Origin of the sequence: Streptomyces sp. WAC04114 (assembly GCF_019733245.1) — a bacterium.
Taxonomy (GTDB): Bacteria; Actinomycetota; Actinomycetes; order Streptomycetales; family Streptomycetaceae; genus Streptomyces; species Streptomyces massasporeus_A.
Genome location: NZ_JAIGQA010000009.1, coordinates 1 through 95,734, shown reverse-complemented (window position 1 = coordinate 95,734; position 95,734 = coordinate 1). Strand labels below are relative to the sequence as shown.

The 95,734-nt window shown below is 71.6% G+C and carries 86 protein-coding genes and 6 pseudogenes; 45 read left to right on the top strand and 47 right to left on the bottom strand.

What is annotated here, in order from left to right:
- The 3 genes and pseudogenes from K4G64_RS05185 to K4G64_RS39865 form a co-directional block, all read right to left on the bottom strand.
- On the bottom strand, positions 1-1,514 hold a 1,514-nt coding region (locus tag K4G64_RS05185; protein WP_221754819.1), incomplete at its 3' end, for an NAD(P)/FAD-dependent oxidoreductase.
- A 62-nt stretch (positions 1,515-1,576) separates the two neighbouring features.
- On the bottom strand, positions 1,577-3,808 hold the full coding sequence (locus K4G64_RS05180; RefSeq protein WP_221754818.1) for a serine/threonine-protein kinase: 2,232 nt from the start codon (positions 3,806-3,808) through the stop codon (positions 1,577-1,579).
- 64 nt (positions 3,809-3,872) lie between these two features.
- Positions 3,873-4,163: pseudogene (locus tag K4G64_RS39865) on the bottom strand (DUF2236 domain-containing protein); the annotation flags it as partial.
- A gap of 97 nt (positions 4,164-4,260) precedes the next feature.
- On the opposite strand from K4G64_RS39865, the gene K4G64_RS05175 reads away from it, so the two are divergent.
- Positions 4,261-4,863: a 3'-5' exonuclease gene (locus K4G64_RS05175; RefSeq protein WP_221754817.1), complete on the top strand. Its 603-nt coding sequence runs from the start codon at positions 4,261-4,263 to the stop codon at positions 4,861-4,863.
- 13 nt (positions 4,864-4,876) lie between these two features.
- Here the strand turns inward: K4G64_RS05175 and K4G64_RS05170 are convergent, their stop codons facing one another.
- Both K4G64_RS05170 and K4G64_RS05165 read right to left on the bottom strand, forming a co-directional pair.
- A complete protein-coding gene (locus K4G64_RS05170; protein WP_221754816.1) occupies positions 4,877-7,258 on the bottom strand; it encodes a glycoside hydrolase family 65 protein in 2,382 nt (793 codons plus the stop codon).
- Positions 7,255-8,130 (bottom strand): universal stress protein, encoded by an 876-nt coding sequence (locus K4G64_RS05165; protein WP_221754825.1) that lies wholly within the window; start codon positions 8,128-8,130, stop codon positions 7,255-7,257. The genes K4G64_RS05170 and K4G64_RS05165 overlap by 4 nt, the downstream gene beginning before the upstream one ends.
- A 251-nt stretch (positions 8,131-8,381) precedes the next feature.
- Here K4G64_RS05165 and K4G64_RS05160 point away from each other — a divergent pair, with 251 nt between their 5' ends.
- Positions 8,382-8,840 carry a cyclic nucleotide-binding domain-containing protein gene (locus K4G64_RS05160; RefSeq protein ID WP_221754815.1) on the top strand — a complete coding sequence of 153 codons (459 nt, stop codon included), beginning with the start codon at positions 8,382-8,384 and terminating at the stop codon, positions 8,838-8,840.
- 90 nt (positions 8,841-8,930) lie between these two features.
- Here the strand turns inward: K4G64_RS05160 and K4G64_RS05155 are convergent, their stop codons facing one another.
- Together K4G64_RS05155 and K4G64_RS05150 are read right to left on the bottom strand one after the other, a co-directional pair.
- The gene (locus tag K4G64_RS05155; RefSeq protein WP_221754814.1) at positions 8,931-9,608 is read right to left on the bottom strand and encodes a pyridoxamine 5'-phosphate oxidase family protein; all 678 of its coding nucleotides are present in this window, start codon (positions 9,606-9,608) and stop codon (positions 8,931-8,933) included.
- Between the two features lie 22 nt (positions 9,609-9,630).
- Positions 9,631-10,704 carry a zinc-dependent alcohol dehydrogenase family protein gene (locus K4G64_RS05150; RefSeq protein ID WP_221754813.1) on the bottom strand — a complete coding sequence of 358 codons (1,074 nt, stop codon included), beginning with the start codon at positions 10,702-10,704 and terminating at the stop codon, positions 9,631-9,633.
- Positions 10,705-10,914: 210 nt separating this feature from the next.
- Between K4G64_RS05150 and K4G64_RS05145 the strand changes: the two genes are divergently transcribed.
- Positions 10,915-11,298: an STAS domain-containing protein gene (locus tag K4G64_RS05145; RefSeq protein ID WP_221754812.1), complete on the top strand. Its 384-nt coding sequence runs from the start codon at positions 10,915-10,917 to the stop codon at positions 11,296-11,298.
- 33 nt (positions 11,299-11,331) lie between these two features.
- Here K4G64_RS05145 and K4G64_RS05140 read toward each other — a convergent pair.
- From K4G64_RS05140 to K4G64_RS05125, 4 genes and pseudogenes are all read right to left on the bottom strand, one after another.
- Positions 11,332-11,827 (bottom strand): annotated as a pseudogene (locus K4G64_RS05140) (flavodoxin domain-containing protein).
- A 16-nt stretch (positions 11,828-11,843) separates the two neighbouring features.
- Complete coding sequence (locus K4G64_RS05135) at positions 11,844-12,575, bottom strand: CBS domain-containing protein (RefSeq protein ID WP_221754811.1); 732 nt, start codon at positions 12,573-12,575, stop codon at positions 11,844-11,846.
- Entirely contained in the window at positions 12,572-13,462 is an 891-nt protein-coding gene (locus K4G64_RS05130) for a universal stress protein (protein WP_221754810.1), read from the bottom strand. The genes K4G64_RS05135 and K4G64_RS05130 overlap by 4 nt, the downstream gene beginning before the upstream one ends.
- An 18-nt stretch (positions 13,463-13,480) precedes the next feature.
- Positions 13,481-14,386: a universal stress protein gene (locus K4G64_RS05125; protein WP_221754809.1), complete on the bottom strand. Its 906-nt coding sequence runs from the start codon at positions 14,384-14,386 to the stop codon at positions 13,481-13,483.
- Between the two features lie 284 nt (positions 14,387-14,670).
- Between K4G64_RS05125 and K4G64_RS05120 the strand changes: the two genes are divergently transcribed.
- Positions 14,671-15,372 (top strand): response regulator transcription factor, encoded by a 702-nt coding sequence (locus tag K4G64_RS05120; protein ID WP_221754808.1) that lies wholly within the window; start codon positions 14,671-14,673, stop codon positions 15,370-15,372.
- Between the two features lie 21 nt (positions 15,373-15,393).
- Here the strand turns inward: K4G64_RS05120 and K4G64_RS05115 are convergent, their stop codons facing one another.
- A complete protein-coding gene (locus K4G64_RS05115) occupies positions 15,394-17,124 on the bottom strand; it encodes a GAF domain-containing protein (RefSeq protein WP_221754807.1) in 1,731 nt (576 codons plus the stop codon).
- Positions 17,125-17,251: 127 nt separating this feature from the next.
- Positions 17,252-19,936 (bottom strand): pyruvate, phosphate dikinase, encoded by a 2,685-nt coding sequence (gene ppdK / locus K4G64_RS05110; protein WP_221754806.1) that lies wholly within the window; start codon positions 19,934-19,936, stop codon positions 17,252-17,254.
- Positions 19,937-20,166: 230 nt separating this feature from the next.
- Here ppdK and K4G64_RS05105 point away from each other — a divergent pair, with 230 nt between their 5' ends.
- From K4G64_RS05105 to K4G64_RS05080, 6 genes are all read left to right on the top strand, one after another.
- Positions 20,167-20,673: a hydrogenase maturation protease gene (locus tag K4G64_RS05105; RefSeq protein ID WP_221754805.1), complete on the top strand. Its 507-nt coding sequence runs from the start codon at positions 20,167-20,169 to the stop codon at positions 20,671-20,673.
- Positions 20,670-22,943: a carbamoyltransferase HypF gene (gene hypF / locus K4G64_RS05100; RefSeq protein WP_221754804.1), complete on the top strand. Its 2,274-nt coding sequence runs from the start codon at positions 20,670-20,672 to the stop codon at positions 22,941-22,943. Before K4G64_RS05105 ends, hypF begins: the two co-directional genes overlap by 4 nt.
- Before the next feature lie 6 nt (positions 22,944-22,949).
- Positions 22,950-23,207 (top strand): HypC/HybG/HupF family hydrogenase formation chaperone, encoded by a 258-nt coding sequence (locus tag K4G64_RS05095; protein WP_221754803.1) that lies wholly within the window; start codon positions 22,950-22,952, stop codon positions 23,205-23,207.
- Positions 23,208-23,315: 108 nt separating this feature from the next.
- Positions 23,316-26,012 carry a bifunctional GNAT family N-acetyltransferase/acetate--CoA ligase family protein gene (locus K4G64_RS05090; protein WP_221754802.1) on the top strand — a complete coding sequence of 899 codons (2,697 nt, stop codon included), beginning with the start codon at positions 23,316-23,318 and terminating at the stop codon, positions 26,010-26,012.
- Between the two features lie 32 nt (positions 26,013-26,044).
- Entirely contained in the window at positions 26,045-26,776 is a 732-nt protein-coding gene (locus K4G64_RS05085; RefSeq protein WP_221754801.1) for a CBS domain-containing protein, read from the top strand.
- Positions 26,777-26,791: 15 nt separating this feature from the next.
- Complete coding sequence (locus K4G64_RS05080) at positions 26,792-27,295, top strand: flavodoxin domain-containing protein (protein WP_221754824.1); 504 nt, start codon at positions 26,792-26,794, stop codon at positions 27,293-27,295.
- On the opposite strand, the gene K4G64_RS05075 is transcribed toward K4G64_RS05080, so the two are convergent.
- The 3 genes and pseudogenes from K4G64_RS05075 to K4G64_RS05065 all read right to left on the bottom strand — a co-directional run bounded on the left by K4G64_RS05075 (position 27,243) and on the right by K4G64_RS05065 (position 30,090).
- On the bottom strand, positions 27,243-28,784 hold the full coding sequence (locus K4G64_RS05075) for a DNA repair ATPase (protein ID WP_374206362.1): 1,542 nt from the start codon (positions 28,782-28,784) through the stop codon (positions 27,243-27,245). The two genes, K4G64_RS05080 and K4G64_RS05075, sit on opposite strands and share 53 nt — an antisense overlap.
- A gap of 34 nt (positions 28,785-28,818) precedes the next feature.
- Positions 28,819-29,622 (bottom strand): annotated as a pseudogene (locus K4G64_RS05070) (flotillin family protein); the annotation flags it as partial.
- A gap of 60 nt (positions 29,623-29,682) precedes the next feature.
- Positions 29,683-30,090 (bottom strand): hypothetical protein, encoded by a 408-nt coding sequence (locus K4G64_RS05065; protein ID WP_221754800.1) that lies wholly within the window; start codon positions 30,088-30,090, stop codon positions 29,683-29,685.
- 233 nt (positions 30,091-30,323) lie between these two features.
- Between K4G64_RS05065 and K4G64_RS05060 the strand changes: the two genes are divergently transcribed.
- Complete coding sequence (locus K4G64_RS05060; protein ID WP_221754799.1) at positions 30,324-31,382, top strand: CdaR family transcriptional regulator; 1,059 nt, start codon at positions 30,324-30,326, stop codon at positions 31,380-31,382.
- Positions 31,383-31,789: 407 nt separating this feature from the next.
- Positions 31,790-33,328 (top strand): sodium:alanine symporter family protein, encoded by a 1,539-nt coding sequence (locus K4G64_RS05055; RefSeq protein ID WP_221754798.1) that lies wholly within the window; start codon positions 31,790-31,792, stop codon positions 33,326-33,328.
- An 80-nt stretch (positions 33,329-33,408) separates the two neighbouring features.
- On the opposite strand, the gene K4G64_RS05050 is transcribed toward K4G64_RS05055, so the two are convergent.
- Complete coding sequence (locus K4G64_RS05050; RefSeq protein ID WP_221754797.1) at positions 33,409-34,677, bottom strand: sodium:proton antiporter; 1,269 nt, start codon at positions 34,675-34,677, stop codon at positions 33,409-33,411.
- A 250-nt stretch (positions 34,678-34,927) separates the two neighbouring features.
- On the opposite strand from K4G64_RS05050, the gene nhaA reads away from it, so the two are divergent.
- Positions 34,928-36,223 carry a Na+/H+ antiporter NhaA gene (gene nhaA / locus K4G64_RS05045; protein WP_221754796.1) on the top strand — a complete coding sequence of 432 codons (1,296 nt, stop codon included), beginning with the start codon at positions 34,928-34,930 and terminating at the stop codon, positions 36,221-36,223.
- A 244-nt stretch (positions 36,224-36,467) separates the two neighbouring features.
- Here nhaA and K4G64_RS05040 read toward each other — a convergent pair.
- The 4 genes and pseudogenes from K4G64_RS05040 to K4G64_RS05025 all read right to left on the bottom strand — a co-directional run.
- Positions 36,468-36,713, bottom strand: a pseudogene (locus K4G64_RS05040) (potassium-transporting ATPase subunit KdpA); the annotation flags it as partial.
- Between the two features lie 48 nt (positions 36,714-36,761).
- Positions 36,762-36,851 (bottom strand): K(+)-transporting ATPase subunit F, encoded by a 90-nt coding sequence (kdpF, locus tag K4G64_RS05035; RefSeq protein WP_009326374.1) that lies wholly within the window; start codon positions 36,849-36,851, stop codon positions 36,762-36,764.
- Between the two features lie 225 nt (positions 36,852-37,076).
- Entirely contained in the window at positions 37,077-37,799 is a 723-nt protein-coding gene (locus K4G64_RS05030; RefSeq protein ID WP_221754795.1) for a TrkA family potassium uptake protein, read from the bottom strand.
- On the bottom strand, positions 37,792-39,165 hold the full coding sequence (locus tag K4G64_RS05025; protein ID WP_221754794.1) for a TrkH family potassium uptake protein: 1,374 nt from the start codon (positions 39,163-39,165) through the stop codon (positions 37,792-37,794). The genes K4G64_RS05030 and K4G64_RS05025 overlap by 8 nt, the downstream gene beginning before the upstream one ends.
- A 328-nt stretch (positions 39,166-39,493) precedes the next feature.
- Between K4G64_RS05025 and K4G64_RS05020 the strand changes: the two genes are divergently transcribed.
- Entirely contained in the window at positions 39,494-41,815 is a 2,322-nt protein-coding gene (locus K4G64_RS05020; protein ID WP_221754793.1) for a heavy metal translocating P-type ATPase, read from the top strand.
- Between the two features lie 91 nt (positions 41,816-41,906).
- Positions 41,907-42,164: a DUF1876 domain-containing protein gene (locus tag K4G64_RS05015; protein WP_221754823.1), complete on the top strand. Its 258-nt coding sequence runs from the start codon at positions 41,907-41,909 to the stop codon at positions 42,162-42,164.
- Between the two features lie 60 nt (positions 42,165-42,224).
- Here the strand turns inward: K4G64_RS05015 and K4G64_RS05010 are convergent, their stop codons facing one another.
- Positions 42,225-43,100, bottom strand: coding sequence for a universal stress protein (locus K4G64_RS05010; protein ID WP_221754792.1), 876 nt, complete (start codon positions 43,098-43,100; stop codon positions 42,225-42,227).
- Between the two features lie 270 nt (positions 43,101-43,370).
- Here K4G64_RS05010 and K4G64_RS05005 point away from each other — a divergent pair, with 270 nt between their 5' ends.
- The 8 genes from K4G64_RS05005 to hypE are packed head-to-tail and all read left to right on the top strand — an operon-like array spanning position 43,371 to position 50,704.
- A complete protein-coding gene (locus K4G64_RS05005; RefSeq protein ID WP_221754791.1) occupies positions 43,371-44,534 on the top strand; it encodes a 4Fe-4S dicluster domain-containing protein in 1,164 nt (387 codons plus the stop codon).
- Positions 44,531-44,989: a Crp/Fnr family transcriptional regulator gene (locus K4G64_RS05000; protein WP_221754790.1), complete on the top strand. Its 459-nt coding sequence runs from the start codon at positions 44,531-44,533 to the stop codon at positions 44,987-44,989. Before K4G64_RS05005 ends, K4G64_RS05000 begins: the two co-directional genes overlap by 4 nt.
- Complete coding sequence (locus K4G64_RS04995) at positions 44,986-45,804, top strand: FAD/NAD(P)-binding protein (protein ID WP_221754789.1); 819 nt, start codon at positions 44,986-44,988, stop codon at positions 45,802-45,804. Before K4G64_RS05000 ends, K4G64_RS04995 begins: the two co-directional genes overlap by 4 nt.
- A 1-nt stretch (position 45,805) precedes the next feature.
- Complete coding sequence (locus K4G64_RS04990) at positions 45,806-46,561, top strand: oxidoreductase (RefSeq protein WP_221754788.1); 756 nt, start codon at positions 45,806-45,808, stop codon at positions 46,559-46,561.
- Positions 46,558-47,889, top strand: a complete 1,332-nt coding sequence (locus K4G64_RS04985) for a Ni/Fe hydrogenase subunit alpha (protein ID WP_221754787.1) — start codon at positions 46,558-46,560, stop codon at positions 47,887-47,889. The genes K4G64_RS04990 and K4G64_RS04985 overlap by 4 nt, the downstream gene beginning before the upstream one ends.
- An 18-nt stretch (positions 47,890-47,907) precedes the next feature.
- Positions 47,908-48,573 (top strand): CBS domain-containing protein, encoded by a 666-nt coding sequence (locus tag K4G64_RS04980; RefSeq protein WP_221754786.1) that lies wholly within the window; start codon positions 47,908-47,910, stop codon positions 48,571-48,573.
- A complete protein-coding gene (gene hypD / locus K4G64_RS04975; protein WP_221754785.1) occupies positions 48,570-49,673 on the top strand; it encodes a hydrogenase formation protein HypD in 1,104 nt (367 codons plus the stop codon). The genes K4G64_RS04980 and hypD overlap by 4 nt, the downstream gene beginning before the upstream one ends.
- Positions 49,670-50,704 carry a hydrogenase expression/formation protein HypE gene (gene hypE / locus K4G64_RS04970; RefSeq protein ID WP_221754784.1) on the top strand — a complete coding sequence of 345 codons (1,035 nt, stop codon included), beginning with the start codon at positions 49,670-49,672 and terminating at the stop codon, positions 50,702-50,704. Before hypD ends, hypE begins: the two co-directional genes overlap by 4 nt.
- A gap of 162 nt (positions 50,705-50,866) precedes the next feature.
- Here hypE and K4G64_RS04965 read toward each other — a convergent pair whose 3' ends face one another.
- On the bottom strand, positions 50,867-51,583 hold the full coding sequence (locus K4G64_RS04965; protein ID WP_221754783.1) for a CBS domain-containing protein: 717 nt from the start codon (positions 51,581-51,583) through the stop codon (positions 50,867-50,869).
- A 191-nt stretch (positions 51,584-51,774) separates the two neighbouring features.
- Here K4G64_RS04965 and K4G64_RS04960 point away from each other — a divergent pair, with 191 nt between their 5' ends.
- From K4G64_RS04960 to K4G64_RS04945, 4 genes are all read left to right on the top strand, one after another.
- Positions 51,775-52,227, top strand: a complete 453-nt coding sequence (locus tag K4G64_RS04960; protein WP_221754782.1) for a universal stress protein — start codon at positions 51,775-51,777, stop codon at positions 52,225-52,227.
- 215 nt (positions 52,228-52,442) lie between these two features.
- Positions 52,443-53,102 (top strand): CBS domain-containing protein, encoded by a 660-nt coding sequence (locus K4G64_RS04955; protein ID WP_221754781.1) that lies wholly within the window; start codon positions 52,443-52,445, stop codon positions 53,100-53,102.
- A gap of 81 nt (positions 53,103-53,183) precedes the next feature.
- Positions 53,184-53,822 carry a hypothetical protein gene (locus tag K4G64_RS04950; RefSeq protein ID WP_260460035.1) on the top strand — a complete coding sequence of 213 codons (639 nt, stop codon included), beginning with the start codon at positions 53,184-53,186 and terminating at the stop codon, positions 53,820-53,822.
- A gap of 21 nt (positions 53,823-53,843) precedes the next feature.
- Entirely contained in the window at positions 53,844-54,725 is an 882-nt protein-coding gene (locus K4G64_RS04945; RefSeq protein WP_221754780.1) for a universal stress protein, read from the top strand.
- Between the two features lie 84 nt (positions 54,726-54,809).
- Here the strand turns inward: K4G64_RS04945 and K4G64_RS04940 are convergent, their stop codons facing one another.
- From K4G64_RS04940 to K4G64_RS04925, 4 genes are all read right to left on the bottom strand, one after another.
- Positions 54,810-55,892 carry an acetate/propionate family kinase gene (locus K4G64_RS04940; protein ID WP_260460034.1) on the bottom strand — a complete coding sequence of 361 codons (1,083 nt, stop codon included), beginning with the start codon at positions 55,890-55,892 and terminating at the stop codon, positions 54,810-54,812.
- Between the two features lie 74 nt (positions 55,893-55,966).
- Entirely contained in the window at positions 55,967-58,126 is a 2,160-nt protein-coding gene (locus K4G64_RS04935) for an FUSC family protein (protein ID WP_221754778.1), read from the bottom strand.
- Between the two features lie 330 nt (positions 58,127-58,456).
- The gene (locus K4G64_RS04930; RefSeq protein WP_221754777.1) at positions 58,457-59,632 is read right to left on the bottom strand and encodes a glutathione-independent formaldehyde dehydrogenase; all 1,176 of its coding nucleotides are present in this window, start codon (positions 59,630-59,632) and stop codon (positions 58,457-58,459) included.
- A 321-nt stretch (positions 59,633-59,953) separates the two neighbouring features.
- Positions 59,954-61,075 carry a hypothetical protein gene (locus K4G64_RS04925; protein WP_221754776.1) on the bottom strand — a complete coding sequence of 374 codons (1,122 nt, stop codon included), beginning with the start codon at positions 61,073-61,075 and terminating at the stop codon, positions 59,954-59,956.
- Positions 61,076-61,351: 276 nt separating this feature from the next.
- Here K4G64_RS04925 and K4G64_RS04920 point away from each other — a divergent pair, with 276 nt between their 5' ends.
- Positions 61,352-61,801, top strand: coding sequence for a DUF1931 family protein (locus K4G64_RS04920; RefSeq protein WP_221754775.1), 450 nt, complete (start codon positions 61,352-61,354; stop codon positions 61,799-61,801).
- A 63-nt stretch (positions 61,802-61,864) separates the two neighbouring features.
- Here the strand turns inward: K4G64_RS04920 and K4G64_RS04915 are convergent, their stop codons facing one another.
- The 11 genes from K4G64_RS04915 to K4G64_RS04865 all read right to left on the bottom strand — a co-directional run bounded on the left by K4G64_RS04915 (position 61,865) and on the right by K4G64_RS04865 (position 72,525).
- Complete coding sequence (locus K4G64_RS04915) at positions 61,865-62,257, bottom strand: DUF2267 domain-containing protein (protein ID WP_221754774.1); 393 nt, start codon at positions 62,255-62,257, stop codon at positions 61,865-61,867.
- 143 nt (positions 62,258-62,400) lie between these two features.
- Positions 62,401-62,898, bottom strand: a complete 498-nt coding sequence (locus K4G64_RS04910) for an Hsp20/alpha crystallin family protein (protein ID WP_260460033.1) — start codon at positions 62,896-62,898, stop codon at positions 62,401-62,403.
- Between the two features lie 46 nt (positions 62,899-62,944).
- Positions 62,945-64,726: an FAD-dependent oxidoreductase gene (locus K4G64_RS04905; RefSeq protein ID WP_221754772.1), complete on the bottom strand. Its 1,782-nt coding sequence runs from the start codon at positions 64,724-64,726 to the stop codon at positions 62,945-62,947.
- Positions 64,726-64,989 carry a UBP-type zinc finger domain-containing protein gene (locus tag K4G64_RS04900; protein WP_221754771.1) on the bottom strand — a complete coding sequence of 88 codons (264 nt, stop codon included), beginning with the start codon at positions 64,987-64,989 and terminating at the stop codon, positions 64,726-64,728. The genes K4G64_RS04905 and K4G64_RS04900 overlap by 1 nt, the downstream gene beginning before the upstream one ends.
- Before the next feature lie 6 nt (positions 64,990-64,995).
- The gene (trxA, locus tag K4G64_RS04895; RefSeq protein ID WP_221754770.1) at positions 64,996-65,454 is read right to left on the bottom strand and encodes a thioredoxin; all 459 of its coding nucleotides are present in this window, start codon (positions 65,452-65,454) and stop codon (positions 64,996-64,998) included.
- On the bottom strand, positions 65,451-68,090 hold the full coding sequence (gene clpB / locus K4G64_RS04890) for an ATP-dependent chaperone ClpB (protein ID WP_221754769.1): 2,640 nt from the start codon (positions 68,088-68,090) through the stop codon (positions 65,451-65,453). Before clpB ends, trxA begins: the two co-directional genes overlap by 4 nt.
- Positions 68,081-68,488 carry a chaperone modulator CbpM gene (locus tag K4G64_RS04885; protein ID WP_221754768.1) on the bottom strand — a complete coding sequence of 136 codons (408 nt, stop codon included), beginning with the start codon at positions 68,486-68,488 and terminating at the stop codon, positions 68,081-68,083. The genes clpB and K4G64_RS04885 overlap by 10 nt, the downstream gene beginning before the upstream one ends.
- A complete protein-coding gene (locus tag K4G64_RS04880; RefSeq protein WP_210979892.1) occupies positions 68,488-69,441 on the bottom strand; it encodes a DnaJ C-terminal domain-containing protein in 954 nt (317 codons plus the stop codon). The genes K4G64_RS04885 and K4G64_RS04880 overlap by 1 nt, the downstream gene beginning before the upstream one ends.
- A gap of 6 nt (positions 69,442-69,447) precedes the next feature.
- Complete coding sequence (locus K4G64_RS04875; protein WP_221754767.1) at positions 69,448-70,065, bottom strand: nucleotide exchange factor GrpE; 618 nt, start codon at positions 70,063-70,065, stop codon at positions 69,448-69,450.
- 9 nt (positions 70,066-70,074) lie between these two features.
- Positions 70,075-71,985, bottom strand: coding sequence for a molecular chaperone DnaK (gene dnaK, locus K4G64_RS04870; protein ID WP_221754766.1), 1,911 nt, complete (start codon positions 71,983-71,985; stop codon positions 70,075-70,077).
- 51 nt (positions 71,986-72,036) lie between these two features.
- Complete coding sequence (locus K4G64_RS04865; RefSeq protein WP_221754765.1) at positions 72,037-72,525, bottom strand: general stress protein; 489 nt, start codon at positions 72,523-72,525, stop codon at positions 72,037-72,039.
- 218 nt (positions 72,526-72,743) lie between these two features.
- Here K4G64_RS04865 and K4G64_RS04860 point away from each other — a divergent pair, with 218 nt between their 5' ends.
- Positions 72,744-74,522 (top strand): CdaR family transcriptional regulator, encoded by a 1,779-nt coding sequence (locus K4G64_RS04860; RefSeq protein ID WP_221754764.1) that lies wholly within the window; start codon positions 72,744-72,746, stop codon positions 74,520-74,522.
- 148 nt (positions 74,523-74,670) lie between these two features.
- On the opposite strand, the gene K4G64_RS04855 is transcribed toward K4G64_RS04860, so the two are convergent.
- The 5 genes from K4G64_RS04855 to K4G64_RS41295 form a co-directional block, all read right to left on the bottom strand.
- Positions 74,671-75,594: a nitroreductase family protein gene (locus tag K4G64_RS04855; RefSeq protein WP_221754822.1), complete on the bottom strand. Its 924-nt coding sequence runs from the start codon at positions 75,592-75,594 to the stop codon at positions 74,671-74,673.
- 333 nt (positions 75,595-75,927) lie between these two features.
- The gene (locus K4G64_RS04850; RefSeq protein ID WP_221754763.1) at positions 75,928-76,215 is read right to left on the bottom strand and encodes a DUF1876 domain-containing protein; all 288 of its coding nucleotides are present in this window, start codon (positions 76,213-76,215) and stop codon (positions 75,928-75,930) included.
- A gap of 34 nt (positions 76,216-76,249) precedes the next feature.
- A complete protein-coding gene (locus K4G64_RS04845; protein WP_221754762.1) occupies positions 76,250-77,602 on the bottom strand; it encodes a nicotinate phosphoribosyltransferase in 1,353 nt (450 codons plus the stop codon).
- Between the two features lie 37 nt (positions 77,603-77,639).
- Positions 77,640-78,245 carry a hypothetical protein gene (locus tag K4G64_RS04840; RefSeq protein ID WP_221754761.1) on the bottom strand — a complete coding sequence of 202 codons (606 nt, stop codon included), beginning with the start codon at positions 78,243-78,245 and terminating at the stop codon, positions 77,640-77,642.
- Positions 78,246-78,685: 440 nt separating this feature from the next.
- Entirely contained in the window at positions 78,686-78,832 is a 147-nt protein-coding gene (locus K4G64_RS41295) for a hypothetical protein (RefSeq protein WP_374206361.1), read from the bottom strand.
- 50 nt (positions 78,833-78,882) lie between these two features.
- Between K4G64_RS41295 and K4G64_RS41290 the strand changes: the two are divergent.
- From K4G64_RS41290 to K4G64_RS04810, 8 genes and pseudogenes are all read left to right on the top strand, one after another.
- Positions 78,883-79,047, top strand: a pseudogene (locus K4G64_RS41290) (alcohol dehydrogenase); the annotation flags it as partial.
- 20 nt (positions 79,048-79,067) lie between these two features.
- The gene (locus K4G64_RS39840) at positions 79,068-79,202 is read left to right on the top strand and encodes a hypothetical protein (RefSeq protein ID WP_260460032.1); all 135 of its coding nucleotides are present in this window, start codon (positions 79,068-79,070) and stop codon (positions 79,200-79,202) included.
- Between the two features lie 298 nt (positions 79,203-79,500).
- Positions 79,501-81,291 (top strand): acetate--CoA ligase, encoded by a 1,791-nt coding sequence (acsA, locus tag K4G64_RS04830; RefSeq protein ID WP_221754759.1) that lies wholly within the window; start codon positions 79,501-79,503, stop codon positions 81,289-81,291.
- A complete protein-coding gene (pdhA, locus tag K4G64_RS04825) occupies positions 81,288-82,382 on the top strand; it encodes a pyruvate dehydrogenase (acetyl-transferring) E1 component subunit alpha (protein ID WP_221754758.1) in 1,095 nt (364 codons plus the stop codon). Before acsA ends, pdhA begins: the two co-directional genes overlap by 4 nt.
- Before the next feature lie 14 nt (positions 82,383-82,396).
- Entirely contained in the window at positions 82,397-83,380 is a 984-nt protein-coding gene (locus K4G64_RS04820) for an alpha-ketoacid dehydrogenase subunit beta (RefSeq protein WP_260460031.1), read from the top strand.
- A gap of 2 nt (positions 83,381-83,382) precedes the next feature.
- Positions 83,383-84,069 (top strand): annotated as a pseudogene (locus K4G64_RS39835) (E3 binding domain-containing protein); the annotation flags it as partial.
- A 132-nt stretch (positions 84,070-84,201) separates the two neighbouring features.
- Positions 84,202-84,855, top strand: a complete 654-nt coding sequence (locus K4G64_RS39830; RefSeq protein ID WP_260460039.1) for a 2-oxo acid dehydrogenase subunit E2 — start codon at positions 84,202-84,204, stop codon at positions 84,853-84,855.
- A gap of 2 nt (positions 84,856-84,857) precedes the next feature.
- Entirely contained in the window at positions 84,858-85,103 is a 246-nt protein-coding gene (locus K4G64_RS04810; protein WP_260460030.1) for an acyl carrier protein, read from the top strand.
- 566 nt (positions 85,104-85,669) lie between these two features.
- Here K4G64_RS04810 and K4G64_RS04805 read toward each other — a convergent pair.
- Positions 85,670-86,848 carry an acyl-CoA dehydrogenase family protein gene (locus K4G64_RS04805; RefSeq protein ID WP_221754754.1) on the bottom strand — a complete coding sequence of 393 codons (1,179 nt, stop codon included), beginning with the start codon at positions 86,846-86,848 and terminating at the stop codon, positions 85,670-85,672.
- A 77-nt stretch (positions 86,849-86,925) separates the two neighbouring features.
- Positions 86,926-87,300 carry a ferredoxin gene (locus K4G64_RS04800; protein WP_221754753.1) on the bottom strand — a complete coding sequence of 125 codons (375 nt, stop codon included), beginning with the start codon at positions 87,298-87,300 and terminating at the stop codon, positions 86,926-86,928.
- A gap of 143 nt (positions 87,301-87,443) precedes the next feature.
- On the opposite strand from K4G64_RS04800, the gene K4G64_RS04795 reads away from it, so the two are divergent.
- The 8 genes from K4G64_RS04795 (at position 87,444) to K4G64_RS04760 (ending at position 94,667) form a co-directional block, all read left to right on the top strand.
- Positions 87,444-87,809 (top strand): DUF6479 family protein, encoded by a 366-nt coding sequence (locus K4G64_RS04795; RefSeq protein ID WP_221754752.1) that lies wholly within the window; start codon positions 87,444-87,446, stop codon positions 87,807-87,809.
- Positions 87,810-87,876: 67 nt separating this feature from the next.
- Positions 87,877-88,230, top strand: coding sequence for a hypothetical protein (locus K4G64_RS04790; protein ID WP_221754751.1), 354 nt, complete (start codon positions 87,877-87,879; stop codon positions 88,228-88,230).
- Positions 88,231-88,401: 171 nt separating this feature from the next.
- On the top strand, positions 88,402-88,908 hold the full coding sequence (locus K4G64_RS04785; protein WP_030844356.1) for a SigE family RNA polymerase sigma factor: 507 nt from the start codon (positions 88,402-88,404) through the stop codon (positions 88,906-88,908).
- Between the two features lie 11 nt (positions 88,909-88,919).
- Positions 88,920-89,441: a cellulase gene (locus K4G64_RS04780; protein ID WP_221754750.1), complete on the top strand. Its 522-nt coding sequence runs from the start codon at positions 88,920-88,922 to the stop codon at positions 89,439-89,441.
- Between the two features lie 133 nt (positions 89,442-89,574).
- The gene (locus K4G64_RS04775; protein WP_221754749.1) at positions 89,575-90,849 is read left to right on the top strand and encodes a bifunctional glycosyltransferase family 2/GtrA family protein; all 1,275 of its coding nucleotides are present in this window, start codon (positions 89,575-89,577) and stop codon (positions 90,847-90,849) included.
- A complete protein-coding gene (locus tag K4G64_RS04770; RefSeq protein WP_374206360.1) occupies positions 90,846-92,120 on the top strand; it encodes a hypothetical protein in 1,275 nt (424 codons plus the stop codon). The genes K4G64_RS04775 and K4G64_RS04770 overlap by 4 nt, the downstream gene beginning before the upstream one ends.
- Before the next feature lie 126 nt (positions 92,121-92,246).
- On the top strand, positions 92,247-93,911 hold the full coding sequence (locus K4G64_RS04765) for a cytosine permease (protein WP_221754748.1): 1,665 nt from the start codon (positions 92,247-92,249) through the stop codon (positions 93,909-93,911).
- Positions 93,912-94,082: 171 nt separating this feature from the next.
- On the top strand, positions 94,083-94,667 hold the full coding sequence (locus K4G64_RS04760) for a hypothetical protein (protein ID WP_260460028.1): 585 nt from the start codon (positions 94,083-94,085) through the stop codon (positions 94,665-94,667).
- A gap of 58 nt (positions 94,668-94,725) precedes the next feature.
- On the opposite strand, the gene K4G64_RS04755 is transcribed toward K4G64_RS04760, so the two are convergent.
- Positions 94,726-95,307 (bottom strand): DUF3592 domain-containing protein, encoded by a 582-nt coding sequence (locus K4G64_RS04755; protein ID WP_260460027.1) that lies wholly within the window; start codon positions 95,305-95,307, stop codon positions 94,726-94,728.
- A 114-nt stretch (positions 95,308-95,421) separates the two neighbouring features.
- A partial coding sequence (locus K4G64_RS04750) for a DNA glycosylase AlkZ-like family protein (RefSeq protein WP_221754747.1) occupies positions 95,422-95,734 on the bottom strand: 313 nt, incomplete at its 5' end.

Sequence of the window (95,734 nt, the reverse complement as noted above, 5' to 3'; positions counted from 1 at the left end):
CCCCCTCGCACCGCGCCCGCCCCGCACAGCAGCACGTTGGCGTGCCCGGTCTCCACGCCCCAGCGTCCGGTGCCCTCCTGCGCGTAGGGCCAGCTCAGCTCGCGGTGGAAGATGTTGCCGCCGGGCAGGCCGAGGTCCCGCTCCAGGTCGAGCGGCGTCCGGGCCTCGATGCAGGGGCGTCCGTCGGCGTCGGTGGCCAGGCAGTCGGCGAGGGGCTCGGCCAGGTGGGCGTCGAGCTGGGCGAGGGTCGCCTTCAGCAGGTCCTCGCGCACGGCGTCGTTGTCCCGCTCGAACAGGCGGGCCGGGGTGTGCAGGCCGAAGAGGGTGAGCGTCTGGTAGCCCTTCCCGGCCAGGTCGGGTCCGAGGATGGTCGGGTCGGTGAGCGAGTGGCAGTAGATCTCGGAGGGCGGCGCGGCGGGCAGCTGACCGGCGGCGGCCTGGGCGTGGGCGGTGGCCAGTTGCTCGTAGCCCTCGGCGATGTGGAAGGTTCCGGCGAAGGCCTCGCGCGGGTCGACGGAGTTGTCGCGCAGTCTCGGCAGCCGCTCCAGCAGCATGTTGACCTTGAGCTGGGCGCCCTCGGCGGGCGGCGGGGCCGGGTCGCCGGTCAGCTCCGCCAGGGCCTGTGGGGAGGCGTTCACCAGGACGTGCCGGGCGGCGACGGTGCCTTCGCCGTCGGCCGTGGAAAAGGTGACCTCGGCGGTTCGGCCGTCCGTTTCGATGCGCAGCGCCTCGTGGCCGGTGGCGAGGACGGCGCCCGCCGCGCGGGCGGTGTCGGCGAGGGCGTCGGTGAGGGCTCCCATGCCGCCGACGGGCACGTCCCAGTCGCCGGTGCCGCCCCCGATCACGTGGTAGAGGAAGCAGCGGTTCTGCTTCAGGGAGGGGTCGTGCGCGTCGGCGAAGGTGCCGATGAGCGCGTCGGTGAGGACGACGCCGCGCACCAGGTCGTCCGCGAAGCGCTCCTCGACGGCGACGCCGATCGGTTCCTCGAACAGCACCCGCCAGGCTTCATCGTCGTCGAGGCGGCGGCGCAGCCCGTCGCGGGTGGGCAGCGGTTCGGTGAGGGTCGGGAAGATCCGCTCGGCGGCGCGGCCGGTCATGCCGTAGAGCTCCTGCCAGGCCCGGAACTCACGGTCGGAGCCGGTGAGCCGGGCGAACGCCTCCCGGGTGCGCCGTTCGCCGCCGCCGACGAGGAGCCCGGTGGGCCGGCCGTCGCGCTCGGCGGGTGTGTAGGAGGAGACGGTGCGGGTGCGCACCCGGAAGTCCAGGTCGAGGTCCCGGACGATCTTCTTGGGCAGCAGGCTGACCAGGTACGAGTAGCGGGACAGCCGGGCGTCGACTCCGGCGAAGGGCCGGGTGGACACGGCCGCGCCGCCCGTGTGGTCCAGCCGCTCCAGGACGAGCACGGAGCGCCCGGCCCGGGCCAGATAGGCGGCGGCCACCAGGCCGTTGTGGCCGCCGCCCACGATGACGGCGTCGTACGTCCGGTGTGCGCGGGGTCCCTCGGGTGCGGTCATGGTTCTTGGTAACACGGGGTGATCCGGGTCGGCCAGACGGCGGCCGCCTGCTCCGTCGGAGGTCAGTGCCCCGCCGCGGCCCGCTGCTCCCGCAGGGCCGCGACTCTTCGGTACAGGGCCACGGCCTCGGCGCCGCGGCCGAGCTGTTCGAGGCAGTGGGCCTCGTCGTTGCGGCTGGCGAGGGTGTCGGGGTGGTCGGCGCCGAGGACGCGTTCGCGGGCGGCGGCCACGCGCCGGTACTCGGTGAGCGCGTCGGCCCAGCGGCCCAGCCAGCCGAGACCGACGGCGACCTCGCGGCGGCTGACGAGGGTGTCCGGGTGCTCGGGGCCGAGGACTCGTTCGCGCAGGGCTGCCACGTCACGGGATTCCGCGAGGGCCTCCTCCCAGCGGCCGAGCCGCCCGAGGTTGACGCAGCGGCCGTGGCGGGCGCGCAGGGTCTCGGGGTGGGTGGGGCCCTGGCTGCGGCTGCGGTCCGCGGCCAGGACGCGGTAGAGGTCCAGAGCCTCCGCGCTGCGGCCGAGGCGGCCCAGGCTGATGCCGATCTCGTGCCGGGCGGCGAGGGTGTCGGGGTGGTCCGGGCCGAGGGCGCGGCCGCGGGCCTCGGCGACCTCCTGGTAGGTCTCCAGGGCTTCGGCCCACCGGCCCAACTGACCCAGGGCGTAGGCGACTTCGTAGCGGGTGACGAGGGTGTCGGGGTGGTCCGCGCCGAGCACGCGGGCACGGGCTCGGGCCACCTCGCGGGCCATGCGGTAGGAGTCCTCCAGGCGGCCGAGGCGGCTGAGGTTGAAGGCGAGGTTGTGGCGGCAGCGCAGGGTGTCCGGGTGGTCGGGGCCCATGAGCTGCTCGCGGGCGGTGAGCACCGACGTGTAGACGCGGTGGGCGTCGAAGGCGCGGCCCAGCTGGCCGAGCACATAGGCCATCTCCTGGCGGGCGGCCAGGGTGTCGGGGTGATCGGCGCCGAGGGTGCGGATCCTGGCCTCGGTGACGTGCTTGTACTCGCGCAGGGCGTCCGCGGCGCGGCCGGTGCGGCTGAGGGTGAAGGCGACCTCGTAGCGGCTGGAGAGGGTGTCGGGGTGGTCGGGGCCGAGGAGGTGCTCGCGTTCGGCGGCGACCCCCCGGTGCACCTCGCCCGCCTCCGTCCAGCGGCCGAGCCGTCCGAGGCTCAGGCCCGCGTTGTGCCGGCCGGCCAGGGCGGTCAGGACCTCCGTGGGCGGGGCGGGCCGCTCCGCGGGGACGGGTTCGGCGACGACCGGACCGGTGGCGGGGCGGGCGATCCATTCGCCGGACAGCCCGGCCGCCGGGTCCGGGGGTGTGGTGCGCAGTGCGGTGCCGGTCGCCTTGCGGCCGGTGGTCATGCCACGGGTCCAGGACGGCAGCCGGGCCGCGCCGGCCGGCCCGCCGGGAGCCGGGCGGGCCGCCGCCACAGCGGTCACGTACACCGGCGCGCCCCGGTGGGCGCTGATCCGGCGGGCCAGCTCGCGGGCGTCGTCGGGACGTTGACCGGGTTCCTTGGCGAGCAGGTCGAGGACGACGCGCTCCAGGTACTCGGGAAGTTCGGCGCGGTGCTCGCGCGGCGGCCGGGGCGGGGTGTCGCGGTGGCCGACGAGGATCGCCCAGGCGTCGTCGAGGTCGAACGGCGGTACGCCGGTGGCGATCTCGTAGAGCACGCACCCGAACGAGTAGAGGTCGCTGCGCTGGTCGACCTCGGTGCCGCTGATCTGCTCCGGGGACATGTAGTGCGGGGTGCCCATGGCGATGCCGGTGCCGGTCAGCCGGGAGGTGAAGCCGATGTCGTGCCCGAGACGGGCTATGCCGAAGTCGCAGATCTTCACCGTGCCGTCGCCGAGCCGCACGATGTTCGCGGGCTTGAGGTCCCGGTGCACGATGCCCTGTTCATGGCAGTAGGCGAGGGCGGCGGCGACCTGTTCGGCGATCTCCACGACGTCCGCGACCGGCAGCGGGTGCTGCTTGTTGTCCTCCAGGAGCTGGCTGAGGTTGCGGCCGTCCAGCAGCTCCATGACGAGGTAGAGCACGCCGTCGGACTCGCCGAAGTCGTGCACCACGGTGATGCCCCGGTGCTGCAGCGCGGCGGCCACCCGGGCCTCGCGGCGGAACCGCTCCCGCAGCACTCTCGTGAAGGCGTGGTCGTGGTTCGGGCCCAGCGGTTTGAGGCACTTGACGGCGACGTGCCGGCCCAGGGACTCGTCCCGGGCCCGCCACACCTCGCCCATGCCGCCGCGCCCGATCAGATCGAGCAGCCGGTACCGGCCGTGGATGAGCCTGCTGTCCCCCATGTCGCGCGACGCTCCCCCCGGTAGCTGTCCGCCCGCCCCCTGGCCCACCCAGTATGGCGGCCGGTCGTCCGAGTTTGTACGGTGCCGGGCGCGCGTCGGGGCCGCGCCTCGCCATGGCCCGCAGAATGTGTTTGGACGGGAGTTGCCGGCGCACACGTGCGGGGATGTGGCGCAGCAGGAGGCACGCGAGGCGCGGTTGGCGGGTGACGGTGGCGGGAGCGGGGGCCGGTCTGCCGTACAACTCGTGGGCGTACGGCGGCAGGAAGGCGTACGCCAGATGCGCCACGCGCCGCCACAGCACCTCGCGCGCCGGTACGAGAAGGGGGTGCGTCGGCGGGCGGAGCAGGAAGTCCTCCGACGAAGCTCGCCAGGACGCCATCACACATGCCGGACAACCGGTCGATACCGCACGCGGTAGTAGCCTGGCGGCCACCGCGCCCCAGGGAGACCTCTTGCGTACGTTCGTCGTGTTCGATCTCGAGTTCACGTCCTGGCAGGGAGCGCTGGAGCAGGACTGGGGGGCTCCGGGGCAGCTGCGCGAGATCGTGCAGATCGGGGCGCTGCGGCTGCGCGAGGACTTCTCCGTCGCGGAGGAGTTCGAGGTACTGGTGCGGCCCGTGGTCAATCCGCGGCTGTCCGACTACTTCACCGGTCTCACCGGCATCGAGCAGGAACGGGTGGACCGGGAAGGAGTCCCCCCGGCCGAGGCGCTGGGCGACTTCCTGGAGTTCTGCCGGGGGCAGTCCGTCCTGTCCTACGGCAACGACATGGTGGTTCTCGGGGAGAACCTGGGCTGGGCGCGCGCCCGCGGCGAAGAGGTCAAGAACGGTTTCCTCCCCGCCCACTTCCTGACCATCCGCCCGTGGCTGAACGCCCTGGCACCGGCGACGGCGGCGTCCAGCAGCGGGCGCCTCTGGCAGGTGCTCGGCCTCCCCCGGCCCGCGGGCGGGCAGGAGCACTCGGCGCTCTTCGACTGCCGTTCCCTGGCCGCGGCCATCGCGCATCTCTGCCACGGGGGAGCCGCGCTGCCCGAGGGATGTCTGCCGCGCCCGTGAGGGCATCCACTCGTCACGGGCGGCGATCCTCCGTGAGGAGCAGCCGGCACGTCTCCCCCGGCCGGATGCCGATCGTGCGGTCGGGCAGTGCGATCTCGATCGGCGGGAGGCCGGACGGTGGCACGGTGACTTCCACCTGCCCCCTCGTCAGCCGCAGCCGGATGCCCCAGTGGCCCCGGTAGCGGAGGGAGAAGCCGTACGAGGACAGCTCCGGCAGCGGCACGGGGTCCAGCCACAGCGCTCCGCCGCGTGTCTCCAGCCCGGGCAGGCCGCGCTGGACCAGGTCGAGCGTGCCCGCCATGGCGCCGAGGTGGATGCCCTCGCCGGTGGTGCCGCCCTGGAGGTCGGCGACGTCGCCACGCAGGGCCTCCTGGCAGTACCGCCAGGCCTCGGCGCGTCGGCACCGGGCCAGGACCCAGCCGTGGACCAGTCCGCTGAGGGTGGAGCCGTGGCTGGTGCGGGCCAGGTAGTGGTCGACGGTGCGCTGCCAGGTCTCCTCCTCCAGCCGGTGGCCCAACCGGTGGAAGAGGCGCTGGAGTTCGGACGGCGAGAAGAGGTAGCCGAGCATCAGCACGTCGGCCTGCTTGGACGCCTTGTAGCGGTTGACGCTGTCGCCCTCGGCATCCAGGATCCGGTCCAGGCGCCGGATGTCGTCGTAGCGCTCGCGGTAACCGTCCCAGTCGAGCTCGGCGAGGTCGCCGTAGCCCGCGAACTGGCTGATGATCCCGTCGTGGAAGGGGACGTGCAGCGTGCGGGAGACCTCCTCCCAGCGGTCCGGTTCACCGTCGTCCAGGGCGATGCGCTCGACGAGTTCGCGGCAACGGGGCTCGGGCAGGATGCGCAGCAGTTCCAGTGCGCGGGTGAGGACCCAGGCGGCCGTGACGTTGGTGTACGCGTTGTCGTCCAGCCCCGGCCGCTCGGCTCCCGGGTAGGCGACGTGGTACTCGTCGGGTCCGACGACACCCCGGATGCGGTGCCGCCCCAGGTTCTCGTCCCAGGTGGCCGAGTCGGCCCAGAAGCGCGCGATCTGCAGCACCATCTCGGCACCCTTGGTGTGCAGGAACTCCGCGTCGCCGCTCGCCTCGCAGTACTGCCACACGTTGTACGCGATCGCCGAACCGACGTGGTGCTGGAGATGGGTGTGGTCCGGCAGCCAGCGGCCCGAGCGGGGATTGAGGTGCAGGCGCTGGGTCTCCTCACGGCCGTCGCTGCCGCTCTGCCACGGGTACTGCGCGCCGCGGCGGCCCATGTCCCGGGCCGCTGCGCGGGCTCGGTCCAGGCGCCGGTGGCGGTAGTGGAGCAGGCCGCGGGAGACCTCGGGGAAGTGCAGGTTGAGGTAGGGCAGGACGAACAGTTCGTCCCAGAAGACGTGCCCGCGGTAGGCCTCGCCGTGGAGCCCGCGGGCCGGTACGCCCACGTCCAGGTCTGCGGTGTGCGGGGACAGGGTCTGGAGCACGTGGAAGAGGTGCAGGCGCAGGATGGCCCCGGCTTCTCCCGGGACGTCGAGTTCGGCCCGGCGCCACAGCAGGTTCCACGCGGTGCGGTGCGATGCCAGCAGGCCGTCGAAGTCCGGTGCCGCGCGCACCCGGTCCACGGCCGCCTGCAGCGGATCGCTGATCGCCGGGTCGTGTGAGGTGTGCAGCGCGACGGTCTTGTCGACGATGGCGGTAGCGCCGGGGGCGAGGGACAGGGTGGCGCGCTGGACGGCGCGTGAGGGTTCCTGCGCGTCCGTGACCGGTTCCCGGGCCGTCAGCCGGGCGGCCATGCCGATGCGGATGTCCGAGGTGCGGGTGCGGCAGCGCAGCCAGACCGTGCCGGGCAGGGCGGTGCCGGTGTGCACATGGGTCAGGTGGCGGCCGTCCAGGTCGCGGTAGCGCGGCACCCCGGCGTTGCCGACCGCCCCGTCGAGTGCGGCCTCCACCTCCAGCTCGCCGGTGAGGTTCTCGGTGGTGAACTCCGTGCGCAGCGCCGCGAGGTGCGGATCGCGCATGTGCACCAGCCGCTGCTGCCGCACGGACAGCGCCCGCCCCTCGCCGAGGGCGTACCGGGTGCGGCGCTCCAGCAGGCCCGAGTCCAGGTGGAGGGTCTGGCGGTGGTCGAGGACGGTCGCCGCGTCGGGGGTGAGCCAGGGCCCGCCCGGGAGGCGGAAGCGCAGCGGGAGCCAGTTGGGGAGGTTGACCAGGTCCTCGTTCTCGACGCTGCGTCCCGCGACCTCGGAGGTGAGCCGGTTGTAGCAGCCCGCCGCGTAGCTGCCCGGGTAGTGCACGTCGTCCGCCCCGCACTCGGGCAGGGCCCCGCGGGTGGCGAAGTAGCCGTTGCCCAGCGTGCACAGCGACTCCCGCAGCCGTTCCTCCGCGGGTCGGTATCCCTCGTACGCCCAGGTCCGGCCCGTCACGGGAGCGGCTCCGCCGGGACGCCCTGCGGCACGACGGCCACGGGGCACTCGGCGTGGTGCAGCAGGGTGTGGGCCACCGTGCCGAGCTGGAGCCCGAAGTGGCCCTGCCGGCGCCGGGCGCCGACGACGACCAGGTCGGCCGCGGCCGAGCGGTGCACCAGTACCTTGCGGGCCGGGCCCTCGACCGCGGTGCGGTTCACCCGGACGCCGGGGTGGGCGGCCGAGGCGTCGCGGAGCAGTTCGTCGAGCTCGGCGCGGGCCCGCTCCTCGTGGCCCCGGCCGGGCGCTTCGGCGGATGCGTGCCCGGGGCGGCGCCAGGCCCGGACCGCGTCCAGGGCGCACCCGCGGACCTCGGCCTCCTGGAACGCGAAGCGCGCCGCTTCCCTGCCGGTGTCCGGGCTGCCGGCGCCGAGCAGGATCCGCTGGTGGGTACCGGCCAGGCCGGCCTTGTCGCCGCGTACCACGATGACCGGGCAGTGGGCCCGCGCGGCGACGGCCAAGCCGACGGAGCCGAGGAGCAGTCCCCTGAGCTCGCCGTGGCCCCGGGAGCCGGTGATCAGGGCGGTGGCGTCGTCGCCCGCCCGCAGGAGGGCGTCCGTCGCGTCGGCGGGGACGACGTCGGTGGTCACCTTCACGCCGGGATTGCGCCGTCCGGCCCGCTCCGCCGCGGAAGCGACGACGTGGTCGGCCCGCACCTGCCCGGCGGGGCGGTCGGGACCGATCGACGGGGTGTGGCCCTCGTACCGCTCCCAGAGGGAGCCGTGGACCAGCCGCAGGGGGAGGCCGTGCCGGGCCGCCTCGTCCACTGCCCAGTCGACCGCGGGCAGGCTGCCGTCCGATCCGTCGACCCCCACGACCAGGGGACGTTCCATCGTCATCGTTCCCACCGCCTCGTACACAACATGGTGCGGGCAGAATGCGGGCCCACTCTCACCGTCGCACCCGCGGCAGCCGCCCGCGAGGGGCGATCGGTCCCTCGCGGGGGCCGTTCGGCCCGTGGTGCGCCGAACGGCCCGGGCGCAGGCTGAAGCCGGCGGCCCGGGGCGCCTCGGCACAGCGGGGAGCACGGCGCCGCGCGACGGACTCGCCGTCCGAGCGGGCGGGAGCTGAAGGGAGCCGGGCGATGACCTCCACCACCAACCTGTCCACGGGTCTCACAGCCGGGCATCGCGAGCGGCTGATGCGCGTGGCCCGCGAGGTGTCCTTCGACACGGGCACCCGCATCTTCGAGGAAGGGCGGCGCGCCGACCGGTTCTGGATCGTGCGGACCGGGACGGTCTCGCTCGACCTGAGTGTCCCCGGCCGGCGGGCGGCTGTCGTCGAGTCCCTGGGGCACGGGGAGCTGATCGGCTGGTCGTGGCACTTCCCGCCGCACGTGTGGCATCTGGGCGCGGAGGCGATGAGCCCGGTGCGGGCCTGGGAGTTCGACGCGGAGGCGGTACGGGCGATGTGCGCGCGGGACCCCGAGTTCGGCCGTGCGATCGCGGACTGGGTCGGCCGGGTGGTCGCCCACCGGCTGCACGCGTCGCGCGTCCGGCTGCTCGACCTGTACGCCCCCTACGGCAGCGGAAGCCGCATGTGAGGGACGGGACGCCGGCCCGGCCCGGATCCGTCCGCCCCTCGGCCGGGTGCCGGCCCGGGCGGGCGGCCTGTTGCCGCGCGGCACCCGCGCTCAGGCCACCGTGATCCGGCGCCCGGTGACGGCGACGGGCTCGATACGCAGCCACAGTTCACGCCGGCCTCCCGCCCACGGTGTGCTGAAGGCCTGCTCTTCGAGACGGGCGGTCTCGTCCGGATCCGTCACCGCCGTCGCGGGGCCCCGCACCAGCACGCTCCAGCCCTCGCTGAACGCCTCGTCGATGCGGTCGGCCTCGAAGGCGACCTGGTGGCCGTCCGCCCGTGCCGGGGTCGTGCCGGGTTCGGTGCGGAAGACGATCCCGCCGTCGACGACGCTGTAGTTGACCGGCACGACGAGCGGTCCGGAATCCGCGGGCACGGCGAGGCGCCCCACCCCGTGGGTCGACAGCAGGGAACGGCACTCGGCCTCGGTGAGCTCCGTGAAGCGGGGTGTGCGGGCGGCCCGGCCGAGGCCGGGCGGCAGCTCGGTGTCGCCACCGGTCAGGTGCCACACCGTGGTCTTCAGCGCTCCCGCCAGCCGCAGGAGGGTGCCCGCGCCCGGGTCGGCGGTCGGCCTCTCCTCCAGGTACTGGAGGTAGGCGGGCGCCATGCCCGCCCGGGTCGCCGCCTCCTGCCGGCTCAGGCCGAGTTCCGTGCGCCGCTGGGTGATCCGCCGCCCGAGGTCACCCATCGGGCGTCCTTCGACGGCATGCGACGAGGCCCCTTCGGTCATGACCCGTCACCTCTCTCCTTCGTCAGGCCGCCCGGTAGGGGACGACTTCCTCGTGCGGCTCCTCGCCCAAGACGACCTTGAGCGCCCCGGTGTCGGCGGCCCGGGCGAAGACGTCGTACGCCTCCTCCATGTGGGCCAACGGGAAGGTGTGCGTGACCAGTTGCCCGGTGGGCAGGCGGCCGGCGGCGGCCATCCGGAGCAGGGTGGGGGTCGAGTAGGTGTCCACCAGTCCTGTGGTGATGGTGACGTTCTTGATCCACAGGTCTTCCAGATGGAGGGTCACGGGCTTGCCGTGCACGCCGACGTTGGCGACGTGGCCGCCGGGGCGCACCATGCGCGTGCACAGTTCGAACGTCTCCGGCAGGCCGACGGCTTCGACGACCACGTCCGCGCCCAGTCCGTCGGTGAGGTCCTCGACCAGCTGCTCGGGCGCCTCCCGGGCGTCCGCCACGGCGTCCGCGCCGAGGTTCCTGGCCGCTTCCAGCCGCGCGGGGGCGAGGTCGACCGCAACGATGCGTTCCGGTGCGAACAGCCGGGCGGTCGCGACCGCGGCGAGCCCGACGGGGCCGGCGCCCACGACGGCGACGGTGTCTCCCGGCCGTACGTGCCCGTTGAGCACGCCGACCTCGTAGGAGGTCGGGAAGATGTCGGCCAGCAGCACGGCGTCCTTGCTGTCCAGGGCGCTGGGCAGCGGGTGCGCCGAGAGATCCGCGAAGGGCACGCGGACGTACTCGGCCTGGGTGCCGTCGACCAGGTGGCCCAGGATCCAGCCTCCGCCGCCCCGGCACTGGCCGTACATTCCCTCCCGGCAGGGGTGGCAGCGGCCGCACGCGGTGATGCAGGAGACCAGCACCCGGTCGCCCGGCCGGACCGTGCGTACGTCACCGCCGACGTCGACGACCTCGCCGACCGCCTCGTGCCCCAGCACCGTGCCGGGGCGGACCTCGGGGACGTCGCCCTTGAGGATGTGCAGGTCCGTTCCGCAGATGGTGACGGCGTCGACACGGACGATGGCGTCGGTCGGCTCCTTGACCCCGGGGTCCGGGACGCCCTCCCAGGCGGACTGTCCCGGGCCGTGGAACACGTAGGCCTTCATGGCGTCCCCGCCTTCCTGGCACGGCTGGTGGTGTGACCGGTGTGCACCTCAGTTCCAGCTTGGCGCGGATCGGTGCGACGCGCTTGGGCCGGCCGGCCCCGTCCACCGGCCGACCGGGGCCCGCACGACCCCGTCCGCCCCGCAGGACCCCGGCCGGCAAGGGCCGATCGGCCCTACCCGCGAGCCGCGCCGACACGCTTTGCTCGGACCATGTCCGAGATCCCCGGCGAGTCCGCTCAGCCGTTCCAGGAACGGACGGCACACGTCGTGACCCTGCGCGGCGAGCTCGACCTGCTCACGGCACCGGCCCTCCGGGCCCGCCTCGACGTGCTGACCGCCGGTCCCCGCCCCGATCTGGTGCTGGACCTGCGCCCGGTGTCGTTCATCGACTGTTCGGGGCTGGGGGTCCTGTGCCGGGCACGCAACCGCGTCAGCGCGCGGCAGGGACGGCTGCGTCTGGTGACGGACGGCACCTCTCTGCGGCGCGTTCTGCGGCACACCGGCATGGCGGGGGTCTTCGAGCTGCTCCCGGGGATGCCGGTGGGGGTTGCGGACCCGCCCGCCGTGGACACCCTCGACGGCGCGATGCTCTGATCGCGCCACGGTGAGTCGGCTCGTGGGATCACCTCACACGACAGTCAGCTCCCGGCCGATCTTCGCCGCCCACGCCTCGATCCGCTCGAAGTCACGGAAGTCCCCGCCCTTGCCGTTGCGGAGGATCATCCGGGCGACCCAGCTTCGCACCTTCCCGGAGGCAGCCGCCGAAGGTGACGTGCTCCCTGGCGTCGAGCCGGTACATGGCCTTCTTCACTCCGGGCACAGGCGGGATGTCCCGCTCCGACGCCGAGGGGTCCAGCGGACCGCTGCTGAACAACCACAGCGGGCGCTCCCCCAGGGCCTTGCCGTGGCGCCGGACGAAGCGCCGGGCGTCCTTGTGCCAGTGGCCGGCGTACAGGCCGCCCCCGACCACGACGGCGTCGTACGCCGCCACGTCCGGCACGGCGCCGGCCGGGAGCGCCTCGGCCGTCAGCCCCTCCTTGCGCAGGACCTCGGCGATGGTCTCGGCGATCTCCGCGGTCGATCCGTTCGTCGTTCCGTAGGCGACGAGCACGTTCGTCGGCATGTCGGTCCGCCTCCTCTCACAGTTTGCGCAGCCGGTCGTCGGCCACGCCGTGCAGCACCTGCTCGTCCGATCGCTCACGCGTGTCGTCCAGGCGCCAGGTGAGCTCGCCGACGACTGCGACCACGCCGTCGATCTGCCGGGTCATGGCGACGGCGATCTCCGCTTCGCTGCGGCGTTCCAGCCGTCCGGCGAGCGTGACCACTCCCTCCGCGGAGACGACGTCGATGCTGCGGGGTGTCTGCCACAGCGCACGCACCAGCACCTCCTCGATCACCTCTTCCCGGATCTCCGCGTCGGGCCGCAGGAAGACCCGGAGCAGGTCCCGCCGGGTGACGATGCCGACCAGCCGGTCCTCCTCGTCGAGTACGGGCAGCCTCTTCACACCCCGCCGGGCCATGGTCCGTGCGGCCACGACGATGGTGTCCTCGGCGTGCGCGGTGACCGGCGGCGCGCTCATCAGCTCACCGGCCGGGCGGACCGACGCCTGCGCGGTGCGCCTGCGGTTGGCGGGCGACAGCTCGGGGAACGCGAAACGGTTCCGCGAGCGGTGCGGGTCCGGCGTCGCGGGCTCGTGGGCCGTGAGGTCGCTCGCGGAGACGACGCCGATGACCTGGTCGTCCTGGTCCACCAGGGGCAGTCCACCGATCCGGTGGTCGGCCAGCAGCCGGGCGACCTCCTCGGCCGGAGTGCCGTACTCGGCTCGTACCACGTCCATGGTCATCAGGGAGCCGACCTTGTCGTGTTTCATGGCGCCTCCTCCTCGGGAACGACCGCGACGGGGCACGGTGCGTGGTGCAGGACGGCGTGCGTGACCCGGCCGATGTGGAGGCCGAAACGTCCGTGGGGGTGCCTGGCTCCGACCACGAGCAGGGCGGCACCGGCCGAGGTGTCGGGCAGTACCGTCCGGGCCCGCCCTTCGACGATCCGCCGGCGCACCTCGACGTCCGGGTGCTGCTCGGCCGGGGCGCCCAGCCCGGTCTCCAGGGCCTCGACGGCCCGCTTCCGGTGCACCGGCGAGGATGCGCCGGTGACCCCGGGGTGGTCGGTGGTCTCGTGCGCGGGGCGGTGCCAGGCCCGTACGGCCTCGACCGGTACGCCGCGCCGGGCCGCCTCGCGGAACGCGAAGCGCACCGCCTGCGAGTCCGCCGGTCCGGCGGGGACCCCGACGACGACGGGGCCGCCCCCCATGCGGGACCCGGACGGGTCGTCGTGGTCCCCGCGCACCACGATCACCGGACCGTCCGCCCGTCCGGCGACCGCGAGGCTGACCGAACCGAGCAGCAGCTCGGCGGTACTCCCCCGGCCGCGCGAGCCCAGGACGAGCGCCGCGGCCTTGCGTGCCGCACGACGGAGTACGGAGACCGGCCCCTCGGGGACGACCTCGGTGGTGACCTCCAGGCCGGGGATCCGGGCCCGGGCCCGCTTGGCCGCCGCCACCGCGAGGACGTCGGTGAGCAGCTTCTCCGACGGTGGCTCCCGGCCGGTGGGGAAGACGGCGTGTTCGTAGCGCTCCCACAGCGACGCGTGCACCACGTGCAGCGGCACCCCGCGCAGCGCGGCCTCGTCGGCCGCCCAGTCCACGGCCCGCAGACTCGCCTCGGAGCCGTCGACCCCGACGGCCATCGGCCGGCGCATCGCCCTCATCCCTCCGCGTCAGTCGTGCGCGACGACGGCGACCGGGGCGGTGGCGTGGTGCAGTACGGCGTGCGTCACCGAGCCGATGTGCACCCCGAACGGCTTGCGGCGGATCCGCCGCCCGACCACGACCAGGGATGCCTCGCGCGAGGCGTTGATCAGCTGTTCCGCCGGGCTGCCCAGACGGGACACCTCGGCCACGTCGACGGCCGGGTACTTCTCCCGCCACGGCCGCAGCGCTTCGGCGAGACCGATCGCCTCGCCCCGTGCGAGATCCTCGTACCGCCACAGTTCGGCGGCACCGCCGTACGAGTAGTACGAGGGCCGATTCCACCCGTGTACGGCCCTCAGGACCGTCCCGCGCCGGGCGGCCGCGTCGAAGGCGAACTCGATCATGGACGGGTCGGGATGGCCGGTGTCGAGGCCGAGCACCACGGGCCGGTACGCGGTGGCGGCCGACGGAATGCCGACCGGGTCCCTCTCGTGCTCGTCCGCGGCCTGCTCACCGGCGCGGACCAGGACCACCGGACACTCCGCGCGCGCCACCACGGCTTGACCGACCGAACCCACCAGGAATCCGCCGATCCCGCTCATCCCCCTCGACCCCAGGACCAGGAGCTCGGCGGTACTGGCCGCCTCCCCCAGGACCTCGCTCGGCCGGCCGGCCAGATGCTCGGCCCTCACCTCGACCCCGGGGTGCCGCAGCCGCAGACCTCCGGCGGCCTCGCGGGGGATCTTCTCGCTCCAGTCCTGGCTGGTCTCGGCACCGAGGAGCGCAGCCTGCGCCATGGGTTCCGGCACCGGCTCGTAGACGTGGAGCAGCCTCAGAGCGAGACCGCGCAGTTTCGCCTCACGCGCCGCCCACTCCGCGGCGGCCCGGCTCTCGGGTGAACCATCGAGACCCACGGTGATCGTGCGGGACATTTTCTCCACCTCCGGAGCAGCTCTGATGGTTCCAGCGTCGCTTCGACCGGTCCGGCGGTGGAGATGCCACAGGTCCCGTACCGGGGCCGACCGGCCCTACCGCGGGGCTTCGGAGCGGTGCGGCCGCGGGGGCCGCCGGTTCGGGCGGAGGCGCGGGAGGGGTGCGCCATCGGTAGGACGGGGGCCGGTCGGCCCTGGTGCATCCGGTCCCCGCCCGTGATGATCGGGAGCACGGGCGGTTCCGCAGTCCGTGCTTTTGGCGCTCCCGGGAACGAGGGGTCCTGATGACCGAGTCGCGCAGCTTCACCGAGGAGCACCCGATCCGGGTCTTCCTCCTCGACGACCACGAGGTCGTGCGCCGGGGTCTGGCCGATCTGCTGGACTCCGAACCCGACATCGCGGTGGTCGGTGACGCCGAGAACGTCGAGCACGCGCTGGCCCGGGGCCCGGCGCTGCGCCCCGATGTGGCGGTGCTCGACGTGCGCCTGCCCGACGGCGACGGCATCACCGTCTGCCGCGAACTGCGCAACCGCATGCCCGGGCTGGCCTGCCTGATGCTGACCTCGTTCGACGACGAGGAGGCCCTCCTCGACGCGATCATGGCCGGGGCCTCCGGCTATGTCCTCAAGCAGATCAAGGGCTCCGACCTGATCTCGGCGGTGCGCACGGTCGCCTCCGGCAAGTCCATGCTCGACCCGGAGACCACCGCCCGGCTGATGCACTCGCTGCGCGCCGTCCCGTCCGAGAAAACCGCTGTCGCACCCGAGCTGGCGAGTCTTTCGCCGCGCGAGCGGGAGATCCTCGTTCTGATCGGGGACGGTCTGACCAACCGCGAGATCGGCAAGAAGCTGTACCTGTCCGAGAAGACCGTCAAGAACCACATCTCCCGGCTGCTTGCCAAGCTGGGCGTCCAGCGCCGTGTCCAGGCCGCGGTCCTGGCGTCCCAGGTCGAGCAGCCCGAGCAGGGCGAGCGTCCGGGGCGTTGAGCCGGGCTCCGGGAGCGGTTTTCAGTCCTTCGCGGGCCGCACCGGTACCCGCCACTCGACCCGGGTGCCGCCGCCCTGCGGACCCTCACCGAGCAGGAGATCGCCGCCGAGCGCGGCGGCCCGCTCCGCCATGTTCGTGAGCCCGCTGCGCACGGCGTCCTGGGGGATCCCGCGTCCGTCGTCGGTCACCGTGAGGGTCAACTCGTCCTGGGCGTACCGCAGGTGCACGTCCACGGAGTGCGCTCCGGCGTGCCGGGCCGCGTTGCTCAGGGCCTCGCCCAGCACCGCGACGGCGTGATCGGCGACATCGCCCGGCACGTCCGTGTCGACCAGTCCTTCGATCCGTACGGCGGGGGCGAAGCCGAGGGACGACGTCGCCGCCGTGACCACGTCCGACACCCGGGCCCGCAGCCCGCTGCCCTCCCGGGTGCCGCTCTGCGCCCGCAGTCCGAAGATCGTGGAGCGGATGATCTTGATGGTCTCGTCCAGGTCGTCGACGGTCCGCGACAGCCTCTCCTCGGCCTCCGGGTGGTCGATGAAGCGCTGGGCGCTCTGCAAGGTCATCCCGGCCGCGAACAGCCGCTGGATGGCCAGGTCGTGCAGGTCCCGGGCGATCCGGTCACGGTCCCTCAGCAGTGCGATCTGCTCGGCGTCCCGCCGCCGCTCGGCCAGTTCCAGGGCCAGCGCCGCCTGCCCGGCGAACCCCAGCAAGGGACGCGTGTCGACGTCCGTGAACGGCGTACGGCCCGCCGCACGCCCCAGCAGCAGTACCCCTCCTGCCTTGCCGCCCGCCTCCAGCGGCACCCCGACCACGGGCCCGACCCCGGCCCACTGCGCGGCGTCCCGGCTGGTCCGCGGGTCCTCCTGGATGTCCGTGCTCACGACGGGTTCGGCGGTGGTCAGGACGGCGGCCACGAATCCGTCCTGACCCGACATCACCAGACCGCTGCGCCGGTCCGCGTCGAACCCCACGGCGAGCAGGGGCCGCAGCGCGTTCTCCTCCGGCACCCGCTCGGCGATCATCCCGACATCGGCGTCGGTGATCTGCCGGGCCCGCTCCACGATCAGTTCCAGCACGTCCGTGCTCGGCGCACCCGACAGCAGCACCCGCGTGACCTCGGAGCTCGCCCCCAGCCACCGCTCGCGCAGCCGTGTCTCCTCGTACAGCCGGGCGTTCTCGACGGCCACGCCCGCCGCCACCGCGAGCGTGGAGAGCACCGACTCGTCCTCGGCGTCGAACTCCGCCGCGCCGCGCTTCTGGGTGAGGTAGAGGTTGCCGAACACCTGGTCGCGCACCCGGATGGGCACCCCCAGGAACGAGTGCATCGGCGGGTGGTGGGGCGGGAAGCCGTACGACGACGAGTGCTCGGAGATCTCCGCCAGCCGCAGCGGCTCCGGGTGCCGGATGAGCTCGCCCAGGATGCCGTGCCCGCTGGGCAGGTCGCCGATCCGGGCCCGTTGCTCGTCGCTGATGCCGACGGTGTGGAACTCGGAGAGCATGCGGTCGTCGCCGATGACGCCCAGGGCCCCGTACTCGGCGTCCACCAGCACCACCGCCGCTTCGACGATGCGCCGCAACACCTGCGGCAGATCCAGCTCACGGCCGACCGACAGCACCGCTTCGAGCAGGCTGTGCACCCGGTCCTGGGTGCCCCGCGCCGCGTCGATCCGCGCCTGGAGTTCGTCCAGCAGCTCGTCCAGCCGCAGCTTGGGCAGCCGCTGCTCGGAACGCTCAGGCCGTTCCCCGCTCATCGTCTCCTCCGACCGGTCCCCGCGGACGCACCCGGAAGGGCGCCTTCTTCGCCTCACCATAGTGGGGTGACGCCCTCGGCGCCGAGGTGGCGCTGATGCCGACCAGGAAGCCCTCCCCCCCAACCGGTCACCTGCTGTCGGTGCCTGCGACGCTCCTGAGCGCCGCCCGCCCCGCCTCCAGCCTCGCCGTCGGGATCCGGAACGGTGAGCAGGAGACGTAGTCCAGCCCGGCCCGGTGGAAGAAGTGGATGGACTCCGGGTCGCCGCCGTGCTCGCCGCAGACGCCCGTCTCCAGGTGGGGGTTGACCGCGCGTCCGGCCTCGACGGCCAGTTCCACCAGGCGGCCCACGCCCTCCTGGTCGAGGGTCTCGAAGGGGGACGTGGTGAACACACCCTTCTCCAGGTAGAGGGGGAAGAAGGAGGCTTCGGCGTCGTCGCGGGACAGGCCCCAGGTGGTCTGGGTGAGGTCGTTGGTGCCGAAGGAGAAGAAGTCGGCTGTCTGGGCGATCCGGCCTGCGGTGAGCGCGGCCCGGGGTAGTTCGATCATGGTGCCGATCGGACAGTCCAGATTCGCCCCTGTCTCGGCCACGACCTCGGTGAGGACCCTCCGCGCCTCCGCCCGCGCCAGTCGCAGCTCCTCGACCGTCCCGACGAGCGGGATCATGATCTCGGCGCGGGGCCGCCCACCGTCACGCAACCGCTGGACGACGGCCTCGGCGATCGCCCGGACCTGCATCGCCACCAGACCGGGCACGGCCAGACCGAGGCGTACGCCGCGCAGCCCGAGCATCGGGTTCTGTTCGTGCATCCGCTCGACGGCGGTGAGGAGTTCGCGGTCGTACGGATCGGGACGGGAGGCGGTGGCCAGGCGAAGGGCCAGTTCCGTGCGGTCGGGCAGGAACTCGTGCAGCGGTGGGTCGAGCAGCCGGATCGTCACGGGCAGGGCGTCCATCGCCGTCAGGATGCCGGTGAAGTCCTCGCGCTGGAGCGGCAGGAGCGCGGCCAGGGCCTTCTCGCGTGCGGTGTCGTCGCGGGCCAGGATCATCGCCTCGACCAGGGCCCTGCGTTCGCCCAGGAACATGTGCTCGGTGCGGACCAGTCCGATGCCCTGGGCGCCGAGTCTGCGGGCGTGTGCGGCGTCCTCGGGTGTGTCGGCGTTGGCGCGGACCTCCAGGCGGCGGACGGAGTCGGCGTGAGCCAGAGTGCTCAGCACCGCGCGCGTCAGCGGTCCGGAGCCTTTTCCCGTCTCCAGGCATCCACTGACCTCCGAGGCGGTCAGGGGCACGCTGCCCAGGTAGACCGTTCCGGCGGTGCCGTCCACGGAGACGGTGTCGCCCTCGTGGACCTCGACGCCCGCCGGCGTGGTGAACTGCCGGGCGGCGGAGTCGATGGCCAGCGTGTCGGCGCCGCAGACGCAGACCTTGCCCATGCCGCGTGCGACGACGGCGGCGTGGCTGGTCTTGCCGCCGCGGCTCGTCAGAACCGCTTGCGCAGCGATCATTCCCGGCAGGTCGTTCGGGGTGGTCTCCCGGCGGACCAGCACGGTGTGCTGTCCGTCGGCCGCGCGGCGCCCTGCCGCGTCCGAGTCGAACACGACGACACCGACCGCCGCGCCCGGCGAGGCGGGCACGCCGCGGGCGAGGGGCACGTCGGTCGTACGGGTGGCGAAGCGGGGGAACATCAAGCGGGTCAGTTCCGTGCCGTCCACGCGGGCGAGGGCCTCGTCCGGGGTGATGGTGCCCGCCTCGCTCAGGTCGTGCGCGATCCGGAAGGCGGCTTCGGCGGTGCGTTTGCCGACACGGGTCTGCAGGATCCACAGGCGTCCGCGTTCGACGGTGAACTCGACGTCGCACAGGTCGCGGTAGTGGTCCTCCAGCGTGCGCAGGTGATCGCCGAGTTCCGCGTATGCCCGCGGGTCGAGGTGGTGCAGTTCGGCCAGTGGTACGGCGTTGCGTATGCCGGCGACGACGTCCTCGCCCTGGGCGTCGGGCAGGTAGTCGCCGTACATGCCGGTTTCGCCGGTGGCGGGGTCGCGGGTGAAGGCGACGCCGGTTCCGGAATCGGGGCCGAGGTTGCCGAAGACCATCACCTGGATGTTCACCGCGGTGCCGAGGACGTCGGGGATGTGCTCACGGCGCCGGTACACGCGGGCGCGTTCGCTGTTCCAGGAGGTGAAGACCGCGCGGATGGCGCGGAAGAGCTGTTCGAAGGGATCCTGAGGGAAGTCCTCGCCCGTCTCGCGGCGGATGAGCTTCTTGAACTCCTCGACGAGAGTGGCCAGTTCTCCCGCGTCCAGGGCGTGGTCGTCGGTCGCTGCCGGCGCGGTCCCGTGCGCGGCGATGACTTCCTCGAACAGGCCGCCGTCCACGCCCATCACGGTGTGGCCGAACATCTGCAGCAGTCTGCGGTAGGAGTCCCAGGCGAACCGCTCCCGCCCCGAGGCCTTGGCGAGGCCGGCCACGGAGTCGTCGTTGAGTCCGATGTCGAGAATGGTCTCCATCATCCCGGGCATCGAGAACCGGGCGCCCGAACGGACCGACACCAACAGCGGATCATCGGCCCTGCCCAGTTCGCGTCCCATGGCCCGTTCCAGGTTCGCCAGCGCGCGGGCCACCTCGACGCCCAGCTCCGGTGGCTCCTGCCCGGTCTCCAGATACGTCCGGCACGCGTCGGTCGTGACCGTGAAGCCGGGAGGCACGGGAAGGCCGATCCGTGTCATCTCGGCCAGGCCGGCGCCCTTGCCGCCGAGCAGGGCGGCCATGTCCCGGTTGCCTTCGGCGAATGCGTACACGTACTGAGTCGGAGTGCTCATCGCGGATCGGTCTCTCGCTCGGACGGCACGACGGTGTCGGTGCTCCTCACTGTCAGCGTCGGGGACGGTGCCTGCGCCGCGCACGGGCCGTCAGGGCCTCGCCCCGGGGCCGACCGGCCCACAGGCCCGGTCCCGACCGGCCCGCCGGGCCGTGCCCGCGGGCGATCCGGACCGGCGATGAGGGCCGTTCGGCCCTGGGCACGGAACCCGGACGGACGCAGCGTGGACTCATGGGGAGGCATCCACGCATCACTGTGATCGGCGTCGGAAACGAGTTCCGGCGGGACGACGGCGTGGGCTGGGCCGTCGCCGCCCGGCTGCTCGAGCGGGCCGGGAGCCGCGCGCTCCCGGCCGGCACCGTGGTCGCGACCTGCGACGGTGATCCTGCCCGCCTGATCGGGCTGTGGGAAGGCGCCGATCTGGCCGTGGTCGTGGACGCGGCGCACGCGGAGCCCGCACATCCCGGCCTGGTCCACCGGATCGAGCTCGACGCCGAGCGTCTCGCCCAGTCGCCGGCCACCAGCTCGCACGGGCTCGGACTCGGTGAGGCCGTCGAGCTCGCCAGAGTGCTGGGCCGGTTGCCCGGGCACCTCGTCGTGTACGCGGTGGAGGGAGCCGACACCAGCGCGGGCGCTGGTCTGACGCCTGCCGTCGAGGGCGTCGTGCAGCCACTCCTCGCCTCCATCCAGGACGAGATCGCCCGCCACCGCGTCGCCAGAGCGAGGGGCCCGTCATGAGCGTCCGGCGCTTCCGGGTTCTCGGGACGGTGCAGGGTGTCGGCTTCCGGCCCTTCGTGTACCGCACGGCCGTCAGCCTGGGGCTCGACGGCTGGGTGGCGAACGTGGACGGTCACGTCGAGGGCGAGGTCGCGGGTGACCTCCGGGCCATCGACGAGTTCGCGGCCCGGATCCGCACCGGGGCGCCGCCCCTGGCGCACGTACGGCTGGTCGGCCTGTCCACCGCGCACGCCGTCCCCCGCCGGGGCTTCCACGTGCGGCGCAGCGCCCCGGGACAGGCGCGGGCAGCGGCCCGCGACGTTCCGCCCGACGCGGCCGTCTGCGATGCCTGCCTGCGCGAGCTGTACGACCCCGCCGACCGGCGGCACCGCTATCCGTTCATCAACTGCACCGACTGCGGACCGCGGGCCACGATCATCGAGGGCCTCCCCTACGACCGAGTGCGCACCACCATGCGTCGCTTCCCGCTCTGCCCGGCATGCGCGTGCGAGTACGTCGACCCCGGAAACCGGCGCTTCCACGCCGAGCCCGTCGCCTGTCCTGTCTGCGGCCCCCGGCTGGCCTGGGCCGACCAGCGGGGCGAGGACGCGCTGCGGGAGGCGGCGAAGATGATCGCCGACGGCGGCATCGTCGCTGTGAAGGGACTCGGCGGCTACCAGCTGGTGTGCGACGCGGCCGGCGAGGACGCCGTGTCCGAGCTGCGGCTGCGCAAGCGCCGTCCCGCCAAACCGTTCGCGGTCATGGTCAGGGACATCGAAACGGCGGCGCACCTGGCGCGGGTCGGCGGCACGGAACGTGCGGTGCTCACCTCACCGGCGCGTCCCGTGACGCTGCTGGCAGGGCGTGGACGGCACTCCCTCGCCCCGCAGGTCGCTCCCGGAGTCCCGCGGATCGGCCTCTTCCTGCCCACGACCGGCCTGCACCATCTCCTGCTGGACGAAGTGGCCCGGCCCTTGGTCGTCACCAGCGGCAACCTCGGCGACGAACCGATCGCCATCGCGGACGACAGGGCACATCGCGATCTCGCTCGCGTCGCGGACGGATTCCTCACCCATGACCGGCCGATCCGGGCCCGCTACGACGACTCGGTGGTCCGGATCGCGGACCGGACCCGGATCACCGTCCGCCGGGCACGCGGCCTGGCACCCGCGCCTTTGCCGCTCGCGGTCACGGTGCCGCTGGCCGGAGTCGGCGCCCAGCTCAAGCACTCCTTCACTCTCGCCGGGGACGGCCGGGCATATCTGGGTCCGCACACCGGCGATCTGTCCGACGTGGCGACGTACGACGCCTTCCGCCGGTCCTACGACGACCTGAAACGGCTCACCGGCATCGAACCGGAGATTCTCGCGCACGATCTCCACCCCGGCTACCTGTCCACACAATGGGCGCTGGACCAGCACCTGCGCCGGATCGCCGTCCAGCACCACCACGCGCACGTGGCCGCCGTCGCCGCGGAGCACGGGGTGCGGGGTCCCTTCCTCGGCATCGCCTACGACGGCCTGGGACTCGGGGACGACGGCACCCTGTGGGGCGGGGAGATCCTCGTCGCCGATCTGAGCGGCTACCGCCGCGTGGGCAGGTTCGCGACCGCGCCCCTGCCCGGCGGCGACGCGGCGGTACGCCATCCTTCCCGTACGGCCCTCGGCCATCTGCTGGACGCCGAAGCCCTGGGCACACCCCGCCCCTCCCCCGGGCTCGTACGGCGCTTCACCGATCTCCTCGCCCCGGCGGAGGTCTCGGCCGTGCACGCGATGGTCACGCGCGGCGTCAACTGTCCCCGTGCCTCGAGTGCGGGACGTCTGTTCGACACGGCCGCCGCCCTGCTCGGGCTCGCGGACGCCGTCAGCTATGAGGGTGAGGCGGCCGTGCGCCTGGAGGCCGCGGCCGGGACGGCGCACGCCGTGCCGCTCGCCCACAGGCTCGTCCGCGCGGGCGGTGTGTGGGTGTACGACTCGACGCCCACGGTGGCCGACTTGCTGGAGCGGCGGGCGAGCGGGGAGCCGGTGCCGGACCTTGCGGCCGCGTTCCACCTGACCCTCGCGCACGCCACCTCCGACCTCGTCGCACGAGCCGTCGAGGAGGGCGCTCCCCACACCGTCTGCCTGGGCGGGGGCTGCTTCGTCAACGGGCGGCTGCTGGTCGAGGTGCGTCGACGGCTGCGCGCTCAGGGGTTGCGGGTCCTCGTGGGGGGCGAGGTCCCGGTCGGTGACGGCGGTATCAGTTACGGCCAGGCCGCGGTGGCCGCCGCCCGGGTCGTGAAGGAGAGGTGAGCGGTCATGTGTCTGGGCATTCCGGGACAGGTCCTGGAGATCCGTGACGACGCCGGGCTGCGCATGGCCACCGTCGACTTCGGAGGTGTGCGGCGCGAGGTCTGCCTCGACTACACCCCCGGGGCAGGGGTCGGAGCGTACGTCATCGTGCACGTCGGTTTCGCGATCACCGAGGTCGACGAAGCCGAGGCGCGGCGCACGCTCGACGTCCTGCGGGCGATGGCGGACGCCGTGGAAACGGAACTGGGCGAGCCACTGCCGTGAGGGCCGGCCCGGGACCGTCGGGCCCACCGCCGTGCCCGATCGGCCCATCGGCCCACCGCTTCGCGAGGACGAGGCTGAAAGTGCAGACCTGCCGACGAAAGGCACACCATGACCGCCGTCCCGGCATCCGACGAACGAGTGCACGCCCTGCTCACCGACGGCACGACGGTATGCGTACGGCCCGCAGGACCGGATGACCAAGAGGCCGTTCTGCGGTTCTACACGGAGATGTCGGACGCGAATCTGCGGCTGCGCTTCTTCTCGGTGAGCCGGCGCTCCGCCGAGCAGGCGGCCGCCCGGGTAGCCCGGCCGGCCGGCTCCGGCTACCGGGCGCTCGTCGCCGAGCACGGCGGCCGGATCATCGGAATCGCCGAGTACGAGACCGGCGACGCGAAGACGGCCCGCAGCGCCGAGATCTCGCTCGCCGTCAGCGACGGCCGCCACCACCGTGGAGTGGGCACCCTGCTGCTGGAGCACCTGATCTCCGCGGCCCGCGCGCATGGCATCACGACGTTCACCGCGGACGCGCTCGCCGAGAACCACAAGGTGCTCAAGGTCTTCGCCGACCTGGGGCTGCGCGCCGAACGGCATGTCGAGGGGCCGGAGGTGCGCTGCGTGATCCCGCTGGACGACACGGAGGACTACCGCACGAGCGTCGAGTACCGCGGGCAGGCCGCCGATGTGGCCAGTCTGACGCCGCTGCTGCGGCCCCGGTGCGTCGCCGTCGTCGGCGCCGGCCGCAGGCCCGGCTCGGTGGGCCGGGCCCTGCTGCACAACGTGGCCTCGGGCCGGTTCACAGGCCACCTGTACGCGGTCAACCCGGCAGCGCAGGCGATTCTCGGCATTCGCGCCTACCCGTCCATGAAGGACCTGCCACGGATCCCCGACGTGGCCGTGATCGCCGTACCGGCTGAGGGTGTCGCGCACGTCGCGGAGGAATGCGGGCAGTTCGGTGTCCGTGCCCTGCTGGTCGTCTCCGCCGGGCTCGACGCCGAGCAGTCCAAGGCTCTGCTGGCAGCCTGCCGTGATCACGACATGCGCCTCGTCGGCCCCAACTGCCTGGGCCTGGCCAACACCGAGGACCGGGTCCGCCTCGACGCCACCTTCGCCGCCGCCCACCCCGCGCCGGGCAGCGCCGGGGTCGCCGTGCAGTCCGGCGGGGTCGGCATCGCGCTGCTCGGCGGTCTGGAGCGGCTCGGTATCGGCGTGTCCAGTTTCGTCTCGCTCGGCGACAAGTACGACGTCAGCGGCAACGACATGCTCCAGTGGTGGGAGTCCGACGGGCGCACCGACCTGGCGCTGCTGCACCTGGAGTCCTTCGGCAATCCGCGCGCCTTCTCCCGCACCGCGCGCCGTGTCACCCGCCGCATGCCCATCCTGACCGTCGACGCGGGCCGTACCGAGGCGGGCCGCCGTGCCGCCGCCTCGCACACCGCCGCGGCCGCCACGACGACCATGACCCGGCGCGCGCTCTTCGCCCAGGCCGGGATCACCGCCACCCGCACGATCCCCGAACTGCTGGAGACGGCCGCCCTGTTGCACTCCCAGCCGCTGCCCGCAGCAGGCCGGGTCGTCGTGGTGACCAACGCGGGTGGCGCCGGCGTGCTGGCCGCGGACGCCTGCGCGGAGGCCGGGCTGGCCCTGCCCGCGCTGCCACGGAGCCTGGTCGAGGATCTGCCGGCCGTGCTGCCACGGGGCGCGAGCACCGCCAACCCCGTCGACGCGACGGCGGCTGTCTCCGAGGAGCAGTTGCGTGCCTGTCTGGACCGGCTCGCAGCCCACGACGGCATCGACGCGGTACTCGTCGCACTGGTGCCCACCGCCGTCGCGGCCGCGACCGGCGACGTCCTGGTCAAGGCCCTGACCCACGCCCCGGAACGCCGCTCCCGCACCATCGCCGCCGTCCTCCTGGACCAGGACGTGCCGGTGCGGCTGCTGCCCTCGCACACCGGCCGGGTGCCGGCGTACGCCGACCCGCAGGCCGCGGCGCGGGCACTCGCCCATGCCGCCGAGCGCGCCCGTTGGCTGGCCCGCCCGCCCGGCACCGTCCCGGTTCCGGACGGCATCGACACCGCCCGCGGCCGGGCCGTGGCCGACCGGTTCCTCACCCGGCATCCCGACGGAGCCTGGCTCGACCCACGGACCTGCGCCGAGCTTCTCGACTGCTACGGCATCCCCCAGTCGCCGTGGGCGTGGGTGGAGACCGAGGACGAGGCGGTGTGGGCCGCCGACCGGCTCAAGGGGCCGGACGGGCATGTGGTGCTCAAGGCCCACTGGCCGGGGCTCGTGCACAAGACCGCCCGGCACGCGATCCACCTGGACCTGCGCGGCGACGCTCAGGTGCGCGCCGCCTTCCGGGACTTCGACACCCGCTTCGGTCACCTCATGACGGGGGCCGTGGTCCAGCCGCTCGCCCCGCGCGGCATCGAGCTGTTCGCCGGTGTCGTACAGGACGAGGTGTTCGGACCGCTGATCCTGTTCGGGCTCGGCGGTACGGCGACCGAGGTCCTGGCCGACCATGCGGCCCGGTTGGCCCCGCTCACCGACCAGGACGTGCACGACCTGATCACCGCGCCGCGCTGCGCGCCCCTCCTTCTCGGGCGTGACGGCACCGGCCCGGTCGACCTCGCGGGGCTGGAGCAGTTTCTGCTGCGGCTGTCGCGGATGGCGAGTGACCTGCCGCAGGTGGCGGAGGCGGATTTCAATCCGGTGCTCGCCCTGCCCGAGCGTGTCACCGCCCTCGCCGCCCGGATCCGGCTGCTGCCACGCCGGACACGCGATCCCTATCTGCGCCGCCTCCGATGAACGCGCGCAGCACGGAAGGAAGGCGGGACGCCATGAAACACAGCAAGGTCGGTGCCCTGATGACGTCCGACGTCGTCCGCGCCGAGTACGGCACGCCGTTCAAGGAGGTGGCCCGGCTGCTCGCCGAGCACCGGATCAGCGGTCTGCCGGTGGTGGACGACGACGAGAAGGTCCTCGGCGTGATCTCCGAGACGGATCTGTTGACGAGGCAGGCCGGCGCTCCCGGTCCACCCGAGCCGCACCGCCGGTTCCACCGGCCCGGATGGACTCCGGGATCGCGCGCTCTTCGTGCCAAGGCACGGGCGCGTACGGCCGGACAGCTCATGTCCAGCCCCGCCATCACGGTCCACAGCGACGCGACCGTCGCCGAGGCGGCCCGCGTCATGGCACGCCACCGCGTCGAACGACTCCCGGTCGTCGACGACGAGGAGCGGCTCGTCGGCATCGTCACCCGCCGCGATCTCCTCCAGGTCTTCCTGCGCCCCGACCCGGAGATCCGCTCGAGCGTCCGCAACGATGTCCTGGTCCGGGCCCTGTGTCTGACCCCCTATTCCGTCGATGTGGACGTCCACGAGGGCGTGGTCACGCTCAGCGGGCAGTTGGAGCGGCGCAGCGAGTGCGCCACGGCGGTGGAGATGTGCCGCCAGACGGACGGCGTGGTCGCGGTCGTCGACCACCTCACCCACCGCTTCGACGACTCCTGGCGCCGGCCCGACGAACCGGCCCCGGAGGCGATCACCGGCAACTGGCTGCGCAGGTTGTGAGGGGGTGCAGCCGTGATGAAGGAAAAGGTGCTGGTGGCCTATGGGTCCACCAACGGATCGACGGCCGAGATCGCCGAGCGCATCGGGGAGGTCCTGGCCAAGGAAGGGCTCGCCGTGGACGTGCTGCCCGCAGCCGACGCCACCGACCTCGCGCCCTACGGCGCCCTGCTCCTCGGTGGCGGACTGTACGCGGGCCACTGGCAGCGCGACGCCCGCCGCTTCGCACGACGACACCGCAAGGCACTCACCCGGCGGCCGGTGTGGCTGTTCAGCAGCGGGCCGCTGGACCCCTCGGCGTCCGAGCGGGACATCCCACCCGCGCCCGGGGTCCGGCGGGTGGCGAATCGTATCGACGCGCGGGGTCACATCACCTTCGGGGGACGTCTGGAGGGCGAGGTCGAGGGGCGCATCGCACGGATGATCGTCAACTCGGGAAAGGGCGGGGACTACCGCGACTTCGAGCAGATCAGCCGCTGGGCGGCCATGGTGGCCCGGGACCTGGAAGGCCCGGGGGTCTGACCGCCGCCGAACGGCAGCCGCTCCGGCCACGGAGCTTCCCCACCGTTCCGGCAGCGAGGTGCGCCACGGCGCGCCGGCCGAAGGCGGCGAGGTCCGACTCGGTGGCGGCGGCGAGCTCGTCGATGCGTGCGGTGTCCGCGTACCGCATGTCCTTGAGGGTGAGCAGATGGCCTTGCGCGTGGCGCAGTTCGGTCAGGCCGGTCACCCACTCTGCCGCGCTGCGCGCGGACTCGCCCCGCAGCCGTCGTACGACCTCGGTGACCCGCGCGGCGGCTTCGGTGAGCGCGTCCTCGGCCTGGTGAGTGAGGACTTGGACGGTTTCGAACTCGGTGAGTACGCCAAGTGCCGTGTCGCGAAGCTGCCCCAGCGGGGTGCCGAGGTCGCCGAGTTCGGGGTCGCCCAGCCAGTGGTGGGTGTCCGCCGCCCGGGCGCAGGCGGCCAGCAGCGCCTCGTACACCTCGTTCGTGGGGGTCGTGTCGGCGACGGCGCCGGTGATGGAGAGGCAGTCGGAGATGCCGCGCACGAGGTCGGCGTTGCCGATCCGTGCCAGGGGGCCGGTGCCGGCCGGCTGGGCGGCGGCGTAGGTGTCCGAGACGTACGGGGAGTTCCACAGCTGCACGGGGTGGACGCGCCGCGGTTCGTCGGTGTCGGCCCGGAGGGTCACCAGCGCGCCGTCGTCGAAAAGCGCCCAGCCGTTGCAGGGCAGAGGGCTCGCCATCTCCTTGCGGATCGTGTTGTACGGCAGCAGGAGGCTGCGGCCCTCCGCCTGTGCGTGGAAGGCGTAGAGCACGTCCTCGCCGTTCGGGGAGCGGATCTCCCGCTCGAACTTCAGCTCCGCCGTGTCGAGTTCGTACGTCTTGTGGGTGCCGGTGGCCAGGCAGTACCCGCCGGGGAAGACGATCCCCTGGTCGTCGGGCAGGCGGCGGCACGCCCGGCCGATGCCGTCGAGGCGGACGACGGCCTTGGTGAGGGTGTTGAACACCAGGTGGCGGTCGGTGTCCTCCTTGTAGGGGCGGACGCGCAGGAGGATCAGGGCGCCCACGCGCGCATGCGCGATGTCCGCGTCCGCGAGGGACTGCAGCGGCTCGTCGACGGGCTCGGTGTGGACGGCCTCTGCCGACTCCGTGTCCTCGTCGGTCTTGACGGTGAGGAGGCCGCCGACCGTGGAGACGAACACCTCGCCGCCGATGGAGACGTGTGGGTGCCGGCCGGGGACGTGGTCCTCGCGCGTGGTGTCCGTCCACCTGACGTCGTGGGAGGGAGGCAGGACGTGATCGCGGTCGCCGCGCGCGTCCAGGAACGTGGCCCGGCGGTCGTCGGTCAGGGCCCAGCGCAGGACACGGGTGTCAGCCGTCTTCTCGCCGATCCGGAAGACGGCCAGCACCTTGTCCTCGACACGGTGCAGCCTGAGCAGGCGAGCCTGGCGGTAGTAGCGGTGCAGGGCACCGAACTCGCGGACGAAGGCAGGGTCGTCGAGCAGGCCGGGCACAGCGTCGTCGGGCAGCCGGTTCAGGTCGCGGTCGCTCCTCCACCACCCGCGCCGTCTCGGCCTCCTCCCGGGCCCGTACGGTCGCGATCTCCCGCTGCTGCTTGATCTCCGCGTCGGCCTGTCGGCGCTCCAGTTCGAGGATGGCCTCGCGGGCGTCGACGTTCTGCCGGGTGATCTCCTTCTCCTCCGTGCGCTGTGCCTCGTTGGTGCGCACGTGCTCCACGGCCGTCAGTTCGGTTATCTTGCGGATGCCCTGGGCGTCGAGGACGTTGGCCGGGTCGAGCTGGGCGAGCGGTGTCTGCTCCAGGTAGTCGATCGCCGCGTCCTCCAGGTGGTAACCGCTGAGGTCGACGCCGATGACCTCGATGATCCGGTACCGCAGCTCCTCGCGCTTGGTGTACAGGTCGGTGAAGTCCAGCTGCTTGCCCACGGTCTTCAGCGCCTCGGAGAACTTCGCGTGGAACAGTTCCTGCAGCGTGTCCCGGTCGCTCGCCCTGGCGGTACCGACGGCCTGCGCGACCTTGATGACATCCTCGACGGTCTTGTTGACCTTCACGAAGAACGTGATCCGGATGTCGGCGCGGATGTTGTCCTGGCAGATCAGCCCGTCCTTGCCGGTCCGTGTGATCTCGATGGCCTTCACCGAGATGTCCATCACCTCGGCCTTGTGCAGCACGGGCAGCACGACCTGTCCGGTGAAGGTCACGTCGACCTTGCGCAGCTTGGAGACGATCAGCGCCTTGCCCTGCTCCACCTTGCGGAACAGTCGGGAGACGACCAGTACGGAGAGCAGGGTGACGGCGATGAGCACGCCGGCGCCCAGGAGGATGACTGTCATGGCAAACGTCCTTGAGGCGTGAAGGAATCGAAGCGTGAAGGGGTCGGCGGGGCACTGCTCTCAGGCGGTGTGGCCCCGTGCCTGGCCGCGTTCGGCCGGGCCGGGTTCGTCGGGGAAGAGCCGGTGCAGGCGGCGTACGAGCAGGCAGGTCAGTCGCCATGCGGCGGGCAGGATCGCGAAGGGCAGGAGCATGCGCAGCAGCCCGGCGGCAGGACACGGCGGCGCGCACTCGGCCAGCAGGAGGACGCCTCCGACACTCAGGAACCAGGCCACGGCCGTCAGTGCGGAGACGGCCACCGACACGGGTACGCCGCCAAGGCCCCAGGCACGGAGGTCGATGTCCGCGTCGAAACTGCCGATCGAGGTGAAGCCCGCGAGGACGAGGAGCCAGAAGCACAACACCACGACGAGGGCGGTGGTCAGGAGAATCGTGGGCGGGCCGGTGGCCGCCGCGATCACAGTCCGCATACCCTCCCCCTCCCGCCCGTCCTCCTGCTCGGCGGCGCACTGCTCACTCAGGGATCCGGTGCCGGGCACCTGCCGGTGCCCGGCACCGGAACCCCCGTAGTGCTCCCCTTGGCCCATCGTGCACGACCGGCGCCCGCTCGTGCATTGCCGGTTCCCGGCAATGTTGTCTAGGGTCTGCGTGCCGGTCCGCCGCTAAGAAACCGTCAGCGGCGCGTCAGGAACAGGGGGGAACAGTGGTGGAGTTGGAGATTCCAGAGGAGTATCTGGCGGGCTATGCCCGGATACTGGCCGAGGTCGCGGCCACCGGCCGGCGTCTCACCCGGGAGGAACTCGCCTCACGCCGAGCGCTCGGGGAACAGGCGGCCGACGCCGGTTACGGACTGCGGGCCCTGGTCAGCACCCATCTGACCGCCGCACGGGCGGCCTGGCCGGCCGGCCCTGCGTCGGCCGACAGCGTCCTGGCCGCCGTGCAGCAGGTGATGGACGCCTTCGCCGAGGGCTTCGAACGCGCTCAGCGCCAAGCCGTGCGGCAGGAGGAGGCCGCGCGCCGCGAGTTCATCGACGACCTCCTCTACGGCCGTAGCGACCTCGGACGCCTCGCCGAACGTGCTGAACGCTTCGGTCTGCGTCTCTCGCACGCCCATGCCGTCGCAGTCGCCGAGGGCCCGACGGCATACGAGGAGGGCGATCCCGTCCCCCGCCAGGTGGAAAGGGCCCTCATCGCACGCTTCGGGGACCGCAGCATCCTGCTCACCACCAAGGACGGCCGGCTGCTGTGCATCGCCCCCGGCCCCCAGGACGAGGTCCTCGCCCACTTCGCGAAGCAGGCCCATGCCGCCACCGACGGCGGCCGGGTCGCCATCGGCCGTCCCCAGTCCGGCCCCGGCGGCGTCGTCCACTCCTACGAGGAGGCGCTCAACGCCCTGGAACTCGCCGAGCGCCTGGAGCTGGAGGACCCGGTCCTGCGCGCCGCCGACCTGCTCGTCTACCCGGTCCTCACCCGCGACCGGCAGGCCATGGCCGAACTCGTCCTCGCCACCCTCGGCCCGCTCACCACGGCCCGCGGCGGCGCCCAGCCCCTCCTGGACACCCTCACCGCCTACTTCGACTCCGGCTGTGTGGCCGCCGAGGCGGCCCGCCGTCTCACTCTCAGCGTGCGGGCCCTGACCTACCGGCTGGAACGCATCCACAAGCTCACCGGCGCCAACCCGGCCGATCCGGCCCACCGTTACATGCTGCAGACCGCGGTGATCGGCGCACGGCTGCTGGACTGGCCGTCCCAGGGTCTCTGACGCACCCCGAGCGGGTCCACCCGCGTGCGAGTTCGGCCGCGTCCCATGCCCGCCTCGATTCGTCCACCCTCTCGATAGGTGTCCGATGAACGGATCTCGGGCCCCGCATAACGGTCCGGTCTCGCTCGCTGGCATTTTCGACCGTAACTGCGAGTCATGTGACGTGAGTCACTAAAGAAATGGCAAAGGTCGTGGTAGAACTGCGCAACTCCGCAGGTGGTACCGCTCGACAACCACCATGCGGAGTGGTCGGCATGCACCTGCAGCACGACCCGGGTGATCACTATCCGCATCCGCGGACAGCCCACCCAGCGTCGCCGATCGGACAACGGCGTTCGTTCAGAGACCGCACATCGACCGGCGGCACTTCCCCCGTGCCCCGGGCTCGCACCATCGAGGTAGCCACTGTGTCACTCGACTCCGTCACCCAGAACGTCGACGAAGCCGTCAGCGATTTCTTCGAACCGATAGCCACCTGGCTCGGAGACGTCGTCTTCTACTCCGTTCCCGTCGGCGGAACGGAACTTCCCCTCATCGTCGCCTGGCTCGTCGTCGCCGGTCTCGTCTTCACCGGCTGGTTCGGCCTCGTACAGGTCCGCAAGTTCAGACTCGCGCTCGACGTGGTGCGCGGAAAGTACGACGAGAAGGGGTCAGCCGGCGAGGTCAACCACTTCCAGGCGCTGACCGCCGCCGTCTCCGGCACGGTCGGCCTCGGCAACATCGCCGGTGTGGCCGTCGCCGTCTCCATCGGCGGCCCCGGCGCCACCTTCTGGATGATCCTGTGCGGCCTGCTCGGCATGGCCACCAAGTTCGTCGAGGTCACCCTCGGTGTGAAGTACCGCGAGGTGCACGCCGACGGCACCGTCTCCGGCGGCCCGATGCACTACCTGCCCAAGGGCCTCAAGGAGCGCTTCGGCAGCGGTGGCGCCAAGCTCGGCAAGGTGCTCGCCGTCCTCGCCTCGATCATGGTCCTCTTCTTCGGCCTGTTCGGCGGCAACCTGTTCCAGACCAACCAGAGCTACGCGCAGGTCGCCTCGACCTTCGGCGGCGAGGACGGCTTCCTGGCCTCCTCCGCCGGCGCCGTGCTCTTCGGCCTGGTCGTCGCCGCGCTGGTCGGTCTCGTGCTGCTCGGCGGCATCCGCTCCATCGCCTCGGTCACCAGCCGACTGGTGCCCGCGATGGCCGGCATCTACATCGTGGCCTGCCTCGTCGTCATCCTGGGCAACGTCACCCACGTGCCGGACGCCTTCCAGACCATCCTGCAGGGCGCCTTCGAGGCCGAAGGCGTCGCCGGAGGTGTGCTCGGTGCACTGATCATCGGTTTCCAGCGCGCCGCGTTCTCCAACGAGGCCGGTCTCGGCTCCGCCCCGATCGCCCACTCCGCGGTCAAGACCAAGCACCCCGCGAGCGAGGGACTGGTCGCCCTGCTGGAGCCGTTCATCGACACGGTCGTCATCTGCACCATGACCGCGCTGACCATCGTCATCGCCAACCCGGCCAGCTGGGCCGAGGCCCGTGCCGGCGAGAGCATCGGCGGCGTCACCATCACCTCCGACGCCTTCGAGACCGTCCTGCCCTGGTTCCCGGTCGTACTCACCGTCGCGGTGCTGCTGTTCGCCTTCTCCACGATCCTGACCTGGGGCTACTACGGCCTCAAGGCGTGGTCGTACCTGTTCGGCAAGAGCAAGGCCAGCGAGACCCTCTTCAAGGTCGTCTGGAGCCTGTTCGTTCTCCTGGGCGCCCTGATGTCCCTGGACTCGCTGATCAGCCTGGCCGACTCCGCGCTCTTCCTGCTGTCGGTGTTCAACATCATCGGCCTGTACCTGCTCGCCCCGGTCGTCAAGCGCGAGCTCGCCTCCTTCCTGGAGTTCGTCCGCGCCCGCAAGGCCGGTGAGATCAGCGACGACGGTGAAGAAGACCAGGAGCCGGTGAAGACCACCGTCTGACCGCCCCCCGGCGGCCCGGCTCCGGTACGGGCCCGTGCTCACCTCGCGCCTTGGTGGGTACGGGCCCGTACGCCTGCCCCCTACGACCGACCGCCGACTTCCGCACCCTCGCGCCGCCGCTCCAGGTAGCCGATGGCCGGGGACGCCATGACCCCGTGCAGCACCACCGAGATCACCACCGTGAGGGCCACGATCGCCCACAGTTCCCGTTCCAGACCGCCGAAGGAGTCCTGCCCCAAGGCGTAGGCCAGGTAGAACAGCGAACCGATGCCCCGGATCCCGAACAAGGCGACCACGGCACGCTCCTTCTTCCCCATGACGGTGCGGACCTGAGCCAGCCACCCGGTCAGCGGCCGGACGACGAGCAGCACCAGCGCCCCCAGCACCGCGCCCATGAACGTCAGGGCGGACAAGGCACCGGCCACCAGGTATCCACCGAGCAGGAACAGCAGCACGGCCGTGAGCAACCGCTCGATCTGCTCGGTGAACTCGTGCAGCACCTTGTGATAGCCGTGACTGCGCTCGGCGGCCCGGATGACACAGGCGGTCACGAACACGGACAGGAAGCCGTAACCGTGGAGCACCTCGGCGATGCCGTACGACACGAAGGTGGCACCCAGCGCCACGAAGCCCTCCATGTGTTCGGACAGCCGCAGCTCCGGGGCACGCGCCCGGAAGAACATCCAGCCGAGCAGCCGGCCGACACCGCCCCCGACGGCCAGCCCGACAGCGCACTTGCCCAGGAGGTCGGTCATCGCCCACGATCCGATCCAGTCCGCCGACCACCCTGTCCCGGCCGCCGCCGCGAGGGCGATCGCCGCGTAGACGAACGGGAAGGCGAGTCCGTCGTTCAACCCCGCCTCACTGGTCAGGGAGAACCGCACCTCGTCCTCGTCGCGCTCGGTGCCGAGCGGCTCCCCCACGCGCACCTCACCGGCCAGCACAGGGTCCGTGGGAGCCAGCACAGCACCCAGCAGCAGAGCGGCAGCGGGCGGCCAGTCGAGCAGCCCCCAGGCCAGCAGGGCGACGGCCGCCACCGTCAGCGGCATCGTGATGCCCAGCAGCCGCCAGGCACTGGACCACCGGCGCCACCCGAAGGGCCGGTCGATGGCGAGCCCCGCGCCCATCAGCGACACGATCACACACACCTCTGTGGTGTGCTCGACCCAAAGCCGGTCACGAACGGGATCCACGGACGGCACGCCCACCGGCAACAACTCGATGAGAACACCCGCCGCGAGGAAGACCATAGGCAGGGACAACGGCCGTTTGGACACCACCCGGGGCAGCACAGCCGCGCCCAGTGCTCCCAGGCCCAGGCAGACGTACACCACGTCCGAAAGCGTCACTGCCATCCTCCTGCCCGACGCGATCACTCCAGGCACGTGTGTACCCCGTCCGCACCGGTGCCTCGCCCGAGTACGGCACAGAGACTGCGGCCTGCCCGTTTGCCGCGGACGAGGTGGGGGTGGGCCGCCGGGTCCGCTGAGGTTAGGGTGTGAAGAACGCGTCAGGAACGGCGCGGGGTGTGCCGGGAAGTCTGGTCGGCGTCCGTAGGGCCGTGTGCCTGTTTCGCCCGACACCCGGAGGTTCGCCGCCTTGGCCGCCACGCCGCCCCGCGCCCCCTTCCTCGGCCTTCTCCCCTGGCCCGAACGACAGGCAGTGGCCCGGGCCCTGCGCACCGAGACGGTGGGCGGCCTCGTCCTGCTGGCCGCCGCGGTGGTCGCGCTGGTGTGGGCGAACACTCCACTCAGCGACGCGTACACCACCATCCGCGACTTCCACTTCGGGATACCCGCACTGGGACTGGACCTCTCGGTCGGGCACTGGACCTCCGACGGACTGCTGACCGTCTTCTTCCTCGTTGCGGGTGTCGAGCTGAAACGGGAACTGGTCCTCGGCTCCCTGCGCACCCCGGCGACGGCGGCACTGCCCGTCATCGCCGCCGTGTGCGGCATGGCCGTACCCGCAGCCTTCTACGCGGTCACGGTCGCGGCCGGTGGCGGCAGCATGGACGGGTGGGCGGTGCCGATGGCCACCGACATCGCCTTCGCCCTGGCGGTCCTGGCGGTCATGTCCACCCACCTGCCGACCGCCCTGCGGGCCTTCCTGCTGACCCTCGCGGTCGTCGACGACCTGGGCGCCATCCTGATCATCGCCCTCTTCTTCACCTCGAACCTCAACTACTGGGCGCTCGCGGGGGCTCTTGCCGGGCTGGTCGTCTTCTACGTCCTGCAGCGACGACGGGTACGGGGCTGGTGGTGGTACGTGCCGCTCGGGGTGGCGATCTGGGCACTGCTGTACAACGGCGGTATCCACGCCACCGTCGCGGGAGTCGCCATGGGCCTGATCCTGCGCACGGTCCACGACCAGGACGAAAAGGAATCACCGGCGGAGCGCACCGGTCATCTGCTGCACCCGCTCTCCGCCGGCGTGTGCGTGCCGCTGTTCGCGCTGTTCGCCGCCGGGGTCAGCGTCTCCGGCGACGCGCTGGGCAAGGTGTTCACCACGCCCGAACCCCTCGGCGTGATCGTCGGACTGGTCGCGGGCAAGATCCTCGGGATCTTCGCGGGGACCTACCTCGCCGCCCGCTTCACCCGCGCGCGGCTCAATCCGGACCTGGCCTGGGCCGACGTCCTCGCACTGGCCACGCTGGCCGGAATCGGCTTCACAGTCGCCCTGCTCATCGGCGAGCTCGCCTTCCCCGGCACGGCCGTCGGCGAACACGTCAAAGCGGCCGTCCTGATCGCCTCGCTCACCGCCGCCCTGCTGGCCGCCCTGCTCCTGCGCCGCAGGAACGTCGTCTACCGGCGCCTGTACGAGGAGGAAAACCTCGACGCGGACGCCGACGGCATCCCCGACATCTACCAGCGCACCGAAGCGGGCGGCGCGTGACCTGGTCACCGCCGCTCCGTCACCTGCCGACGACCGAGGGCGGACTCAGCCGCCGCCGGACGTCTGTCCCCGGCGCGGCGTCCGGGGCGACTTCGCGGCCTCCGCGTCCGCCTTGGCGTCACTGACCGCAGCGGCCTGTTTCCCGGCCTGGTCAGCAGCCGCGGCGGCGCCGGCTTCCTCGGGTCGCGCCGCCGACTGGTCACCGACCGCCCGGGGAGACCCAGGTCGAGGACCACGACATCGGGCCGCGCACGAGGGCGACGGCGATGCCGACGGCCGCCGACACGAGGTTCTGCACCGCAAGACCGGCGGTCTGGGTGACATGGCTCATGGCCACCTCGCCCGAGTACGACTGCCAGTTGGTGTTCGACACGAACGACACGGCCGTGTTGAACGCCTGGTCCGGGGCGATCGGCTTGAAGCCGAGCGACAGCGGAAGCTTGTCCTGGACGCGCTGGAGGACATGGAGGAAGAGCACGCTCACCGCGGAGCGCGGTCACCAGGAGCACGCCTGCGTGGACGGGGCTCATGGGCGTGCTCAGAACCTCTCCGGGAAGATCAGGGCGAGGACGAGATAGCCCAGCAGGGCGACGGCCACGACCAGGCCGACGACGTTCTCGGCGGTCACAGCTTCGTCACCCCCTTGGCGACGAGAGCCACGAGAACGAACACCGTGATCGTGACGAGAACGAAGGCCACATCGGCCATCGGGGGCTCCTCGTAGAGGTGCGGAAGGAACGGACCTCTAGAGGGAACCCCTTTTCCGGCCCGTTTCGGCCGTCCTTGACTCCTCCCTGACGGCGGCCCCGGCACCTTTGACGCACTCCATACGCCGCCGTCGGCCCGGCATCATTCAGCTCAGCGCGGCGAAGGTCTCCACCGCGTGGGTCTTGCCGGTGACCACGATGACGTCGCCCTTCTCGACGACCGTGTCGGCGGTCGCGTACGTGAAGTCCTCGCCGGGGCGCTTGACACCGACGACCGTCACGCCGTACCGGCTGCGGACCTGGCTCTGGCCCAGCGGGATGCCGGTGGCGATGTCCGGAGCGACTGTCTTGACCAGGGCGTAGTCGTCGTCGAACTCGATGAAGTCGAGCATGCGGCCGGTGACGAGGTGGGCGACCCGCTCGCCCATCTCGTGCTCGGGCAGGACGACGTGGTGGACGCCGAGGCGTTCGAGGATCTGGCCGTGCTGACGGCTGATGGCCTTGGCCCAGATGTTGGGCACCTCGGCCTCCAGCAGGTTGGAGCTGACCAGGATGGACGCCTCGATGTCGGTGCCGATGCCGACGACGGCGCTGGTGAAGTCGTGCACGCCGAGCTGGCGCAGCACTTCGGGGTCGGTGCAGTCGGCCACCGCCGAGTGAGTCAGTCCGTCGCTGTACTTCTGTACGAGGCGGGTGTCGGTGTCGATACCGAGGACGTCCCAGCCGCGGTGCATCAGCTCGTTGGCCAGCGAGCTGCCGAACCGGCCGAGTCCGATGACGGCGACCCGCTGGTCCCCGGTGTGCCGGGCCGGCTGGGGGGCCGGGCGCTTGCCACGGCGCCGGCGCAGGGAGTGCAGGTACTTAGCCAATGACGGGTCGCTCCTCGGGCAGTTCGTAGCGGCGGACACGCTCGCGCAGGGCGAGCGCCGAGACCAGGGTCACCGGACCGAGGCGCCCGATGAACATCAGCAGGGCGAGGATCAGCTGTCCGGCGTCGGGGAAGTCGGCGGTGATGCCCGTGGACAGCCCGACGGTGGCGAAGGCGGAGACGACCTCGAAGAGCACCCCGTCCAGGGGCAGCGAGGTCATGCTCAGCAGGGCCAGCGTGGCGGCCATGACCAGACCGACGCCGAGCAGCACCACGGTCAGCGCCTGACGCAGGCTGTGCGGGGCGAGCCTGCGGCCCAGGACCGTGGAGTTGGGTTCGCCGCGCACCTCGGCGATGATCGCGACGGCCAGCACGGCGAACGTGGTGACCTTGATGCCGCCCGCGGTGCCCGCGCTGCCGCCGCCGATGAACATGAGCATGCACGTCATCAGGAGCGTCGAGGCGTTCATCGCCCCGATGTCGAGGGAGTTGAAGCCGGCGGTGCGGGTCATCGCGGAGTGGAAGAACCCGTTCAGCAGCTTCTCGGGCCAGTCGCGCGGCCCGAGGGTGCCCGGGTTGGTCCACTCCAGCAGACAGGTCAGCAAGGTGCCGACCGCGAGCAGGACGACGGTGGTGATCAGCGTCAGCCTGGTGTGGAGGGTCCAGTTGCGGCGGCCGGTGGTGCGGTGGCGGTTGCGGTGGCGCAGCAACTCCAGGAGGACGGGGAAGCCGAGCCCGCCGAGGATCACCGCGACGGCGATCGGCAGGGTGACCCAAGGATCCTGGGCATAGCGGGTGAGGCTGTCGGCGTGCAGGCCGAACCCGGCGTTGTTGAAGGCCGACACGGCGTGGAAGTAGCCGAGGTAGACGGCGTCGCCGATGGAGTCGCCGTAACCGAAACGGAAGCGCAGCGAGAGCACCGCGCCGACCGCGAGTTCCACGATCAGCGTCGTGCCCGCGACGCCGAGCAGCACCCGGCGTACGTCACCTATGTCCAGGCTCTTGGTCTCCGCCTGCGCGGTGAGCTGCATCCGCAGCCGCAGCTTCCCGGAGACCAGCAGGGCGAGCAGGGAGGCCATCGTCATGATGCCGAAGCCGCCGACCTGGATCAGCGCGAGGATCACACCCTCGCCGAAGCCACTCCAGTACGTGCCCGTGTCCACCACCGCCAGGCCCGTCACGCACACGGCCGAGGTGGACGTGAACAACGCGGTCACCAGCCCGGTTGCCGTACCGTCCTGGGCGGCGAGCGGAAGCGCGAGCAGCCCGGTCCCGAGGGCGATCGCGGCGGCGAAGGCCAGCACGACCGTACGGGCCGGGTGCGCGGTGAACAGCGACCTGCGCGGATGCGCGGAACGACCTGCCACGGCTCCCCTTCTGTGTACGTCCGGTCCGTCAAGGATTGATAGAGATTTCGTACGGAGCCCGTCAAACCCCGCGCGGCCGTCACCTTACCCGCGCTGCTCACCCGGCCCCTACGGGCAGGGCTCCGCAAGATCCCGAGCATGCGGGGCCGTCGTCCTTGAGCCGTGATTCCCGGGTCCGGGACCTCCTCCCAGGTTCTCGTCGGGCCGCCGGACGGCCGGGCGGCTCTCGAGTAGGGCCGTTCGTCCCCTGCCACCGGCACCATGCGGCGCGATGTCATGGTGGGGGGCGTGCGCGACGGTCGCCGCTTCGGACGGACCGAGGTGAGGCATGAATCCCTCCATCCGCAAAGCCCGGCTGGGCCGCCTGGCGTCGGCGGCCTCGCTGGAACCCGCCCTTCTGGTCGTCACGGCGGCGGCGGTGGTCGCCGGCGGCATCGCATGGCTCGCCGGTGCCGGCGGTCTCGCCGACCTCCTGTGGGGCCTGGGCACCGTGTCCGCGGTCGTCCCCGCGGTGGGGTGGGTGTGGTCGGCGCTGCGCCGCGGGCATGCCGGCGTGGACGTGATCGCCGTGCTGGCTCTCGGGGGCACCCTGGCCGTAGGCGAGTACCTGGCCGGTGCCCTGATCGGACTGATGCTCGCCACCGGCCGCACGCTGGAGACAGCCGCCCGCAGGCGCGCCTCCCACGACCTGCGTGCCCTGCTGGAACATGCTCCGCGCTCGGCGCGTCGTCGCACGGAGCACGGGGTGCGCTCCGTGCCACTCTCCGAGATCGCCGTCGGCGACCTGCTCGTGGTCGGCCCCGGCGAGGTGGTCCCCGTGGACGGCACCGTGGAGAGCGCTGCCGCCGTCCTCGACGAGTCCGTGCTCACCGGTGAGCCCTCGCAAGTCGAACGGCCCCGAGGCACCGGAGTGCGCAGCGGCGTCGTGAACGCCGGGGGTGCCTTCGAACTGCGCGCGACCGCGGCCGAGCAGGACAGCACGTATGCCGGGATCGTGCGGCTGGCCCAGCAGGCGGGTGCGGAGAACGCGCCCGTGGTGCGGCTGGCCGACCGCTACGCGGCCTGGTTCCTGCCGCTGTCCCTCGCCGTCGCGGGACTGGCCTGGCTGATCAGTGGTTCCGCGGTCCGGGCCGTCGCGGTCCTGGTCGTCGCCACTCCCTGTCCGCTGCTGCTCGCCGCGCCGGTCGCCATCGTCTCCGGCATCTCCCGTGCCTCACGTCTGGGAGTGGTCATCAGGGACGGTGGCGCACTGGAGAATCTCGGCCGGGCCCGTACCCTGCTGCTGGACAAGACCGGCACCCTCACCCGCGGCCGTCCCCGCGTCGTCGACGTCACCCCCGCACCCGGCTGGACACCCTCGGACGTGCTCCGCCTGGCCGCATCGGTCGACCAGTACTCGCCCCATGTGCTCGCCCGGGCGATCGCGGCCACCGCACGGGAACGCAAGCTGGATCTCTCAATCCCCGCCGACGTCACCGAGGAACCCGGGCGGGGCGCCACCGGAACGGTGGACGGACACCGCCTCACCATCGGTCGCACCGATCCCGGCGAGGCCCGGCCGGCCTGGGCCGGGGCGGTCGACAACCGTGCCCTTCTCGACGGTGCGGCCGTCGCCTGGCTCACCGTCGACGGGAAGCCGGCCGGCGCCGTCCTCCTGCGCGACCCGTTGCGCCATGACGCCCCGCGTACCCTGCGCCACCTGCGCGCGGCGGGCATCGACCGGGTGCTGATGCTCACCGGGGACCGCGCCGAACCCGCCCGCGAGGTCGCCGCCGTCCTGGGCCTGGACGACGTACGCGCCGAGCTCGGCCCGGCGCAGAAGGTCGCCGCAGTGCGTGCGGAGCGGGAGCGTGCGGTCACCGTGATGGTCGGCGACGGCGTGAACGACGCCCCCGCCCTCGCCGCCGCCGATGTCGGCGTGGCCATGGGCGCCCGGGGCTCCACCGCCACCTCCGAAGCGGCCGACATCGTCCTCACCACCGACCGCGTCGACCGGCTGGCCGACGCGGTCTCCATCGCCGTGCGCGCCCGGCGCATCGCTGTGCAGAGCGCCCTCGGTGGCATGCTGCTGTCCCTCGCCGCGATGGCCGCGGCGGCGGCCGGGCTGCTCCCGCCGGCCGTCGGTGCGCTGCTCCAGGAGGGCATCGACGCCGCCGTCATCCTCAACGCGCTGCGCGCCCTGCGCGTGGACCGGGCCGTGCGTCCCGCCCTCACCCCGGACACCGAGGCGCTGATCCACCGCTTCGCCGCCGAACACGACGACCTCCAGGACGTCCTCGAAGCCGTGCGCGCCGCCGCCGACCGGCTGTCCGACGCCCCGGGCCCCCAGGCCCTCGCGACGGTCGAGGAAGCACACCGGCTGCTCACCGAGCGGCTGCTGCCGCACGAGGACGCCGAGGAACACCGGCTCTACCCTGCCCTGGCTCCCGCGCTCGGCGGCCCCGAGGCCACCGCCACCATGAGCCGTGCCCACACGGAGATCGAGCGTCTCTCCCGTCGTGTCGCCACCCATCTGCACCTTGCCCACCTCGCCGGTGGCCTGGCCCCCGAGCAACTCGACGACCTCCGCTCCTGCCTCTACGGCCTGAACACCGTGCTGCGCCTGCACTTCACGCAGGAAGAGGAGAGCTACTTCTCCCTGGCGCCGTGAGTGCGGCGGAAGGGCCGTTCGGCACTGGTGCGGCCGTACGCCGGCGCGCAGGGTGGGAGCAAGGAGCGGCTCCGGTACGGAAGTGATCACCATGGAAGCCAAGCAGTGGACCGTGCAGATCTACATCTCCGAAGAGGGCGACAGCACCCATGCGCGTGCCGTGCTCACCACACGGGACACGTCGACCGTGACGGGCAGGGGGACGGCCCGGCGCAACCCGATCGACAGGCCTGTGCCGGAGATCGGCGACGAACTCGCCGTCAGCCGAGCTCTGGAGGACCTCGCCATCCGGCTGCACGACGTGGCGGCCGACGACATCGTCATGCTGACGGGGCCGGTACAGGCCTGAGTGCCCGTCCCAGCCCCCCAGCCCCCCTTGCGGCTCCGGTCGGGTGCCGCCGGCAGGCGGTCATGCCGACTGGGGTACGACCGCGACGGGGCAGTCCGCGTGGTGCAGCAGGGTGTGGCTCACCCGGCCCAGCTGGAGACCGAAGTGGCCGGTCCGGCGCCGCGCGCCCACGACCACGAGGTCGGCGGCGGCCGAGCGGTCCACCAGCACCTTGCGTGCCGGTCCCTCGACCGTGGCCCGGCGCACCCGCACGGCCGGGTAGTCGGCCATGACGTCGCCCACCAGTTCGTCCACCAGGTCCGAGGCCTGCGCCTCGTGCTCGTACACGGGAGCCTCGGCCGGTGCCGGGGGGTCGGCGCCCTCGTTCAGCGGAAGACGCCACGCGCGGACGACGTCGAGCTCGCACCCACGGGCCTCGGCCTCACGGAACGCGAACCGGACCGCCTCGCCGCTCGTGTCGGGGTCCCCGGCACCGAGCAGGATCCGACCGTGCGTACCGGCCCGACCCGCCTGGTCGCCCCGGACCACGACGACCGGGCAGTACGCACGGGCCGCGACAGCGAGGCTCACCGAGCCCAGCAGTGCTCCCTTCAGCTCTCCACGACCGCGCGACCCGGTCACCAGGGCAGACGCGTTGTGTCCCTCGTTCAGGAGGGCGGACACCGCTTCAGCGGCCACCACCTCGCCCGTCACCTTCAGGTCGGGGCTGAGGCGTCGCACCCGTTCCTCGGCGGAAGCCACGATGTGGTCCGCCATCACCCGTTCGGACTGGCGCTCCTGGCCCAGCGACGGCAACGCGCCTTCATAGCGCTCCCACAGGGAGGCATAGACCAGCCGCAGCGGCAGACCATGGCGGACGGCCTCGTCCACCGCCCAGTCGATGGCCAGGATGCTGCCGTCCGATCCGTCGACGCCCACGATCAAGGGCAGTTCCATGATCCCCACCGCCTCTCTCTGGCTGCCATCACGTGCAGCAGGGGGTCTCCTTCACACGGTCCCACCGCGACTGCGTCGGGGGCAGGGACGGTCGGGCCCCGACCGAGGACGTTCGGCCCATCTCAGGCGCCGGACTCTCCTCATCCGGGACCCGGCCCGGCTGTTCGAGGCCGAAGGTCCCCATGAAGGGGCCCGGGCGGCCCGTGGCGTCGCACCCCCTGGAGGAACAGGCTGACAACAGGAGGCCCGAACGGGATGCGGAGGGCGACGATGACGAACAGCCCGACGGCCGGCGTCCTGGACAGGGACGGCTTGAGTGCCCTGGTCGAGTTCCTGGGTGCGCGGGGGCGCACGGTGATCGGCCCCACCGTCCGGGACGGTGCCGTCGTCCTCGACGAGATAGCGTCGGCCGACGACCTGCCCTTCGGATGGGGCACGGAGGTCGAGGCCGGTCGCTACCGCCTCGTGCCGCGCGCCGACGGTGCCGTGTTCGCCCACACGGCCGGTCCTCAGTCGTGGAAGACGTTCCTGCACCCGCAGCGCGAGAAGCTCTGGAGCGCCGAGCGGACGCCGGACGGCCATCTCACGGTCACCGAGGAGAACCCCAGTCAGCCGTCGTACGCCTTCCTGGGGGTACGCCCCTGCGATCTGCGGGCGATCGCGATCCAGGACCGGGTCCTGGTCGGCGGCCGGTACCGGGACAGGGGCTACGAGGAACGGCGGACGGGAGCCTTCCTGATCGCCGCCGAGTGCACCGAACCGGGTGCCACGTGCTTCTGCGTCTCCATGGGCGGCGGCCCGGCGGCGGACGCCGGGTTCGACCTCGCGCTGACCGAGGTCCTGGACGAGACCGGTCACCGCTTCCTCGTCCGTACGGGCAGCGAGGCCGGGCAGGACGTCCTGGCACATGTCTGTCATCAACCGGCCGACCCGGCGACGGAGCACGCGGCCCGTGCCGTGGTGGACTCCGCCCGGGACCGGATGGGGCGGGCCATGCCGCCCGTGGACCTGCGGACCCTGATGGGCGAGAGCCTGGAGGCCGACCGCTGGGACGACGTCGCGGCCCGCTGCCTGACGTGCGGCAACTGCACCATGGTGTGTCCCACCTGCTTCTGCACCACCACCGAGGAGGTCACCGACCTCACCGGCGACCACGCCGAGCGGTGGCTGCGCTGGGACTCCTGCTTCGACGTCGACTTCTCCTACCTCCACGGCGGGCCCGTGCGGTCCTCGGCGCGCAGTCGCTACCGCCAGTGGCTCACCCACAAACTCTCCACCTGGTACGAGCAGTTCGGCAGCTCCGGCTGCGTGGGCTGTGGACGCTGCGTCACCTGGTGCCCGGTCGGCATCGACATCACCGAGGAAGCCACGGCGTTGCACGACGAACTCGCCGATCGTCTGCTGCGCGAGAAGCAGAGGGAGACGCAACGATGACCTCCACCACCACTCTTTCCATGGCTCTCCCGGTCGAGCACCGCGATCGGCTGATGGGCCTCGCTCGCGAGGTCTCCTTCGAAGCCGGGACGCGGCTCTTCGAAGAGGGCGGCAAGGCCGACCGGTTCTGGATCATCCGGACCGGAACGGTCCTCTTGGACGTGCACATACCCGGCCGTCGCGCCGCCGTCATCGAGTCCTTGGGGCACGGCGAGCTGATCGGCTGGTCCTGGCACTACGCACCGTTTGTGTGGCAGCTGGGTGCCGAGGCACTCAGCCCCGTGCGTGCCTGGGAGTTCGACGCGAGGTCCGTACGAGCCGCATGTGCGCGGGATCCCGAGTTCGGCAGGGCGATCGCGACCTGGGTGGGCCGGGTCGTGGCACACCGGCTGCAGGCCTCGCGGATTCGCCTGCTGGACCTGTACGCGCCCTACGGCAGCGGGAGCCGGGTATGACCAGCCTCCCCGTCCCCTACAAGGTGAGCCGGCGGCTGCGCGAGACGGCCGACACGGTCAGTCTCTCGCTCATGCCCGCCGGGGACGCGGTACTCGGGGCCTTCGCCCCGGGGCAGTTCGCCATGGTGTACGCCTTCGGGGTCGGGGAGATCCCCGTCTCGGTGTCCCGTATCGGGCAGCGGGAGCTGGTCCACACGATCCGTTCGGTGGGTGCCGTATCGGCCGCGCTGTGTGCACTCCGGCCGGGCGAGGAGGTCGGCCTGCGTGGTCCTTTCGGCACCGGCTGGGAACTGGAGCGCGCGGCCGGCCGGGACATCGTGGTCGTGGCGGGCGGGATCGGTCTCGCGCCGCTGAGGCCTCTCGTACTGGCCGCACTGGTGGCTCCGCGCGTCTACGGGCGGCTGAACCTGCTCGTCGGCACGCGCTCTCCCGACGATCTCCTGTTCGCCGAGCGGATGCGCACCTGGGCCGCCTCGCCCGGCCCGCCGCACTGCCGGGTCACGGCCGACCGGCCGTCCCCGGCATGGTGGGGCCATGTCGGGCTGGTCACCACGCTGCTGAACTCCGCCCGTTTCACAGCGGAGAACACCACGGCGTATGTGTGCGGCCCCGAGGTCATGATCCGGGCCACCGCGCGCGACCTGCTCCACCGGGGAGTGCCCGCGCACCGCATCCGGGTCTCGTTGGAACGGAACATGCGCTGCGCCACCGGGCACTGCGGCCACTGCCAGCTCGGCGGTGTGCTGCTGTGCCGCGACGGTCCCGTGATCGGCTGGGACCGGGCCGAATCCCTGCTTTCGGTGCGGGAGTTGTGACATGACCGTCCCCACGCTCGCGGTGTTCAAGCTCGCGTCCTGCGACGGGTGCCAGCTCACGCTGCTGGACTGCGAGGACGAGCTCCTCACGCTCGCCGGGAAGGTGCGCATCGTTCACTTCCTGGAGGCGTCCAGCGCGGTCGAACCCGGCCCGTACGACCTCACCCTCGTCGAGGGGTCGGTCACCACACCCGCCGACGCCGAGCGGGTCCGGGAGATCCGCGCGCAGTCCCGCTTCCTCGTGACCATCGGCGCGTGCGCCACCGCCGGGGGCATCCAGGCGCTTCGGAACTTCGCCGACGTCGAGGAGTTCACCCGCACCGTGTACGCACGGCCCGACTACATCGACACCCTCGCCACCTCGACCCCGGTCTCCGACCACGTGGACGTGGACTTCGAGTTGCGCGGCTGCCCCATCGACCGCAGGCAGCTCATCGAGGTGATCACCGCCTTCCTGGCGCGGCGCAAGCCGGACGTCCCGAACCACAGCGTGTGCTTCGAATGCAAGCGCCGCGGCACGGTCTGCGTCACCGTGGCGCACGGCACCCCCTGCCTCGGCCCCGTCACGCACGCCGGGTGCGGGGCGATCTGCCCGGCGTACGGACGCGGCTGCTACGGCTGCTTCGGCCCCTCGGGCTCTCCCAACCTGCGCGCGCTGATCCCGCTGCTGCACCGCGACGGCCTGGACGACCGCGACGTCGAACGCCTCCTGCGCACCTTCAACGCGCCCGAGTTCGACAAGGAGGCGCGGTCATGACCCACCGTGGCTCCCGCGTTCTGCAGGTCGGCTCCCTCGCCCGCGTGGAGGGGGAGGGAGCCCTGCACCTGCGCGTCGTCGGCCGCAGGGTCGAGGAGGCCCGGCTGCGGATCTACGAACCGCCGCGCTTCTTCGAGGCGTTCCTGCGCGGCCGCTCGTACACCGAGCCGCCCGACATCACCGCCCGGGTGTGCGGGATCTGCCCCGTGGCCTACCAGATGAGCGCCTGCCGGGCGATCGAGGACGCCTGTGGCGTCACGGTCGACCGCCCGATCCGCGCACTGCGACGACTGCTGTACTGCGGCGAGTGGATCGAGAGCCACGCCCTGCACATCTACCTCCTGCACGCCCCGGACTTCCTCGGCTGCGACAGCGCCGTCGACCTCGCCCGCACCCGGCGCGCCGACGTGGAGCGGGGACTGCGGCTGAAGCAGGCGGGCAACGCCATCCTCGAACAGCTCGGTGGCCGTGCGATCCATCCGGTCAACGTCCGGCTCGGCGGCTTTCACCGGGCGCCCGCCCGGGCCGAGCTGCGACCGTTGCGGGAGCGCTTGCGCCGGGCCGCCGACGACGCGTGGGACACGGTCCGCTGGGTCGCGGGCTTCGACCTCCCGGACGCCACCCTGGATGCCGACTTCCTGGCCCTCGCCTCTCCTTCGACGTACGCCATCGAGGACGGCGTCCCGACCGTGCTGCGCCGCGACGGTGAACGGGCGGAGTTTGCGGTCCGCGCCTTCCTCGACCATGTGCGCGAGGAGCAGGTGCCCCACTCGACCGCACTGCACTCCCGGCTCGACGGCCGGCGCCATCTCACCGGCCCGCTCGCCCGGTTCGCGGTCGGCGGCGGCAGGCTCTCGCCCACGGCGCGGGAGGCCGCCCTCGAGGCGGGGCTGGGTGATCTCGCTCAGGGAGCGGTGTGCCGCAACCCGTACCGGTCGGTGCTGGTGCGGGCCGTGGAGGTGGTCCACGCGGTCGACGAGGCACTGCGGATCATCGAGGCGTACGAGCCCCCGGAGCGTCCTCACGTCGACGTTCCCCCCGTCGCGGGCACCGGCCACGGCGCCACCGAGGCCCCTCGCGGACTGCTGTACCACCGCTACCGGCTGGACGCCGAGGGGACCGTCACAAACGCGTGCCTGGTGCCGCCCACCGCGCAGAACCAGGGCGCCATCGAGGACGACCTGGTCCGGACCGTCGAGCGGGTCCTCGCCGAGGGCGATCCGTCCGACGAGGAGTTGACGGTCCTGTGCGAACGGGCCATCCGCAACCACGACCCGTGCATCTCGTGCTCCACGCACTTCCTGGACCTGACCATCGACCGCACTTGATGCCCCGAGGAGGACACCATGCGCATCAGCCCGCACATCGTCAGCGACGTCATGACCCACACCGTCGTGGCGGTGGGCCGTGACGCCTCGTTCAAGGACATCGTCAAGCTCATGCAGGAGTGGAAGGTGAGCGCCCTTCCCGTGCTGGAGGGCGAGGGCCGGGTGATCGGCGTCGTGTCCGAGGCCGATCTGCTGCTCAAGGAGGAGCTCCGCGACAGCGATCCCGACCGGGCCACGCAGATGCGCCGTCTGTCGGATCTGTCCAAGGCCGGAGGGATGACGGCCGCCGATGTGATGAGCACGCCGGCCGTCACGGTCCATGCCGGCGCCACACTCGCGCAGGCGGCCCGTGTCATGGCCCAGCGCCGTGTCAAGCGACTGCCCGTCGTGAACGACGAGGGCCTCCTCGAAGGCGTGGTCAGCCGCGCCGATCTCCTCAAGGTGTTTCTGCGGACCGACGAAGAGATCGCCGAGGAGATCCGTCACGAGATCCTCGTGCCCCTCTTCCCCGCGCCTCCGGAGCCCGTGCAGGTGCAGGTCGTCGACGGCGTCGTCACCCTGACCGGGCGTGTGCGGGACACCTCCTTGGTGCCGATCGTCGCCCGCCTGGTGCGTTCCGTGGAAGGCGTGGTCGACGTCGACCCGGCCCTGTCCGGCGGGGTACGGGTGAGGGAACCCGGATGAAGTACCTCGACGAATACCGTGACCCGGCACTCGCCCGGAGGCTGCTGGACGAGCTGTGCCGCACCGCGTCCACGCCCTGGCGGATCATGGAGGTCTGCGGCGGCCAGACCCACACCCTCGTCCGCCAGGGCATCGACGAACTGCTGCCCGCCGGCATCCGCATGATCCACGGCCCGGGCTGCCCGGTGTGCGTCACCCCGCTGGAGACCCTGGACCGGGCGATGGCCATCGCCGGCCGCCCCGGCACGATCCTCACCAGCTTCGGTGACATGCTGCGGGTGCCCGGCACGGACACCGACCTGCTGTCGCTGCGGGCCCGCGGCGCGGATGTACGGGTCGTGTACACGCCGATGGACGCGGTGCGCATCGCCACACAGTGCCCGGAGCGCCAAGTCGTCTTCCTCGCCGTCGGGTTCGAGACGACCGCGCCGGCCAACGCCATGGCGGTGCTGCACGCCGCACGCCTGGGACTGGCCAACTTCTCGATGCTGGTCAGTCACGTCCTGGTGCCGCCCGCCATGACCGCCCTGCTGGAGGACCCCGACTGCGAGGTCCAGGCCTTCCTCGCGGCCGGGCACGTGTGCGCGGTGATGGGCTGGCGCGAGTACGAACCGATCGCAGCCCGCTACGGCGTGCCCATCGTGGTCACCGGCTTCGAACCGCTCGATCTGCTGGAGGGCGTCCTCATGGCGGTACGCCAGCTGGAACAGGGCCGCTGCGAGGTCGAGAACCAGTATGTGCGGGCCGTGCGCCGCTCGGGCAACACCGAGGCGCAGGACGCGGTCCGTACCGTGTTCCGTGTGACCGACCGTGCCTGGCGCGGCATCGGCGAGCTGCCCGGCAGCGGCCTGGAACTCTCCGGCGCGTACGCGCGCTTCGACGCCGCTCGGCGGTTCGACATCGGAGGTCTTCGCACCGCCGAGGACCCCGAGTGCATCGCCGGCGCCGTGCTCACCGGTGCCCGGCTGCCCACGGACTGCCCGGCCTACGGCACCCGCTGCACGCCCCGCCATCCGCTCGGCGCACCGATGGTGTCCGCCGAGGGCACCTGCGCGGCCTTCCACGCCGCCGGCCGCACGAAGGAAGTGCATGCGCCGTGACCCCTGATTGCCCCGTCCCCCACCACGAGGACGACGTCGTCCTGCTCGGTCACGGCGCGGGAGGGCGGCTGACCGCCGAACTCCTCGACACGCTGGTGCTGCCCGCCCTCGACGGGCACCACGGCCCTCTGGAGGACGCCGCCCTGCTGCCCGGCCGCCCGGACCTCGTGATCAGCACCGACAGCTTCGTCGTCAGCCCGCTGTTCTTCCCCGGCGGCGACATCGGTTCCCTGGCCGTGCACGGCACGGTCAACGACCTCGCCATGCGTGGAGCGCGGCCGATCGCGCTGTCCGTGGCCCTGATCGTCGAAGAGGGTCTGCCGCTCGCCGAACTGCGCAGCGTGGTCGAGTCGATGGGCAAGGCAGCTCGTGACGCCGGGGTACCCGTCGTCACCGGCGACACCAAGGTCGTGGGCCGTGGCGCCGCGGACAAGATCTTCGTCAACACCACCGGCGTAGGGCACCGGCACCTGGGGCTGCGCCCGTCCGCCGCGCTTGCCCGGCCCGGGGACGCCGTACTGCTGTCCGGTCCCATCGGGCTGCACGGCACGACCGTCCTGTCCACGCGCGAAGGGCTCGGCTTCGAAAGCGACATCGCCTCGGACAGCCGCCCGCTGCACCGCCTGGTCGACGCCCTCGCGCCCCTCGGTTGCCACGTGCACAGCCTGCGCGACCCGACCCGCGGCGGACTGGCCGCGGCCCTCAACGAGATCGCCCGCGACTCGAACGTGACCGTCAACATCGACGAGAGTGCCGTCCCGGTGCCTGAGGCCGTCGGCGCCGCCTGCGATCTGCTCGGCCTCGATCCCCTGGTCGTCGCCAACGAGGGCTGTCTGGTGGCTTTCGTCGCCCCGTCGGCGGCGGACGAGGCGCTCGCCGGTCTGCGATCCCTTCCCGAGGGACGACAGGCGGTACGCATCGGAGAGGTGTCCCCCCAGGGGCCGGCCGGCTGGGTCATCCTGCGCACGCTGGTCGGCGCCCGGCGCGTGGTGGACATGCCCCTGGGCGAGCAACTTCCGCGCATCTGCTGAGACGTCAGGAGCCCCCGAGGCCGGGGCCCGGCAGGCGTGTGCGCGGCCGGTGTGACACCGGCCGCGCACACGGGTGTGCCGTAGCGGAACTCGGTGCGGCTGCTCGGTGGTCTACGCGCCGTCCCCGAGGTGTTCCTCGATGCGGATGCCGTCGTAGCACGCTCATGCCCTCGGCTGTGGCGTGAATCGTCGCCCTTCCTCCCGCACCAGATCCGGTTCGAGGGCGGGACGGTGCGGGGGTCCGGTGAGCTCCGAGCGTACGTCCACCACTCCCTCGACGGACCGCACGAGACGCACGGCCAGCGGCACGACGGAGGTGTCGGGCACGCGGCCGGTGAGCGTGACGACGCCCTCGTTCACCTCGACGCGGACCGAATCGATTCCGTCGGGCAGCCGGCCGGCCAGGACCTCGTGCCGGATCTCCTCCGCGATGTCGCGATCCGGCCGGAGAAACACCCGCAGCAGATCCGGACGGCTCACGATCCCCCGCAGCACACCATCGTCGTCGACGACCGGCAGCCGCTTGATCTTGCGCAGGGCCATGAGACGGGCGGCTTGGGCGAGGGTCGCGTCGGGGTGGACGGTGACGGCTGGGGAGGTCATCAGATCGACTGCGGTGATCGCCTGCGCCTTCTCAAGCCCTTCCGGGGGCCTGGCTCGAGGACCCCGGTCGGGGGCGCTGTCCCGGAACTCCTCCTTGCGCAGCAGATCCGCCTCGGAGACGACGCCCACCACCCGTCGCCGGGCGTCGACGACGGGCAGTGCGCTGATCCGCCGTCCTTCCATGGTCCGCACGATCTCCTTGAAAGTCGCCCCGGTGGCCAGAGCGACAACGGTGCGGGTCATCACATCGCTCACTGTGTACACAGAGCCGTGCATGACGTCCTCCACTGCCTGGGAAGGTCTCCCGACCCTTCCAGGCTCGCCCATACCCCCCGGGACGTCATGGGCCGAACGGCCCGACCCGCTCCCGGTCCCGATGGCCCGACCGGGGCCGGTCGGCCCTTCCTCCGACGAGCCGGTGCGGGCAACGTGGAGTACGGGGACAGTCACTGCTGAGTGAGGTCACCATGCAATCCTCTGAACTCGTTCCACGGGTGGTCGTGGGCGTGGACGGATCTCCCGCCTCCCATGCCGCGTTGCGGTGGGCGGTCCGACACGCACGGATGGTCGGCGGCGCCGTGGAGGCGATCTATGTCTGGGACACGCCGTCCGCCCGGGGCTGGAGCGGACCGGCGGTCGACCCGGACTTCGATCTGGAGCAGGCCCGGGAGCGGTTCGCGCAGGAATTGCGCGCCGTCTTTCCGGGCGAGCAACCGCCACGGCTACGGGAACACCTCGTCCAGGGCGACCCGTCGGAGGCGCTGATCCAGGCCTCCGAAGGGGCCGAACTCCTCGTCGTGGGCCGTAGGGGAATCGGCGGCTTCGCCCGGGCGATGCTGGGGTCCGTCAGCCAGCGGTGTGCCCAGCACGCGGCATGCCCGGTCGTCGTGGTCCATCCGGAGACGGAGCCCGCCCACTGATCGCGGACCCCGCGCCGTCCCCCGCTGGCCCCGGAAAGACCCTGCACCAACGGACCAAAGGTCCCGACGTACCGGGACGAACAGCCCCCTGCTCTGCACCAACGCCCCAAGCGCGGGACCACGTCCTGCGGTCAGGCTGAAGGTGCGAAGACATGCGGACGAGCACCGGGCCGGAGCGCGCCGCAGTCGGTCGCGGGACCGGAGGGAGGAGCGTCATGCAGCACCGCACCGTCGGAGACCTCATGACCCGCGGCGTCGTCCTGGCGCGGCCGGACACGCCTTTCAAGAACATCGTCACCCTGCTGTCCGAGAACGAGGTGACGGCCTTGCCCGTGGTCGACGACATCGGCCACCCGGTCGGAGTGGTGTCGGAAGCCGACCTGCTCCGCACGGTCGCGGCACGGCCCGACCCCACTGGTCTGCCGCGGTCGCCGAACGCGTCGAACGGGGCTCGGGCCGCGAACGACGGCGTCACGGCCGAGCAGCTGATGAGCGCTCCCGCGGTCTGCGCGCGGCCCGAGTGGACGGTCGTCGAGGCCGCTCGTCTGATGGACTCCGAGGGCGTCAAGCGGCTGCCCGTGGTGAACGAGGCGGAGACGCTGGTCGGCATCGTCAGCCGTGGTGATCTCCTGCGGGTCTTCCTGCGCCAGGACGACGCGCTGCGCGACGAGATCGCCGGTGACGTCCTCGTCCGGACTCTGGGCCTCGCCCCCTCCGACGTGGCCGTGGACGTGCGCGACGGCCGTGTCACCCTCAAGGGCCGGGTGGAGACCGAGCAGATCATCCCCGTCATCGAGCGGCTGTGCCGGGGCGTCGACGGCGTGGTGTCCGTGCACTCGGCTCTGCACCGCCGATTGGACGAGACTGCCGGCTGAGGCGTCGGCCATGCCCGAACGGCCCCTCCTCCCCACGCCGTTCCGGCCGGAGGGTGGAGGCGGAAGCCGGGGGTGAGCTGGATGACCACGAGCACGACCGTCCGGCGATCGCACCTGTGGCGCTGGCGCCGTAGCCCATTGCGCCGCCGCGAAGACGTCTGGGAAGCCTGGATCCTGCTGGCCACCTGGCTCGTGACAGCCGTGGCGGGCCCTGTGGCGGGTGTCCTGAGCGCCCGGGCCACGGTGGACGCACTCGCCCGGCAACGCGCGGAGCGCCGCCCGGCCACCGCCGTCCTCGTCAGCGAAGCGCCGCGCAGCTTCGTCAGCGGTGAGGTGACCGTCGACCACGTCATCGCGGCAGTCCGCTGGACCGCGGCTGACGGCACATCACACACGGGCAGAACCCAGGTGGACGCCGGTGCGAAGGCCGGGGACCGGGTCGCCGTGTGGATGGACCAGGAGGAGCGGCTCACGACCCCGCCGCAGACACCGGGCCAGGCGGACATCGAGGCCGCTTTCATGGGTGCCGCCGCCTTCCTGGGCGTCGCCTCCGCGGCAGCCGCTCGGTTTCTGCGGAGCGCGCGTCGTCCTCGACCGGCGCCGGAGCCGTGCGTGGGAGGCGGAGTGGCAGAAGCAGGGATCGCGGTGGGGTCGCGCGAGCAACTGACCCAGCCGCCCCGGGGGACCGCGCAGCCGGTACCGGACACACGGCTGACGTAGTTCCTGGAGAGGATGAGGACGATGGACCAGCCGGTGGTCGTGGGTGTGGACGGCTCCGAGTCCAGCCTGCAGGCCGTGGACTGGGCCGCTGACGAGGCAGCGCTGCGCGCGGTCCCCCTGCACGTGGTGTACGCCTCCCTGTGGGAGCGCTACGAACAGGCGGTCTTCCCCGCGGCCCCGGGGCGGTCGGAGCAGATACTCACCGACGTCCTCGTGGTGACCGCGGCGAAGCGCGCCCGGCAGCGCGTTCCAGGCACCGAGGTCACCACCGAGGTCGTGCCCGAGGGGCCGGTACCCGTGCTCCGTCGTGCGGCGCGCAAGGCCTCCGTGCTGGTCATCGGGTCTCGCGGCCGGGGAGGAGCCGCCGAGCGGCTGCTGGGCTCGGTCGGTCTGGCCGTGGCCGGGCGCGCCGACGGTGCGGTGATCGTCGTGCGCGGTGACCACGACAACCAGAGGGGGCCCCGGAGCCGAGGGCGGCGTGTCGTCGTGGGAGTCCCCGACGAACCGGCGGATTCGCAGGCGGTGCGGTTCGCCTTCCGGGAGGCGGCCCGGCGCGGCGTGCCGGTGGAGGCGGTGCGGGCCTGGTCCGTCCCGGCAGAGGAGTCGACCGACCACGCTCCGTTCACCGGCGAACCCGCCCATGTGCATCGGCAGCGTGCCGTCGAGGTGCTGGAGACCGGGCTACGCGCACCGGCCGAGGAGCATCCGGGGGTCGAGGTGCGCCGGCGGGTCGTCGAGGGCCCTGCACGCGCCGCGCTGCTCGACGCCTCGGCAGACGCCGCCCTCCTCGTGGTCGGCGTCCGGCACCCGCACGGACGTTTCGGCACCCACATCGGCCGCGTCACACACGCGGTGCTCCACCACGCGGCCTGTCCCGTAGCCGTCGTTCCCGAGCGGGGGTGACCCCGGTCGTGTGTGGTGCTGTCCTGGGTCGATGCCGGGCACGGCGCCTCGGCGTCGGCAACGCCGTGGGTTCGGGGTGCGCAGCTACCGCGTCCCGTCAGCAGTGCCGAGTACCCGTCGGGTCTCGGCGGCGATCTGCTGTGTCTCGCCGGTGGCGACCACGAGGACCGGGACACCTCCCCCCGCCCCGTCGACGCGCCGGAGGCCTTCCCGCATCAGATCTTCCAGTTCGGGGACGTGCAGCCCGCCTTGGACACCGAGAACGGTCAGGGCCGAGCAGATCTCCTCGCGTACCTCGGGTTGGTCCTCGCCGATCTCCCCGGTGAAGACCAGCGCGTCAAGCCGGTCCAGCGAGGCGGCCATCGAGGCGATGCCCCTGCGGCAGCTGAGTGTGAACGTGGCCAGCGCCAACGCGGCCGCGTCGTCGCCTTCCGCGCGGGCGCGCACCAGGTCCCGGGTGTCTCCCGAAGTACCGGAGAGGCCGAGCAGACCGGAGTGCCGGTGGAGTGTGTCATCCAATTCGTCCGTGCTCAGACCGTGTTGCCGCTGCAGCCACAGCAGCGCGCCGGGGTCGAGGCTGCCGCTGCGCCGGCTCATGACCAGGCCTTCCAGCGGAGTGAGGCCCATGGTGGTGTCCACGCTGCGTCCGTTCCGGACCGCGCAGGCCGAGCAGCCGCCTCCCAGGTGCGCGAGCACGACCTGGAGGTCGTCGACGGGTCGGCCCAGGGCCTGCGCCGTCCTCTGCAGTGCCCACGCGTAGGACAGCCCGTGGAAGCCGTACCGGCGCAGCCCGTATTCGGCTCGCCACCGCTCCGGCACGGCGTACGTGCGCGCCGGTGCCGGCAGATCCTTGTGAAAGACGGTGTCGAAGCAGGCGACATGAGGAACATCGGGCAGGAGTTCTCGTGCGGCGTCGACCATGCGCAGGGCAGGGGTCACGTGCAGCGGCGCGAGATCGGCGACGTCCGCCAGCAGAGCCCGTACGCGTGCGTCGATCACCGTATGTCCGGTCAACCGGGGACCGCTGTGGACGATGCGGTGACCAACCGCCGCGGGAGCGGCAACCTCGCTGAGGAGGTTCCGCAGTTCCGCCGCCGCAGCGGGCCCCGGGGGCTCTGAGGCGCCTCGATCCGCCACCCGTTCACCGTCCGCCGCGAACAGAGCCATGTGAAGGCTCGAAGAGCCTGCGTCGAGGACCAGTACATGACCATCACGGCTCTCGTGGGAGCGGTCGGCACTCATCACACACCTCCAGTGTCACCTTCCGCAGCTCCGGCAGCCCGCACCCGTTGCTCCTCGCGAGCAGAGCCGACGTCCCGTTCCAGGGGTGTGCGGCTCACGGCTGTCGCGAGGCTGTCCAAGGCCTTCTTCTGCAGTTCCGCACCACGCCGCAGCACCGGGCTGCGGTCCCCGGTGGCGCCCTCCCACGCGTGGAGCGCCTCGTCGACGCGCCCCCAGTCCGGATTCCTGTGCTCGCGCACGTCCTCTGCCGCCTGCGCGGTGTCCGCCTCCAGGGCCTCGGCGAACTCCTCCGCCTCGGGGACCGAACGGCTGTCGGCCCGCGGGACGTGGCTCTCCATGAGCATCGCCGCCCGGTCGAACCCCTTGAGCGCCTCCTGGGCCTCCTCCGCCTCACGCGATGTCAGACCTCTGGGGCGGACCGGTTCCTGCCGTGCCTGGTCATAGGCGTCCTGCCAGGCGGCACGTGCCTCCCTGCTCGCCAGCAGGGTCCTGCGCATGTCGGCTCGATGCTCCCGGGTCGGTTCGGCGTAGCTGCGGAGCACTGCGGCCGCGTAGCGGCCGTCGGCGGCGAGCCAGTCCGCCAGCCGATCCGGCAGCCGGGGGGTCTCCCATGCGGGGAACACCACGTACGCCACCATGGCCAGGGCCCCGCCGAGCAGGGTGAGCACCACCCGCTCCGGGACCGTCTGCTCCCATGCCTGGCCGCCCATGCCGAGCAGGAAGACGACGTACGCGGCGGTGAAGCACTGGGAGTAGGCGTAGCCGGTACGGAGCACGGTGTACGACAGGGCCGCCGAGACCACCGCCAGCGCGCCGAACACCTGGGCGTCCGGGCCCAGGGCCCGCACCATCCCGGTGGCGAGCGCGACACCCGCCAGGGTCCCGGCGAGACGGCCCACCGCACGCGCGTACGTCCGGTGGAAGTCCGGCCGCATCACCATCACCGAGGCGATGGGCGCCCAGTAGCCGTGTTCCAGGGGGAGCCGGGAAGCGATCAGATAGCCGAGCGTGGCCACGGCCGCCAGGCGGACGGCGTGCCGGAACACGGGCGAGTCCCGGCGGAGTTCACGGCGGACCGCCTGGACGACGACCGGGAGCAGCCGGAACATGGTCGGGCGGACCAGGAACTGGGCGCTCGCGGGGCCGGGCGGCGTAGGCGTCTTGTCGCGTGCCCCGCCGCTCCCGGCGATCTCCAGCGCCTCGGCGAGCAGTTCCACGAGCCGTTCGGCGGCCTGCCGGGCGGGCCCCTTCAGCACCTCGCCCTCCTCGTCGACGCGCAGGACGTCCGCGCTCCGGGGCGGTATGTCGGCGGGAGTGCCGCGGCGGATCGAACGGGCTGCCGCGTCCAGGACGTCGGCGGCCGCGCCGAGCAACTCCCGTGCTCGGTCCCGCCCTGGTCCCTCCGCCGGGGCGCCGACGTCCGGATCGGCGAGCGCGGCGACAACCGGCAGAATGCGCTCGGCGAGGCCCCGGGGGCCGTGGAGGACGGGGGGCCGGGTGCGGGCCTGTGATGGCGTCACGGCGGCCGCGTCCCGGGCGGTCATCAGCGGCTCCGGGTCGAACGGCGCGGTCGGGTCGTGCCGCAGCCGGCGGGCGTAGTCGGCCACGGCGGCCAGCGCGTCGGCCAGCGCGTCACGATGCGCCCCCCAGCGGCGAATCGGGAACAGCAGGATCAGCACGGCCTGCGCCACGCCTCCGAGCGCGATGACCCCGGCGTGTTCCAGGGCCCGCCCGACGGTGGTGGGCAGGGTGATGGTCACCAGCATGCTGCCGACCGTCGTCGCTGCGACGATCCCAGCGGTCGAGCCGAGCGCCCACGCCATCCCCGCGGCAAAGGCCCATACGGCCAACAGCGGGAGGAACGTCACGAGTCGCCCCGCCGCCAGGTAGCCCACGAAGGTGCTGAGCGCCAGACCCGCGCCCGCGCCGAGCGCGATCACCTTGCGCGGACGCCAGGTGCGCTGGAAGGTGGCAGCACCGGCGGAGTAGGCACCGAGCGCGGCGGACGCGGCGTACGCAGGGGAGATCAGCCACAGTGCCGGTCCGATGACGAGCGCCACCCCGGCAGCCGTGCGCAGCGCGAGCAGGGGCTCCAGCCGCGCCTCCTCGATCGTGAGCCCGGATCGCACGATCTCCCCGGCGATCCGCAGCCACTTCACGGTGTGAGCCCGGTCGGAACGCCCTGCCGGGTCGCGACGGGCGGGGCGAGGCGCGGCCGCCGGGCGAGGAAGCCTCTCGCGGGGCCCGAGAACTGAGGGCAGGTGAATACGCGACACATCAGCATGCGGCCTCACCGGTTGAAGGGTCTTCTCGCATGCGCTCCGGCGAGGTCTTCGCCCCCGGGCCGGCCGGCATGCCGGGACCTCCGTCCGTCCTGCCGGGCCGAACTCCGGTGATCGCCGCCGGTTCAGCCCTGCCGGAATCAGGGTGACTGCCACCCGTTGCCCGGACCGGTCCGGGGAGACAGACGGGCGGCGGCCCCTGGTTTCCTACCGCTTGCTGCCGTTCCCGTGTCCGTTGGGATGCAGGACCACCTTGGTCCAGCCCTCGTCGCGGGCATCGAAGTGCTCATAGGCGGAGGGAGCGTCGTCCAGGCCGAGTTCGTGCGAGACGACGAAGCTCGGCTTCGCCTTTCCGCCGGCGACCAGATCCCGCAGCGCCCGGTTGTACCTCTTCACCGGCGCCTGCCCGGTGCCCATGCGCTGGCCCTTGAACCACATCATGCCGAAGTCGATCGGGACCTTGCCCTGCGCTTCCAGCTCTCCCTGGGCCTCTGCACCTCCGGGATCCTCGGGCAGGAACACGCCCACCACGCCGATGTGGCCCGTGAACCTGACCGAGTCGATCAGGCCGTTGAGCGTGAGACTGGCGTCCTCGTGTCCCTCGGGGTCGTGTGCCTGGTACCCGACGCACTCACAGCCGTTGTCGGCGCCCAGACCGAGGGTGGCCTCCTTGACGACCTCCGCCGGGTTCTGCTCGGCGGTGTTGATCGCAATGGCCCCGATCTCCTCCGCCTTGCGCAGCCGGTCGGGCTGGTGATCGGCCACCCAGACGCGGCCGGCGCCCTTGAGCACGGCGGAGTAGGCCGCCATCAGCCCCACGGGGCCCGCCCCGAAGACGATCGTCTGGTCGCCCGGCTTGACGTCGGCCATCTCGGTGGCGTGGTAGCCGGTGGGGAAAATGTCGGCGAGCATCACGTAGTCGGTCTGCCGCTCGGCGGCGTCCTCGCCCAGGCGCAGCGCGTTGAAGTCGCCGTAGGGCACGCGCAGCAGTTCCGCCTGGCCACCCTGGTAGGGGCCCATGTCGGCGAACCCGTAGGCGGCTCCCGCGAGGGCCGGTTCCGGCTGCATGGTCAGGCAGTAGTTGGTCAGCCCCCGCTCGCACTGCTTGCAGAAGCCGCAGGCGATGTTGAAGGGCAGAACCACATACTCGCCGACCTGGACCTTGCGTACGGCCGAGCCGACCTCCACGACCTGGCCCATGTTCTCGTGTCCCAGCGTGCGGCCGGACTCGAACGAGGTGCGGCCCTCGTACATGTGCAGGTCCGATCCGCAGATGTTGGTGGTGGTGATCTTGACGATGATGTCGCAGGGGTGCTCGATCTTCGCGTCCGGTACGTCCTTCACCGCGACCGTTCGCGGGCCTTCGTATACCGCTGCCTTCATGATTGCGATCCCTTGATGTCGCGGCATGACCACACCACGGCGGTGATGGAGACGGCGCGAAGAGCCTCACTCCCGGGAGTTGAACGCGTGGGGGTCGGCGGGACGCGGTCCGTGGCTCCGGCATGCCTCTGCGGGTCGTTCACCCGGATCAGGTGCAACGGCGCCGCCGGGTGGCTTGCCACGCGGAGCGCCGGCGTCCCGGCGGCGTGCCGCCCGGGTCCCCGCCGGCCTCGACGCGAAACGAGCACGCGCGCACCGATCAGCGAAATCCTCCCATCCGGACGACCACCGGCCACCGGCGTATCCCGACTCGGACCCCGGCTAGTCATCGTCGCTCTTCTGAAGCTCGCGGCGACGTTCCTGTTCGCGCTTGGAGTAGGCGGCCGCCCGGATCGCCTCGTCGCTCTCCAAGCCCGATCCCAGCGCGCCACCCACGGTGGCGACCGAAGCGACGAACCAGGCCAGCGTCAAGTACTCCTCAGCGTGCAGTGGAGTTCGGGTCACAGAAGCGAACGCTTGGCCGTTGAGGATGAACAGTGCCCACACCCAGTTGATGACCAGCAAACCCACATAGCAGACGAGCACGCCGATACCCACGGTCACGACCGTCGAGGCGTTGTACAGCCGCGCCCTCTGCCTCGCCTCCGGCGAGCTCTCCGTTGATCGATGCCACAGCTCCGCGTCTATGATCAGCCAGCCGACCATGATCGCGATCGATCCGACCGTGGCGATCACGAGGCGTGGCGTGCTGAGAGACGCGGCCAGGGTCCAGACGGTGGAGTTCACGGTGGCGACCGCTCCCGTGGCGAGCGCGGCCGCCAGGCCCTTCTGCAAGCCCGGCACCAAGCGCCACGGCCGGTTGGCGCGGACCATACCGGCGAGCACCCGCAGGTAACCGCGCGGCCCACTGACGACGTACCGAAGATCGTCGACCTCCTCCACATCGGTCCGGCCCGGATGAGAAGGGGCGAGACGATCGACGGAGGGCCCCGGAAGTGACTGACTTCGCGGTGTTCCTTCAGCCCCGTCGATGCGCGGACCGGCCATGCCGAGCACGGCTTCCTCGACGGCCCGCCGGGCCCTCGTCTGCAGCCGCAGGCCCCCCAGTGAAGGAAGAGAGAGCAGGGCCAAGCCGTGTTCGTGATTCAGGTCCACAGCGAGCTTGCGCCCGTGTGAGTGCAGCGGAAGGTCGGTGAGGGCCACGACGATGTCCCACTTCTCCGCACTCCCACGGTTCTTGATCCTGCGCATCAAGGTCGGCGGGTCCTCCGTCCCCGAGGTGAAGGGCTCACTGACCACCTCGACGTCGAACCGTCGCTCCTGGCCGCACTTGTCGGTGAGCCGATCAGGAAGTGTCCGTGCCATGCGCTGCGCGATCTCCGTCGGCGTGTCCGGATCCGCCAGGAGAGCCACGACCGTAACGCCCTGAGACGACACCTGCATGAGCGGATCCTCCTCGTCGGCTGCCCCGCCGGTGCCGAGTGCCCACAGACGCCGCCGCGGTAACGTCCACGCCACGTGACACGCCGGCCTCCGCCTGCAGGTGCGGTACGGCCGGATCCCCCGGGCAGTCGGGGCGCGCATGGGCCTGGCAGGGCAATACAGGGAGGCCAATTGGGCCCGGCATGCGCATGCGATCGCGCGCTCCCATCGGCCAGGCTGGCTGGGAAGTCCAGAGGCCGGGAATCACCCGGCTCCCGCAGCCGGAGGTTTGCCGTCATGACCGTGATGTCCATCGCCAAGTTCGAGAGGTTCTTTCGCGCGGCCGCAGGGCTGGATGTCGACAAGAACGACCTCAAGCGCTACAGCGACTTCGTGGACGCCAAGCTCTACGATCTGCTGACCGTCGCCCAGGCCACCGCCAAGGCCAACGGGCGCGACATCATCCGGACATCCGACCTGCCGATCACGAAAGGCCTGCAGGAGAGCATTCACAACTTCCGGAAGATCGACCAGGAAGTAGAACTCAAGCCCATCCTGGAACAGCTCGCCACCCATCCCCCCTTGGACCGCACGCCCGATGAGGAGACCGAGGCGGCCTACCCGGACATCATCGGCGGACTCAGCCTGGCGCTTGCTCAGAGCTTCAAAATCCTGCACCCCGACCTGAAGAACCCCCAGACCCAGCACTGGGACGAGGCTCGAGCCGTCTTCGACCTCCTGCTGTGAGCGGAGACTGGAACAGGCGGTGCAGGCCACGGCCGAGAGTTTCGTTGCGGGCGCCTCTCGGGCTCAGTCCGCGAGGTCGGCCTTGCCGAAGAGGACCGCGTAACTGGAGGGGAGTTGACTGATGACCTGATTCAGTTCTCCGCCGGTGACAGCGTCGGCAACGGTGGTCAGGACCGCGCTGGCGTCCCACAGTGCCGTACGCGGCCGGGCACCCGTGCGCTCAGCGACCCGGCGGTAGAACTCTTCGATCCCGAAGCTCTGCGCCTGCTGCGGTGTGGCGTGGTCCAGCACCTCTCCCAGCGGGCCGGGCAGCTGGGATGCGAGGTCCTTGACCTCTCCCGGGCTGATCCGTTGGGCCAGGACTTCCAGCACGGCGTTGGTGACGTCCGCGGCTTCGTTCTGGTCCTTGTATTCGCCTCGCTCGCGTACGTGGGCGAGGAATCCGTCGTATTTCATCGCTGCCTCCTTCTGCCGGGGTCACCACTGGTCGTGGGGCTCGCCCGGAGGTCGGGAGCCCGGATGTCATGAGCCCGGATGTCGAGCCTCGCCGGCGAGGCCGCGATGCCGGACGGGGTGTCCGGAACCGCGGCGTTCGCGTCTCAGCCGCTGCTCCCGGCGCTTTCACTCGTCTCGCTGATCTCGACGTGGCGGGGCTTTGCGACGTCGGCCTTCGGGACGGTGATGGTGAGCACCCCGTCCGACAGCTGCGCATTGATCTTCTCGGTGTCGATCTCTCCAGGCAGCCTCAGCCGGTATTCGAAGGATCCGGTGCGGCGGGTGCTCCGTCGCAGGACACCTTTGCGTTCCCTCTCCTTGATTTCTCCGGTGACCACCAGCTCCTGGCCGTTCGCTTCGATGTCGATGTCCTTGCTCTTGACACCGGGGAGTTCGATCTCGATGCGGAAACTGTCGTCGGACTCCGTGACGTCCGCCAGGGGTGTCCACGCGACTGCGGGCGCCGCGGCTCCCACCGTGGATTCGATCAGTCCGCTCATCTCGCTGAGCAGTTGGTCGAACTCCGTCAGCGGATTGCGTGCCCAGCCAACTGGCCTGGCCTGCATGGCGGCACCCCGTTGGTGCCGGACGGGCGTAGTCATTCCCATCGCCTCCTTCTCCTTCTCGTGATCTCGTCTCTCTTCGGGGTCATCCGAGCCAGGCGGACTCCTTCGGACGGGTACGCGGGGAGTTGTCGGTGCCGCCGGGCGCGGCCGTGTGGCCCAGGTAGCGGTGCACGAAGTGGATGCTCATCGCGCCTTCACCGACCGCGGAGGCCACGCGTTTCACCGAGCCGCTGCGGACGTCGCCGACGGCGAAGACGCCGGGCAGGCTGGTCTCCAGCGTCAGGCAGTCGCGGCCCTGGCTCTGCCACAGTCCGGGGACGGAACAGGCCTGTGCCTCGGCCCCGGTGAGCACGAAGCCGCGCGCGTCTAGGGCGAGCGCGTCGGACAGCCACTCGGTGTGGGGTTCGGCGCCGGTGAAGACGAACAGGGCGCGCACCGCGAGCTGCTGATGCTCGCCCGTACGGTGGTCGACCACGGTGACCGCCTCCAGCACCTCGTCGCCGAGTGCCTCGGTCACCTCGGTGTGCAGCAGCACGCGCACCCGCGGGTGGCGCTCGACCTGATCGATCAGGTAGCGGGACATGTGTGCCTCGAGGCTCGGCCCACGGACGAGCAGATACACCTGCGGTGAGTACCCGGCCAGGAAGAGTACGGCCTGGCCCGCGGAGTTACCGCCGCCGACGACGGCCACCGGGTCGGTGCGGCACTGCCGGGCCTCGTAGACGGTCGCCGAGTAGTGGACGCTCGTTCCCTCCAGGCGTTCGATGCCGGGCACGTGGAGGCGTCGGTAGCGGGCGCCGGTGGCCAGGACGACGGAGCGGGCGCTGATCTCGCTGCCGTCGGCGAACCCGACGGCGTAATGGCCGTCCCGCGGTTCGAGGCGGGCCGCCTCCGCCGGGACGCTGATCCGGGCGCCGAACTTGTCGGCCTGGAGCACGGCGCGGTCGGTGAGTTCGGCGCCGGAGATGCCGGAGGGGAAGCCGAGCAGATTCTCGATGCGGGACGACGTCCCGGCCTGACCACCGGTGGCCATCGCCTCGACCAGGGTCGTACCGAGACCCTCCGAGGCGGCGTTCACCGCGGCGGCGAGACCGGCGGGTCCGGAGCCGACGATCAGGAGATCGCCGTGATGGTTTCCGGCAGGCAGCGAGGGCAGGCCCATGAGCCGGGCCAGTTCCGCGTTGCTGGGGTTGCGCAGCAGAGTGGTGTCCCGCCAGATGACGAGCGGTGTCTCCTCCGGGCCGACGCCGAAACGGCGCAGCAGTTCCTCGGCCTCCTCGTCGGTCTCGAGATCGATCCAGCGGTACGGCAGCCGGTTGCGGGCGGCGAACTCACGCAGCCGCCGGGTGTCGGGCGAATAGCGCGAGCCGACGATGCGGAAACCGGCGCCCTGCCCGACGAGCAAAGCACGCCGGCCGAGGCAGGCGCGCAGCACCAGATCGCCGAGGACGGAGTCCCGGGCCACCAGGTCACGCAGCTGATCCATGGACACGGCGAGGACCTCACCGGGGTCCCTGATCACGGCGGTGTAGAAGGCCACCTGCCCGTTCAGAAGGCCGAGCTCGCCGATGAAGCGGCCGGGGCCGTGCACCCGCAGCAGACGTTCGTCGGTCGTGCCGTAGCCCTCGACGATGGCGACCGAGCCGCTGAGGACGACGTAGAACGTCTCGCACCGCTCCCCCTCCCGGATCAGCACATCGCCGGCGTCGGCTTCGCGCCGCCGACCGCGCTGCGCCAGGCGGTCGATCTGGTCCTCCGACAGGCGCGGATAGGCGCCGTAGATGTCGGCGGTCTCGAAGGGGACGCTGTCCTCCCCCTCGTCCGGCACCTGCGCTGCGCCTGGCTGCGTCTCGTCGCCGGGCATCACACGAACGCCTCGTGGACGAAGCACCAGCGCCAGCTCTCACCGGGCTCGAACGACGCCGCGATCGGATGGCCGTCGGCGGCGGCGTGACGGCGCGCGTGCCGGTTCGGCGACGAATCGCAGCAGCCGACGTGGCCGCAGGTCAGGCAGAGCCGCAGGTGGACCCACGGGGAGCCGAGCTGCAGACACTCCTGACACCCTTCGGGGGTCAGTGGCTGGACCGGCCGGACGAGCGCGAGGTGGGGGTCGGTTCGTACGGTCATGGCTGTTCACCCTTTCCCGGCCGGTTCGCGGCCCGCGATCGACTGCTCCACCCACCGCCGCAGGGCAGGGGCGGGTGCGGCACCCGCCTGCCGGGCGATGGTCTGTCCCTCGTCGAGGACCAGCAGCGTCGGTACCGCCTGGACCTCGAACCGCTGCGCCAGGCGCGGGTTCTTGTCGATGTCGACCTTGACCAGCTTGATCTTTCCGGCGAGATCGACGGCGACCTTCTCCAGCTCGGGGCTCACCATGCGGCAGGGGCCGCACCAGGTGGCCCACAGGTCGACGACGACGGGCACGGTGGCCTGCTCGACGACCTCGGTGAAGTCGTCGTCGCCCGCCTCGGCCATCCATGGCAGAGGCTGCTTGCAGTTGGCGCACCTGGGGCGGCCCTCGGCTGCCACGGGCACCCGGTTGGTGCGCCCGCAGTGCGGGCAGGTGACGTTGGTGGCTTGCACAGTACTCATGCCGCCTTCGCTCCCTTCACGTCCTCGGGCTCCTCATAGGTGACGACCAGCTCTCCGTGCTGGGCGTCGACGCGGACCGTCGCGCCGTCCTGTACGTCGCCGCGCAGCAGGGCGCGCCCGACGAGTGTCTCGACCTCGTGGGAGATGTAACGCCGCAGCGGCCGGGCCCCGTACACCGGGTCGTAGCCCTGGTGAGCGATCAACTCCCGGGCAGAATCGGTGAGTTCAACGGTGATGCGACGCTCGGCGAGGCGGCTTCGCAGCTCGTTGAACTGCAGCTCCACGATCTGCTCGATCTGCCGCTCACCGAGCGGCTTGAACAGCACGATGTCGTCGACGCGGTTGAGGAACTCCGGGCGGAAGTGCCCGCGCAGCTCGCCCATCACCAGGGCCCGGGCGTCCGGCTTGATCTCACCCTCGGCGGTGACGCCGTCGAGGAGGTGCTCGGAGCCGATGTTGGACGTCATGATGATCACGGTGTTGCGGAAGTCGACGGTGCGGCCCTGGGCGTCGGTGATGCGGCCGTCGTCGAGGATCTGCAGCAGGGTGTTGAAGACATCGGTGTGCGCCTTCTCGATCTCGTCGAACAGCACGACCGAGTACGGCTTGCGGCGTACGGCCTCGGTGAGCTGGCCGCCCTCCTCGTAGCCGACGTATCCGGGCGGGGCGCCCATCAGCCGGCTGACGGTGTGCCGTTCCTGGTACTCGCTCATGTCGAGGCGGACGATGTTCTCCTCGGAGTCGAACAGGGCCCGGGCGAGGGTCTTGGCCAGCTCGGTCTTCCCGACGCCGGTCGGGCCGAGGAAGATGAACGAGCCGATGGGGCGCCGCGGGTCCCGGATGCCGGAACGGGCGCGGATGATGGCGTCGGCGACGAGCTTGACGGCCTCGTCCTGGCCGATGACGCGCTCGCGCAGGATCTCGTCGAGGCGCAGCAGCTTCTCGCGTTCGCCCTCCTGGAGGCGGGCGACGGGAACGCCGGTCCAGGCGGCGACGATCTCGGCGATCTCCTCCTCGGTGACGACCTCGCGCAGCAGCCGGTTCTCCCCTTGCTTCGCGGCCAGTTGCTCCTCCTCCGCGGCGAGCCGGCGCTCCAGGTCCTGGAGGCGGCCGTAGCGGAGTTCGGCGGCGCGGTTGAGGTCGTAGGCGCGTTCTGCCTCCTCCGCCTCGTGGCGGACCTGCTCCAGTTCCTGGCGCAGCTCCTGCACGCGGCGGATGGCCTGCCGTTCGGCCTCCCACTGGGCGTGCTTGGCGTCGGCCTCGGCGCGCAAGTCCGCTAGTTCCCTGCGCAGTTCCTCGAGGCGGGTCTTGCTCGCGGGGTCGGTCTCCTTGGAGAGGGCGGCCTCCTCGATCTCCAGGCGGGTGACGCGGCGGGTGATCTCGTCGAGTTCGGCTGGCATCGAGTCGATCTCGGTACGCAGCCGGGCGCAGGCTTCGTCGACGAGGTCGATGGCCTTGTCGGGCAGGAACCGGTCGGTGATGTAGCGGTGGCTGAGGGTGGCCGCGGACACCAGCGCGGTGTCCTGGATCTTCACGCCGTGGAAGATCTCCAGGCGTTCGCGCAGTCCGCGCAGGATGGAGATGGTGTCCTCCACGCTCGGCTCGTCGACCAGGACCTGCTGGAAGCGGCGTTCGAGGGCGGCGTCCTTCTCGATGTACTTGCGGTACTCGTCGAGGGTGGTGGCGCCGATCATGTGCAGTTCGCCGCGGGCGAGCATCGGCTTGAGCATGTTGCCCGCGTCCATGGCTCCTTCGGCGGCGCCCGCGCCGACGACGGTGTGGAGTTCGTCGACGAAGAGCAGGATGTGTCCCTGGGCTGCCTTCACCTCGGACAGCACGGCCTTGAGGCGTTCCTCGAACTCGCCCCGGTACTTGGCCCCGGCCACCAGGGAGCCCATGTCGAGTGCGAACACGGTCTTGTCGCGCAGCCCTTCGGGCACGTCGCCGCGGACGATGCGCTGGGCGAGGCCCTCGACGATGGCGGTCTTGCCGACGCCGGGGTCGCCGATGAGGACCGGGTTGTTCTTGGTCTTGCGGCTGAGGATCTGGGTGACGCGGCGGATCTCGGCGTCCCGGCCGATGACCGGGTCGAGCTTGCCGTCCCTGGCCTCGGCGACCAGGTCGCGGCCGTACTTCTCCAGAGCCTCATAGGCAACTTCGGGATTGGCGGAGGTGACCCGCTGGTTGCCGCGGATCTGGGTGAGCGCGCTCAGGAACGAGTCCCGGGTGATGCCGTGCTCCTTGAGCAGGCGTCCGGCGGCGGTCGCCGAGCCCTCCTCGGCCAGGGCGAGCAGGAGGTGCTCCACGGACACGTACTCGTCCTTGAGTCGTTTGGCCTCCCGCTCGGCCGCGTCCAGCAGCCGGGACAGGCGCTGGGTGACGAACACCTGGCCCGGCGCCGCACCCGGGCCGGTCACCTTGGGCCGGCGGGAAAGCTCATTACGCAACGCCGCACGGAGCTCCTCGGGCTCCCTGCCCGCCTGTTGCAGCAGCCGCGGGATCAGGCCGTTCTCCTGGTCGAGGAGCGCGAGCAGCAGATGCTCACCGTCGACCTCGGTCTGGCCCATGCGGACGGCGGCGGTCTGCGCCTCCTGGAGGGCTTCCTGTGACTTCTGGGTGAGACGGTTCATGTCCATGGCGGTATGTCACTCCTCGTACCGGCGCGGCGCAGTGCGGTTTCGAGCAGGCTGATGCGGTCCAGCAGATCGAGCACCAGACCGATGGATGCGTAGTTGAGACACAGACCGGAGCGCAGCCGCTGCACGCGGGCGAGAACCGCCGGGGCTGCGGAGTCGAACACCAGGCGCCCCGCGGCGTCGTGCTCGGCGTCGACCAGCCCCAGGGCGACGAACCGGCGGACCAGGTCGGGATGGACGCCGGCGCGGCGGGCCACGGTGTCCAGGGAAAGCCTGGGCACGGGGACGAGCGCGTACCGCACGGTCGTGGAGCCGGCGCTCGTCCGTACGGGACGCCCGCCCGCCTCGGCCCGGGCGGCACGACCGCCGGTGGCTGCCCATGAGGGTCGGTCGCTCATCACGTCCTCCTGGGGTCGTACGAAGAGGTGGCGGCGAGCTCCTCGAACAGCTCGCGCTCCCGGTCGCTGAGCTTGGGCGGCACCATGACGCGGAGTTCGGCGTAGAGGTTGCCGTCGGCACCGCGCGGGTTCGGCATGCCCTCGCCGCGCAGCCGCAGCCGTCGGCCACTGGACGAGCCCGCGGGCACCGTGACCTTGGCCGTGCCGCCGCCCGGGGTGGGCACCGGAACCGTCGCGCCCAGCGCGGCCTCCCAGGGGGTGACCGGAAGCTGCACGTACACGTCCCGGCCGTCCAGCCGGAACCGAGGGTGCGGTTGGATACGCACCCGCAGATACAGATCCCCCGCGGCGGCGTCACCACTGCCCCGTCCGCCCTCGCCCGCCAGGCGGATGCGCTGCCCGTCGGTGACACCGGGCGGTACGTCGACCTCGTACCGTCGCGGCTGCCCGGTGGGGCCGGCGAGCGTGACGGTGCGGCGGCCTCCCCGGTACGCCTCCTCGACAGTGAGCGGCAGCTCGGCCTCCTGGTCGGCCCCCGGTACACCGCCGGGGGCGCCACCCGCTCCGAAGAACGAGCCGAACAGGTCCTCGATGTCGATGCCCTCCCCTGCGAAGTCGTCGCCGAAGCCGGTGTACCGGACACGCGGGCCGCCCGCACCCGCGGTCCTCCGAGCGCGGAAGCCGCCGCCGGGTCCGGCGCCTGCACCGACCCGCTCCTCCCAGTCCTCGGGGACCCTCCGGTAGTCCTCGCCGAAGCGGTCGTAACGGGCCCGGGTCTTGGGGTCCGACAGGACGCTGTACGCCTCGTTGAGGTCCTTGAAGCGTTCCTCCGCCCCCGGGTCCTTGTTGACGTCGGGGTGGTACTTGCGGGCGAGTTTGCGGTACGCCTGCTGGATCTCGTCCTGGCTCGCGGTCCGTGACACGCCCAGCACCTCGTAGAAGTCCTGTGCCATGACCGGTCACTCCCGCTTCGCGACAGTCACCGCGGCGGGCCTGAGCTGGCGTTCGCCGTCGCCGTAGCCCGGGCGGAGCACCTCGACGACCGTGCCCGGTGGGGCGTCGGGGTCCTGGACGACGCCGACCACCTCGTGCCGGGCCGGGTCGAAGGCGACGCCGGTCTCCGCGTGCCGCGGGTAGCCGAGCAGTTCGAGGACGTTCACTCCCTGGTCGCGGACCGCCCGGACGCCCTCCACGATCGCGCCGGGGTCGGATCCGGCATGGGTCAGGGCGAGTTCGAGGTTGTCCAGGACGGGCAGGAAGGCGGCGGCCGTGCGGGACCGCTCGGCCGTCCGCTCCCGCTCCAGTTCCCTGGTGTGGCGCTTGCGGAGATTGTCGAGGTCGGCGAGCGCGCGCCGCCAGCGGTCCTCGAGTTCCTTGAGCTCGGCTGTGTGCTCGTCCTGAGAAGGGGCGGGGCCGCCGGCCGCGTCGGGGCCGGGTGCCTCGTCCGCGTCGGACCCCGGCCCGGTCGACGTCCCCGAGCGCGGAAGATCCTCTCGGGCAGGGCGTACGGCGCCCTCCGGAGCCGGGTCGGCCGGGTCCGGCACGGCCGGGTCGGATTCCCTGGGATGGATCGGCATGGCGGTTCCTCAGTCCTTGTCGAACTCGGCATCGATGACGTCGTCGTCACCGCCACCGCCGCTCGGGCCGCCACCGGTCGCACCGTCCCCGGTGGTGTCCTGGTCGGGACCGCCCGTGGCGGCGCCGGCCTGATGCGCCGTCAGCCCTGCCAGCACCTGCTGGAGTTCGGAGGTCAGGGGCCGCACCCGCTCCACGCCTGCCTCCTCCTTCACTGCCGCCCGGGCATCCGACACCAGCATCTCGGCGCGTGACTTCTCGTGCGCGGGTGCGGCGTCGCCGAGCTCGGCGAGGCGCTTTTCGACCTGGTATGCGACGGCGTCGAGCTCGTTGCGGGCGTCGACGGCCTCGCGCAGGGCCTTGTCCTCGCCCTGGTTGCGCTCGGCCTCCTGGACCATGCGTTCGACTTCGCCGCGGTCGAGGTTGGAGCTCTCGGTGATGGTGATGCCCTGTTCCTTGCCGGTGTCCTGGTCCCGGGCCTTGACGTTGAGAATGCCGTTGGCGTCGACGTCGAAAGTGACCTCGATCTGCGGTTCGCCGCGCGGCGCCGGGCGGATGTCGGTGAGCTGGAAGCGGCCGAGCACCCGGTTGTCGGCGGCCCGTTCGCGCTCGCCCTGGAGGACGACGATGTCGACGGCGGGCTGGTTGTCCTCGGCGGTGGAGAAGGTCTCGGTGCGGCGCACGGGGATGGTGGTGTTCCGCTCGATGATCTTCGTCATCACGCCGCCCCGTGTCTCGACACCCAGCGACAGGGGCGTGACGTCGAGCAGCAGGACGTCCTTGACCTCGCCCTTGAGCACCCCGGCCTGGATCGCGGCACCCAGGGCCACGACCTCGTCGGGGTTGACGCTCATGTTGGGTTCCTTGCCGCCGGTCAGCCGGCGCACCAGCGCCTGTACGGCGGGAATGCGGGTGGAACCCCCGACGAGGATCACCTCGTCGATGTCGCTCTCGCCGACCTTGGCATCGGCCATCGCCTGCTGGACCGGCCCGAGGCACCGCTCCACCAGATCGCTGGTGATCTGCTCGAACGTGGACCGCATGACCGAGTCGGTCAGATGCTTGGGCCCCGAGGCATCGGCCGTGATGAACGGCAGGCTGACCTGCGTCTGCGTCACCGAGCTCAGCTCGGTCTTGGCCTTCTCCGCCGCCTCGAACAGGCGCTGCAGGGCCTGCGGGTCCTTGCGCAGGTCGATGCCGTTCTCCTTCTGGAAGTCGTCCGCGAGGTAATCCACCAGACGCCGGTCGAAGTCGTCACCGCCCAGGTGACTGTCGCCCGCCGTGGAACGCACCTCCACCACGCCGTCGCCCACGTCGAGGATGCTCACATCGAACGTGCCGCCGCCGAGGTCGAAGACCAGCACCGTCTCGTGCTGCTTCTTGTCCATCCCGTACGCGAGGGCGGCCGCGGTCGGCTCGTTGATGATCCGCAGCACCTCGAGGCCCGCGATCCGCCCGGCGTCCTTGGTGGCGGTGCGCTGGGCGTCGTTGAAGTAGGCGGGCACGGTGATGACCGCCTCCGTGACCCGCTCCCCGAGCTGCTTGGACGCGTCGTCGGCGAGTTTGCGCAGTACCTGGGCGCTGATCTCCTCGGGCGCGTAGAGCTTGTCGCGCACCTTGAAGCGGGCGACGCCGCCCTCACCCTCGACGACGTCGTACGCCACCGCCCTGGCCTCGTCCGAGATCTCGTCGAAGTGCCGGCCGATGAACCGCTTCGCCGAGTAGATGGTGCCCTTGGGGTTGAGGATCGCCTGGCGCCGGGCCAACTGGCCCACCAGCCGTTCCCCGGTGTCGGTGAAGGCCACCACGGACGGTGTCGTACGGTTGCCCTCGGTGTTGGGCACGACGGAAGGCTCGCCGCCCTCCCACACGGCTATCACCGAGTTCGTGGTGCCCAGGTCGATGCCCACTGCCTTGGCCATGAGGAACTCCTCCCGGTGCGGCGGCATGCGCCGCCGCTGCGGTCCGATCGTTCAGGTATGGGCGGGACGTCCGCCGCCGCCGGTGGTCTGCAGCCCGCCGAGCAGCCGTGCGGCCTCATCGGCCACCGCTTCGTCCACGACGACGTCGTACCGGCTGGGCTGCATCGAGCGGACCGAGGCGAAGTCCCGGCGACCGCCCTGCAGGGCGTACAGCAGCAGACCGAACAGCGCGCCCACGATCGCCCCGAAAATCAGGCCGTAGAGGGCGACGAGCAGGGCGGAGACGAGCGGGTCCACCCAGTCCAGCAAGCCGAAGAGCCAGCCGATCAGCGCACCGGGAAGGGCCCCGCTCGCCGCACCGTGCAGGGCGGCCCGGCCGTAGTCCATACGTCCGACGACCTGCTCGACGAGGCGGACGTCCTGGCCGATGATGGCCACCCTCTCCACGGGAAACCCCTGGTCCGAGAGGTGGTCGACGGCGCGTTCGGCTTCCTGGTACGTCTCGTACGTGGCAACGGGCCTGCGAGGCTGCTCTGTCATCACCCAGTCCTTCCTGCCGGGATGCACGACTGCCCCCGGCTCGCTCCAGACTCGCGAACCGAGCAGCTCTACGCCTGCGCCCGGCAGGTCAAAGAACGACGGAGCCCGTCCTCCCCCGGGCACGAGGTCAAAACTCCGACGCCCTCGGGTGAGCCGGTCGCAGCGGGGTACACGAAGTCCGCCCATCTCTACGGGGGCTAGGGAAAGGGAGTGATCCCATGGCCGGCCGCTGGGCACGGAGCATGCACCGAGGCCGCCCCGGCCAGGAAGGCAGCCCGCCACGGAGCCGTCCCGGGCGCTACCCGACGCCCTCGTGGAGAGGGTCCCGCCCGGACCTTCCCAGCGCCGACCCGGCCCCCCACGAACTGCTGGCGGTCTCCCGCGCCCTGTTCGACACCCTGAACGAAGACGAGATCCTGCGCCTGGCCATGGACCACGTGTCGGCCGTCGGCCCGTACCGGGCCGAGGCCGGATACCTCAGGGTGCACGGCCAGCTGGTCCCCAGCCCGCAGGGCGGGCCGGGCCATGCGTCAGCCGTCGACCGGACGGTGCGAGAGCTGACGGGGCGGGACGGTCCCGTGGCCGTTCCCGGCCGGTCACGGGGCCGGGCCATGGCCCTGCACGGTCCCGGTGGACTGCACGGCTACCTCGTGGTGACATCCAGCTCCCGGCCCACCCACGCCCAGCACTGCCTGCTCGCCGTGCTGGTACGCCTCACCGCCGCGGCCCTGTCGGTCGCCGTCGCGCACCGCCGCCGGCAGGAGGACGCGCTGGAGCTGCAACTACTGCGACGAGAACGAGCAACGCTCCAGCAGCGGCTGATCACCCTCGTGGCCGAGGCGGGATACCAGCGGGTCGTGCACGAGGCCCTCGCCGAGGTCGGGGCCTCGGGCGGCGGCGAGGAGGCCATCACCAGCGCACTGCATGAGCTCACCGGCTTTCCGGTGCTGGTGGAGGACCGCTTCGGCCGACTGCGGTCCTGGACCGGTCCCGATCGGCCCGACCCCTATCCGGAACCGGACCCCGCACGCCATGAGGAGATGCTCCAGGAGGTCGCTCGCAGAGGCGGACCCGTGCGGATCAAGGACCGGCTCATCTCCGTGATACGCCCACGCGGTGAGGTCCTCGGAGTGCTGGCCCTGATCGATCCCCGGGACGACGCCGACGAGTACACCCTGTTCGCTCTGGAGCACGCCGCCACCTCACTCGCCCAGGAGATGTCGCATCTGCGCCACCTGGCGGAGGTGGAGCTGCGACTGCACCGCGAACTGGTCGACGATCTTCTGGGGGGCACGGACGAGGCGAGCGCCTACGCCCGGTCGGAGGCGTTCGGGCACGACCTGCACCGCATCCAGTACGTGGTCGTCGTGGAGTGGAAGAGCCAGATCTCCGACGACGCTTTCGCGCGGACCGTGGGCCGGGCGGCGTCGGCCGTGGGTATGCCGTCGCTGGTGACCCGGCGTTCCGACCACGTGGTCCTGGTCGCCGAGGGCAGGCCCCACGAACACGCCTTGTACGAGGCGCTCGCCCGGGAGACCGGAACAATCGACGGGACGATCGGGGTGAGCGCCCGCTGCGACACCCCGGACGGCATCCCCGGCCGCTACCAGGAGGCACTGCGTGCCCTGGAGGTACGCCGACGGTCCCGAAGTCGATACGGCACGACGTTCTTCGACGATCTCGGCCTCTACCGCATCCTGGGACCCGGTAACGAATACCAGGAGCTGGAGGGGTTCGTCCGGGAATGGCTCGGAGAGCTCGTCGACTACGACAGCCGGCACCGTGCGGCGCTCGTGGAGACTCTGTCCCGGTACTTCGACTGCGGCGGCAACTACGCCGAGACCGCCGAGTCCCTCACCATCCACCGCAGCACGCTTCGCTACCGGCTCCAGCGGATCCGCGAGATCAGCGGCCATGACCTCACGAATGTGGAGGACCGCCTCAACCTGCAGGTCGCGACCCGGGTGTGGAAGATCATGCTGGGCGGACCCGGTTGAGGAGCCCACGGTTGTCTGCAACCGAGCCCCCTGCACGGGCTCCCCTACTAGTGGCAGCGCAAGCCGTGAGGGACCTGGCGATCATGAAAGAGAAGGTTCTGGTGGCCTACGGGTTCCGCCAAAGACGGGCTGCGGTCCCTCGGGCAGGTCAGGGCCGGATGTCGAGTACCTCCGCCACTGGTCGGCGCGGCGTGCGGGGGCCTTTGGGGCCGTATCCCAGGCGCAGCAGCATCTGCGTGTAGCCCGTCCCGGTGACCGGATCACGCAGCGGCCAGCGCAGGTCCGTCCATTCGAGGGGCTGGGTGGCGAGGGAGCTGGACAGGCCCTCCAGGGTGGCCAGCAGCAGGACGCGTTCCATGGCCTGGCCGGCGCGCAGCCAGTCCTCCGGACGGTCGTGGGGCGTGCTGACCAGGGCTACCTGAGGGCTCTCTTCGAAGTCTGCGGCGTCCCGTCCCGCGACCTGCCGTGGGCCCGCGAAGTCCCGCATGGGAGCCTTGCCCCCGCGCTTGCGCGGCCCGAAGGCGTATTCCGGGACTCCGTCGTCGGTCATGTTCACCGACGGAGCGTCGATGCGGGTCCATTCGGCCAGGTCCTGGTCGCTGCCGCGGTCGGTGAGGTTGCGCGCCTCGGCCTCCCGGACCACCTCCAGCACGTCTTGCAGATGCCATGAGGTGGGGAACGTCAGCACGGCCCCCTCACGCCGGGCGGCCTCGCTGAGTGCCTCCCGCACGGCATGGGGGATCTCCGTCTCGTCGAACGGGAAGCGGCTGCTGTGCCGTTCGTGGAGCGCCGGATACAGCGCGCCGAGGTCGTTCTCCCCGATCCCGGGTGCCGTCAGCCGCACGCTCGCGAGGAGCGCCGGATCGGACGGGTCGTGCAGCAGCCGGGTCTCCGGATGCCAGCCCTCGTGAGCCACGGCGACCCGCAGGTTCAGCAGGGCGGCGCCGCAGCCGATGTGAAGGCCGCGGGTACGGGGGTCGGAGCGGGGCATGGCACGCTCGAAGTCGGCGCGGATCTCGAACGTGCGGGTGCCCCGGACGTAGCGGAAGCGCCAAGGCTGTGCGTTGTGCATCGACGGGGCGGCGGCAGCGTCGTGGACCAGGTCCGTCAGGCGCTCGTCGGACGGTTCTTGTCCGCTCACCGGAGTCTCCTCTCGCGGATCGGCGGCAGGCCAGGAAGGGACCAGACCTGCGGTGGCTCACTCGTCGGCAGGGGTGATGCGCCTGCCCGTGAGGTTCGCGGGCCGGATCGGCACCCACATCTCGCGTGCCCCGCCTGCCCAGGGCGTGGTGTGGGCGCGTGGTGGAGGTCCTCCAACTCACGCAAGACTGCCGGAAGCCCACCCCTGCCGTGTCGTGCGGGATGCGTCATGAGTGATCCTCCTTGACTTGCTTGCCGCCGTCGGTCACAAGCGCCAGCCGACGGCCTGGCGGGTGCTCGGCCGGGACGCCCCGACGCCCTCGATGTCACGCTCGGCGATGTCCAGCAGTTGCTGGGCGAGTTCTCGCATGGCACGGCCCGCCGCCAGTTCGTCGCCGATCTCCGGTACGTTCGGATCCGTCGGATGACGGTGCGCGGTCCCATGGCCGGTGAGCTGCGTGGTGCCGGTGTCCAGCACCACATGTGCCTTCGTCGCTCCCTCGTCGTCCTCGAAGAGGTGGAGACGAACCTTCCATTCCACCGTATGTGGCATCACTTTCCTCCTCACTGCGATCCGGATCGGCCCGTCATGGACGCACGGGCCGTGCGTAGGAAGCCGACGTCTGTTCGTCGATGTGGCGCCGGACGCGGCGGGCGAGGGCGCTCAAGTGCTCGGAGGCCGTCGCGCGAGGCGCAACCGGGTCCCGTATCCGGCGGGCGTCTTTTGGCAGACCGGCCAGGTCGGCGGCGAGCCTCTCCCGGCACGCGTCGAGCGTGGACCTGCCGCCGGTGCGCTGCCCACCGCGCATCACCGTCTCCAGCAGCGGGCTGCCGTCGCTCTGCGACGGCTCGTCGGCGAGACGGATCACGTCGGCGTATGCCGCGCGGCGGAACACCTGCTTGGGGGCCGGCGCGGTCACTTTCGCCGACGACAGCTTCATCACCGGGCGCCCGTCGTACTCCACCATCTTGTACGCGGAGTCCAGGTACGGGGCGTCGGCCGAGACCCCCACCCGGGTCCCGACGGCGTAGGTGTCGATCGGCGCTCCGGAGCGGACCAGATCGTCCACGGCGTACTCGTCGAGACCCCCGCTGGCGATGATCCGCACCTCCGGCAGGCCCGCCTCGTCGAGGATGGAGCGTGCCCGGGCCGCCAGGGCTCCGAGGTCGCCGCTGTCCAGCCGAACGGCCGAGCCGGGAGCGCGGTCCAGGTCCCGCAGGACGCGCGCCGCGACGCGGACGCCCTCCTCGGTGTCGTAGGTGTCCACCAGCAACGTCACGGGGCCCGGGTGGCAGCGTGCGAACGCGCGGAACGCTTCTTCCTCCGTGGCGAACGCCTCCACGTAGGAGTGGGCCATCGTGCCGACGGCGGGGATGCCGAGAGCCGTGGCCGCGGCCACGTTGCTGGTTCCGGCGAAGCCGGCCATCGCACCGAGCCGGGCGGCCTGGAACCCGGCCTGCGGGCCGTGGGCGCGCCGCAGGGAGAAGTCCACGACCGGATGCCCGGCCGCCGCGAGCACACAACGCGCTGCCTTCGAGGCGATCGCCGTCTGGTGGCTGAGCTGGTTGAGCACGTACGTCTCGACCAACTGCGCCTGTGGAAGCGGTGCGGTCACCTCCAGCAGCGGCTCTCCCGCGAGCACGATCCGGCCCTCCGGTACGGCCCGCACGTCACCCCTGAACGCCAGACCGAGCAGGGGCTGAAGATCCCGCATCGGCCGGTGCAGTGCGGAAGCGAAGGCGTCGACGTCCTCGGGGCCCACTCGGAGGCCGGACAGGTAGTCCAGGGCCGACTCCAGGCCTGCGGCGACCAGGAAGCCCCGTTCAGGAGGAAGGTCGCGGACGAAGAGGCTGAAGGTGGCCGGGCCGGTCATCCCCTCCCGCAGGTAGGACATGGCCATCGTCACCTCGTACAGATCGGTGGTCGTCGCTTCGGACATCGGCGTCGTCTCCTCGTGCGCGTCCGGTCTCTGCCCGTCACCGGCGGAAGCGCGCGGACCACACGGGCTCCACCAGGTCCCACTCGGCGTCCCACTGCGCGTGCCTTCTCCGGTCCAGCACGCGGCGCGTGCCTCCCCGCAGCGCGAAGAACCCGCCGACCACTCCGACCGCGGCCATGCCGCCCACGAACCAGCCGTTGGTCGTCGCGGTGAGCGTGGTCGTCGGCGGGCTGGTGATGGTTCCCTCCCGGTCCAGCCACACCGGCACGGTGGCCCCCGCGGGTGTTCCCGACTTCACCAGGGTCGTTCCCGTCCGGACCTTGCCGTTGTCGTCGGTCCAGCGGACCTGCGCCTGTTGCTTCCCGTCCGCGGTGGCGCCCTTGACGCTCGACGTCAGCCGGGCGGTGACCTCCTGCCGTTCCGCCGACTGGGCTTGCACGGTGCGCATCGACGACTCGTACGCCGTCAGCCCCGCGCTGAGCGCCGCCACCGGCAGTCCAAGGACCAGGACGAGCATCAGGAAGCGGCGGATCCAGGTCTCGAACCTGTCGGACGGACGGAGCAGGGGGTTCGTTCCCTTGGGCGACAGTTCCCGGCGCGACGGGGACGGACCGGACGCGTACGGCAAGTTCTGTGCACTCATGAGTCGGCCTCCAGCAGGTCGCTGGTCCCGTTTCCCCACCGCTTGGCCCCACCATCGGACAGCAGCGGACTTCGGTCACAGGGCCGAAGGTCCCTGTCGGCCCGGCTTCCGGCCTCAATGAGGCCGACCCGTCGACGTGGTCCGTCCCGGGCGGCCGCGGTCATATCCGGGGAACGACCGCGGTCGGGCACGGCGCATATGCAGTAGCGCGTGATGGGTCAGGCCCAGGTGCAGGCTCCGGGGTCCGCAGCGCGTCGTCGAGCACCTGCGCCGGCGAGCGGCGGTGGGCTTCCAGGGCGTACCCCGAGGGGCCTGAGGTGTGGTGAGGGCACCCAGCTGTGTGCTCCAGGCATGCACCGCGCCCAGTCGGCAGCGGCACACCTGGGCCTCGCGGAGGGCGAACTGCACGGCCGTACCGCTGCCCTCGCCCTCCTCGACACCTACGACCGCACGAGCACCGGCGCACAGGGTTGCGCCCCTCGTCGACCAGGGCGCAGGCCGCGTCGCCGTGCAGCACCTCGCTCGACCGCGTGCAGGAGATGGAGTGGCACTCCGTGCCGGACAGCCTCGTCGGCGGCCCAGTCCACCGCCTCCAGGCTCGCCTCGGACCCTTCTATGCCGACCACCAGGGGAATCGTGCCGTGACACCAAGCTCGGGCAGTGCAGCGGGGGCGGCTGATGGATTCTGGGCAATCTGATCAACGGAACCCAGGCCGAGCTGGTGCGGTTTCCCTTCGCCGACCACTCCACCCACCGGCGGCCGTGGAAGGTCCCGCTGAACGAAGAGGTCCTGCTCGCCGAACACGCTGGTTGGTGGAGCTGGTGAGGTACGGAGACCTGCCCATCTCCGGACTGGTCACCCACACCCTCCCCCTCGACCGTATGCAGGACGCCTACCAGGCGTTCGTCGGCGGCACCACCACCGGCGCTCTCAAAGTCGTACTGCACCGCGAGTGACAGGCCGGCCGTCGGGGGGGGGGCCGACCGGTCCCCAGGTCGGGGCCGCCCGGCCCTACAGCACGCCGGTGATGGGTGGTGCCATGGAATTGAGCCGAGGGCCACAAGGAGACACGGAGAAGCGAACCAGAGCCGCGCACCGTGTGATTCGGGCCCGCAAGAAGCGGGCGGCCCCCGGCTCCATGACGTCGGCCCCCGGTCGGCGCCCACCCTTTCGGGCCGTCTCCTTCCGCCGAAGTGCAGCGCGGGGCGGGCTCGGCGACTCTGGAAAGCGGGGGCAGTGCCGCAAGGAGCACCGATGCACTGGAAAACCATTCACAAGGACGCCCCGCCGGTCGTCCCGCCTCGCCTCACCGACTACGACCGGGCCCGCTCGGCCTTCAGCTGGTCGCAGGCGCGCAGCGACCTGGCCGGGCTTCCCGGGGGCGGCCTCAACATGGCCCACGAGGCGGTCGAGCGACACGCGGCGTCCGATCACGGGGACAAGGCCGCGCTCCGCTGCATCGCCCGGGACGACTCCGTCTCCAGCGTCACCTACGTGGAACTGGCCCGCCGTACCGCCCGCTTCGCGAACGTCCTGCACTCCCTCGGCGTCGGCCACGAAGACCGGGTGTTCACGCTGCTGGGCCGCTGCCCCGAGCTGTACACCACGGTGCTGGGCACGCTGAAGAACACCAGTGTGCTGTGCCCGCTCTTCTCCGCCTTCGGTCCCGACCCGGTCGAGCAGCGACTGCGGTTGGGCGGTGCGCAAGTCCTGGTGACCACCGCGGCCCTCTACCGGCGCAAGGTCGCCGAGCGCCGCGCATCGGTGCCCGGACTGAAGCACATCCTGATCGTCGGGCCCGGCGCGGAGGACCTGCCCGGCACAGCATCCTTCGACGAGCTGATGTCCGCCGCCCCGGACACCTTCACCACCCCGCCGACGTCCCCCGAGGACATGGCGCTGCTGCACTTCACCAGCGGAACCACCGGCACCCCCAAAGGCGCGGTCCACGTCCACGAGGCGGTGATCGCCCACTACGCCACGGCCGCGTACGCACTCGACCTGCACCCCGAAGACGTGTATTGGTGCACCGCCGACCCCGGCTGGGTCACCGGCATGTCGTACGGCATCATCGCCCCGCTCGTCCACGGCGTGACGGTCGTCGTCGACGAGGGCGACTACGACGCCCGGCGCTGGTACCGGATTCTCGGCGAACAACGGGTCACCGTCTGGTACACCGCCCCTACGGCCCTGCGCATGCTCATGCGCGCAACTCCGCGACAGGGCCCCTACGACCTGCCCCGCTCCTACGACCTGTCCGCCCTGCGCTTCATCGCCTCCGTCGGAGAGCCCCTCAACCCGGAGGCCGTCGTGTGGGGCCGGGACGTGCTGGGCCTGCCGGTGCACGACAACTGGTGGCAGACGGAGACCGGCTGCATCATGATCGCGAATTTCGCGGCCTGCGAGATCCGTCCCGGTTCGATGGGACGGCCGCTGCCCGGCGTCGAGGCGACCGTGCTGCAGCAGGACGAGAACGGCCGAGCGCTGGTCACCGACGGCAGAGTCACGGAGGTAGAAGCCCCGGGTGTCGAAGGCGAGTTGGCGCTGAGGCCGGGCTGGCCGTCGATGTTCCGCGGCTATCTGCACGACAAGGAGCGTTACGACGCCTCGTTCGCGGACGGCTGGTACCTGACCGGGGATCTGGTGCGGCGGGACGCGGAGGGCTGGTACTGGTTCGTGGGACGCGCCGACGACGTCATCAAGTCGGCGGGACATCTGATCGGCCCGTTCGAGGTGGAGAGCGCTCTGATGGAGCACCCGTCGGTGGCCGAGGCCGGGGTGATCGGGCGGCCGGACCCGATTGCCGGGAACGTCGTCAAGGCGTTCGTGTCGCTGCGGCCGGATGTCGAGCCGACCTCGGATCTGGAGCGGGAACTGCTGGCGTTCGGCCGCCGCAAGCTGGGTCCCGCCGTCGCTCCCAGGGAGATCGCGTTCGACCAGAACCTGCCCAAGACCCGCAGCGGGAAGGTGATGCGCCGTCTGCTGCGTGCCCGTGAACTGGGCCTGCCTACGGGCGACTTGTCGACCTTGGAGGGATCCACATGAGCGTGGCCCGCCCCACCCGGACGCGGAAGGACCCGGCGCACCCGAAAGCCGGCAAGAAGCCCGCGACGACCAAGTCGGCCCAGCGGAAAGCGAACACCGGGCCTCCCACCGGCCGAACGGGCCCAGAACACCGGACGGATCTGCTGGAGGCGATGCTGCGCATCCGGCGCTTCGAGGAGCGGTGCGTCGAGCTGTACAGCGCAGCGAAGATCCGCGGCTTCGTCCACCTCTACATCGGCGAGGAGGCCGTCGCCGTCGGCGTCAACGAGGCACTGACGCCCGAGGACGCGGTCGTCTCCACGTACCGCGAACACGGCCACGCCCTGGCCCGTGGAATCACGGCCGAGGCCGTCATGGCCGAGATGTACGGCAGGACGACGGGGTGCAGCGGCGGCCGCGGCGGATCCATGCACCTGTTCGACGCGAGCCGCCGCTTCTACGGCGGCAACGCCATCGTCGTCGGCGGACTCCCCCTGGCCGCCGGCCTCGCGCTCGCCGACCGCATGCGCGGACGGGCCAATGTCACCTGCTGCTTCTTCGGCGACGGAGCCTTCGCCGAGGGCGAGTTCCACGAGACCGCGAACCTGGCGGCCCTGTGGAAGCTGCCCCTGCTGCTCGTCTGCGAGAACAACCTCTACGCCATGGGCACGGCCCTGGATCGGCACGAGGCACAGACCGACCTGGCCATGCGGGCCGCCTCCTACGGCATGGTCGCCTGGGCCGTGGACGGCATGGACGCCGAAGCCGTCGAGCATGCCGCCCGACGGGCCGTCGAGGGCATCCGGGCCGGCACGGGACCGCACTTCCTGGAACTGCGCACCTACCGCTTCCGCGCCCACTCGATGTACGACCCCGACCGGTATCGCCACAAGGGGGAGATCGAGCAGTGGAAGTCCCGGGACCCGGTCAGCCTGCTCATGGACCGCATGCGTGAGAACGGTGAGCTGGGCGACAAGGAGCTCGCCCGCATCGAGCAGCGGATCGCCGACGGGATCGACCACGCCGTCGAAGCGGCCGAGCAGGCACCCGAGGAACCGGTCGGGCACCTGCTCCGCCACGTCACCAGTTCCTCGGCGGAGGCGGTGAGCTGACCATGGGTGCCGACATGACGCAGGACACGAAGACGACCTACCGCGAGGCGATGCGTGAGGCGCTTCGGGAGGCGCTGAGCTCCGACGACCGCGTCTTCCTCATGGGCGAGGACGTCGGCCGGTACGGCGGATGCTTCGGCGTCAGCCTCGGGCTGCTGGAGGAGTTCGGCCCCGAACGCGTCCGCGACACACCGCTGTCGGAGTCCGCGTTCGTGGGCGCCGGCATCGGCGCCGCCCTGGCCGGGCTGCGGCCCATCGTCGAGATCATGACTGTCAACTTCAGCCTGCTCGCCCTCGATCAGATCCTCAACAACGCCGCCACCCTGCTGCACATGTCGGGCGGGCAGTTGCCCGTGCCGCTGGTCATCCGCATGACCACGGGCGCCGGACGGCAACTCGGTGCCCAGCACTCCCACAGCCTGGAAGGCTGGTACGCGCACATCCCCGGCATCCGCGTCCTCACACCCGCCACCCTGGAGGACGCACGCCACATGCTTGCAGCGGCGCTCGCCGACCCCGACCCCGTACTGATCTTCGAGCACGGCAGCCTCTACAACGTCTCCGGCGAACTCCTGCCACCGACCGAACCCGTGGACCTGGACCACGCCGCGATCCGCCGGCCCGGCACCGACATCTCCCTGATCACATACGGCGGTTCGCTGCCCAAGGCCCTCGCGGCGGCGGACCAGCTGGCGGCCGAGGACATCAGCGCGGAGGTGATCGACCTGCGCACGCTCCGCCCCCTGGACGACGCGGCCATCACCGCTTCCGTGGCCCGCACCCACCGTGCCGTGGTCGTCGACGAGGCATGGCGCACGGGAAGCCTCGCCGCCGAGGTGTCCGCACGCATCACCGAAAGGTCGTTCTACGACCTGGACGCTCCCGTCGAGCGGGTGTGCAGCGCGGAGGTGCCCATGCCGTACGCCCGACAACTGGAGGAGGCCGCCCTGCCCCAGACCGCCGACATCGTCGCGGCCACGCACCGGGCGGTGGACTGATCATGTCCGAGTTCACCATGCCGTCTCTCGGCGCGGACATGGATGCGGGCACGCTCCTGGAATGGCTGGTAGGGCCCGGTGACACCATACACAAGGGCGATCCGGTCGCGGTCGTCGAAACCGCGAAGTCGACCATCGAGGTGGAGTGCTTCGAAACCGGGACCATGACGGAGCTGCTCGTCGAGCCCGGTACGACGGTGCCGGTGGGGACGCCCCTCGCGCTCATCGGGCCGAAGGGGGAGAAACCCGGGAAGCCCGGGGAAGCCGAGGAGCCCACGAAGCCCCAAGAGTTCGGGATTCCCCGGAAGGCCGAGGAAGCCGAGGAGCCCGAGGAGGGACCACCGGTCCGTCACACACCGAAAACCGGGCCGGCTTCCGAGCGTCCCTCACCGCCACCCGAACCCGCCCCGGTCCCAGTACCGTCGGCCGTTCACCCGAGCGGCCGCATCGAGGCGGGACCCCTGGTCCGGCACCTCGCGGAGCACAGCGGCGTCGACTTGGAGACATTGCACGGCTCCGGACCAGGAGGGCGCGTCACACGGACCGATGTAGAGCATGCGGCCGCCACCCGAGCCGGCACCAAGGCACCGCGGGTGCGGGCCACTCCCCTCGCCCGACGCCTGGCCGCCGAACTGGGCGTGGATCTGGGCACGGTGACGGGGACGGGCAGGGAGTCGGCCGTCCGTGCGGCGGACGTACGTCAGGCAGCCCCCGGCCCTTCGGCCCCGCCCGCCGGTGCCGCGCCACACCGTCCTTCCCCTGTAGGCCCTGCTGCGGCACGTCCTTCTGTGGCACGCCCGCCTGAAAACCGGACGGTGGCCATGCGGCAGGCGATCGCCGGCCTGATGACCCGCGCCAACCGGGACATCCCCCACTACTACCTCTCCACCACTGTGGACATGGCCGCCGCGATGGATTGGCTGCTTGAGCACAACCGACGCAGCCCGGTCGGTGAACGGCTGCTCCCCGCGGCCCTGTTGCTCAAGGCCGCGGCCTTGGCGGCCACTGAGGTCCCGGAGTTCAACGGCTTCTGGACCGACGACCACTTCACGGCGGGCGAGGGCGTGCACCTCGGCGTGGCCGTGTCCCTGCGCGGCGGAGGGCTCGTCGCCCCCGCGCTGCACCACGCCGACGCCCTGGCGCTGCCGCAGCTGATGAGCGCTCTGAAGGATCTGGTCACCCGGGCCCGTACCGGCAGGCTGCGCGCTTCCGAGGTGTCCGACGCGACCATCACGGTCACCAACCTCGGCGATCAGGGCGTGGAGACCGTCTTCGGTGTGATCTACCCGCCGCAGGTGGCCCTGGTCGGCTTCGGGCGGGTGGTCGACCGGCCGTGCGCCGTCGACGGTCTGCTGGGTGTGCGCCCCGTGGTCACGGTGACCCTCTCGGCCGACCACCGGGCGACAGACGGTGCGGTGGGCGCCCGCTACCTCACGGCTGTCACTCGCCTCCTTCAGAACCCGGAGCAGCTATGAACATGAACCGGACGGATGCACTGGACATGGTCAAGGGATCGATCTCCACCGTCATCCCCGACGCCGACGTCACCGTTCTCGGGCCCGACGACGCATTCCGCGACGTGCTGGAGATGGACTCGCTGGACTTCCTGAGCTTCGTGGAGGTCCTCAGCGAACGGTCCGGCGTCCGCATCGACGACGAGGACACGAGCCGGCTCACCACACTCGCCGGCAGCGCCGACTTTCTCGTCGCCCGCACGCAGTAGCGGTCCACGCGCAGTGACACGCGTCCCGTGAGCGACTACGGCTCAGACCGCCTCTGTGTCGTCGACGACCTCCCTCACGTCATCGATGTCCCTCACCGACGCGAGCAGCTCACCACCCTCCGCCGCTCCCACCCACACGACCCAGGTGTACTCCGAGGCGGCCTACGGCCGTGCCGCGCGTGCCGCCGCCGAGCTCGTGAGCGCGGAGGTCGTCAGCACCCGGCACCGGGCCCGTGCAGCGTCGGGCGTCGATGGGCGGCCGGACATTGACCGCTCCACGCCTCGCTGTCCCGCTCGGTCCCGCGGCGGTGGGGCCCGGCCCGGTCGGCACACCCTGGGCGTGGACGAGCCGCAGCGGCAGGTGACGTCGGTCCGCCTCGTCCGCGCCCGGGATGAGGCGCTGTCCTACCTCGCCGGCCACTGCCACTTCGGCCTCGGGCCGCTTCAGTTCTCCCACGTCGACCTGGCCAGTCACGAACGCGGATACGCGCCCCTGCGGCATCCCGTCGGGTCGCGGTGCCGACCATCCTCGGTATGTGGCAACTGGCGTCGGTGGTCACACACCGTCAGCGTCGCACCCTCGGCATCCCCAGCCCGATCCACGAGATGATCTCCCGCTGGATCTCGTTGTTGCCGCCGCCGAAGGTGAAGATGACCGCCGAGCGGTAGCCGCGTTCGAGTTCGCCGTGCAGGACCGCTCCGGCCGAGCCCTCCTTCAGGGCGCCCGGGGCCGCGACGATCTCCATGAGCCAGGCGTAGGCGTCGCGCCGGGCCTCCGAGCCGTAGACCTTGACGGCGGAGGCGTCCTGGGGGGTCAGGGTGCCGTCCTGGACCGCGCCGACCATCTGCCGATTGAGCAGTTTGAGCGCGTCCAGCCGGACGTGGGTGCGGGCCAGCAGGCGGCGCACCCAGGGCAGGTCGGCGACGCGGCGGCCGTCGGCGAGCTTGGTCTCCATCGCCCAGCGCTGCACGTCGTGCAGGGCACGGATCGCCATGGTGCCGTGGGCGGCCAGGGTCACGCGCTCGTGGTTGAGCTGGTTGGTGATCAGCCGCCAGCCCTGGTTCTCGGCGCCGACCCGGTGGGAGACGGGGACGCGGACGTTCTCGTAGTAGCTGGCCGTGGTGTCGTGCGAGGCGAGGGTGTTGATCAGGGTGCAGGAGTAGCCCGGGTCGGTGGTCGGCACCAGGAGCATGGTGATGCCCTTGTGCGGCGGGGCGTCCGGGTCGGTGCGGACCGCCAGCCACACCCAGTCGGCGGTGTCCCCGTTGGTCGTCCAGATCTTCTGGCCGTCGACGACGTACTCGTCGCCCTCCCGTACCGCCCTGGTGCGCAAGGACGCGAGGTCGGTTCCGGCGCCGGGCTCGCTGTAGCCGATGGCGAAGTCGATCTCGCCGGAGAGGATCCTCGGCAGGAAGTACGCCTTCTGCTCGTCGGTGCCGTACTGCATGATCGTCGGGCCGACGGTGTTCAGCGCCATGAGCGGCAGCGGGACGCCCGCCTGGGCGGCCTCGTCGAAGAAGATGAACTGCTCCATGGCGGTCAGGCCGCGCCCGCCGTACTCCTTCGGCCAGCCCACACCCAGCCAACCGTCGGCGCCGAGCCGCCGGATGGTCTCGCGGTAGAACCGCTTCTGGGCCGCCGGGTCGCCGTACCGGGCGTACTGGTGGTCCGGGACCAGTCCGGCGAAGTAGGACCGCAGTTCGGTGCGCAGCCGCTGCCGCTCGGGCGTGTATTCGAGGTGCACGGCGCCTCCAGGCTCCCAAGGCCGGTCCTGTCGGCGCACACCGTAGAACGTGTTTCAGAAATTGTGAATGGCGTTGGTCAGTTCAGCGTGGCGAGGAAGTCCGTGCACGCCCGTGCACAGGTGCGGCACGCCGCCGCCGAGTCCTCCGCTCCCGGTTGCCGGTCGAAGACATGGGCGGCCTCGAGGCACACGGTCCGGCACCACTCCACCTGGACGCGGATGGTGTTCTCGTCCACCTGATTCTGCTCGGACAGCACACGGCAGGTCGCGTCGCAGACCTCCGCGCACATGATGCCCTTGCGTCGTACGAGTTCCTGATTCTCGGTGCCGTCGGGATCCACGAGGCTGGCGCGCAGCGCGCACGCCCGCGCGCACTCCGTGCACGCCTGCGCACAAGCGAAACGGTCCTCCAGGAACCGGAACAGCTCCTGCTGGGATGTCGTCGAAGTCACACCGCGCGGGTAGCCCCGCTCGGCGCCGGTCAAACCCGGCGTTCCCCGGTGTTCCGTAGGGCGCGGCGCTCGCGCGGGCCCGGCGGCCGGCGCTCGCGCGGGCCCGGCGGGTTCACGGAGGGGACCAGGGGTACCCGCGTGCCATGAATAGCGCATGGATGGAGATGGCCGCGGGCAGTGGCGCCGTCGGCATCGGGCTGGTCGTGGCGGGTGTGGTGGTCGTGGCCCTGCTGCTGGGGGCCTTCGTCCTCGGCGTGCGCGTCAAGCGCAGGGAGCTGCCCACACCGCGCCCGGACGAGCAGCCGCGGCTGCCCGAGGGGGGCCCGGTCCGCGAGACGAGCGAGCGCCGGGAGCCCGAGGAGGTCCCGCGGAGCGACGAGCGCCTGACCCCGCACCAGCTGAAGGGGCACGGCAACATGAGCGACCGGACGAGCGCGACGCAGGAGCGCCCGCGCTGGAACGAGGGCGGCAGCGGCGGCTTCGGCAGCGGCGGCCCGGGAGCCCGCTGAACCCGCCGCCCGGCATCGCCGAGCACGTCGTACACAGCAACACGTCGTACACAGCAAAGTGAGAACCATGGCCGACTCCGCCCGCAGCACCCTGCCACTGCCCGACTACGACCAATTGCCGGTCGGGAGCCTTGAGAGCCGTGTGCGGTCGCTGTCCGGGGACGAGGTCGAGCGACTGCTCTCGTACGAGCGGTCGCACGCCGACCGGCCGGCGGTCCCCCGGCTGCTCGGTGCAGGGCTCGACCAGGTGCACGCGGGCGCCGAGCCGACGTCCGGCGACCCGAACGCCCTGCGTCCCGAGGCTGGGCAGGGCGGCCAGGGCGGCTCGCCGGTGTCGCCGGCGACGTCGCCGGTGCCGCACGGCCCGCCGCCGCACGGAACGCCCGACCAGCCCGCCCAGCCCAAGGCCAACCGCACCTGAGGAGCCCGTGATACCCGGGAAAGGGGCCCGTGCCTGTGCACGGGCCCCTTTCCCATGCTCCGGGCCGACCTACCCGAGGTGACGTGGATCACAGGTTTCGGGTGCATCGTAGGGCGTGGGCCGGCGTCTTTTGAGTGGTGTAGGGGGCCACTGAGACGCAGGACGGTGAGGATGGAGCAGGTTCGGGCGGACGGCTTCGACGAGTTCGCGGCCGCCCGTTGGTCGACGCTGCTCCATGTCGCGCGTCTGCTCACGGGGGGCGACCGGCAGCGTGCCGAGGATCTGGTGCAGGAGGCCTTGGTCAAGCTGTGGTTCGCCTGGCCGAAGATCGCCGACCAGGCTCCGGAGGCGTATGTCCGCACGGTGCTGGTACGGCTGGCGGCCCGCTCGGCGCGGCGGCGCTGGTGGGGGGAGCGTCCGGTGGAGCAGCTGCCCGACCGGGCCGGCCCGGTCGATGTGTCGTCCGCCGTCGCGGAGCGCTCGCGGCTGGAAGGGGCGCTGGCCCAGCTGTCGCCCAAGCAACGGGCGGCAGTGGTGCTGCGCTACTACGAGGACCTGCCCGAGGCCCAGGTCGCACAGGCTCTGGGCTGCCCGGTGGGCACGGCCCGGTCCCACGCGTCACGCGGAGTCGCACGGCTCCGCCAGATCCTGTCCGACGCCGTCAGGCCCGTGACATGAAAGGAGAACCGATGGACGACTTCGAGCGGGACCTGTCGAGGCTGATGCGCGACACCCAGCAGCACACCCCCTACGAGCCCGAGCACCGGCAGCGGCTGCACGCGGGCATCAGGACCCGCCGCAGGTCGCGGTTGCTGTGGAAGGCGGGCGGATCCGCGGTGGCGGTGGCCGGTCTCAGTGCCGCGCTGGCCCTGCTGCCCAACCTGCTCACCCGCGCCCAGCCCGCCGATCCCCGGCCGCAGCCGGCGACCAGCCCGACGACCCCACCGGACAGCACGCCGACGACCGAGCCGTCGGCGACCAGCCCCACTCCGACCCTGCAACCCGAGACGTCCCTGCCCGCGACCACCACCGGCGGCGTCACACCGTCCGGGACGACGACCCCGCCGGCCGACCCCACACCGACGGCCACGGCCTCCGAGAGCCGGAGCGGCACGACGCCGCCCGCGCCGCCGCCCTCCCCGACCCCGACGACGGTCCCTCCGTCCGTGCTGGATTCCGAGGAACCCTCCGCATCGGCCTACACCGAGTAGCCGCCTGAGCGGCCCTACGCGTCAGGGGCTCCGCGCCCCACCCCTCACCGCACCACCCGCCACGGGCGCCTTCGGCATGCCCGAAAACCGGCGCGCGGGCCTGCCCCGCGCCAGAAAGAGACCGTGAGACGCCATGCGCACCCTACGGCGGTCGGCCCTGATCGACCGCCCGATACCCGAGCCGTCCGCGCTGCCGCGCCGGGCGCCCCTGCCCGCGCACCACCCGGACCCCGTGCTGGACGTGGTCGTTCCCGTGTACAACGAGGAACACGACCTGGAGCCCTGCGTCCGGCGGCTGCACGCGCACCTCGGCGAGACCTTCCCCTACGCCTTTCGTATCACCATCGCCGACAACGCCAGCACCGACGGGACCCCGCGGATCGCCGCCCGGCTGGCCGCGGAACTGCCCGGCACGGACTTCATCCGGCTGGCGGAGAAGGGGCGGGGCCGTGCGCTGCACACCGCGTGGTCCCGTTCCCGCGCCCCGGTGCTCGCGTATCTGGACGTGGACCTCTCCACCGACCTCGCCGCGCTGCTGCCGCTGGTCGCGCCGCTGATCTCGGGCCACTCGGACATCGCCATCGGCACCCGCCTGGCCCGTGGCTCGCGGGTGGTGCGCGGGCCGAAGCGGGAGATCATCTCCCGCTGTTACAACGGGCTGCTGCGCGGCACGCTCGCCGTGGGCTTCTCCGACGCGCAGTGCGGGTTCAAGGCGGTGCGGCGGGACGTCGCCGAGCGGCTGCTACCGCTGGTGGAGGACCGCGAGTGGTTCTTCGACACCGAGTTGCTGGTCATCGCCGAGCGCGCCGGGCTGCGGATCCACGAGGTGCCGGTGGACTGGGTGGACGACCCCGACAGCCGGGTCCACATCGTCTCCACGGCGCTGGCCGACCTGCGGGGCATGGCCAGGCTGGGCCGGGTCCTGGCCTGCGGCAGGCTGCCGCTGTCCGCGCTGCGCCGCAGCGGCGGAGACCTCGACGGGGAACTGCCCGCGGGGCTGGCCCGGCAGGTGGTGCGCTTCGCCGCCGTCGGCGTCGCCAGCACCCTGTGCTACCTGCTGCTGTACACCGTGCTCCGGCCGGCGACGGGGGCACAGGCCGCCAACGCGCTGGCCCTGCTCGCCAGCGCGATCGCCAACACGGCAGCCAACCGGCGGCTCACCTTCGGCGTACGGGGCCGTGGCGGCGCACTGCGCCACCATCTCAAGGGCCTGGCCGCCTTCCTGATCGGGCTGGCCCTGACCAGCGGTTCGCTGGCCGTCCTGCACCAGACCGCGCCCGGGGCCGGCCACCGGGTCGAGCTGCTGACGCTGATCGCCGCCAACCTGGCCGCGACGCTGCTGCGTTTCCTCCTCTTCCGGGCCTGGGTGTTCCCGGCCCGCCGCACGACAGGACTCTCCGCCCCATGAGCACCGTCCAGCTGCGTCGCCCGCCGTCGGGCGTCGACCGCCCCGAAGACCCGCGCGGCTCCCGGACGTATCCCCGGTCGTCGTGGCCCAGGCTGCGCGCGGCGGCCGTCCGCCACGGGCCGATGCTGCTGACGTACGGCGTGCTGAAGCTGGCCGGCTTCGCCGTCTTCATGTACCTGCTGGATTCCGCGGGCGACTTCCGGAAGAAGAACCCGCGCTTCGGCGGCGGCGAGCACGCCTGGGACGTCCTCGCCAGCTGGGACGGCTGGTGGTACCAGCAGGTCGCCGAGCACGGGTACGACCCCGTCCTGAAGCCGGTCCCGGGCGCGACCGGCATGATCACGCTGGAGGGCAACTCGGCGGCGTTCTTCCCGCTGTACCCGACGCTGATGCGGCTGGTGTCGGAGTGCACCGGGCTCGGCCTGTACGGCGCCGGCATGGTGGTCTCCGTCCTCGCCTCGTTCGCCGCCGCGCTCGGCATCCACGCCGTGACGCGACGCCTCGGCGGCCACCGGGCCGGTCTGGTCGCGGCCGGGCTGTGGGCGGTCTGGCCGGGCTCGGGCACGGAGTGGTCGGGCTACTCGGAGTCCCTCTACACGGCCCTCGCCGCGTGGGCCTGTCACGCCGTCATGACCCGTCGCTGGCTGACCGCGGGCCTGCTGACCTTCGCGGCCGGGCTCTGCCGGCCCACCGCGGTCGCGCTGGTGGCCGCCCTGGCCTTCGCCGCGGTGATGGCCCTGCGCCGGCGTGAGGACGGGGTTCGCCGGCCCCTGGCCGCCGTGGCGATCGCGCCGCTGGGCCTGTTCGGCTACCTCGGCTGGGTCAACTACCGCATGGGCGACCTCAACGGCTACTCCAAGCTCCAGGACGGCGCCTGGGGCCACAAGTTCGACTGGGGAGTCCACTCGTTCAACGTGCTGACGTCCATCCCCGTCGGGCACTTCGACTACCTCTTCGCGATGCCCTTCGAGGACGTCATCGGCCTCTGCGTGGTGCTGATGGTGCCGGTGCTGACCGTGCTGCTGATGCGCCTGCGCCCGCCCGCCGTGCTCGTCGTCTACACCGTCCTGTCCTACCTCATGGTGATGACGACCCAGCAGTACTTCGGCAACGTCTCGCGCTATCTGCTCCCGCTGTTCCCGCTGTTCATCCCGCTCGCCCTCGCGATGCGACGGCTCAGGTGGCCGTCCCTTGCCACGGTCCTCGGGGTGGCCGCGCTGGCTTCCGGGTCGTACGCGGGATACGTGCTGTTCGTGCTCGGGGTGCCGTAGACCGGCGTCGGCGACCGGTGAGATGGCTCCGAAACACTCCCTTCACGCAGGAAGTATTTAGGGGTAACGGCCGCTGCCTACCGTGCCTGCCTTGTCAGTCCCCAACCCGCAGCAAGGAGGCGTGGCATGAGTACCGAGCCGCGACTGGCCGAGGCCGCCGAGCCCGAACCCGCACAGCGGGCCGCGCCGGCCACGGACCAGGCCGTCAAGGAGACCCTCGAGGACTACACGCTCCGTTTCGCGCCGCGCAGTTACCGGCGCTGGACCCCGATGGTGGTGGCGACGACCGCGCTCGGTGGCATCGCCTACATGGCCGACTTCTCCATCGGGGCCGGCATCGGCCTGGCCCACGGCACCGGCAACGCGCTGCTGGCGATCGCCGTCGCCGCCGTCGTCATCTTCGTGACCGGATTCCCGCTGGCCTACTACGGGGCCCGGTACAACATCGATCTGGACCTGATCACCCGCGGCTCCGGCTTCGGCTACTTCGGATCCGTCCTCACCAGCGTCATCTTCGCCAGCTTCACCTTCATCTTCTTCGCCCTCGAAGGCTCGATCATGGCGCAGGGCCTGAAGCTGGGCCTCGGACTGCCCCTCTGGCTCGGCTACTTGGTCTCCACGCTGATGGTGATCCCCCTGGTGATCTACGGCATGACGGCCCTGAGCAAGCTCCAGGTGTGGACCACCCCGGTCTGGCTGCTGCTGATGGTCGGCCCGCTGGTCTACCTGGTCGCCACCGACCCGGGCACCGTCGACCGCTTCCTCGCCTACGCGGGAACCGACGGGGACGGCGGCATCGACACCGCCTCCGTGCTGCTCGGCGCGGGCGTGTGCCTGTCGCTGATCGCACAGATCGGTGAGCAGATCGACTACCTGCGCTTCATGCCGCCCAAGACCGAGGCCAACAAGCGCAGTTGGTGGACGGCCGTGGTGATGGCCGGCCCGGGCTGGGTCGTGCTGGGCGCGCTGAAACAGGCCATCGGTGTGTTCCTCGCGGTGTACGTCATCGCCGAGGTCGGCGCCTCCGCGGCACCCGAGCCGATCCAGCAGTTCAAGGGCGCCTTCGACGCCATGATGCCGTCCTGGCTCGTCGTCCCGCTGGCGGTGGTGCTGGTCGTCATCAGCCAGATCAAGATCAACGTGACGAACGCGTACTCGGGTTCGCTCGCCTGGACCAACTCCTTCACCCGGGTCACCCGGCGCTACCCGGGCCGGATGGTCTTCGTGCTGGTCAACCTGGGCTTCGCGCTGGCGTTGATGGAGGCCGACATGTTCAGCTTCCTCAACAGCATCCTGGGCTTCTACTCGAACTGCGCGATCGCCTGGGTGGTCACGGTGGCCACCGACATCGGCATCAACAAGTACGTGCTGAAGCTGTCCCCGCACGCCCCCGAGTTCCGCCGCGGCATGCTCTACGCCGTCAACCCCGTCGGGGTCGTCGCCTTCGTCGCCGCCTCGGGGCTGTCCATCGCCATGTACTTCCACGCCCTCGGCGACACGCTCCAGCCGTACTCCCCCGTCGCCGCGGCCGTCATCGCCTTCGTCCTCACGCCGCTGATGGCCGTGGTCACCAAGGGCCGGTACTACCTGCGCCGCACCGACGACGGCATCGCCGAGCCCCTGCTGGACGAGGACGGCAACCCCAGCGCCGTCGCCTACGAGTGTCATGTGTGCCGGCAGCGGTTCGAGCGGCCCGACGTGGCGGCCTGCCGGACGCACGACGCGGCCGTCTGCTCCCTGTGCCTGAGCACGGACAAGGTCGGCGACCACGTCCTGCCCGCCGCGGTCTGACCCGTACGGCGGGAGCGCGGTCGGGCGCTCCCGCCGTACTTCACACATTCCGGGTGAGTCTCGGACGCGCGGTGCGGGACCGGATGAGGGGGCGGCTCCGGTACCCGGGCGGCATACTGATCTTGCGCTGCGCAAGGATCAGGCCGGCGGTCGGAGAGGGGATGACGGGACGTGACCACCGAAGAGCCGGACGGGCGGGGAGCTCCCCGCGAGCCGTACGGCGTTCCCCCGGTCCCCGACGAGGTGTGGCTGAGGTTCCTCACGGACAGCGAGTCCGCCATACGGCTCTCCGCCCCCAGGGAACCCTCCGCCAGGGAGCGGGCGGCGGGCCGGCAGCTCCAGCCCCCGCACGCCGTCGGCGACCTGTGGCAGCCGGAGGACCTGTGGGTCCGTGTGGCGTGGCGGGACCTGGACCGCCGCTCCAAGGTCCGGCGCGCCGGACGGGTCGTCGCCACCGCGGCCGCCGTCGGGCTGGCTTGGGGGCCTGGTCCCAACTGTCCACCGGCGCGGGCACGGGCCACCGGCCCGGTGAGAACACGGTGCGGCAGGTCGAAGGGGCCACGGCACGACTGCCCACCGCCACACCCGTCCCCTCTGCGTCCCCGGCCGCGCTGCCGTCCCGGTAGCGCGCGGCCGCCTTCCCCCGTACCGCAGCAACGCTCGACCCAGATCAGTCGCGGAACGGCCGGTCAGGGGCTGACGATCGCCGACATCGAGCGGGCGGAGGCGGATTCGCTGAAGTACCGGTACGAGTGAGGGGCCGCCCCGCGGCCTCGCGGTTCGCACGCCCAGAGAGCGATCTCGGGGCATCCCCTCAGCCGGTCTTCCAGCCCTTTCTCGTGTCGATCCGCTCCCACTCGGCGTCCCACTGGGCCATGCGCCGCCGGTCGAGGAGCAGGCGGGTCAGCCAGGTGGTGCCCAGTACCGCACTGCCCGCGAACACCCCGGCGAGCGCACCGCCCATCGCGGTGTGCAGCCAGGCCTCGCCGCTGGACACCGGCGGCGTCGTGAGGTCACCGCTCCGGTCCACCCACACGGTGTGGGTGCTCCCGGCGGGGGCCCTGGGCGGTACCCGGGCCTCGTCCCGGTGGGTCGAACCGTCCGGCGCGGTCCACCGCACCTTGCCCCACACCCGGTGGTCGCTCGCCGCGCCGGCGGAAGGCGGTCCGGGCGCGTCCTTGACGACCACGGCCGGGACCTGGCGGCTCTCGGCCCGCTGCCGTTCGACGGCCTGCTCGACCGTGCCCGCCGCCACCAGCCCGGCGACCACCCCGCCCACCAGGGCGAGCACCCACCCGGCCAGCACGACCCAGGCTTCGACGACGTCGACGCGCCGTTTGAGCACGTTGCGACGCCACCGCCACCACCGCACGGTCATGCGCTCTGACGTTTTCATCGGCCGACACCCCCTCGTGAGCACCGGCAGCACCCTTCCAGTGTGCGCCTGACTGGCGTGAACGCTCGCCGATCAACGTGGGCGGATCCGTTCCGGGGGCGGGCGGGGGGTGGTTCAGACGGGAGAGGCCTCGATCCGTACCCGGTCGCTCCCCTCGCCGGAGAGGAAGGAGGCCATGGCCCGTCCCTCCTCGGCGACACTCGTGCGGTCGGTCCGCGAGAAGCGGCGCAGCGGGGTGACGAGCACTGTGTCCGTCTCGACGGTCCAGGTCGCGGCCACCCTGCCGTCGACCAGGACGACGCGCTCGCCGGCCATGGACAGATGGCGGTGGTCGTCGTCGATGATCCGGCTGCGGTCGTGGTAGCCGAGGATCGCGTTGTCGAACGCCGGCAGGAACCGTACGGGTGCCGGGGTGTCGGGGTGGGGG

Excerpts from the sequence above, each read along its gene's own strand:
- K4G64_RS05180 (WP_221754818.1), bottom strand. The coding sequence starts at position 3,808 with ATGGGGGACAGCAGGCTCATCCACGGCCGGTACCGGCTGCTCGATCTG.
- K4G64_RS05165 (WP_221754825.1), bottom strand. The coding sequence starts at position 8,130 with ATGGAACGTCCCCTGGTCGTGGGGGTCGACGGATCGGACGGCAGCCTG.
- K4G64_RS05160 (WP_221754815.1), top strand. The coding sequence starts at position 8,382 with ATGACCTCCACCACCAACCTGTCCACGGGTCTCACAGCCGGGCATCGC.
- K4G64_RS05155 (WP_221754814.1), bottom strand. The coding sequence starts at position 9,608 with ATGACCGAAGGGGCCTCGTCGCATGCCGTCGAAGGACGCCCGATGGGT.
- K4G64_RS05150 (WP_221754813.1), bottom strand. The coding sequence starts at position 10,704 with ATGAAGGCCTACGTGTTCCACGGCCCGGGACAGTCCGCCTGGGAGGGC.
- K4G64_RS05145 (WP_221754812.1), top strand. The coding sequence starts at position 10,915 with ATGTCCGAGATCCCCGGCGAGTCCGCTCAGCCGTTCCAGGAACGGACG.
- K4G64_RS05135 (WP_221754811.1), bottom strand. The coding sequence starts at position 12,575 with ATGAAACACGACAAGGTCGGCTCCCTGATGACCATGGACGTGGTACGA.
- K4G64_RS05130 (WP_221754810.1), bottom strand. The coding sequence starts at position 13,462 with ATGCGCCGGCCGATGGCCGTCGGGGTCGACGGCTCCGAGGCGAGTCTG.
- K4G64_RS05125 (WP_221754809.1), bottom strand. The coding sequence starts at position 14,386 with ATGTCCCGCACGATCACCGTGGGTCTCGATGGTTCACCCGAGAGCCGG.
- K4G64_RS05120 (WP_221754808.1), top strand. The coding sequence starts at position 14,671 with ATGACCGAGTCGCGCAGCTTCACCGAGGAGCACCCGATCCGGGTCTTC.
- K4G64_RS05115 (WP_221754807.1), bottom strand. The coding sequence starts at position 17,124 with ATGAGCGGGGAACGGCCTGAGCGTTCCGAGCAGCGGCTGCCCAAGCTG.
- ppdK (WP_221754806.1), bottom strand. The coding sequence starts at position 19,936 with ATGAGCACTCCGACTCAGTACGTGTACGCATTCGCCGAAGGCAACCGG.
- K4G64_RS05105 (WP_221754805.1), top strand. The coding sequence starts at position 20,167 with ATGGGGAGGCATCCACGCATCACTGTGATCGGCGTCGGAAACGAGTTC.
- hypF (WP_221754804.1), top strand. The coding sequence starts at position 20,670 with ATGAGCGTCCGGCGCTTCCGGGTTCTCGGGACGGTGCAGGGTGTCGGC.
- K4G64_RS05095 (WP_221754803.1), top strand. The coding sequence starts at position 22,950 with ATGTGTCTGGGCATTCCGGGACAGGTCCTGGAGATCCGTGACGACGCC.
- K4G64_RS05090 (WP_221754802.1), top strand. The coding sequence starts at position 23,316 with ATGACCGCCGTCCCGGCATCCGACGAACGAGTGCACGCCCTGCTCACC.
- K4G64_RS05085 (WP_221754801.1), top strand. The coding sequence starts at position 26,045 with ATGAAACACAGCAAGGTCGGTGCCCTGATGACGTCCGACGTCGTCCGC.
- K4G64_RS05080 (WP_221754824.1), top strand. The coding sequence starts at position 26,792 with ATGAAGGAAAAGGTGCTGGTGGCCTATGGGTCCACCAACGGATCGACG.
- K4G64_RS05065 (WP_221754800.1), bottom strand. The coding sequence starts at position 30,090 with ATGCGGACTGTGATCGCGGCGGCCACCGGCCCGCCCACGATTCTCCTG.
- K4G64_RS05020 (WP_221754793.1), top strand. The coding sequence starts at position 39,494 with ATGAATCCCTCCATCCGCAAAGCCCGGCTGGGCCGCCTGGCGTCGGCG.
- K4G64_RS05015 (WP_221754823.1), top strand. The coding sequence starts at position 41,907 with ATGGAAGCCAAGCAGTGGACCGTGCAGATCTACATCTCCGAAGAGGGC.
- K4G64_RS05010 (WP_221754792.1), bottom strand. The coding sequence starts at position 43,100 with ATGGAACTGCCCTTGATCGTGGGCGTCGACGGATCGGACGGCAGCATC.
- K4G64_RS05005 (WP_221754791.1), top strand. The coding sequence starts at position 43,371 with ATGACGAACAGCCCGACGGCCGGCGTCCTGGACAGGGACGGCTTGAGT.
- K4G64_RS05000 (WP_221754790.1), top strand. The coding sequence starts at position 44,531 with ATGACCTCCACCACCACTCTTTCCATGGCTCTCCCGGTCGAGCACCGC.
- K4G64_RS04995 (WP_221754789.1), top strand. The coding sequence starts at position 44,986 with ATGACCAGCCTCCCCGTCCCCTACAAGGTGAGCCGGCGGCTGCGCGAG.
- K4G64_RS04990 (WP_221754788.1), top strand. The coding sequence starts at position 45,806 with ATGACCGTCCCCACGCTCGCGGTGTTCAAGCTCGCGTCCTGCGACGGG.
- K4G64_RS04985 (WP_221754787.1), top strand. The coding sequence starts at position 46,558 with ATGACCCACCGTGGCTCCCGCGTTCTGCAGGTCGGCTCCCTCGCCCGC.
- K4G64_RS04980 (WP_221754786.1), top strand. The coding sequence starts at position 47,908 with ATGCGCATCAGCCCGCACATCGTCAGCGACGTCATGACCCACACCGTC.
- hypD (WP_221754785.1), top strand. The coding sequence starts at position 48,570 with ATGAAGTACCTCGACGAATACCGTGACCCGGCACTCGCCCGGAGGCTG.
- K4G64_RS04965 (WP_221754783.1), bottom strand. The coding sequence starts at position 51,583 with ATGCACGGCTCTGTGTACACAGTGAGCGATGTGATGACCCGCACCGTT.
- K4G64_RS04960 (WP_221754782.1), top strand. The coding sequence starts at position 51,775 with ATGCAATCCTCTGAACTCGTTCCACGGGTGGTCGTGGGCGTGGACGGA.
- K4G64_RS04955 (WP_221754781.1), top strand. The coding sequence starts at position 52,443 with ATGCAGCACCGCACCGTCGGAGACCTCATGACCCGCGGCGTCGTCCTG.
- K4G64_RS04950 (WP_260460035.1), top strand. The coding sequence starts at position 53,184 with ATGACCACGAGCACGACCGTCCGGCGATCGCACCTGTGGCGCTGGCGC.
- K4G64_RS04945 (WP_221754780.1), top strand. The coding sequence starts at position 53,844 with ATGGACCAGCCGGTGGTCGTGGGTGTGGACGGCTCCGAGTCCAGCCTG.
- K4G64_RS04940 (WP_260460034.1), bottom strand. The coding sequence starts at position 55,892 with ATGGCTCTGTTCGCGGCGGACGGTGAACGGGTGGCGGATCGAGGCGCC.
- K4G64_RS04930 (WP_221754777.1), bottom strand. The coding sequence starts at position 59,632 with ATGAAGGCAGCGGTATACGAAGGCCCGCGAACGGTCGCGGTGAAGGAC.
- K4G64_RS04925 (WP_221754776.1), bottom strand. The coding sequence starts at position 61,075 with ATGCAGGTGTCGTCTCAGGGCGTTACGGTCGTGGCTCTCCTGGCGGAT.
- K4G64_RS04920 (WP_221754775.1), top strand. The coding sequence starts at position 61,352 with ATGACCGTGATGTCCATCGCCAAGTTCGAGAGGTTCTTTCGCGCGGCC.
- K4G64_RS04915 (WP_221754774.1), bottom strand. The coding sequence starts at position 62,257 with ATGAAATACGACGGATTCCTCGCCCACGTACGCGAGCGAGGCGAATAC.
- K4G64_RS04910 (WP_260460033.1), bottom strand. The coding sequence starts at position 62,898 with ATGACTACGCCCGTCCGGCACCAACGGGGTGCCGCCATGCAGGCCAGG.
- K4G64_RS04905 (WP_221754772.1), bottom strand. The coding sequence starts at position 64,726 with ATGCCCGGCGACGAGACGCAGCCAGGCGCAGCGCAGGTGCCGGACGAG.
- K4G64_RS04900 (WP_221754771.1), bottom strand. The coding sequence starts at position 64,989 with ATGACCGTACGAACCGACCCCCACCTCGCGCTCGTCCGGCCGGTCCAG.
- trxA (WP_221754770.1), bottom strand. The coding sequence starts at position 65,454 with ATGAGTACTGTGCAAGCCACCAACGTCACCTGCCCGCACTGCGGGCGC.
- clpB (WP_221754769.1), bottom strand. The coding sequence starts at position 68,090 with ATGGACATGAACCGTCTCACCCAGAAGTCACAGGAAGCCCTCCAGGAG.
- K4G64_RS04885 (WP_221754768.1), bottom strand. The coding sequence starts at position 68,488 with ATGAGCGACCGACCCTCATGGGCAGCCACCGGCGGTCGTGCCGCCCGG.
- K4G64_RS04880 (WP_210979892.1), bottom strand. The coding sequence starts at position 69,441 with ATGGCACAGGACTTCTACGAGGTGCTGGGCGTGTCACGGACCGCGAGC.
- K4G64_RS04875 (WP_221754767.1), bottom strand. The coding sequence starts at position 70,065 with ATGCCGATCCATCCCAGGGAATCCGACCCGGCCGTGCCGGACCCGGCC.
- dnaK (WP_221754766.1), bottom strand. The coding sequence starts at position 71,985 with ATGGCCAAGGCAGTGGGCATCGACCTGGGCACCACGAACTCGGTGATA.
- K4G64_RS04865 (WP_221754765.1), bottom strand. The coding sequence starts at position 72,525 with ATGACAGAGCAGCCTCGCAGGCCCGTTGCCACGTACGAGACGTACCAG.
- K4G64_RS04860 (WP_221754764.1), top strand. The coding sequence starts at position 72,744 with ATGGCCGGCCGCTGGGCACGGAGCATGCACCGAGGCCGCCCCGGCCAG.
- K4G64_RS04855 (WP_221754822.1), bottom strand. The coding sequence starts at position 75,594 with ATGCACAACGCACAGCCTTGGCGCTTCCGCTACGTCCGGGGCACCCGC.
- K4G64_RS04850 (WP_221754763.1), bottom strand. The coding sequence starts at position 76,215 with ATGCCACATACGGTGGAATGGAAGGTTCGTCTCCACCTCTTCGAGGAC.
- K4G64_RS04845 (WP_221754762.1), bottom strand. The coding sequence starts at position 77,602 with ATGTCCGAAGCGACGACCACCGATCTGTACGAGGTGACGATGGCCATG.
- K4G64_RS04840 (WP_221754761.1), bottom strand. The coding sequence starts at position 78,245 with ATGAGTGCACAGAACTTGCCGTACGCGTCCGGTCCGTCCCCGTCGCGC.
- acsA (WP_221754759.1), top strand. The coding sequence starts at position 79,501 with ATGCACTGGAAAACCATTCACAAGGACGCCCCGCCGGTCGTCCCGCCT.
- pdhA (WP_221754758.1), top strand. The coding sequence starts at position 81,288 with ATGAGCGTGGCCCGCCCCACCCGGACGCGGAAGGACCCGGCGCACCCG.
- K4G64_RS04820 (WP_260460031.1), top strand. The coding sequence starts at position 82,397 with ATGACGCAGGACACGAAGACGACCTACCGCGAGGCGATGCGTGAGGCG.
- K4G64_RS39830 (WP_260460039.1), top strand. The coding sequence starts at position 84,202 with ATGCGGCAGGCGATCGCCGGCCTGATGACCCGCGCCAACCGGGACATC.
- K4G64_RS04810 (WP_260460030.1), top strand. The coding sequence starts at position 84,858 with ATGAACCGGACGGATGCACTGGACATGGTCAAGGGATCGATCTCCACC.
- K4G64_RS04795 (WP_221754752.1), top strand. The coding sequence starts at position 87,444 with ATGAATAGCGCATGGATGGAGATGGCCGCGGGCAGTGGCGCCGTCGGC.
- K4G64_RS04790 (WP_221754751.1), top strand. The coding sequence starts at position 87,877 with ATGGCCGACTCCGCCCGCAGCACCCTGCCACTGCCCGACTACGACCAA.
- K4G64_RS04785 (WP_030844356.1), top strand. The coding sequence starts at position 88,402 with ATGGAGCAGGTTCGGGCGGACGGCTTCGACGAGTTCGCGGCCGCCCGT.
- K4G64_RS04780 (WP_221754750.1), top strand. The coding sequence starts at position 88,920 with ATGGACGACTTCGAGCGGGACCTGTCGAGGCTGATGCGCGACACCCAG.
- K4G64_RS04775 (WP_221754749.1), top strand. The coding sequence starts at position 89,575 with ATGCGCACCCTACGGCGGTCGGCCCTGATCGACCGCCCGATACCCGAG.
- K4G64_RS04770 (WP_374206360.1), top strand. The coding sequence starts at position 90,846 with ATGAGCACCGTCCAGCTGCGTCGCCCGCCGTCGGGCGTCGACCGCCCC.
- K4G64_RS04765 (WP_221754748.1), top strand. The coding sequence starts at position 92,247 with ATGAGTACCGAGCCGCGACTGGCCGAGGCCGCCGAGCCCGAACCCGCA.
- K4G64_RS04755 (WP_260460027.1), bottom strand. The coding sequence starts at position 95,307 with ATGAAAACGTCAGAGCGCATGACCGTGCGGTGGTGGCGGTGGCGTCGC.